The organism is Streptomyces sp. NPDC014891 (assembly GCF_043081085.1).
Taxonomy (GTDB): domain Bacteria; phylum Actinomycetota; class Actinomycetes; order Streptomycetales; family Streptomycetaceae; genus Streptomyces.
Genome location: NZ_JBIBWF010000007.1, coordinates 332,475 through 426,668, shown reverse-complemented (window position 1 = coordinate 426,668; position 94,194 = coordinate 332,475). Strand labels below are relative to the sequence as shown.

The window sequence follows — 94,194 nt, the reverse complement described above, 5'->3', positions numbered from 1 at the left end:
CTCCGCGACGGTCTCGACCAGCTTGGCGCGCCATTCCTCGGCGAGCTCGGTGTGCGAGGCCGGGATGTCGACGACGTCGTACATCTCGCCCTTGCTGGCCTCGGCGGACCAGACGAGCGCCTTCATGCGGACCAGGTCGACGACGCCCTGGAAGTCCATCTCGGCACCGATGGGGAGCTGCATGACGATCGGGACGGCGCCGAGGCGGTCCACGATCATGTCGACGCAGCGGAGGAACTCGGCGCCCGTACGGTCGAGCTTGTTGACGAAGCAGATACGCGGCACGCCGTAGCGGTCCGCCTGACGCCAGACGGTCTCGGACTGGGGCTCGACGCCGGCCACACCGTCGAACACGGTGACAGCACCGTCGAGCACGCGCAGCGAACGCTCCACCTCGACGGTGAAGTCGACGTGACCCGGCGTGTCGATGATGTTGATCGTGTGATCGACATTCTCGAGCGGCCAGTGGCAGGTCGTCGCGGCAGACGTGATCGTGATGCCGCGCTCCTGCTCCTGCTCCATCCAGTCCATCGTGGCAGCGCCGTCGTGGACTTCACCGATCTTGTACGAGACACCGGTGTAGAACAGGATCCGCTCGGTGGTGGTCGTCTTGCCCGCGTCGATGTGAGCCATGATGCCGATGTTGCGCACCTTGGCAAGGTCAAGCGAAGTGGTAGCCATATCGGCTCAGTCTTCTCTCGGTCTCGATGTGGGTTGCGACTACCAGCGGTAGTGCGCGAAGGCCTTGTTGGACTCGGCCATCTTGTGCGTGTCCTCACGCTTCTTGACGGCCGCACCGAGGCCGTTCGAGGCGTCGAGGAGCTCGTTCATGAGGCGCTCGGTCATGGTCTTCTCGCGACGGGCGCGGGAGTAACCGACGAGCCAGCGGAGGGCGAGCGTGGACGCGCGGCCCGGCTTGACCTCGATCGGCACCTGGTAGGTGGCGCCACCGACACGGCGGGACTTGACCTCGAGGGCCGGCTTCACGTTCTCGAGAGCGCGCTTGAGCGTGATGACCGGGTCCTGGCCGGTCTTCTCGCGAAGACCCTCCATGGCGCCGTACACGATGCGCTCGGCGGTGGAACGCTTGCCGTCCAGCAGGATCTTGTTGATCAGCGAGGTGACAAGAGGAGAGCTGTAGACCGGGTCGATGATGACCGGGCGCTTCGGGGCGGGGCCCTTACGAGGCATTCTTACTTCTCCTTCTTGGCGCCGTAGCGGCTGCGAGCCTGCTTACGGTTCTTGACGCCCTGCGTGTCGAGGGAACCGCGGATGATCTTGTAACGAACACCCGGCAGGTCCTTCACACGGCCACCGCGCACGAGCACGATCGAGTGCTCCTGCAGGTTGTGACCCTCACCCGGGATGTAGGCCGTGACCTCGATGCCGGAGGTCAGACGCACACGCGCGACCTTACGGAGGGCCGAGTTCGGCTTCTTCGGGGTGGTCGTGAACACACGCGTGCAGACGCCGCGGCGCTGAGGGGAACCCTCGAGTGCGGGCGTCTTGTTCTTCTCGACCTTGTCCTGCCGGCCCTTCCGGACCAGCTGCTGGATCGTAGGCACTACTTCTCCGGTTTCTGTGTGCCGTCGGTGAAACTAACCTGGAACATTCGCCGACCCACGCGGTCGGGTGTGTCGAATCTCGCGGACCTCTCCACCAGGGCGGAAAGGCGCGGATCACGGTGGCCGATATATGACTCGCCCTGCGGTTGAGGACACGCACGCGAGCCCAGGCACACCCCAGGCACAAGGCTTGAGCGTACCTATCGCATGGACTCCGGTCAAAACAAATGGCCACGCGTACCCTCCGTCACCGCGCGCTACGCCTCAGGCCGCGAGGAAGCGGTGCAGCGAGTCCGTGAAGGCGCCCACGAAGCGCTCGCGCGTCTCCTCGGGGACGCGGTCCAGCGAGAGGTACGGGTTGAGGTCCTCCAGCTCGACGAGGAGCAGCTCGCCGCCGGGGGCACGGCAGGCGTCCACCCGCTGGATGCCGTGGTCGAGGGTGTTCCAGTCGACGAAGCCGCGGGCGAAGGCGAGGTCCTCCGCGGTGGGCTCGTACGGTTCCAGGACCCAGCGGCGGTCCGGATCGGGGGCGTGCAGGGCGTACTGGAAGCGGTCGTCGACGAAGTAGAAGGAGACCTCGTACCGGAAGTCGATCCGCGGCTGGACGAGGAGGCCCCCGTAGGCCAGGCCGGCGAGCTCCTCGCGGTCCAGGAAGCGCAGGCCTATGGAATCCGCCCCGGCCTTGGGCTTGACCGCGTACGCGGCCGACTCGGGCAGCCGGTGGAGGTCCTCGGGGCGGTCCACGGTGGGGATGACGGGATGCCCGGCGGCGGTCAGGTCCAGGAGGTACTGCTTGCCCGCCATGTCCCCGCGCCCGTGGAGCGGGTTGTAGACCCGGGTCCCGGCGGCCAGGGCGCGCTCGCGGAAGGCCTCGTACTCCTTCTGGTAGCCGATGACCGGGCCGCTGTTGCGGACGACGACGGCGTCGAAGCCGTCCATGAGGGCCGCGGCGTCGAGCGGGTGGCAGAGCGCCAGGTCGAAGGCCTCGCGCAGCCGCGCGGCGAGGTGGATGTCCTCGTCGCAGTAGCGCCGTCCGCGGGCCGGATAGGCGAGGTCGGTGACGTACAGCAGGCGGGGGCGGGCGGCGGGCACGGGGCGGCTCCTCGGTCGGTGGCCGCCAACCTACCCGGCGCCCGTGCGGGCGGACCGGCCGGCGGCCCTCCGCCCTTCCCGGGGAACGCCGGAGGGCGGCCACCCCCACGGGGTGACCGCCCTCCGGTCGAGCGACTCGCTTACTGGTTGTACGGACCGTAGTCGTAGTCCTCCAGCGGAACGGCCTGGCCGGAGCCCGAACCGAACGGCGAGTAGTCGATGTCGTCGTAGCCGACGGCCGAGTACATCGCGGCCTTGGCCTCCTCGGTCGGCTCCACCCGGATGTTGCGGTAGCGGGACAGACCCGTACCGGCCGGGATGAGCTTACCGATGATGACGTTCTCCTTGAGGCCGATGAGGCTGTCGGACTTGGCGTTGATCGCCGCATCCGTCAGGACTCGGGTCGTCTCCTGGAAGGAGGCGGCCGACAGCCAGGACTCCGTCGCCAGCGAGGCCTTGGTGATACCCATCAGCTGCGGACGGCCGGAGGCGGGGTGACCGCCCTCGGTGACCACACGACGGTTCTCGGTCTCGAACTTCGAGCGCTCGACGAGCTCGCCCGGCAGCAGCTCCGCGTCGCCGGACTCGATGATCGTCACGCGGCGCAGCATCTGCCGGATGATGATCTCGATGTGCTTGTCGTGGATCGACACGCCCTGCGAGTTGTAGACCTTCTGGACCTCGGCGACCAGGTGGACCTGGACCGCGCGCTGACCGAGGATGCGCAGCACGTCGTGCGGGTTGGTGGCACCCACGGTGAGCTTCTGGCCCACCTCGACGTGGTCGCCCTCGCCCACGAGCAGACGGGCACGCTTCGAGATCGGGAACGCCGTCTCGTCGGTGCCGTCGTCCGGGGTGACGACGATCTTCTTGGTCTTCTCGGTCTCCTCGATGCGGACGCGGCCGGCCGCCTCCGAGATCGGGGCGACACCCTTGGGCTGACGGGCCTCGAAGAGCTCGACGACACGGGGCAGACCCTGGGTGATGTCGTCACCGGCCACACCACCGGTGTGGAAGGTACGCATCGTCAGCTGGGTACCGGGCTCACCGATGGACTGGGCGGCGATGATGCCGACCGCCTCACCGATGTCGACCAGCTTGCCGGTGGCGAGCGAACGGCCGTAGCAGAACGCACAGGTACCGACGGCGGACTCACAGGTCAGGACCGAGCGGGTCTTGACCTCCTCGACACCGGCGCCCACGAGGGCGTCGATGAGCACGTCACCCAGGTCGACGTTGGCCGGCGCGATGACCTTGCCGTCGACGACGACGTCCTCGGCGAGCATCCGCGCGTACACGGAGGTCTCGACGTCGTCCGTCTTGCGCAGGACGCCGTCGGCGCCGCGCTCGGCGATCCGCAGCTTGAGACCGCGCTCGGTGCCGCAGTCCTCCTCGCGGATGATGACGTCCTGCGAGACGTCCACCAGACGACGGGTCAGGTAACCCGAGTCGGCGGTACGCAGGGCGGTGTCCGCCAGACCCTTACGGGCACCGTGCGTGGAGATGAAGTACTCCAGAACGGTGAGGCCCTCACGGAAGGACGCCTTGATGGGACGCGGGATCGTCTCGTTCTTGGCGTTCGACACCAGACCACGCATACCCGCGATCTGACGCATCTGCATCATGTTTCCTCGGGCACCCGAGTCGACCATCATGAAGATGGGGTTCGTCTTCGGGAAGTTCGCGTTCATCGCCTCGGCGACCTCGTTGGTCGCCTTGGTCCAGATCGCGATGAGCTCCTGAGTGCGCTCTTCCTTCGTGATGAGACCGCGCTCGTACTGCTTCTGGACCTTCTCGTCCTGCTCCTCGTAGCCCTTGACGATGGCCTTCTTGGCCTCGGGCACGACGACGTCGGAGATGGCCACGGTGACGCCGGAACGGGTCGCCCAGTAGAAGCCCGCCGCCTTCAGGTTGTCGAGCGTCGCCGCCACGATGACCTTGGGGTAGCGCTCGGCGAGGTCGTTGACGATCTCGGAGAGCTGCTTCTTGCCGACCGAGTAGTCGACGAACGGGTAGTCCTCGGGCAGCAGCTCGTTGAAGAGCGCGCGGCCCAGCGAGGTGCGCAGGCGGAACGAGTCCCCCTGCTGCCACTCGCCCGCGGCGACGTGGTCGTCCCCTTCCTCCGCGACCGGGGGAACCCAGCCGCGCGGAGCGACGGTGCCGACGGGGAAGCGGATGTCGATCTGCGACTGCAGCGCGAGCTCGCCGGCGTCGAACGCCATGATCGCCTCGGCCGTGGAGCCGAATGCACGGCCCTCGCCCTTGGTGTCACGGAGCTCACCGTCGGTGGTCAGGAAGAACAGACCGAGGACCATGTCCTGGGTCGGCATCGTGACCGGACGGCCGTCGGCCGGCTTGAGGATGTTGTTCGAGGACAGCATCAGGATGCGGGCCTCGGCCTGCGCCTCCGCGGAGAGCGGCAGGTGCACGGCCATCTGGTCACCGTCGAAGTCCGCGTTGAACGCGGTGCAGACGAGCGGGTGGATCTGGATGGCCTTGCCCTCGACCAGCTGGGGCTCGAAGGCCTGGATGCCGAGGCGGTGCAGCGTGGGCGCACGGTTCAGCAGGACCGGGTGCTCGGCGATGACCTCTTCGAGGACGTCGTACACGACCGTGCGGCCGCGCTCGACCATCCGCTTGGCGCTCTTGATGTTCTGCGCGTGGTTCAGGTCGACCAGGCGCTTCATCACGAACGGCTTGAAGAGCTCCAGCGCCATGGCCTTCGGGAGACCGCACTGGTGCAGCTTCAGCTGCGGACCGACGACGATGACGGAACGCGCGGAGTAGTCCACACGCTTGCCGAGCAGGTTCTGACGGAAACGACCCTGCTTGCCCTTCAGCATGTCGCTGAGGGACTTCAGCGGACGGTTGCCGGGGCCCGTGACCGGGCGACCGCGACGGCCGTTGTCGAAGAGGGCGTCGACCGCCTCCTGGAGCATCCGCTTCTCGTTGTTCACGATGATCTCGGGGGCACCGAGGTCGAGCAGACGCTTGAGACGGTTGTTGCGGTTGATCACGCGGCGGTACAGGTCGTTCAGGTCGGAGGTCGCGAAGCGGCCACCGTCCAGCTGCACCATGGGACGCAGGTCCGGCGGGATGACCGGCACGCAGTCGAGAACCATGCCCTTGGGGCTGTTCGCGGTCTGCAGGAACGCGGAGACGACCTTGAGGCGCTTGAGCGCACGGGTCTTCTTCTGGCCCTTGCCGGTGCGGATGATCTCGCGGAGGCGCTCGGCCTCCTCCTCCAGGTCGAAGGACTCCAGGCGCTTCTGCAGCGCCGCGGCACCCATCGAACCGTCGAAGTACGTGCCGAAGCGGTCACGCAGCTCGCGGTAGAGGAGCTCGTCGCCCTCCAGGTCCTGGACCTTGAGGTTCTTGAAGCGCGACCAGACCTCGTCCAGACGGTCGATCTCGCGCTGCGCGCGGTCGCGCAGCTGCTTCATCTCGCGCTCGGCACCCTCGCGCACCTTGCGGCGCACGTCGGCCTTGGCGCCCTCGGCCTCCAGCTCGCCGAGGTCGTTCTCGAGCTTCTTGGCGCGGGCCTCCAGGTCGGAGTCGCGACGGTTCTCGATCTGCTGGCGCTCGACGGAGACGTGCGCCTCCAGCGAGGGCAGGTCACGCGTACGACGCTCGTCGTCGACGTACGTGATCATGTACGCCGCGAAGTAGATGACCTTCTCCAGGTCCTTCGGGGCGAGGTCGAGCAGGTAGCCGAGGCGCGACGGAACGCCCTTGAAGTACCAGATGTGAGTGACGGGAGCGGCCAGCTCGATGTGGCCCATCCGCTCACGGCGCACCTTGGCGCGGGTGACCTCGACGCCACACCGCTCACAGATGATGCCCTTGAAGCGGACGCGCTTGTACTTGCCGCAGTAGCACTCCCAGTCCCGGGTCGGACCGAAGATCTTCTCGCAGAAGAGTCCGTCCTTCTCGGGCTTGAGCGTGCGGTAGTTGATGGTCTCCGGCTTCTTGACCTCGCCGTGGCTCCACTGACGGATGTCGTCAGCGGTGGCCAGACCGATCCGGAGCTCGTCGAAGAAGTTGACGTCGAGCACTATGCGTCAATCCCTCTCAGGGTTGTAAGGCTTTGGGGTCTGATACGGGGGTCCTGGGGCCGGCCGGGGACTCGGCGGTGAAATCGCCGAGCCCCCGACCGGACTCCCGTCAGACCTCTTCGACGCTGCTCGGCTCGCGCCGGGACAGGTCGATGCCGAGCTCCTCCGCTGCGCGGAAGACGTCCTCGTCGGTGTCGCGCATCTCGATGGACATGCCGTCCGAGGACAGCACCTCCACGTTGAGGCACAGGGACTGCATCTCCTTGATGAGCACCTTGAAGGACTCGGGGATGCCGGGCTCAGGGATGTTCTCGCCCTTGACGATGGCCTCGTAGACCTTCACGCGGCCGGTCACGTCGTCGGACTTGATCGTCAGCAGCTCCTGGAGGGCGTACGCGGCGCCGTAAGCCTCCAGCGCCCACACCTCCATCTCACCGAAGCGCTGGCCACCGAACTGGGCCTTACCACCCAGCGGCTGCTGGGTGATCATCGAGTACGGGCCGGTCGAACGCGCGTGCAGCTTGTCGTCGACCAGGTGGTGCAGCTTGAGGATGTACATGTACCCGACGGAGATCGGGTCCGGGAACGGCTCGCCGGAGCGGCCGTCGAACAGCCTCGCCTTACCGGTCGGGAGCACCATGCGCTCGCCGTCGCGGTTCGGGATGGTGTGGTTGAGCAGACCCGCCAGCTCGTCCTCACGCGCACCGTCGAAGACCGGGGTCGCGACGTTGGTGCCGGGGGCGACCTGGTCGGCGCCGATCGCCTGGAGGCGCTGCGCCCACTCGTCCGCGAGGCCGGAGACGTCCCAGCCGCGGCTGGCGAGCCAGCCGAGGTGGATCTCCAGGACCTGTCCCGGGTTCATTCGGGACGGGACACCCAGCGGGTTGAGGATGATGTCGACCGGGGTGCCGTCCTCCAGGAACGGCATGTCCTCGATCGGCAGGATCTTCGAGATGACGCCCTTGTTGCCGTGACGGCCGGCGAGCTTGTCACCGTCGGTGATCTTGCGCTTCTGGGCGACGTAGACGCGGACCAGCTGGTTCACGCCCGGGGGAAGCTCGTCGCCCTCCTCGCGGTCGAAGACGCGGACGCCGATGATCTTGCCGATCTCGCCGTGCGGGACCTTCAGCGAGGTGTCACGGACCTCACGCGCCTTCTCACCGAAGATCGCGCGGAGCAGGCGCTCCTCCGGGGTCAGCTCGGTCTCGCCCTTGGGCGTGACCTTGCCGACGAGGATGTCGCCGGCGACGACCTCGGCACCGATACGGATGATGCCGCGCTCGTCGAGGTCGGCGAGGACCTCCTCGGAGACGTTCGGGATGTCCCGGGTGATCTCCTCCGGGCCGAGCTTGGTGTCACGGGCGTCGACCTCGTGCTCCTCGATGTGGATCGAGGAGAGGACGTCGTCCTGCACGAGGCGCTGCGACAGGATGATCGCGTCCTCGTAGTTGTGGCCCTCCCACGGCATGAACGCCACGAGCAGGTTCTTGCCGAGCGCCATCTCGCCGTCTTCGGTGGCGGGACCGTCGGCGAGGACCTGGCCCTCGATCACGCGGTCGCCCTCGTCGACGACGACCTTCTGGTTGACCGAGGTGCCCTGGTTCGAGCGCGAGAACTTGTGCAGGCGGTACGTGATGTACGTGCCGTCGTCGTTGGCGACGGTGACGTAGTCCGCGGAGAGCTCCTGGACGACACCGTCCTTCTCGGCCTTGAGCACGTCGCCGGCGTCGGTGGCGCAGCGGTACTCCATGCCGGTGCCGACGAGCGGGGCCTCCGACTTAATCAGCGGCACCGCCTGACGCATCATGTTCGCGCCCATGAGGGCACGGTTGGCGTCGTCGTGCTCGAGGAACGGGATCATGGCGGTCGCGACCGACACCATCTGGCGCGGCGAGACGTCCATGTAGTCCACGTCCGACGGCTCGACGTAGTCGACCTCGCCGCCACGCTTGCGGACCAGGACACGGGGCTCGGTGAACTGCAGGTCGTCGTTGAGCGCGGCGTTGGCCTGCGCGATGACGAAGCGGTCCTCCTCGTCGGCCGTGACGTAGTCGACCTCGTCGGTGACCTGGCCGTCGACGACCTTGCGGTACGGCGTCTCGATGAAGCCGAACGCGTTGACGCGGCCGTACGAGGCGAGCGAACCGATCAGACCGATGTTCGGGCCTTCGGGGGTCTCGATCGGGCACATGCGTCCGTAGTGGGACGGGTGCACGTCTCGGACCTCGAAGCCGGCCCGCTCACGGGACAGACCACCGGGACCCAGCGCCGAGAGACGACGCTTGTGCGTCAGACCCGACAGCGGGTTGTTCTGGTCCATGAACTGCGACAGCTGGCTGGTGCCGAAGAACTCCTTGATGGAGGCGACGACCGGCCGGATGTTGATCAGGGTCTGCGGCGTGATCGCCTCGACGTCCTGGGTGGTCATGCGCTCGCGCACGACGCGCTCCATACGAGCCAGACCCGTGCGGACCTGGTTCTGGATGAGCTCGCCGACGTTGCGCAGACGACGGTTGCCGAAGTGGTCGATGTCGTCGGTCTCGACGACGATCTCGTTGCCGTTCTCGCCGATCGTCTCGGTCTCGCCCGCGTGGAGCTTGACCAGGTACTTGATCGTGGCGATGACGTCGTCGGTGGTGAGCACGCCGGCGTCCAGCGGCTCGTCGGCGCCGAGCTTCTTGTTCACCTTGTAGCGGCCGACCTTGGCGAGGTCGTAGCGCTTCGGGTTGAAGTAGAGGTTCTCGAGCAGCGTCTGAGCGGCCTCACGGGTCGGCGGCTCGCCCGGACGCAGCTTGCGGTAGATGTCGAGCAGCGCGTCGTCCTGGCCCTGGGTGTGGTCCTTCTCCAGGGTGGCGCGCATGGACTCGTACTCGCCGAACTCCTGCAGGATCTGCTCGGTGGTCCAGCCGAGAGCCTTGAGCAGGACGGTGACGGACTGCTTGCGCTTGCGGTCGATGCGGACACCGACCAGGTCACGCTTGTCGATCTCCATCTCCAGCCAGGCACCCCGGGACGGGATGATCTTGGCGGAGAAGATGTCCTTGTCGGACGTCTTGTCGATGGAGGAGTCGAAGTAGACACCCGGCGAACGGACCAGCTGCGACACCACGACACGCTCGGTGCCGTTGATGACGAAGGTGCCCTTGTTCGTCATGAGCGGGAAGTCGCCCATGAAGACCGTCTGGGACTTGATCTCGCCGGTCTCGTTGTTGGTGAACTCGGCGGTGACGAAGAGCGGGGCGCCGTACGTGAAGTCACGGTCCTTGCACTCGTCGATCGAGTTCTTCGGCGGCTCGAAGCGGTGGTCGCGGAAGGTCAGCGACATCGACCCGGAGAAGTCCTCGATCGGAGAGATCTCCTCGAAGATCTCCTCCAGACCGGACTTCCTGGGGACGTCCTGTCCCGACTCAAGGGCAGCCTCGACGCGAGCCTTCCAGGCGGCGTTGCCGAGCAGCCAGTCAAAGCTCTCGGTCTGCAGCGCGAGGAGGTTCGGAACCTCGAGGGGCTCCTTGATCTTTGCAAAGGAGATGCGCAGCGGGGCGGTGCTTGCGCCGTTGTTCGTATTGGTCGAGGCGTTGCGCGAGGCGGCCAAGAGGGGGTCCTTCCGAGGGCTCGGACTCACTACGCGCGTACCGGTCCCCAGCAGAGCTTCATGGCAGACGTTTCCTGAGATGACCGAAAGGCCAGGTCAGACGGGGTCGGCCGATGCAGCGGATGCGAAGGTATGCCCCTGGTGACGGGCAGGGGGCAGCTAACAGGCAGCGCAAAGGGTCAGTGTAGCCACTTGGCTCACTGATGTCCAGGGCGAATAATTCGCGACCCTCGTTGCTCTCAACTCCGCCGTACCTCGCGCCGTGCGGCGCACCTCGATACTGCCCGTTCAGTCGTCGATCCATGCCTCGGATACGGATCGTTGTGACGACGCGTCCTGAGAATTGCGCGCTGCGTGCGGTTCGTCAAGGCCCCCCGGTCTGCGGGGCGCACGGCGAAGATCACCATACTCCGCTCCCGGCGGCCGTCGAGCCCCCGCCACGCCCTTCCCGGGGAACGCCGAAAGGCGACCACCCACAAGGGTGATCGCCTTTCGCTGCCCCCGCGTTACACGGGGGCAGGAGTCAGCTCAGCGAGCCGAAACGGTCTTACTTGACCGTGACGGAGGCGCCGGCGGCCTTGAGGGACTCGGCAGCCTTCTCGGCGGCCTCCTTCGCGACCTTCTCGAGGACCGGCTTCGGGGTGCCGTCGACGAGGTCCTTGGCCTCCTTGAGGCCCAGGGAGGTGAGCTCGCGCACGACCTTGATGACCTGGATCTTCTTGTCGCCGGCACCCTCGAGGATGACGTCGAACTCGTCCTGCTCCTCGGCGGCGGCGGCGGCGTCGCCACCACCCTGACCCGGGGCGGCAACGGCGACGGCCGCGGCGGCGGTGACGTCGAACTTCTCCTCGAAGGCCTTCACGAACTCGGAGAGCTCGATGAGGGTCATCTCCTCGAACTGGGCGAGGAGGTCGTCCTGAGAGAGCTTCGCCATGATGGGCGATCCTTCCACTAATTCGGCAGGTGCCGGATGTATAGAGAGGCGGGCGTTACGGCCCGCTACGACCTGCGCCTAGGCGGCGCAGATCATGACGCGAGCCGAATTACTCGGCACCGCCCTGCTCGGCGAGCTTGACGCGAAGCGCCTCCGCGGTGCGGACGAACTTCGACGGCAGCGCCTGGAGGAGCGAGGCAGTCTGCGACTGCTTGCCCTTGAACGCGCCGGCCAGCTTGCTGAGCAGAACCTCGCGGGACTCGAGGTCCGCGAGCTTCTTGAACTCGTCGGCGGACAGCGCCTTGCCGTCAAGGACACCGCCCTTGATGACGAGGTTCGGGTTCTCCTTGGCGAAGTCACGCAGAGCCTTCGCCGACTCCACCGGGTCACCGGTGACGAAGGCGGCCGCGGTCGAACCAGCAAGCTGGTCGTCCAGCGCGGAGATGCCGGCCTGGTTGGCCGCAATCTTGGTCAGCGTGTTCTTCACCACGGCGTACTGGGCGTTCTCACCGAGCGAACGACGCAGCGTCTTGAGCTGCGCCACGGTGAGCCCCGTGTACGAGGTCAGCACGACGGCGTTCGAGCTGCGGAACTTGTCCTCAAGCTCGGCTACCGCGGCAGCCTTGTCGGGCCTTGCCATAGAGCGTCGGCCTCCTTCCGGGTGATGAGGACCGCTCAGAAGGCGCTGCCACAACAAAAACGCCCCGGGCGCAGGCGCTCGGGGCTCAGCTCAACCGCATCACGAAGATCCGGGAACTCTTCCACAATCACCTGCGCGGGTCGTTCGCGTCACAGCGAATCCTTCGGCCACCGCACCTTGACGGCACAGTGACGACCAGCGGTCTTTGGCTTCCTCGGAAGAGTACGTGACCGACACGCCCGGGGGCAAATCAGCCCCGACCGCCCCCGGCCAGGACCTTCTTCAGCAGCTCGACGAAGTCGACGGTGTCCCCCGCGGGCGGTGCGCGGAAGCCGGCCTCGGCGCCGTAGTCGGCGTAGGTCGTGGTGAGCGAGGTGACCGACTCCCCGCTCTCCGTGCGGACGACGCTCTTCACCGGGTACCCGTCCGCACCGATCCAGACCTCCATGGTCCGCCCGTCGGGGAGCTCCCCGCGGTACCCCTCCGCCCGGGCGTCGGTGCCCTTCGCGGCTCCGAGGTGCTCGACCGCCGAGGACCCGGCGAGCAGCCCGAGTTCCTTGGGCAGGTCCATGTTCACGGCGGCGAGGCCGCCGGTCAGCTGGAGCATCAGCTCGTCGCCCGCGGCGGCCCCCTCGGGCTGCGCCCTCAGCCAGCGCTTGCCGCCCGTCTGCGCGGTCAGGTCGGCGCCCAGGTCCACGTAGGTGGTCCCGCCGGTCGTGACCACGCGCGTCTCGGCGGGCGCGCCGGGGATGGCGGCCAGGTACGAGGAGTCGGAGACCTTCAGCTCGGCGGCCTGCGGGCCCCAGGCCTGCACCCCGGTGAAGGTGCTGCTGCCGGGCGCCGTGCCGCCCGCGACGCTGAGCCGCATCTCGACCTTGGCGCTCTTCGCCCCCGAGGCCTTGGTGCGGGCGGCCCGGAGGGCCTCCGCGGCCTGCTCCGAGACCTGCGTGCCCGGCTTGGCCGTAGCGGAGGCTCCGGAGGACTCCGGCCCCGTGTCGCCGTCCTGGCATCCCGCGGCGCCCGCCAGGAGGGTGGCGGCCGTCAGGGCCACCGCGGCGCGCTTCCACACGGACCTGCTCATGTCGTTCCCCACCCTTGATCGACGATCTCCGTCCCCCGGACGGTAACAAGAAGCCGGCCCCGCACCTCGGAGGAGGTGTGGGGCCGGCTGACCACTCAGTGAGCCTGATGGGCTCAGACCGCGGCCGGGTCCTCCTCGACGAGGAGGTTGCGGGTGCGGTTGGAGTCCAGCGGGACGCCGGGGCCCATCGTCGTCGTGACGGTCGCCTTCTTGATGTAGCGACCCTTGGCGGCGGACGGCTTCAGACGGAGGATCTCCTCGAGCGCCGCGGCGTAGTTCTCGACCAGCTTCGTGTCATCGAAGGAGACCTTGCCGATGATGAAGTGCAGGTTCGAGTGCTTGTCGACGCGGAACTCGATCTTGCCGCCCTTGATGTCGTTGACAGCCTTGGCGACATCGGGGGTGACGGTGCCGACCTTGGGGTTCGGCATGAGACCACGCGGGCCGAGGACGCGGCCGAGGCGGCCGACCTTGCCCATGAGGTCCGGGGTGGCGACGACGGCGTCGAACTCGTTCAGGCGGTTGCCCTTGGAGATCTCGTCGATGAGCTCGTCGGAGCCGACGATGTCGGCGCCCGCGGCGATCGCGGCCTCGGCACGGTCACCGGTCGCGAAGACCAGGACCCGGGCGGTCTTGCCGGTGCCGTGCGGAAGGTTCACGGTGCCACGGACCATCTGGTCGGCCTTGCGCGGGTCGACACCCAGGCGGAAGGCGACCTCGACGGTGCCGTCGAACTTCGTGCTGGAGGTCTCCTTGGCGAGACGGACGGCCTCGAGCGGAGCGTAGAGCTTCTCGCTGTCGATCTTGGCGTCCGCTGCGCGGAGGGCCTTGCTGCGCTTCACTGCTTCTCCTGTGCAGTTACACCATGCGGCTGTCGCCGCGTGGCAGGTATGGAGTCGTGGTGCGGACCGGCGCTGGTCCTACCACTAGGTCACGAGGGGGCTGATCAGCCCTCGACCGTGATGCCCATGGAACGGGCGGTGCCAGCGATGATCTTGGACGCGGCGTCCAGGTCGTTGGCGTTCAGGTCGGGGAGCTTGACCGTGGCGATCTCGCGGACCTGGGCGGCCGTGAGCTTGGCGACCTTGGTCTTGTGCGGCTCGCCGGAGCCCTTGTCCACACCCGCGGCCTTGAGGATCAGCTTGGCGGCCGGCGGAGTCTTGGTGATGAAGGTGAAGGAGCGGTCTTCGTAGACCGTGATCTCCACCGGCACGACCATGCCACGCTGCGACTCGGTCGCGGCGTTGTAGGCCTTGCAGAACTCCATGATGTTGACGCCGTGCTGGCCCAGCGCGGGACCGACCGGCGGGGCCGGGTTGGCCGCACCAGCGTTGATCTGGAGCTTGATAAGCCCCGTGACCTTCTTCTTCTTGGGAGGCATTGCTCTCTCCGGGTCCTAGTGAGAGTGTTCAGCCCGCCATCCGGTCATCCGGATGGAGGCATACCGCACAACGATAACGGGTATACACGCGCGGCCAAAAACCGAGCAGGTCAGAGCGGCTGCGAGAGCCACTCTGACCTGGTCGGAAACTTGTGAGATCAGTTCTTCTGGATCTGGTCGAAGCTGAGCTCGACCGGGGTCTCGCGACCGAAGATCTCGACGAGGCCCTTGACCTTCTTCGAGTCGGGGTTGATCTCGTTGATGGTCGCCTGGAGGGTGGCGAAGGGGCCGTCGGTGACGGTGACCGAGTCGCCGACCTCGAAGTCCAGCACCTGGACCTCCAGCTTGCGGGCCGGAGCCGGCTTGCCCTCGGCCTCGGCGGCCTCGCGGGCGGCCTTCTCCTCGGCCTCCGGGGCGAGCATCTTGACGATCTCGTCCAGGGTCAGCGGGTACGGGTCGTAGGCGTTGCCCACGAAGCCGGTGACACCGGGGGTGTTGCGGACGACGCCCCAGGACTCGTTCGTCAGGTCCATGCGGACGAGAACGTAGCCGGGAAGCTTGTTCTGCTTGACGTTCTTCCGCTCGCCGCCCTTGATCTGGACGATCTCTTCCTCGGGGACCTCGGCCTGGTAGATGAAGTCCTCGACGTTGAGCGAGACGGCACGCTGCTCGAGGTTGGCCTTCACGCGCTTCTCGTAGCCCGCGTAGGTGTGGATGACGTACCACTCGCCGGGCAGGGTGCGCAGCTCCTCGCGGAGCGCGGCGACCGGGTCGACCGGGGCGGCCGGCTCGGCCTCCTCGTCGGCGTCCGCGGCGTCGTCCTCGACCTCGGCGGCGACGGACTCGTCGTCCTCCGCGTCCTCGTCGGTCTCCGCCTCGTCCTCGGCGTCCTCGACCTCGAGAGCGGCTTCCTCGGCGGCGGCGTCGTCAGCAGCGTCTGCCTGGTCCTCGTCGGCGGCCTCGACGATGTCCCGCTCGTCCTCGGCGGACTCGGACTCGAAGGCGTCGTTCAGGTTCGCGTCAGACACGGTGGCTGCTTCTTCCTGCGATACAGATGGGGTGGAACAAAAAGTCAGCCGAAGACGTACTTGACTGCTTCCTGGAAGCCATAGTCAATCACGGTGACGAGGCCGATCATGATGACGACGAAGACAATCACCACGGTGGTGTACGTCGAGAGCTGGCTGCGCGTGGGCCAGACGACCTTGCGGAGTTCCGCGACGATCTGGCGGTAGAAGAGCGCGAGACGGCCCAGGGGGCCCTTCTTTCCGCGCTTCCCGCCCTTGCGGGACTTCTTCTTCGACTCTGCGGCCTCGTCGTCGGCATCAGGCATGTCGATGGAGCCTACGGCGTCCGTCACGATCTCTCACCTGATTCCGGGTCGGCCGTGCCGCGCCCGGGTGGAGCCGCACGGCGGTGCAATGAAGTACGTACATGCGCACAACACCTGGCGGTGTGTGTAGCAGGGCCGGAGGGACTTGAACCCCCAACCGCCGGTTTTGGAGACCGGTGCTCTACCAATTGAGCTACGACCCTTTGCTGGTGTCCTCAACGTACCGCATCGTGAGATGTGGTCGGTGCGGGCCAACGAGGAGTGAGCATACGTGGTCGGGGGCCCTCGCGTCGAACAGGAACCACGACGGGCCTGCTCCCGGACGCGCGTACGACCGGGAATGACCGTTCCTGTCCGGTCCGTGAAACCTGTGTGCCGGGCCTTGATGAGGTCTGGGACGATGGGCCGTATGAGCGCTGCTACCCCTCCCACCGAGCGTCGGGTCTCCGCCCGGATCGGTGCGATCTCCGAGTCCGCCACCCTCGCCGTCGACGCCAAGGCCAAGGCCCTCAAGGCCGCCGGGCGCCCGGTGATCGGTTTCGGCGCGGGTGAGCCCGACTTCCCCACTCCGGACTACATCGTCGATGCGGCCGTCGAGGCCTGCAAGAACCCGAAGTACCACCGCTACACGCCGGCCGGCGGCCTGCCCGAGCTGAAGGCCGCGATCGCCGCGAAGACGCTGCGCGACTCCGGCTACGAGGTCGACGCCTCCCAGGTCCTGGTGACCAACGGCGGCAAGCAGGCCATCTACGAGGCGTTCGCCGCGATCCTCGACCCGGGCGACGAGGTCATCGTCCCGGCCCCGTACTGGACCACCTACCCCGAGTCGATCCGCCTCGCGGGCGGCGTCCCGGTGGAGGTCGTCGCCGACGAGACCACCGGCTACCGGGTCTCGGTCGAGCAGCTGGAGGCCGCCCGCACGGAGCGCACCAAGGTCGTCCTCTTCGTGTCGCCGTCCAACCCGACCGGCGCGGTGTACTCCGAGGCCGACGCCGAGGCGATCGGCCGCTGGGCCGTCGAGCACGGCCTGTGGGTGCTGACGGACGAGATCTACGAGCACCTGGTCTACGGCGACGCGAAGTTCACCTCGCTTCCGGCGATCGTCCCCGAGCTCCGCGACAAGTGCATCGTGGTCAACGGCGTGGCGAAGACGTACGCGATGACCGGCTGGCGCGTCGGGTGGATCGTGGGCCCCAAGGACGTCGTGAAGGCCGCGACGAACCTGCAGTCGCACGCCACCTCCAACGTGAGCAACGTGGCGCAGATCGCCGCTCTCGCCGCCGTCTCGGGGAACCTGGACGCCGTCGCGGAGATGCGGACGGCGTTCGACCGCCGCCGCCAGACGATCGTGCGGATGCTCAACGAGATCGAGGGCGTGTACTGCCCCACCCCCGAGGGCGCCTTCTACGCCTACCCCTCGGTGAAGGGGCTGCTCGGCAAGGAGATCCGCGGCAAGCGCCCGCAGACCTCCGTCGAGCTGGCCGCCCTGATCCTGGACGAGGCCGAGGTCGCGGTCGTCCCGGGCGAGGCCTTCGGCACGCCGGGCTACCTGCGCCTGTCGTACGCGCTGGGCGACGAGGACCTGGCGGAGGGCGTGTCCCGCCTGCAGAAGCTCCTCGCCGAGGCGACGGACTGACCGCACTCCTCGCGGGCCCCCGGTTCCTCGGAGCCGGGGGCCCGTTTCTGCGTTCGGGCAAGAACCCGATCGGGGAAACGGGGTGCCTTCCTCCGTTCGGGTGCGGCAGGATCAGCCAATGGAGCACGTCTACCGCGATCTCACCCTGCTGCCCAAGGCCCATCTGCATCTGCACTTCACCGGCTCGATGCGGCCCACCACCCTCATCGAGCTGGCCGACAAGTACGGCGTGCACCTCCCCGAGGCGCTGAGCAGCGGTACGCCGCCGAAGCTGCGGGCGACCGACGAGCGCGGCTGGTTCCGCTTCCAGCGGCTGTACGACATCGCACGCTCCTGCCTGCGCGCGCCCGAGGACATCCAGCGGCTCGTCCGCGAGGCGGCCCAGGAGGACGTCCGGGACGGCTCGGGCTGGCTGGAGATCCAGGTCGACCCCACCTCGTACGCCCCGCACCTCGGCGGACTCATCCCCGCGCTGGAGATCATCCTCGACGCGGTCGACTCGGCCTCGCGGGAGACCGGGCTCGGGATGCGGGTGCTGGTCGCGGCGAACCGGATGAAGCACCCCCTGGAGGCGCGGACGCTCGCCCGGCTCGCGGTGCGGTTCGCGGACCGGGGCGTGGTCGGCTTCGGGCTCTCCAACGACGAGCGGCGCGGCCTGGCGCGCGACTTCGACCGGGCCTTCGCCATCGCGCGCGAGGGCGGCCTGCTCGCGGCGCCGCACGGCGGCGAACTGACGGGGCCCTCGTCGGTACGGGACTGCCTGGACGACCTGCGGGCGTCCCGGGTCGGCCACGGGGTCCGGTCCGCGGAGGACCCGCGGCTGCTGCGCAGGCTCGCGGAGCGAGGCGTGACCTGCGAGGTCTGCCCGGCGTCCAACGTGGCCCTCGGGGTGTACGAGAAGCACGAGGACGTCCCGCTGCGGACGCTCTTCGACGCGGGGGTGCCGATGGCCCTCGGCGCGGACGATCCCCTGCTCTTCGGGTCCCGGCTGGCTGCGCAGTACGAGATCGCCCGCAGGCACCACGACTTCACGGACGAGGAACTGGCGGAGCTGGCCCGGCAGTCGGTCCGGGGCTCGGCGGCGCCGGAGGACGTCAGGGGGAAGCTGCTGTCCGGGATCGACGACTGGCTGGCCGCCCCGGCGGGGTGAAGCGGTGCAGCGGGGGCCGGGCCTGGAAGCCGATGTCCAGCTCGGTGCGGTCCGGCCCGGACGCGGGCTGCTCCAGGAGCGGGGTCAGCGAGGCGAGCAGGATGTCGTGGCCCTGCGGGGCCCGCTCGTGCAGCGGCCCGTGTCCGGCCGCGGCGGCGAGCTCCCCGGCGGCGGCGCAGAACGTGTCCCGGTCGCCGAGGAGGAAGAGCGTGCGGGCGTGCACGGCGGTCCGCAGCCGTCCGGCGACCCGCTCGGGGGCCGCCTCCCAGGCGGCGGCCCGGCCGGCGGTGCGCCGCTCGTCCGTACGGAGGGTCAGCGGCCGCCCGTCGCGGAGCCGGGCGCGCAGCGCGGGCCAGGCGGAGGGGCGCAGGCCGCCGGTGTCCCGGTGGGCGAGGACGAGGTCGACGGGGGTGCCCGGCGCGTAGGCGCGCGGGAGGCTGTCGCGCAGCGGGACGTGGACGAGGGTGTGCCGGGAGAACGCGGCGAAGGAGAAGAGTCCGGCGAGCCTGGCGAGGCCGTCGTGGTCGCCGACCAGGTAGCCCCAGCGGTCGTGGAGGGGCGAGTTGACGGTGGTGTGCCGCAGCGGCGGCCACGGCTGGACGATCCGGTGCTCGTGCCGCCCCGCGCGGATCCGGTGCTCCCGGGCCGTGAGTCGCATCCCGTCAGCCTGGGGGGGCCGCGCGGGTCCGGCACACATGATTACAGGCTGACGCCCACCGTCACGGGCTCGTTGACCAGGGTGATCCCGAAGGCCTCGTGGACGCCGGCGACGACCTCCCGGGCCAGCGCGAGCAGGTCCTCGGTGGTCGCCTCGCCGCGGTTGGTCAGCGCGAGGGTGTGCTTGGTCGAGATGCGCGCGGGCCCGGACCCGTACCCCTTGGTGAACCCGGCCCGGTCGATCAGCCAGGCGGCGGAGGTCTTCACGGCACCGTCCTCGCCGGCGGGGAAGGCCGGCGGGGTGACGTCCGCGCCGAGGCGAGCGGCGACGCGGGTGAGGAAGGTCTCGTACTCCCCCGCCGTGAGGATCGGGTTGGTGAAGAAGGAGCCCGCGGACCAGGTGTCGTGATCCGCGGGGTCGAGGACCATGCCCTTGCCGCCGCGCAGGCTCAGGACGGTCTCGCGGGCCCGGGCGAGCGGCACCCGGTCGCCCGCCTCGACGCCGAGGGCGCGGGCGGTCTCGGCGTACTTGACCGGCGCGGACAGCCCGTCCGCGTCCTCCAGCTCGAAGCGGACCCGGAGCACCACGTACCGCTCGGGGTGCTCCTTGAAGAGGCTGTGGCGGTACGAGAAGGCGCACTCGGCGTTGGTGAGGGTGACGGTCTCCTCGGCGCGCCGGTCGTAGGCGACGACCTCGGTCACGGTGGCGGAGACGTCCTGCCCGTAGGCGCCGACGTTCTGGATCGGGGTGGCGCCGGCCGAGCCGGGGATGCCGGCCAGGCACTCGATCCCGGCGAGTCCGGCCTCGACCGTGCGGGCGACGGCGTCGGTCCAGACCTCGCCGGCGGCGAGTTCCAGCCGCGTGCCGTCGAGGGCGAAGCCGCGGGTGGCGATGCGCAGGGCGGTGCCGTCGAAGCCCTTGTCGCCGATGACGAGGTTGGAGCCGCCGCCGATGATCAGCAGCGGCGTTCCCGTGGCGTCGGCCTCGCGGACCGCCGCGACCACCTCGTCGTCCGTGGTGGCGGTGACGAGCCGGGCCGCGGGGCCGCCGAGGCGGAAGGTGGTCAGGGGCGCGAGGGGGGCGTCGAGAAGAGGCTGCACGGGCTCAAGGGTACGGGGCCGCCCCGGCCGGGAGACGTTTCGTCTCCCGGCCGGGGCGGCTAGGAGGTGTCTCGCGGCCGGGGCGCGAGGACCCGCTCACACGCCGACCAGGTCCTTCTCGCCGGCCTCCGCCTCCGCCTCGGCCTTGCGGCGGGCCTCCTGGCGACGGGAGGGCGCGAAGAGCACGGCCACCGCGCCGAGGGCGACGGCCCCGGCGCCGACCCACAGCGCGGGCACCAGCCCGTCGACGAAGCTCCGGCCGGACTCGTAGCCGCCCTGGGCGGCGAAGATCGAGGCCATCACGGCGACGCCGAGCGCGCCGCCGACCTCGCGCAGCGCGTTGTTGGCGGCATCACGGCGACGCCGAGCGCGCCGCCGACCTCGCGCAGCGCGTTGTTGGCGCCGGAGGCGATGCCCTGTTCGGAGGGGCGGACGCTGGACATCACGAGGTTGGCCGCCGGTGCGAAGTACAGCGCCATGCCGACTCCGCTGACGACGAGGGCCGGCAGCTGGGCTGCGTACGAGACGTCGGGCGCCAGGACGAGGGCGAACCACGCGAGGCCGATCGCCTGGAGGGCGAGACCGGCGGCGACGACGGGGCGGCCGCCGATCCGGTCGGACAGGGCGCCGGCGAGCGGTGCGACGAGCATCGGCATGCCGGTCCAGGGGAGCATCCGCAGCCCGGACTCGGTGGGCGAGTAGCCGAGGACGCCCTGCATGAACTGGCTGAGCAGGAAGATCGAGCCGAACATGCCGAGGAACATCAGCAGGCTGGCCGCGTTGATGCCGGAGAACGCCCGGTTGCGGAAGAGCCGCATGGGCAGCATCGGCGCCCTGGCGCGGATGCCGTGGTGGACGAATCCGCCGAGGAGGGCGGCTCCGGCGATCAGTCCGGTGAGGACGGTCGCGGAGGTCCAGCCGTCGATGGGCCCGCGGATGAGCGCGTACACGATGCCGAACAGGCCGCCGCTGGCGAGGAGCGTGCCCGTGATGTCGAGGCGGGCGCCGGTGCCGTGCGACTCGGCCAGGCGCAGCCGGGCGAGCGGCAGCAGGGCGAGGCCGAGCGGGACGTTCAGCCAGAAGATCCACTGCCAGGAGAGGTGTTCGGTGAGGGTGCCGCCGATGAGGGGCCCGGAGGCGACGGCGAGCCCCTGGACGGCGCCCCAGATGCCGAAGGCGGCGCCCCGGCGGGCGGCCGGGACGGCGGCGGTGAGGAGGGTGAGCGTGAGCGGCATCATGATCGCGGCGCCGACGCCCTGGGCGGCGCGGGCGGCGATCAGGGCGTCGATGCCGGGGGCGAGGGCGGCCGCGGCGGAGGCGGCGGTGAAGACGGCGAGTCCGACGAGGAAGAGCCGGCGGCGGCCGAAGCGGTCGCCGAGGGCGGCGCCGAACATGAGCAGGACGGCGAAGGTGAGGGTGTAGGCGCTCACCGTCCATTCGAGGTCGTGGAGTGCTCCGCCGAGGTCCTCGCGGATCGAGGGGAGGGCGGTGGTGACGACGAGGTTGTCGAGGGCCGCCATGAAGCCGGCGGCGCTGGTGATGACGAGGGCCCAGGCGGCGGAACCGCGGCGGGCTGCTGGCTGGTGCATGTCGGCCCCTCTGATCTCAGGTTAGTTATCGCTGACTAACTTTCATGCCCACGGGGAGGCGGGGGCGGACCCGCGGGATGGTGCGCAGGCGGGCGGCGGCGCTACTCCTCGGCGGGCGGCGGCGCTATTCCTCGGAACGGCCCGGGCGGTGGATGGAGGGGTAGAACCCCTCCCAGACGCGGTGCTCGGACGGGAAGCCCATGGCGACGAGGGTGTTGATGAGCATCCCGTACGCCAGGAAGGTCGTGGTCTCCTCGACGTCCGCGCCGAGCGCGAGGTGGACGGTCTCCCAGAGGGACGTCCAGCCGGCCCGGACGGCTTCGCCGAACTCGTGGTCGCCGGCCGCCTCGGCGGCGGCGACGGTCACGTACACCTGCATCTGCATGAGGAGCCGGTCGGGGTCCTCGGCGATGATCCGGGTGTACGCGGTGGCCATGGCGTGCAGGGCCTCCTCGCCGGACAGCCCTTCCGAGGCCTCCTCGAAGACCCGGACGGTGTCGCTGATGCAGCGCTCGGAGGCGGCCAGGAAGATGGCCTTCTTGCCGGGGAAGAGCCGGAAGAGGTACGGCTGCGAGACGCCGACGCGCTTGGCGATCGCCTCGGTGGAGGTGCCGTGGTACCCGCCGCGGCTGAACTCGCTCATCGCCGCGCGGACGACGCTCTCCCGCCGTTCCTCCGCACTCATCCTGACCATGAGATCAAGTTAGTACGCAATCACTAACCAGGCAAGGGAAAGAACGGGCGGCCGCTCTCCGCGGCCGCCCGTCCGGTGCGCCGGGTGTCGTTACGCGAGCCTGACCACGGCCCGCGACATGCCCAGGACCTTCTGTCCGGCGCTCGTCGCGGTGAGGTCGACCCGGACCCGCTGGTCGTCCAGCTTGGCGGCGACCTTGGCGCTGACCTCGACCAGCGCGCCGGTCCCGTCGTTCGGGACGACGACCGGCTTGGTGAAGCGGACGCCGTACTCGACGACGGCGGCCGGGTCGCCCGCCCAGTCGGTGACGACGCGGATCGCCTCGGCCATGGTGAACATGCCGTGGGCGATGACGTCGGGCAGACCGACCTCCACCGCGAACTTCTCGTTCCAGTGGATGGGGTTGAAGTCCCCGGAGGCGCCGGCGTACCGGACGAGGGTGGCGCGGGTCACCGGGAAGGACTGCGCGGGCAGCTCGGTGCCGACCTCGACCTCGTCGTAGGCGATCTTCGCGGTCATGATCAGACCCCCTCGGGTGCGCGGGAGACGAGCTTCGTCCAGGCGGTCACGACGTGCTCGCCGGAGGCGTCGTGGACCTCGCCGCGGATGTCCAGGATGTCGTTGCCGGCGAGGGACTTGATCGCCTCGATGGTGGAGGTGACCGAGAGCCGGTCCCCGGCCCGCACGGGCCGGCTGTAGGCGAACTTCTGGTCGCCGTGGACGACCCGGCTGTAGTCCAGACCCAGCTGGGGGTCCTCGATGACCGCGCCGGCCGCCTTGAACGTGATGGCGAACACGAAGGTCGGCGGAGCGATCACGTCGGGGTGCCCGAGCTCCTTGGCCGCTTCCTGGTCGACGTAGGCCGGATTCGCGTCCCCGATCGCCTCGGCGAACTCGCGGATCTTCTCGCGGCCGACCTCGTAGGCCGGGGTGGGCGGATAGGTCCGGCCCACGAAGGACTGGTCGAGCGCCATGGACTCGATACCTCCTGGATCTGTTGCCGACAAACGACACGAGGCCGCCCCCGGGTGGGGACGGCCTCGTGTGCGAGCCTGATTAGCGCGTCTCGCGGTGTGCAGTGTGCGAGTTGCAGCGGGGGCAGTGCTTCTTCATCTCAAGACGGTCCGGGTTGTTACGCCGGTTCTTCTTGGTGATGTAGTTCCGCTCCTTGCACTCCACGCAGGCCAGCGTGATCTTCGGGCGGACGTCGGTGGCAGCCACGTGAGTGCTCCTTGGACGGATGGGACGGATGAACGCATAAAAGAGTAGCCGATCGAAGGACCGACCCCGCAATCGGCTACCGTGTGTAGCGGTGACCGGACTTGAACCGGTGACACAGCGATTATGAGCCGCTTGCTCTACCGACTGAGCTACACCGCTTTGATGATCCGGATCCCGTCCGAGGACGGGTTCCTTCTCACCAGAGCCCCAATACGGAATCGAACCGTAGACCTTCTCCTTACCATGGAGACGCTCTACCGACTGAGCTATTGGGGCGAGCGAGGAAGACATTACACGGTCTCCGGCCCATCACCCAAATCCGTTTCGGGACGCCCCCGCGACCGCCCCCACCAGGGGTCCCGTACGCCACTCGTGGCCTCATCGGTACGACTATTGCGCTCCTCCCCGAAGCGCGCTCCGAGCACCCCTAGGCTCGGCCCCACGCTTCGTGATCTTGATCTTGAGGAGCCTTGAGGAGCCCCGGATGTCAGCCGACAGCAAGCAGCCCCAGCCGCCCGAGGACGGGGCCGCCGCAACGGCCGACTCGACCTCGCTCCTGCTCTCCCACGCACGCCTCGCCGACGGGCGGAACGTCGACGTACGGATGGCCGGCGGCCGGATCGAGGCGGTCGGCACGGCCGGCAGCCTCACCGCCACGGGCGCGCGCGTCGACCTCACCGGCTACCTGCTGCTGCCCGCCGCCGCCGAACCCCACGCCCACGCCGACACCGCGCTCACCGCGGACTCCCCCGGCCCCGTCTCGTACGCCCCCGAGCAGGTCCAGCGCCGGGCCACCGAGGCGGCGCTGCTCCAGCTCGGCCACGGCGCGACCGCGCAGCGCGCGCACGTCCGGATCGGCGACGTCCACGGCCTCGGCCCCCTCGAAGCCGTCCTCCAGGCCCGGCGCTCGCTGCGCGGCCTCGTGGACCTCACCGCGGTCGCGGTGCCGAGACTGCTCACCGGGGCCGCGGGCGCGGACGGGCTCGCCATGCTGCGGGACGCGGTGAAGATGGGCGCCGGGGTGGTGGGCGGCTGCCCGGACCTCGACCCGGACCCGGCCGGGTACGTCGAGGCCGTCCTGGAGGTCGCGGCCGAGCACGGCGTCCCCGTCGACCTGCACACCGACGGCGCCGACCCGGCCCGGCTCGCCAGGCTCGCGGCGATGGCCGGCGGACTGCGCCCCGGGGTGACGATCGGCCCCTGCGCGGGCCTCGGCCGGCTCCCCGCCGACGCGGCCCGGCGCGCGGCCGACGGACTCGCGGCGGCCGGCGTGACCGTGGTCTGCCTGCCACAGGGCGGCTGCGCGAGCACCGCGCTGCGCGGCACGGCACCGATCCGGCTCCTGCGGGCGGCCGGGGTCCGGGTCGCGGCGGGCAGCGGGGCGCTGCGGGACGTGGCCAACCCGGTGGGCCGCGGCGACCCGCTGGAGGCCGCGTACCTCCTCGCCTCCCTCGGCGGCCTGTCGGCCGACGAGGCCTACGCGGCGGTCGGCGCGGAGGCGCGGGCCGTCACGGGCCTGCCGGAGGTGCGCGTCGAGGCCGGCTTCCCGGCGGAGCTGCTCGCGGTGCGCGGCGAGCGCCTGTCGGGCGTGCTGTCCCTCGCGTACAGCCGCATCGTGGTGCACCGGGGGCGGGTGGTGGCCCGGACCAGCGCGGTGCGCGAGTACTGCGACTCGGCGGCGGCGCTGGACCTGCCCCGCCAGGCGCGCCCGGAGCGACCGCCCGAGCCGGGAAGCCCTCCGGCCGGTCCCGTCGTACGGTCGTGAGTATGCGCATCGTCATCGCTGGAGGACACGGACAGATCGCCCTGCGCCTGGAGAGGCTGCTCTCGGCGGGCGGGCACGAGGTGGCGGGGATCATCCGCAGACCGGAACAGGCCGGGGACCTGCGGGACGCCGGGGCCGAGCCGGTCGTCCTGGACCTGGAGTCGGCCTCGGTCGAGATGGTCGCCGCCGTGCTCCAGGGCGCCGACGCGGCCGTCTTCGCGGCCGGCGCGGGCCCGGGCAGCAGTGTGGACCGCAAGGACACCGTGGACCGCGCGGCGGCGGTCCTGTTCGCCGACGCGGCGGAACGCTCGGGCGTACGCCGGTACATCGTCGTCTCGTCCATGGGCGCCGACGCCGCGCACCCGGGCGACGAGGTCTTCGACGCCTACCTGCGCGCCAAGGGCGCCGCCGACGACGCGGTCCGCGCCCGGACGGCCCTGGACTGGACGATCCTGCGCCCCGGCGCCCTGACGAACGACGCGGGCTCGGGCCTGGTCCGCCTGGAGGCGCGCACGGGCCGCGGCCCGGTCCCCCGCGACGACGTGGCGGCGACGCTCGCCGAACTCCTGGACACCCCGGCGACCGCCGGCCTGACCCTGGAACTGATCGCGGGCTCGACCCCGCTCTCGGTCGCGGTGAAGGACGTGGCCGGAAACTGACCACCCACCACGAACGAAGGAAGGTCCCCGGTGCAAGCACCGGGGACCTTCCGTATCGCGTGGCGACGCCAGGATTCGAACCTGGGTAGGCTAAGCCGACGGATTTACAGTCCGCTCCCATTGGCCACTCGGGCACATCGCCATGAGATCGCTGCCGTGGAGCCGCTTTTCGGCGGTGTTCCTTGGCAACGACGTAAACAATACCTGATCCCCGGGGGTGGTTCGCCACCGGATTGATCAGCGGTTCGGGCCGTGGCTCACCCCCTAGGCTTTGCGCTGTACCCCAAGCATCCGAGCAAGGAGCCACGAGTCATGGCCGACTCCAGTTTCGACATCGTCTCCAAGGTCGAGCGGCAGGAGGTCGACAACGCCCTCAACCAGGCCGTGAAGGAGATCTCGCAGCGCTACGACTTCAAGGGAACCAACGCCTCGATCTCGTGGTCGGGCGAGAAGATCCTCATGCAGGCGAACGGCGAGGAGCGCGTCATGGCGATCCTCGACATCTTCCAGACCAAGCTGATCAAGCGGGGCATCTCGCTGAAGTCGCTGGACGTCGAGGGTGAGCCGCAGCTGTCCGGTAAGGAGTACAAGCTCTTCGCGTCGGTCACCGAGGGCATCTCCCAGGAGAACGCCAAGAAGGTCGCGAAGGCCATCCGCGACGAGGGCCCCAAGGGCGTCAAGGCCCAGGTCCAGGGCGACGAGCTGCGGGTCAGCTCGAAGAGCCGGGACGACCTGCAGGCCGTGCAGGCGCTGCTCAAGGGCAAGGACTTCGACTTCGCGATCCAGTTCGTGAACTACCGCTGACCCGGCGGCCGGTCGTGCACCGGTCGTGAGGGCCGTGTCCGAATACCGCCAGCCCGGGGCTCGGCGGTCCCCGCACACTGGGTCTGTGGAAGACCCGGTGCGGGGAGAGGAACCAGCCATGACCGTGTACGCGTACGTCGACGGCCCCCTGGGCGAGATGCTGCTGGTCGGGCGGCTCGCCGAAGGGGGCCGTGCCGTGCTGCGCTCGCTGTCCCTGCCGGGGCAGAAGGGCGCCGTGGAGGTCGAGGAGGGCTGGACCCTCGCGCCCGGGGCCTTTGCCGAGGCGGCCGGGCAGCTCGACGAGTACTTCGCCGGGCGCCGCGACCGGTTCGACCTGCCGCTCGACGGCGAGGCCGGGACCGCGTTCCAGCGGCGCGTCTGGCAAGCCCTGGAGGAGATCCCGTACGGCACGACCGTCTCGTACGGGGAGATCGCCCGCCGGGTCGGATCGCCCGGCGCCGGGGTCCGGGCCGTGGGGACCGCGATCGGCCGCAACCCGCTGCTCGTGGTGCGGCCCTGTCACCGGGTGATCGGCGCCGACGGGAGCCTGCGCGGATACGCGGCGGGGATCGAGCGCAAGGAACGGCTGCTCGGCCTGGAGGGGGCCCCGGGGTGACCGAGGGACTGTTCCCCCGCGAGCGGGCCGCGATCGCGCCGGGCGCGGTGCACGTGCCCGCGTGGCTCCCGCCCGCACGGCAGCGGGCGCTGGTGGAGGCCTGCCGGGAGTGGGGGCGCGGGCCGGTTCCCTACCGGCAGACCGTGCTGCCCGGCGGCGGGGTCATGTCGGTGCGCACGCTGTGTCTGGGCCGGCAGTGGGTGCCGTACCGCTATCTCGACGCCGTCGGGGTCCCGCTGCCCCGGTGGCTCGTGGACCTGGGCCGGGAGGCGGTCGCCGAGGCGTACGGGGACGACGGCGGTTTCACTCCCGACACCGCCCTGGTGAACTTCTACGCGCCGGGGGCGCGGATGGGCATGCACCAGGACCGGGAAGAGCGTTCGGGTGCGCCGGTGGTGTCTTTGAGCCTCGGGGACCGGTGCGTCTTCCGCTTCGGGAACGCGGAGGGGCGCGGCCGTCCCTACCAGGACGTCGAGCTGGCCTCCGGCGACCTGTTCGTCTTCGGCGGGGCCTCGCGCTGGGCCCACCACGGCGTCCCGAAGGTCCGCCCGGGCACGGCCGATCCCGCGCTCGGGCTGGTGGGGCGGCTGAACATCACCCTGCGGGAGACCGGGCTGCCCGCCCCGGCCTGACCGGCGGAGGGATGCGACACGCGGCCGGTCCGCCCGCGCCCGGCCCGGTACCCGAGTTCGGGCGGCACCCATGTGTACGGTCGCGAACGCCTGGGATCGTTCTGGGGGTACCTGACCGGCTGGGCCTTCGCGGTCGGAAGCACGGCCTCCTGCGCCGCCATGGCGGGGACCGTCGGCAGCTGTGTGCGGCCGGAGCACGCGCACGCCGCGGTGGCCGCCGTGTTCGTGCCGACCACCGTCGGCCGAGCGGGAGTTCGGACGTCCGCGCCGACCGTCCGGGGGAGCGTCGGGCTCGTCCCGGCGATCCTCACGGCGGTCGTCGCCGTCGGCCTCGGGGCGGGCGCGGCCGCCCCCGCCGCCGACGGGGGTGCTCCAGGCCGCCGGTTTGCTCATCTTCGCATTCGCGGAGTACGCGTGGACCTCCTCGACGAGCGTGGCGACCCGCGACCCCGCCCGGTCGATCCCCGCGCCGTGCCCGTCGCCCCCGGGCTCGCGGTGCCGCTCGGCTCGGTCCTCGCCGGCGCCGGGGTGGTCGCGGGCGGCGTGGTGGCGTCGGGCGATCAGTCGAGGACGAGCCGTGCCCCCGCCTTCCTGAGGGCGTCGGCGAGCTCCTGGAAGGTCGCGGGACGGGGTCCGCTCCACGGCTGGACGCCCAGGCAGGCCCGGGCCACGTCGGCCCGGTGCCAGACGAGCGTGACGTCCGCCCACTCCGGACCGAACGCGCCGGGCGCCCCCGGCCCCGCCGCGCCGCCCGGCGCCCCCGGGTCCCGGCCCGGGCCGTACACGGCCTCGCCGAGCGCGCACAGGAAGGACACCTCGTCGACGACGTCCGTGCCGTCGAGTTCGTAGACGGCTCCCGGCACGGGCTCGGCGGCGGCCCGCGGCCGCCGGGCGGCCTGCCGCAGCCACTCCGCGCGCGCCGCGCCGGAGAACCGCCGCCAGGTGCCGGGCTCGGCGGGCCTGCCGCCGAAGAACAGCTCCCAGACCCCGCGGGTCTGCGGGGGCACGAGCCGGGTCCGGGGGAAGTCCACGGTCAGGTCGACCAGGTCGTGGTGGCGGGCGGAGGCCGCCCAGCCGGTGACGCGGCCCGCCTCGCCGCCGTGGTGCAGGTCGCCGATCCGGGCGAGGACCCGGTAGTCGACCGGGCCGAAGCCCTCCGCCCCGGCCGCGAGGGCCTCGCGCAGCGCCCCGCGCGGGGAGCAGCCGAGGAAGGTGACGCCTGTGCGGGCGGGGGCCGCGGGCGGCTCGGCCGGGACCCGTATGAGGTTGGCGCAGCGGGCGGGGTTCGCGGCGCGGGTCCGGCGGCGGGGCTCCCCCGTCGTCTCGACGGTCACGGCGTCCCCGCGGGCGCCGACGACCCGGACGCCGTCGAGGCGCCACAGTCCGTCGGGGACCTCCACGTCGAGCGGGCCGAGCGGCGCCGTGCCCTCCACGAGTGCCTCGGTGACGGCCCGGGCCAGTTCGCCGCGGGGCTCGCAGCCGCGGAGCTCGTACCGCACGGGCGGTGTCGGCGCGGGGTCCGCGTAGAGGCCGTCGACGTCCTGGCAGAGGGCGACGGGGTACGCGTCGGAGAGGAGCGCGTAGCGGGCGTTCTGCACGAGCGGGGCGTCCCTCCTGGCGGTCCGCGCTAGCGGCCCGCGTATCCGTATCCGTAGGCCTGGTCCGTGGGGACGATCTCCTTGCCGAGGGGCAGCAGGGACACCGGGATCAGCTTGAAGTTCGCGATGCCGAGGGGGATGCCGATGATGGTGATGCAGAGGGCGATGCCGGTGGTGATGTGGCCGAGGGCGAGCCACCAGCCGGCGAGGATCAGCCACAGGACGTTGCCCACGCAGGAGGGCGCGCCCGCGTCGCGGCGGTCCACGACCGTGTGGCCGAAGGGCCACAGGGCGTACACCCCGATGCGGAACGCGGCGAGTCCGAAGGGGATGCCGATGATCGTGATGCAGAGCAGGACGCCCGCCAGCATGTAGCCGAGGAACATCCAGAATCCGCAGAGCACCAGCCAGATGATGTTGAGGACTGTCTTCACGGGCGTCGACCTGCCATCTGTTCGAGCCGGGCGATGCGCTCGGCCATCGGCGGGTGGGTGGAGAACATCTTGGAGAGGCCCTGCCCGGGCCCGAAGGGGTTCGCGATCATCATGTGGCTCGCGGTCTCGATCCGGGGCTCCGCGGGCAGGGGCAGCTGCTTGGTGCCCGCGTCCAGTTTCCGCAGGGCGGCGGCCAGGGCGAGCGGGTCACCGGTGAGCTGGGCTCCGGACGCGTCGGCCTCGTACTCCCGGGAGCGGGAGATCGCCAGCTGGATGACCGAGGCGGCGATCGGGCCGAGGATCATGACGAGCAGCATGCCGAGCAGTCCGGGGCGGTCGTCGTCGCTGGACCGGCCGACCGGGATCAGCCAGGCGAAGTTGACCAGGAACATGATCACGGAGGCGAGCGCCCCGGCGACCGAGGAGATGAGGATGTCCCGGTTGTAGACGTGGCTCAGTTCGTGGCCGATGACACCGCGCAGTTCGCGCTCGTCGAGGATCGCGAGGATGCCCTCGGTGCAGCAGACCGCCGCGTTCCTCGGGTTGCGGCCGGTCGCGAAGGCGTTCGGCGCCTGGGTCGGCGAGATGTAGAGCCGGGGCATGGGCTGGCGCGCCTGGGTGGAGAGCTCCCGCACCATCCGGTACAGGGCGGGGGCCTCGAACTCGCTGACGGGCCGGGCGCGCATGGCCCGCAGCGCCAGCTTGTCGCTGTTCCAGTACGCGTACGCGTTGGTGCCGAGCGCGACCAACAGCGCGACGATCAGCCCCGTACGTCCGAAGAAGCTGCCGATGACGATGATGAGGGCGGAGAGCCCTCCGAGAAGTACGGCGGTCCTCAGCCCGTTGTGCCGGCGGTGCACGGTACGCCCTCCAGGTGGTGCGGCAGGGGAACCCTTTGCTTCGTGGTCGTCCACGTGTCCAGTGGACCCTTCCGTACTGGTCAACGCCAGGCGGGAGGTTCCGGTTCCCCCGGCCGCACCGGGGAGGCCGGGGGCGGGGTGTGAGCCGTTCGGGTGATCAGCGGGCGGCCGGGATCTTCTCCTCCAGGAGGACGGTGGGCTCGACCTCGCTGGTGCAGTGGGCGCAGCGGGAGGCGATGGCCGGGATCTCGGTGTAGCAGCGGGGGCAGTCGCGCTTCTCGGACTTCGGGTCGGCGGCCTCCTGCTTGGCGAACCTCGCCTGGACCTTCGCCAGCGGGGCGACGATCAGGAAGTAGAGGACCGCGGCGGTGATGAGGAACGCTATGGCGGCGGAGATGGCCAGGCCGTACGGGAAGATGGTCTTGCCGACGTGGAACTGGGCGTCGTTGAAGTTGCCCACGGTTCCGGTCGCGAGGCCGATGAGGGGCGTGATGAAGGCCTTGCTGAAGCCGGTGACGACGGCCGTGAACGCCGTGCCGACGGCCAGGCCGATGGCCATCGAGATGACGTTCCCGCGAAGTATGAAGTCCTTGAATCCGTTCAGCACGGTGGTGCTCGCTCCCTGGCTTTCGTCGGTGGGGGGTCAGAACAGGCTGTTCGCCGCGAAGCGGAGCGCGATCTGCGGGTAGCCCGACAGGACGACTCCGACGGCGGCGGTCAGCGCGATCGCCAGGGTGATCGGCGCGGGGACCGTGTGGGGGACGGTCCCGCCCTCGGGCGCGGCCGCCGGTCCGCCGTCCGGCGTGCCGTGCGCGGCCGCCGGCGGCCGGAACAGCAGGGCCGTCCAGCGCAGGTAGTAGTACAGCCCGGCGGCGACGTTGACGCCCATGACCACGGCCAGCCAGCCGAGGCCCGCGTCGACGGCCGACGAGAAGACGGTCACCTTGGCGAAGAGGCCGATGATACCCGGGGGCAAACCGGCCAGATTCAGGAGGAAGAAGGCGAGCGCGAGGGCGGCGGCGGGGCTCGCCGCGTACAGGCCCCGGTAGTCCGCGAGCCGGTTCTCGGGGTGCCTGCGGGCGACGAGCGCGACGACGGCGAACGCGCCGAGGTTCACGACGGCGTACATCAGGGCGTACGCGACGGTGGCGCCGATCTGGTCGTCGCTGGAGTACGCGGCGGCCGCGATCGGTACGAGCAGGTAGCCGGCCTGGGCGACGGAGGACCAGGCGAGCAGCCGGACGGCGCTCCACGCGCGCGTGGACAGCTGCCGGAGGGCGGCGACGTTCCCGGCGGTCATGGTGAGCGCGGCGAGGGCGGCGAGCGCGGGTCCCCACACGTCGGCGTACGAGGGGAAGGCGACGACCGTCACGAGGATGAGCCCGGTGAAGCCGACGGCCTTGCCGACCACCGACAGGTAGGCGGCGACGGGCAGCGGGGCTCCGACGTAGGTGTCGGGCACCCAGAAGTGGAAGGGGACGGCGGCCGTCTTGAAGGCGAAGCCGACGAGGGTGAGGGCCACGCCCGCCTCGGCGAGCGTCTGGAGCTGGCCGGGGACGTCGTCGAGGCGCTGGGCGAGCTCGGTGAGGTGGAGGGTGCCGGTCGCCGCGTACACGAAGCTGACGCCGAGCAGGGTGACGGCGGTCGCGGTCACGGAGGACAGGAAGAACTTGAGCGCCGCCTCGCCCGACATGCGGTCGCCGCGCTTGAGGCCGACGAGCGCGAAGGCGGGCAGCGAGGCCACCTCCAGGGCGATCACGAGGGTCGCGAGGTCCCGGGAGGCGGGCAGCAGGGCGGCGCCGGCGGCCGAGGAGAGCAGCAGGAACCAGTACTCGCCGGCCGGCAGCCGGTCGCGGGTCTCGGTGAGGGAGAGCAGGGCCGTGAGGAGCGCGCCGCCGAGGACGAGCAGCTGGATGACGAGGGTGAAGTGGTCGGCCGTGTAGCTGCACGCGGCGACCCGGGTGTCCGCGGTGAGGCAGAAGGTGGAGCGGTCGCCGGCCCGCAGCGGGACGAGCAGGGCGAGGGCGGCCGTGAGGCCGGCGATCGCGGTCCAGCCGAGGAGCCGCTTGCGCTCCTGGGGGACGAACAGGTCGGCGACGAGCACGACGAGCGCGACCAGGGCCGTGAGGGTGGGGGGCGCGATCGTGAGCCAGTCGACGGACTGGACGAGGGAGTCTCCGGCGAGCGCCGTCACTGGGGTCATCGGGTGCCTCCGGCGAGGAGCTGCTGGACGGCCGGGTCGGTCAGGCCGAGGAGGATCGCGGGCCAGAGCCCGGCGAGGACGGTGAGGGCGACGAGCGGGGTCCAGGCGGCGGCCTCGTAGCCCTGGACGTCGGCGATCGGGGTCTCCCCGACGGGGCGGGGGCCGCCCATGCAGACGCGGCGGACCACGATGAGGAGGTACGCGGCGGTGAGGAGGGTGCCGAAGGCGCCGATCGCCATGAAGGTGAGGAAGGCGGGGCGGCTGAGGCCCTCGGCGGGTTCGAAGGCGCCGAACAGGGCCAGCATCTCGCCCCAGAAGCCGGCCAGGCCGGGCAGTCCGAGGGAGGCGACGGCCGCGAAGGCGAGGAGCGCGCCGAGGCGGGGGGCGCGGCCGTAGAGGGCCGCGCCGGTGGCTCCGGCGAGGGTGTCGAGGTCCGCGGTGCCGTACCGGTCCTTGACCGCTCCGACGAGGAAGAAGAGCAGGCCGGTGACGAGGCCGTGGGCGACGTTGGCGAAGAGGGCGCCGTTGACCCCGGTGGGGGTCATGGTGGCGATGCCGAGGAGCACGAAGCCCATGTGACCGACGGAGGAGTACGCGATCAGGCGCTTGAGGTCGCCCTTGTTGCCGGGGCGCGCGAGGGCGAGGCAGGCGAGCGAGCCGTAGATGATCCCGGCGACGGCGAAGGCCGCGAGGTAGGGGGCGAAGATCCGCATGCCGTCGGGGGCGATGGGCAGGACGATGCGGACGAAGCCGTACGTGCCCATCTTGAGCAGGACGCCGGCGAGGAGGACCGAGCCGACCGTCGGGGCGGCGGTGTGGGCGTCCGGGAGCCAGCTGTGCAGCGGCCACATCGGGGTCTTCACCGCGAGCCCGATGCCGATCGCGAGAACGGCGATCACCTGCACCGATGTGGTCAGTCCACGGCCGTTGTCCGCGGCCAGCGCCACCATGTCGAACGTGCCCGCCTTCACGCCGATGAGGAGCAGGCCGAGCAGCATGACGACGGAGCCGAGCAGCGTGTAGAGGATGAACTTCCAGGCCGCGGCCTGCCTGCCCGCGCCGCCCCAGCGGGCGATGAGGAAGTACATCGGGATGAGGACCGTCTCGAAGGCCAGGAAGAACAGGACCAGGTCGAGGACGGCGAAGGTGGCGAGGGTGCCGGACTCCAGGATGAGGAGCAGCGCCACGAAGCCCTTGGGGGAAGGGCCGGAGGGCATCTTGAAGTAGCTGTACAGCGCGCAGAGGAAGCTCAGGAGCGCGGTCAGGACCAGGAGGGGGAGGGAGATGCCGTCGACGCCGAGGTGGATCCGCACGTCGAGCGCCCGGATCCAGCTGATGTCCGTCGTGGCCTGCATCCTCGACGGCCGGTCGTGGTCGAAGCCGAGCGCGAGGACGATCGCGGCCAGCAGGATCACGGCGGTGACCGTGACGCCGTGGCGGAGCACGGCCTGGTCGGGCGACTTCCCCCTCAGCCCCGGCGGGGCGGGGAGGAGGGCGGCGACCGCGCCCAGGAGCGGTCCGGCGACGATCGACGCCAGGAGGAACTGCATCACGGGTTCGCTGATATCGATCACGGCTCACGCTCCGGCGACGGCGTTGGCGAGGGCGACGGCGGCGATCGCCAGGACGACGGAGCCGGCGAGCAGGGCGCTGAGGTAGGTCTGCACGTTCCCGGTCTGGGCGCGGCGGACGAGCCAGCCGAGTCCCCTGGCGGAGGCGCCCGCGCCGCGGACGTAGGTGTCGACGACCTCGCGGTCCAGGAAGCGGACCAGGGAGGCGGCGGCGAGGACGGGGCGGACGAACGCCGTCCGGTAGACGGCGTCCAGGTGGAAGCCGTCGGCGGCGGGGCCGTGCAGCGGGCCGAGGAGGGCGCGGCCGGGGTCGGCCGGGTCCTCGGCGGGTTGCGGCAGGGTCAGCGCCTCCGCCTCGACGAGTCCGGCGTCGGCGTCCGGGTGGGCCACGTGCGGGGCGGGGACCCGGGCGGCGGCCGCCGCCGGGGTCCGCGCGGCGAGGGTGCGCCAGACCGCGTAGGTGACGGCGGCGCCGGCGGCGGCGAGGCCGGTGCCCAGGACCGCCGTGGTGAGGGTCGGGGTGAGGGCGTTCCCGTCGAACCAGTCGTCGAGGTACGTGACGGTCAGGCCGAAGCCCAGGGAGGGAATCGCGAGCACCCACAGGACGGACGTCATGGCGAGCGGCTGGCGACCGTGGGCGGGGGCCTCGGCGCCGCGGCCGCGGAAGGTCCGCAGCCAGAGGCGGAGCGCGTACGCGGCGGTGAGGAGGGCGGTCAGCAGGCCGGCGACGAGGACGGTCCAGCCGGCTCCGGCGGGGGCGACCGTGCGGTCCCCGAGCGCGGTGTGCTCGGCGGCCACCAGGACGGCCTCCTTGGAGAAGAAGCCGGCGAAGGGCGGGATCGCGGCGAGCGCGAGCAGGGCGACGGTCATGGTCCAGTAGGCGTTCGGGACGCGCTTCGCGAGGCCGCTCATGCGGGACATGGCGGTGAGCGAGTTCGTGCCGGCGGCGTGGATGACGGTGCCGGCGGCGAGGAAGAGCAGGGCCTTGAACGCGGCGTGCGAGAGGAGGTGGAAGACGGCGGCCCCGCGGTCGCCGACGGCCAGGGCGCCGGCCATGTAGCCGAGCTGGCCGATCGTCGAGTAGGCGAGGACCCGCTTGATGTCGTCCTGGGCGAGCGCGGCGAGCGCCGAGCCGACCATGGTGATCGCGGCCATCACGGCGAGCACGGTCATCGCGGCGGCGGACTCGGCGAAGACGGGCAGCAGCCGGGCCGTGAAGTAGATGCCGGCGGCGACCATCGTCGCCGCGTGGATGAGCGCGGAGACGGGGGTGGGGCCGGCCATGGCGTCCGGGAGCCAGGTGTGCAGCGGGAACTGGGCCGACTTGCCGGCCACGCCGGCCAGCAGCAGCAGCGCGATCAGGGTGGGGTGGTCGAGGCCGCCGCCCGCGACGGCGCCGAGGACGCCCGTGATCCGGAAGGTGCCCGCGTCGGCGGCGAGCGCGAACAGGCCGATGAGGAAGGGGACGTCGCCGAGCTTGGTGACGAGGAAGGCCTTGAGGGAGGCGGCCCGCGCCTCGGGGGTCTCCCAGTAGTGGCCGACGAGGAAGTACGAGCAGATGCCCATGATCTCCCAGCCGACCAGGAGGACCATCAGGTCGCCCGAGTAGACGACGAGGAGCATCGCGGAGGTGAAGAGGGAGACGAGCGCGGCGTACGAGGGGTAGCGCGGGTCCTCGCGGAGGTAGCCGGTCGAGTAGACCTGCACGCAGGTGGCGACGACGCCGACGAGGACGGCGACGAGCGCGGCGAAGCCGTCGATGTACAGGGCGAGGTCGATGGGGACCGAGCCGGTGGGGGTGAGCCGGGTGGCGGCGTCGATCGTCTTCCCGCCGCCCTGCCGGACGGCGACGGCGACGGCCAGCGCGGTGGCCGCGAGCACGGGCAGCACGGCGAGCGGGCGCACGAAGCCGGGGGCGGTGCGGCCGAGCAGGAGTCCGGCGACGGCGCCGAGGAAGGGCAGGAGGGGGACGAGGACAGCGAGGGTCGTGGTGGTCACGCGGTGGCCTCGGTCTTCTCGCCGGGGGGCGTGTCGTCGGTGGGCGTGCCGTCGGCGGGGTCGTCGTCCTCGGACGAGGTGTGCCAGGGCTGCGGCGGTTCGGCGGTGTCGCGGAGCCGGTCGATGTCCGCGGTGCCCCTGGAGCGGTGCACCATCAGGACGATCGCGAGGCCGATGCCGATCTCGGCGGCGGCGACGGCGATGGTGAAGAGGGTGAGGGCCTGGCCGGCGTGCAGGGTGTCGCGGAGCCAGACGTCGAAGGCGACCAGGTTGAGGTTGACGGCGTTGAGCATCAGCTCGACGGACATCAGGACCAGGATCGCGTTGCGGCGGGCGAGGACGCCGTAGACGCCGACGGCGAAGAGGAGGGCGGCGAGGACCGCCGGGTAGGCGAGGTGCATCAGCGCTCCTCCTCCTTGTTCTTCCTGCGGGAGAGCACGATGGCGCCCACCAGGGCGGCCAGGAGGAGGACGGACAGCGCCTCGAACGGCAGCACCCAGTGCCGGAAGAGGATCTGGCCGGTCACCTCGGTGGACCCCTGTACGGCTCCGTCGAGGTCGATCCAGGTCGTGCGGAAGGCGTCGACGACCACCCAGACGAGCGCGGCCGCGGCGGCGAGCGCGACGGCCGCGGCGACCGGCCTGTTGCGCGAGTCGGCGTCCGGGGAGTGTCCGATGGGGGCCTTGGTGAGCATGAGCCCGAAGAGGAGGAGGACGACGACGGAGCCGACGTAGATCAGGACCTGGACCCAGGCGATGAACTCGGCCGTCAGGAGCAGGTACTCGACGGCGAGGCCGCCGAGCGCCACGACCAGCCAGAGCGCGGCGTGGACGAGCTGGCGGGTGGTGACGGTCACGAGGGCGGCGCCCAGCGTGACGAGGCCGACGAGGACGAAGGCGATCTCGACGCCCGTGGGCGAGAGGAAGCCGTGCGTCTGCTGGTTCAGCGTCACCTGGTCGGCGGCCTGCTGGAGGGCCTGGTGGGCGGCGGGGATCACGACTGCTCCTCCTCGGCCCGGACCTGGGCCGCGGCGGCCGCGGCCTTCTCCGCGGCCTTGCGGGCGGCCGCGATCTCCTTGGGCTCCTCCGCGCGCGGGTCGAGGGCGGGCGGTTCGGGAACCGTCCACATCCACTCGCGGAGCTTGTCGCGCTCGTGGGTCAGCTCGTGGATGTCGGTCTCCGCGTACTCGAACTCGGGCGACCAGAACAGCGCGTCGAACGGGCACACCTCGATGCAGATACCGCAGTACATGCAGAGGGAGAAGTCGATGGCGAAGCGGTCGAGGACGTTCCGGCTGCGCTCGCGGCCGCCGGGGGCGGCGGCCGGCACCGTCTCCTTGTGGGAGTCGATGTAGATGCACCAGTCGGGGCACTCGCGGGCGCAGAGCATGCAGACCGTGCAGTTCTCCTCGAACAGCCCGATGACCCCGCGGGTGCGGGGCGGCAGCTCGGGCTGGACGTCCGGGTACTGCGCGGTGACGGTCTTCCTCGTCATCGTGCGGAGGGTGACGGCGAGGCCCTTGGCGAGGCCGGAGCCGGGAATGGCCATTACTGGATCGCCACCTTCACGATGCCGGTGAGCGCGATCTGCGCGAGCGCGAGCGGGACGAGGGTCGTCCAGGCGAGCTTCTGGAGCTGGTCCTCCCGCAGCCGCGGGTAGCTGACCCGCAGCCAGATCACGACGAACGCGAGGACCGCGGTCTTGAGGAGGGTCCACACCCAGCCGAGCCCGTCACCGCCGAAGGGCCCGTGCCAGCCGCCGAGGAACAGGACGGTGGTGAGGCCGCACAGGACGACGATGCCGGCGTACTCGGCGAGCAGGAACAGCGCGAAGCGGAGCCCGGTGTACTCGGTGTACGCACCGAAGATGATCTCCGAGTCGGCGACGGGCATGTCGAACGGGGGCCGCTGCAGCTCGGCGAGGCCCGCCACGAAGAACACGAGGGCGCCGACGATCTGCCAGGGCAGCCACCACCACTCGAAGGCGTCGACAATCCCGGGGAGGGAGACGGTGCCGGCGGCCATCGCGACGGAGGCGGCGGCGAGGAGCATGGGGAGCTCGTACGCGAGGAGCTGGGCGGCGGTACGGAGCCCGCCGAGCAGCGAGAACTTGTTCGCGGACGCCCAGCCGGCCATCAGGCTGCCGAGGACGCCCACGCCCATCACCGCCAGCACGAAGAAGATGCCCGCGTCGACGACCTGCCCGACCGCGCCCTCGCCCGGACCGATGGGGATGGCGACGAGGACGAGGAGGTACGGGAGGAGGGCGACGGCCGGCGCGAGCTGGAAGACCCGCCGGTCGGCGTCCTTCGGGACGACGTCCTCCTTCTGCGCGAACTTCACCCCGTCGGCGACGAGCTGCGCCCAGCCGTGGAAGCCGCCGGCGTACATGGGGCCGAGGCGGCCCTGCATGTGGGCCATGACCTTGTGCTCGGTCTGGCCGACGACGAGGGGCAGGACGAGGAAGACGGCGAAGACGACGAGCAGCCGGAGGGCGACGTCGAGTACGTCGTTCACGCGGGATCGCCTCCGGCGGGGGTGGTGGGGTCGGCTGGGTCGGTGGGCTCGGACGCGGGCTTCGCGGGCTTCGCCTCCGGCTCGGGTGCGGGCTTCACTTCCGGCTCGGGCTTCCCCTCGGGTGCGGGGGCGGTCTTCGCCGGGGGCTCCGCCGGAGGCGTGGGCTCGGGCGTCGCCGCCGGCTCGGGAGCGGGCCCGGGCGCCGGCGCCGGGTTCCCCTCGGGTGCGGGGTCCGGCGGGGTCTTCTCGTCGAAGGCCGGGCGGGCGTGGTGCCAGGGGGCGTCCGAGCTGCGGGTGCGCGGGGGTGCGGCCTCGGCGCGCGGCGCGGGGCCGTCCGACGCCGCCTGGCTCGCCGAACCCTCCGACACCGAGCGGTTCCGGCGCGGCGGACGGGCCGCCGGGGGCGGGGTGTCGGCCCCCGGTCCGGCCGCGTCCGACTCCCCCGCCGACGCCGCCTGGCTCGCCGAACCCTCCGACACCGAGCGGTTCCGGCGCGGCGGACGGGCCGCCGGGGCCTCCTCCGCCGGCGCCTCCGGACCCGCCGACGCCGCCTGGCTCGCCGAACCCTCGGACACCGAACGACTCCGCCTCGGCGGACGGGTGGTGTCCGGTGCGGCCTCGGGTGTCGTCCCGGGTTCCGCCCGGGGCCCCGAGCCCTCCGTCACCGAGCGGGCCCGGCGGACCGGGCGGTCGCCCGCCGCCGCCCGGGCGGGGCGCGCCGGGGCCGGCGGTAGCTGGCCCTTCAGCGGGCCCCACTCGTTCGGGTCCGGAACGCCCGGGGGAAGCATCTGACGGCGCTTCGGGCCGCCCTCGTGCGACTCGCCCGGCTCCTTCGCGCCCGGCCACGCCTTCGCGACCCGGGCCGCGAGGACGAAGTCCTTGCGCAGCGGGTGGCCCTCGAAGTTCTCCGGGAGCAGCAGCGGCACCAGGTGCGGGTGGCCCGTGAAGTCCACGCCGAACATCTCGTGGGTCTCGCGCTCGTGCCAGCCCGCGCCCGCGTACACGCCGATCGCGGTGGGCAGGACGGGGGCGGAGTGCGGGACCGTCGTGCGGAGCAGGAGGCGCCGCGGGCGCCCCTCCCCCACCGCGGCCACGTGCGCGCAGACCCGGAAGCCGGTGCCGGGCTCGTCGACGGCGCTCAGCCAGTCGAAGTAGGTGCACCCGAGCACGTCCCGGGCCGTTTCGAGCGCCGTGGTCCAGGACGCCGGCGGGACGTCGACGGTCAGGAGGTCGTAGGCCCGCTCCGCCGTCGCCTCCTCGCCGAAGACCTCCGTCACGGCGTCGGGGAGGGAGTCGTAGGCCGTCATTCCCCGGCTCCAGGGCGCTCCACGAGCGGGCTCGTCAGCTGCGCGACCGACGCACCGCCGGTGGCCGCGTACCGCTCGGCCAGGCTCTCCCGCGCGATCTTCTCCTGGAGCTTGAGGATCCCCTGGAGCAGCGCCTCGGGGCGCGGCGGGCAGCCCGGCACGTACACGTCGACCGGGATGATCTGGTCGACGCCCTTGGTGACGGAGTACGAGTCCCAGTAGGGGCCGCCGCAGTTGGAGCAGGCGCCGAAGGAGATCACGTACTTGGGCTCGGGCATCTGCTCGTACAGCCGCTTCACCGCCGGCGCCATCTTGTCCGTCACGGTGCCCGAGACGATCATGAGGTCGGCCTGGCGGGGGCCGGGCGCGAAGGGGATCACGCCGAGCCGGATGAAGTCGTGCCGGGCCATCGACGCGGCGATGAACTCGATCGCGCAGCACGCGAGCCCGAAGTTGAAGACCCACAGGCTGTAGCGGCGGCCCCAGTTCAGGACCACCTTCATCGGCTCGGGGGCGAGGCGGGCGAGCGGCCCCAGCTTGGGAGCGGGCAGGGGTGTGGGCAGGGGTGTTACGTCCATGCCAGGACGCCCTTCTTGTACGCGTAGAGCAGGCCCACGGCCAGGAAGCCGAGGAAGACGAACATCTCGACCAGGGTCGTGGCGCCGTAGCCGGGCGCGGCGAAGACCGTCGCCCAGGGGAAGAGGAAGATCGAGTCGACGGCGAAGACGACGTAGAGGAAGGCGTACACGTAGTAGCGGACCTGGGTGTGCGCCCAGCCCTCCCCCACGGGGTCGACCCCGCACTCGTAGGTGAGGAGTTTCTCGGGCGTCGGCACGACAGGCCTCAGCAGTCGGCCCGCGCCGAACGCCACGGCGACGAAGAGCACACCGACGACGGCGAGGATGCCGACGACGGAGTACGTCTCGAAGTAGTCCGCCGCGCCCGTCACGCCGGCCGCGACAACGGTCGGTTCCCGCACGTCCGTCCGCCCCTCGGTCTCGGTGTCTCATGAGTCACTTCTGTACGGACGCGAGTCTAGGCCCTGCTAAAGAGACCGTAAGCAGTCGCGTGAGCACCGTCCTCGCCCGGTCCTCGCGGCGGCGCGGCCCGGTCCTCGCGGGGGCGCGGCGCCGTCCCCGGTACCGCTCCGGTGGGGATATCCCCCCGGCCGCCCACCCACCTCCCCCATGGCGTCGCCGGGTCCGCGACCGGCAGGCTGGGGCCCATGACCGCCGTTCTCGATCCCGCCGAGCCCTCCGGGGCCGCCGCCGCGCCGCCGCGCCCCCGTCCGCACCGCCGCACCGCCTACGGCAAGGAGACATGGAAGGAGATCGCCTTCCTCCTCTCGAACCTCTTCACCGCGCTGGCCGGTTTCGTCTACGCGGTCGTGAGCGTGGTCCTCGGCGTCGGGCTGTCCGTCACCGTCGTCGGGCTCCCGCTGCTCGCCCTCGGGCTCGGCGGCGCGCGTCTCCTCGGCCGGTCGGAGCGGGCCCGGGCCCGCGCGCTCCTCGGCGTCGCGATCGCCGAACCGTCCCCGCTGCCGTCGCGCGGCGGCTTCTTCGGCTGGCTGTGGAGCAGGCTGAAGGATCCGGTGGCCTGGCGGACGCAGTTGTACGGGCTGATTCGGCTGCCCTGGGGGATCGTGACGTTCACGGTCGCGCTCGTCTCCCTCTTCGTGCTGTGGCCGGTGCTGCCGTTCCTCGCGCGGGGCATGGCCGGAGCCGACCGGGGCATGGTCCGCGGCCTGCTCTCCCCCTCGGACGAGCTGGAGCGGCGGATCGCCGAGCTGGAGTCGGACCGCGGGGTCGTCGTCGACACCGCCGCGGCGGACCTGCGCCGCATCGAACGGGACCTGCACGACGGGGCGCAGGCCCGGCTCGTCGCGCTCGCGATGGGGCTCGGCCTGGCCAAGGAGAAGCTCCTCGACGACCCGGAGGCCGCGGCGGCGATGGTCGACGAGGCGCACGGCGAAGTGAAGCTCGCCCTCCAGGAACTGCGGGACCTGGCCCGGGGCATCCATCCGGCCGTCCTCACCGACCGCGGGCTGAGCGCCGCGCTGTCCTCGGTGTCGGCGCGCTGCACAGTGCCGGTGAAGGTGACGGTGGACCTGTCGGAGCGGCCGGCCGAGGCGATCGAGGGCATCGCCTACTTCACGGTGTCCGAGCTGCTCCAGAACGTCTCGAAGCACGCGCGGGCGCGGTCCGCGTCCGTGGAGGTGTGGCGGGCGGCGGACCGGCTGCTGCTCCAGGTGCGCGACGACGGGGCGGGCGGTGCCCGCTTCGACGGCGGCACGGGCCTGGCGGGCCTCGCGGAGCGGCTGGGCGCGGTGGACGGCCTGCTGGTCCTGGACTCGCCGGAGGGGGGCCCGACGACGGTCACGGCAGAACTGCCGTGGCGGTCCCGGCCGAAGCCGTGAGCCGTGGCGAAGGCGCCCGGGGTACGTAAGCGGCGCCCGGTGCGTAGGCGGCACCCGGCCGGGGTGCGTAAGCGGCACCCGGAGCGTAGGCGGCGCCCGAGTACGTAGAGGGCGCCCGGGGTGCCTGAGGGCCGGTGAGGAGCGACACGGTGTGTGTCCGCTCCCCACCGGCCCCTTCGCGCATCCGCCGTCCCCGTCCCCCCGGCCCGGGGTAGGGAAAACCCCCGCCCCCAGACGCCCACCCTCCTCATGGTCCCGGCGGGCCCGGCGCGGAAGGCTGGGACGCGTACCGACCGCCCCTCCCCCAGCAGAGAAGGACCCTCGCGATGGCCTCCCACCTCCCCGCCGCGATCCGCGCGCCGTTCGAGGGCCGCACGTGGCGTGCGCTGCTCCACGTGCTGGTCGGGCTGCCGCTGAGCGTCTGCTGGTTCGCGCTCTCGGTCGCGTTCGTCTCGGCCGGAGCCGGGCTGCTCGTCACCTTCCTCGGCGTGCCTATCCTGGCCGGGGCCCTCGCCATGTGCCGGGGCTTCGGCGTCGTCGAGCGGGCCCGGACGCGGGCCCTGCTGGGGGTCGAGGTGGGCGCGCCCGAACCGGTGCGGCCCCGGTCCGGCGGCGCGTTCTCCTGGATGGGGGCCGTGCTCAAGAGCGGATCGTCCTGGCGGCACCTGCTCTACGCGCTCGTGCACATGCCGTGGGCGATCGTCTCCTTCTCCGTGACCGTGGCCTTCTGGGGCTGGGGCTGGGGCCTCTTCACGTACCCGCTGTGGAGGTGGACCTTCCCCGCGTACCTCGGGCAGGACGGCATCCAGCTGTACGGCGACGGGACCCACCACCTGTACCTCGACTCGCCCTTCGAGGTCGCCGTCACGTGCCTGGCCGGGCTGCTCTTCGTGATGGCGGGCCCCTGGCTGCTGCGCGGGTTCGTCACGGTCGACCGGCTGCTGGTCACCGCGCTCCTCGGGCCCTCCCGGCTGGCCTCGCGCGTCACCGAGCTGGAGTCGGACCGGGGCGTGGTCGTCGACACCGCCTCGGCGGACCTGCGGCGCATCGAGCGCGAGCTGCACGACGGGGCGCAGGCCCGGCTCGCCGCGCTGGCCATGGACCTCGGCCTCGCGAAGGAGACGCTGGCCCGGGATCCGCAGGCCGCGGCGGTGCTCGTCGACGAGGCGCACGGCGAGGTGAAGCTCGCGCTCCAGGAGCTGCGGGACCTCGCGCGGGGCATCCATCCCGCGGTCCTCACCGACCGGGGTCTGGACGCGGCGCTGTCGGCGGTGGCCTCGCGGTGCGCGGTCCCGGTCTCGGTGGACGTGGACCTGCCGGCGCGGCCGGTGGCGGCGATCGAGGGCATCGCGTACTTCACCGTCTCCGAGCTGCTGCGGAACGTCACGGCGCACGCACGGGCGCGGCGGGCCTGGGTGGACGTGTGGCGGACGGGCGGTCGGCTGATGCTGCAGGTGCGGGACGACGGTGTCGGCGGGGCGCACGTGGTGACCGGGCGGAGCCTGGCCTCGCTCTCGGACCGGGTGGGCGCGGTCGACGGCGTGCTCGCGGTGGACTCGCCGGCGGGCGGGCCGACGACGGTGACGGTGGAGCTGCCCTGGCGGGCGTGAGCGGCGCGGCGGGGGCGGCGCCCCGGGGTCCTCGGATCCCGGGGCCCGGTCGTGTGCGCGGAGGACGCGGTGCCCGAGGTGACGGGCCTCCTGCCGGGAACGGGCACGAGGCGAGGCGACCCTGCGATGCTGGCCGAGTCACAGGAAGTATTCGGTCGGCGAGACGTGGGGGCTGTTGGGCGTGGGTGTGGATCAAGGGGTCGGGCGCGTGCGGGTGGTCATCGCGGAGGATTCGGTGCTGCTGCGGGAGGGGCTGACCCGGCTGCTCACCGACCTCGGGCACGAGGTGGTCGCGGGTGTGGGGGACGGTGAGGCGCTGGTCGAGACCGTGGCCGGGCTCGCCGACCAGGGCGCGCTGCCCGACGTGGTCGTGGCCGACGTGCGGATGCCGCCGACGCACACGGACGAGGGGGTCCGGGCGGCCGTGCGGCTGCGGAAGGAGCACCCGCGGCTCGGTGTGCTCGTGCTGTCGCAGTACGTGGAGGAGCAGTACGCCACCGAACTCCTGGCCGGTTCCAGCCGGGGCGTCGGCTACCTGCTGAAGGACCGGGTCGCCGAGGTCAGGGAGTTCGTGGACGCCGTGGTGCGGGTCGCCGGCGGCGGCACCGCGCTCGACCCGGAGGTCGTGCAGCAGTTGCTCGGCCGGAGCCGGCAGCAGGACGTGCTCGCGAACCTGACGCCGCGCGAGCGGGAGGTCCTCGGCCTGATGGCGGAGGGGCGGACCAACTCGGCGATCGCGAAGGCGCTGGTCGTGAGCGACGGCGCGGTGGAGAAGCACATCAGCAACATCTTCCTGAAGCTGGGCCTCTCGCCGAGTGACGGCGATCACCGGCGGGTACTGGCGGTGTTGACGTATCTGAAATCCTGATCATCTGACACCCTGTCAGTTATCGGGCGGACGGTCGGCCGGACTCCGCGCGCCGGAGGACGGCCGGCGACGGCCCTCCAGGGGGCCCGGAACCAGAGAATGAGGCGGAATCCGGCTTTCCGGAACACTCCGGGTGGCGACAGAACGTGATGATTCAGGGCAAGTGGGCGTCTCAAAAAGAGGTCCGAGATGCGAGAAGTCCCGGGAGGGCCCTCCCTGCCGTCGTAGGGTGGGCCCTGGGGACGGACGGTGATCGGCCGACCGCGCCCCGAGCCCTCTCCCGCCTCCGGCGGAGAGTCCCCTTGCCGCGAGGGAGGTCCAGTTCAGTGACCAGCCAGGTCAGTAGCGAGGCCGGTGAGGCCCTGCTCGGGGAGCAGCGCAGCGCCCCGGCGAAGCCGCACCACGGCACCGAGAAGGAAGTGCGCCGTCTCGACCGGGTGATCATCCGCTTCGCGGGTGACTCCGGGGACGGCATGCAGCTGACGGGTGACCGCTTCACCTCGGAGACGGCGTCCTTCGGGAACGACCTCTCCACGCTGCCGAACTTCCCGGCCGAGATCCGGGCACCCGCCGGAACCCTGCCGGGCGTCTCGTCCTTCCAGCTGCACTTCGCCGACCACGACATCCTGACGCCGGGCGACGCCCCGAACGTGCTGGTCGCGATGAACCCCGCCGCCCTCAGGGCCAACATCGGGGACGTGCCGCGCGGGGGCGAGATCATCGTCAACACCGACGAGTTCGCGAAGCGCGCCATGGCCAAGGTCGGCTACACGACCTCGCCCCTGGAGGACGGCTCGCTGGACGGCTACCGGGTCCACCCGGTGCCGCTGACCACGCTGACCGTCGAGGCGCTCAAGGACTTCGGCCTGTCCCGGAAGGAGGCCGAGCGCTCCAAGAACATGTTCGCACTCGGGCTGCTCTCCTGGATGTACCACCGTCCGACCGAGGGCACCGAGGCCTTCCTGCGGCAGAAGTTCGCGAAGAAGCCGCAGATCGCCGAGGCGAACGTCGCCGCCTTCCGGGCCGGCTGGAACTTCGGCGAGACCACCGAGGACTTCGCCGTCTCCTACGAGATCGCCCCCGCGACCCGGGCCTTCCCCACCGGCACCTACCGGAACATCTCGGGGAACCTGGCCCTCTCGTACGGTCTGGTCGCCGCCGCGCGCCAGGCGGACCTGCCGCTCTACCTGGGCTCCTACCCCATCACGCCCGCCTCGGACATCCTCCACGAGCTCAGCAGGCACAAGAACTTCGGCGTCCGCACCTTCCAGGCCGAGGACGAGATCGCCGGCATCGGCGCGGCCCTGGGGGCCGCGTTCGGCGGAGCGCTCGGCGTCACGACCACGTCGGGGCCCGGAGTGGCGCTCAAGTCCGAGACGATCGGCCTCGCGGTCTCCCTGGAGCTGCCGCTGCTGATCGTCGACATCCAGCGGGGCGGCCCGTCGACCGGGCTGCCCACCAAGACCGAGCAGGCCGACCTGCTCCAGGCGATGTACGGCCGCAACGGCGAGGCACCGGTCCCGATCGTCGCCCCGAAGACGCCCGCCGACTGCTTCGACGCGGCGATCGAGGCGGCCCGGATCGCCCTCGCGTACCGCACCCCGGTCTTCCTGCTCTCCGACGGTTACCTGGCCAACGGCTCGGAGCCCTGGCGGATCCCGGACGTCGACGAACTCCCCGACCTCCGGACGCAGTTCGCCACCGGGCCCAACCACGAGCTGGCCGACGGCACCGAGGTCTTCTGGCCGTACAAGCGCGATCCCGAGACCCTGGCCCGCCCCTGGGCCGTGCCCGGCACCCCCGGCCTCGAACACCGCATCGGCGGCATCGAGAAGCAGGCAGGCACCGGGAACATCTCGTACGACCCCGCCAACCACGAGTTCATGGTCCGCACCCGGCAGGCCAAGGTCGACGGCATCGACGTCCCCGACATCGAGGTCGACGACCCGGACGGCGCACGGACCCTGGTCCTCGGCTGGGGCTCCACCTACGGGCCGATCACGGCCGCGGTCCGCCGCATCCGCCGCGAGGACGGTCACATCGCCCAGGCCCACCTGCGGCACCTCAACCCCTTCCCGAAGAACCTCGGAGAGGTCCTGAAGCGGTACGACAAGGTCGTCGTGCCCGAGATGAACCTCGGGCAGCTCGCCACCCTCGTCCGGGCGAGGTACCTCGTCGACGCCCGCAGCCACACCCAGGTCAACGGCATGCCGTTCAAGGCCGAGCAGCTCGCCGCCGCTCTCAAGGAGGCCATCGATGAGTGAGCCCACGGAGACGCTGCTGAACCTGGTCCCCAAGGCCGAGGCGCAGCAGTCCATGAAGGACTTCAAGTCCGACCAGGAGGTGCGGTGGTGCCCCGGCTGCGGTGATTACGCGGTCCTGGCCGCCGTCCAGGGCTTCATGCCCGAGCTGGGCCTGGCGAAGGAGAACATCGTCTTCGTCTCCGGCATCGGCTGCTCCTCCCGCTTCCCGTACTACATGAACACCTACGGGATGCACTCGATCCACGGCCGCGCCCCGGCCATCGCCACCGGCCTCGCCACCTCCCGCCGCGACCTCTCCGTCTGGGTCGTCACGGGCGACGGCGACGCCCTCTCCATCGGCGGCAACCACCTGATCCACGCCCTCCGGCGGAACGTCAACCTCAAGATCCTGCTCTTCAACAATCGGATCTACGGGCTGACCAAGGGCCAGTACAGCCCCACCTCCGAGGTCGGCAAGATCACCAAGTCGACCCCGATGGGCTCCCTCGACTCCCCCTTCAACCCGGTGTCCCTCGCGCTCGGCGCGGAGGCCTCCTTCGTGGCCCGCACCGTCGACTCCGACCGCAAGCACCTCACCGAGGTCCTGCGGCAGGCCGCCGACCACGACGGCACGGCGCTCGTCGAGATCTACCAGAACTGCAACATCTTCAACGACGGCGCCTTCGAGGTCCTCAAGGACAAGGACCTGGCCCAGGAGGCGGTCATCCGCCTCGAACACGGGCAGCCGATCCGCTTCGGCGCCGACGGTGGCAAGGGCGTCGTCCGCGACCCGGCCACCGGCGACCTCCAGGTCGTCGCGGTCACCCCGGAGAACGAGTCGCGGATCCTGGTCCACGACGCCCGCGCGGCCACCCCCACCACGGCCTTCGCGCTGTCCCGCCTCGCCGACCCGGACACCCTCCACCAGACCCCCATCGGGGTGTTCCGGTCGGTGGAGCGCCCGGTGTACGACACCCTGATGGCGGACCAGCTGGAGACGGCCCTGGAGCGGCACGGCAAGGGCGACCTGAGCCAGCTGCTGGCGGGCAACGACACGTGGACGGTCGTCGGATAGCGCGCCCGCGCGAGGTCGGGGCCCGGTCCGTGCACACGGACCGGGCCCCTCTCACGTGCCCTTGCGCGCCGCCTCGTCGAACGAGCCGAGGAAGCGGGGCACCCCGCCCTTCACCTGCCACAGGAAGAGCCCGAGGAGGGCGGTCGGCGTGTCCTTGTTCGCCTGCGCCGAGTACGTCTTCACGAGTCCCTGGTACGGCGTCTGCGCCAGGCCGTTGCGGACGCCCGAGGTCACCGACTCGGCGTTGTTGGCGGCCGCCGCGCGCGTCGCCTGGAAGACCCAGTGGGCGAGGTCGTAGGCCTCCGTGGCGAACCGGTCGACGGGGGCCGTCCCCGCGAGTCCCCAGCGCTTCCGGTACGCGGCGGCGAACCGCTTCGCCTTCGGGAGCCCGTCGGGATCGGCGTAGCCCGTACCGAAGTACCAGCCCTCGGCGGCCGCTCCGGCGGCGGTGAGGAACTCCGGCCGGAGCACGTGCTCGACGCTGCCGCGGGGCCCCCGGTACCCCTGCTCGCGCAGCGCCCTGGCGCACAGCGCGGCCCGGCGCGGTGACGACCCCACGTACATGACGCCCTGCGGGTCGGTCGCGAGCGCGGCGCGCACGGCGGGGCCGAAGTCCTCGTCGTCCGCCTCGACCCCGTGCACGGTCACGGTCCCGCCCTGATCCCCCGACGGCGGGTACCGCCTCAGGTTCCCGGCGGCGAACCAGCTGTACTCGCCCGCGTCCCGGTCCTCGACGACGGCGGTCCGCACCGCGCCGTGCTCGGTCAGATAGCGGCTGAAGGGCACCGTCATCAGGTCGTGGACGCTGCGCGGCTGGAAGTAGGTGGTCCGGGTCTCCTGTCCCTTCATCTGCCCCGCCGGGACGTCGGCGACCACGCTCGCCAGCGGCACCCCGCGCGCGGTCAGTTCGTCGCCCGCCGCGACGGCGGTCGGCGTGAGCGTCGGCCCCAGGACCCCGACGAGACCGGGGACCTTCGCCAGGGCGAGCGCAGCGGCCCTGGCCCGGTCCGGCTCGCCGCCGTCGTCCTCGACCCGCAGGCGCACGTCGAAGGGCCGGTCGGGGCGGGCGTTGAACTCCTCCACGGCCAGCCGGATCCCGCGCTCCTGCCCCCGGCCGTCCGTCCTGCTGGGGCCGCTGAGATCCGTGAGGACACCGATCGTGTACGTGTCGAGCGGGGCGCCGCCCGTCCCTCCCCTACCCGCTCCCGTCCCGCCCGGTGCGCGGCTCAGCAGCCAGGCGGTCAGCCCGCCGGCCCCCGCCACGGCGGCGGCCGAGCCCGCCACCAGGACACGGCGGCGCGACGGCCCCCGGGGCTCCGGGGCCACCAGCACGGTCGGCTCGGCGACGGGCAGGTCGAGGACCTGTGAGGAGCGCTGGGCGATGAGCGCGGGCAGCCCGGGCGGCAGCCAGTCCCCGGCCGGACCGTCCGCGCCGCCCAGCGCGGCCCGCACCTCGGCCGCCGCGGGCCGGTCCGCCGGGTCCTTGGCGAGGCAGGCGGCGACCAGCGGAAGCAGTACGGCGGGCACCCCGTCGAGCGCGGGCGCCTCGTGGACGGTGCGGTAGACCACGGCCGCCACCCCGCCCGTGCCGAAGGGCCGTTCCCCGGTCAGCGTGTACGCGAGGACGCAGCCCAGCGAGAAGACGTCACTGGCGGGGCCGACCTCGGCGGCGCCCGCGGCCCTCGCCTGCTCCGGGGCGAGGAAGCCGGGGGTGCCGATCATCGCGTCGGTGGCCGTCAGGGCGGTCGCCCCGGCGGACCGGGCGATGCCGAAGTCGATGAGCCGGGGCCCGTCGAGGGCGAGCAGGACGTTGCCCGGCTTGACGTCCCGGTGGACGAGCCCGGCCCCGTGCATGTCGGCGAGCGCGGACGCCAGCCGGGCCCCCAGGGCGCGTACCGTCGCCTCGGGCAGGGCGCCGTGCAGCGCGACCGCCTCGGCGAGCGAGGGCCCGGGCACGTACTCGGTGGCCAGCCACGGCTCCCGGGCCTCCGGGTCGGATCCGAGGACCCGGACGACCCACCGGCCGGTGATCCGCTCGGCGGCCCGCGCCTCGCGGCGGAACCGCTCGCGGAAGCCGGGGTCGGCGGCGTGCTCGGCCCGGATGAGCTTGAGCGCGGCGAGCCCCCCGCCGGCGGTACGGGCGAGGTAGACCACGCCCATGCCGCCGGCGCCGAGCCGCCCGAGGAGGCGGTAGCCGGCGAGCGTCGACGGGTCGGCCTTCCGGAGCGGCTGCACGGGTCAGGCCTTCGTGTCGTTCTCGGGCTTCGCGGGCAGCAGGGGCGCGGCGCCGATCGGCTTGTACGCGCCGTTCTGCACCCCGTAGACGAAGGTGCCCCCGATCCCCAGGTCGCCGAACTCGTTGAAGTGGTAACCGCCCATCACCCCGGTGTACTTCTGCTTGCGCAGCGCCGCCCACAGGCCCTTGCGGGCCGGCTTGCCGGACGCCTTCGCCCGGGCCGCGAGCTCCTTGACCGTCATGGTGACGACGTCGTACGACTCGCCCGCGTAGTACGCGGGGGGCGTCCCGAACCGCTTGCGGTGGGCGGCGACGAAGGGCGCGGCCGTCTTCTCCGCGGTGGGGTCGACGACCGGCGCGCACACGAACCAGCCCTCGGCGGCGGTCCCGGCCCGGCGGAGGAACTCCTGGCCGAAGACGGCCTGGCCGGTGAACCGCGGTCCGGTGAAACCGAGTTCGGCGAGCGCACGGGCGGCGTGGACGGCGGTCTCGGTGATTCCGCAGTGGACGTAGGCGTCGATGCCGGCGCCGACCATCTCGCCGAGCACCCTGCGGTACGCGGCAGCGTCGGCGCGGGCCGGGACGACCCGGAAGTGCGGGGCGATGCCGGCCTGCCCGAAGCCGAAGCGCACGCCGCCGGTGGACTGCCAGCTGTAGTGGTCCTCCGTGCGGTCCTCCAGGACTCCGGGGCGCCGGATGCCGGGCAGCTGCGTGACCGCGAAGGAGAGGTAGGTGCCCGCGCTGATGTGGTTCGGGATGGGGCGCAGGACCGTCTCGTTCTGGGCGCCACCCGCCCGCAGGGTGAGCAGGTTGTAGCCGGCCGAGACGGTGATCAGCGGGATACCGGCCTCCTCGAACGCGGGGATGACGGCCTGGGCGACGGCGTCGGTGGTGGGACCGAGGACGGCGAGGACGCCCGGGTCGGTGGTGAGCGCCTGGGCGCTCACCAGGGCGCGGCCCGCGTCGCCCCGGTCGTCGACGACCTTCAGACCGAGCGTGAAGGGCTTGTCCTTGCGGGCGTTGAACTGCTCCACGGCCAGGCGCGCGCCGCGCTCCTGGGCACGGCCGATGTCCTTGGCCGCGCCGGACAGGTCCGCGAGGACGCCGATGCTCCAGGCCGGGCGGGGCGGGACGGTCTTCCCGGCACCCTTGCCGTCGGTGCCTTCCTCGCCGCGCCCCGCCCAGACGGCGGCCGCGCCGCCGCCGACGGCCAGGACCGCGGCGCCCGAGGCGAGCAGAAGGAAGCCGCGCCGGCTCTTCCCGGGGGCGGCCGGGGCGGTGTCGCCACCCGTCTCGGTGACGTCGATCTCGGGCAGGGCGAGCATCCGCGCGGAGCGTTCGGCGATGGTCCGGACGACGGGGGCGGGGAGCCAGCCGGCGCCGTCACCGGGGCTGTCCTCGACGAGCCGGACGCCGATCGCGGCGGCGGTGGGGCGGTCCGCCGGGTCCTTGGCCAGGCAGGCCCGGACGAGGTCGAGCAGCCCGTCGGGGACGCCGGCGAGGTCGGGTTCGTCGTGGACGGTCCGGTACATGAGGGCGTCCACGGCGCCGGTGCCGAAGGGCGGGCGGGCGGTCGCCGCGTACGCGAGGAGGCAGCCGAGGGCGAAGACGTCGGCGGGCGGTCCGATGGCGTCGACGCGGGCCTCGGCCTGCTCGGGTGCGAGGAAGCCGGGGGTGCCGACGACCATGTCGGTGGCGGTGAGGGCGGTCTCGCCGGTGGCGCGGGCGATGCCGAAGTCGATGAGCCGGGGTCCGTCGACGGCGAGCAGGACGTTGCCCGGCTTGACGTCGCGGTGGACGAGTCCGGCCGCGTGCACGGCGGCGAGGGCGCGGGCGACGGCCCAGCCGAGGTGGCGGACGCTGTGCTCGGGCAGCGGGCCGTGTGCGGTGACGGCCTCGCCGAGGGAGGGTCCGGCGACGAAGGCGGTGGCCATCCACGGTTCGGGCGCGTCGGGGTCGGCGCCGGTGACGGGCACGGCCCAGGGGCTGGAGACCCGGCGGGCGGCCTCGACCTCGCGGCGGAAGCGGGCCCGGAAGTCGGGCTGGTCGGCCTGGTCGGCGTGGGTGACCTTGACGGCGGCGAGCTCACCCGCGGCGGTGCGGCCGAGGTAGACGACGCCCATGCCGCCGGCGCCGAGGCGGCCGAGGAGCCGGTAGCCGGCGAGGGCGGACGGGTCGGAGGGCAGCAGCGGCTGGAGGGCGCCGGGCTCGGGGCGGGGCCGCGGGGCGGTGGGGCTCACGACTGGACCTCCAGTTCGTCCTTGACGCGATCGAGCATCGTGACGAGTGCGCGGACCTGTGCCTGGCTCGTGCCGGTGGTCCCTCCGTCGTTCAACTCGCTGTATCCGGGGGCGCCCTTGACGACGGCGGCGACGGTGACCTGTCCGATCCGGGACTGGTACCAGCTGTAGAACTGCTCGCCCTTCACCGCGTCGTCGAGGTAGGTGCCGCCTTCGCGGAGGGAGTCGTCCGCGGTGGCGTTGCCCCCGACTCCGAAGGGGTTGCCGAGGGACATGAGTCCGGTGATCCGTTCGCCGTCGCGCAGCTTCTGGTCGGGGCAGCGCAGCGCCTCTTCGAGGGTCGAGGCCATCTCCCAGTCGGCGTCGGACTCGGTGCGGTGGACGGTGACGGTGGCGGCGACCCGCAGGACGCCCTTGCCGTCGACGGCGGGGAGTTCGCTGTAGGCCGTGACGCTGGCGAGGACGTCGGCGGGCCGGGTGCCGGTCTCCCAGGAGCAGGTGGCACCGAGGACGGGCCAGTAGTCCGGGTCGCTGAGGTGCGGGGTGCGCTCGACGTAGCCCGGGGCCCAGGCGTCGGGCCCGGCGACGGCGGCCAGGGCCAGGCGCCGGGCCTCCGCCTCGGTCTTGGGCGCCCGCTTCGGGTCGGGGGTGAAGTCGAGTTCGGTCGGGGTGGGCGAGGGGGTGGGTGCGGTGGTCGGGGCCTTGGTCGGGGCCGCCGCCGTGGTGCTCCCGCCTCGCTTGCCGTCGGGTTTCTCGCCGCTGCCGCAGCCGGCCGCCATCAGTCCGCCCACCAGTACGACACAGCAGGCACGCCACAGTCTTCGGTCCCCGTACGACACAGATCCCCCACGGTCCCTCACGGATTCCCCCACGAACGGTGAGCAGATCGTACGGCCCGGGACCGACAACTCGCGCCGTCTACAACATCATTGGGACCTGTTTGTGGCGCTCTCGCGACGAGCGGCGTCGTAGCGGAGGCGGGCCGCCTCGACCTCCGGGACCCGGCGTTCGGTCCAGCGGGCCAGCTCCCGGACCCGGCCTGCGGCCTCCTCGCCGAGGGCGGTGAGGCTGTAGTCGACGCGGGGCGGGATGACGGGCTTGGCGTCGCGGTGGACGAAGCCGTCCCGCTCCAGGGTCTGGAGCGTCTGCGTGAGCATCTTCTCGCTGACCCCGCCGACCCTGCGGCGCAGCTCGCTGAAGCGATAGGAGCGCTCGCTCAGCGCGATGAGGATGAGGACCCCCCAGCGGCTGGTGACGTGCTCCAGGACGAGCCGCGAGGGGCACATGGTGCCGTCGGCCTCGGCCAGCAGGCTGCGGATCTCCGGTGCCTCACTTACTCCCATGCCAGTACCTTACTTCAAAGTGGGTACTTTCGAAAGGTTAGCGCCAGACGTACGGTGAGTGCATCGCCCACCGCACCCCACCGAAGAAGGACCCGCCATGAGCATCGTCGTCACCGGAGCCACCGGCCGGCTCGGCCGCCTCGTCATCGACGCCCTCCTCGCCGACCCCGCCGTCGCCGCCGGCTCCGTCGCCGCCGTCGTCCGCGACAAGGAGAAGGCCGCCGACCTCGCCGAGCGCGGCATCGAGCTGCGCATCGCCGACTACAGCAGGCCGGAGACCCTCGCCGGAGCCTTCGCGGCCGGCGACCGGGTGCTGCTGATCTCGGGCAGCGAGGTCGGGCAGCGCGTCGCCCAGCACACCGCCGTGGTCGACGCCGCCAAGGCGGCGGGCGTGGCCCAGCTCGCGTACACCGGCGTCCTCGGCGGCGACGGGGCCGACTTCGACCTGGCCGCCGAGCACAAGGCCACCGAGCGGCTGATCCGCGACTCCGGAGTGCCGTACACCTTCCTCCGCAACGGCTGGTACACCGAGAACTACACCGAGAACCTCGCCCCCGTCCTCGCCCACGGCGCCGTCGTCGCCAACGCCGGCGAGGGCCGGATCGCCTCCGCCGCCCGCGCCGACTACGCCGCCGCCGCTGCCGCCGTCCTCACCGGCCCCGCCGGGGAGCACCTGGGCCGCACGTACGAGCTGAGCGGCGACACCGCCTGGACCCTCGCGGAGTACGCGGCCGAGGTCTCCGCCCGGACCGGCCGCGAGATCGTCTACCGCGCCGTGCCCGCCGAGGCCCACCTCGCGATCCTCACCGGAGCGGGCGTCCCGGCCCCCTTCGCCGAGATCCTGGTCGACGTCGACCGGGCGGCCGAGCACGGCGCCCTCGCCCTGCGGACCGGGGACCTGGCCCGCCTGATCGGCCGCCCGACCACCCCGATCGCCGTGACGATCGCCGCGGCCCTGGACGCCTCCTGAACCCCGCCTCCACCCCGTCATGACCGTATTGCGGTACGGGCATGACAATCCGCCCCGTGCGGCGCTACCTTCGACAGGACAGCGCGGCACAGGGCGGGAGGTCCGGTGAAGACGGAGAACGAGGAAAGAGCAGGACTGCTCTACGGGATCGGCGCCTACGGCATGTGGGGGCTGGTCCCGCTCTTCTGGCCGCTCCTCAAGCCCGCCGGATCGGTCGAGATCCTCGCCCACCGGATGGTCTGGTCCCTGGTCTTCATCGGAATCGCGCTCCTCGCGGTGCGCCGCTGGGGCTGGATCGGCGAACTCGTCCGCAGCCCGCGCAGGCTCGGCCTGATCACGGTCGCCGCCGCCGTGATCACCGTGAACTGGGCCCTCTACATCTGGTCGGTCAACACGGGCCACGTCGTCGAGGCCTCCCTCGGCTACTTCATCAACCCGCTCGTCACCATCGCCCTCGGCGTCCTGGTCCTCCAGGAGCGGCTGCGCCCCGCGCAGTGGGCGGCGGTCGGCATCGGCTTCGCGGCCGTCCTGGTCCTGGCGATCGGATACGGGCAGCCGCCCTGGATCTCCCTGATCCTCGCCTTCTCCTTCGCCGTGTACGGCCTGGTGAAGAAGAAGGTCAACCTCGGCGGCCTGGAGTCGCTCGCCGCGGAGACCGCCGTCCAGTTCCTGCCGGCGCTCGGCTACCTCGTCTGGCTCGGCACCCAGGGCACCCTCGCCTTCGGCTCGCACGGCGCGGGCCACACCGCCCTGCTCGCCGCCACCGGCATCGTCACCGCGGTGCCGCTCGTCTGCTTCGGGGCGGCCGCCATCCGCGTACCGCTCTCGACGCTCGGCCTCCTCCAGTACCTGGCGCCGACCCTCCAGTTCCTGCTCGGAGTCCTCTACTTCCACGAGGAGATGCCGCCGGAACGCTGGGCGGGCTTCTCCCTGGTGTGGCTGGCACTGACCCTCCTCACCTGGGACGCCCTGCGCACGGCCCGCCGGAGCAGGGCGGCGATGGAGGCCGCGAGGGCGATCGCGGAGGCGGCGGCCGCGGAGGCCGCGGGGGAGACCGGGGGCGCGCCTGCCGGGGAGACGCCCGTAGGGGGCGCGGCCGCCGGAGACACGCGCGCCGTAGACGCGACCGCCGGGGACGCGGGTGCCAGGGGCACGGCAGCCGGGAGCACGGCCCCCGCACCGGCCCGCCAGGCGCCGTGACGACGGGCCGCACTGCGGTGCAGGGCCACCGGGCGTCCGAGGGCCCCGGGCTCCCGGAGGGCGTCTCCGGGAGCCCGGGGCCGGGCGTCGGCCGGGCCGAGAAGGGCCCGCCGGGAGCCCTCAGACCGTGACCCTGGTGGCGGCGTCCGGCAGGTCCGCGGCCGGCTCCACCGGGCCGGCCCGGCGGGCGCCCAGCCCCGTCGCGGTGACCACCGCGCCGAGCGCGACCATCGCCAGCGGGACGACCAGCGCCGCCCGGAAGCCGTCGAGACCGCCGCCGGAGAGCCCGTACACCGCCGTCACCGCCGCGATGCCGACCGCCGAGCCGAACTGCGTCGCCGTGGTGAGGAGCCCGCTCGCGAGCCCCTGCTCCTCCTCCGCGATCCCCTCCGTACCGGCGATGGTGAGCGGACCGTAGGCGAGGGCGAAGGCGAGGCCGGTCAGGAGGAGCGTCGGGAACATCGCCGCGTACGACCAGTCCGGGCCGACCGGCAGGAACAGCGCGTACGAACCGACGGCGAGGACGAAGCCGCCGAGGATCACCTTCGCGTTGCCGAACCGGGCCACCAGGCGCGGGGTCAGCGTCGGCGCGAGGACCGCGTCGACCCCCATGACCAGGAGGGCGAGCGCCGTCTGGAGGGACGACCAGCCGCGCAGCTCCTGGAGGTAGAGCGTGGCCATGAACTGGAAGCCGAAGAAGGAGCCGACGAAGAGCAGGGCGCCGAGGTCCGCGCGGATCAGCGAGGCCCTGCGGAGGATCCCGAGCCGGACGAGCGGGCGGGCGGTCCGCCGCTCGACGGCGACGAAGGCTCCGGCGAGGACGAGTCCGGCGGCGACCGCGGCGGCGGTGATCTGCCACCCCTCGAAGCCGTGCTCCAGGCGGACGACGCCGTACGCGAGGAGGAGCATGGCCCCGGCGGCGGTGAGCGCGCCGCCGAGGTCGAAGCCGCCCTTCGCCGGGGTGGGGCGGGGCTCCTTCGGGACGAGCCGGAGCGCGGCCACCAGGATGGCGGCGGCCAGCAGGACCGGGGCGAAGAACACCCAGCGCCAGCCGAGCTGGGTGAGCAGTCCGCCGATCACGAGCCCGAGGGAGAAGCCGCCCGCGGCGGTGCCGGCGAAGACCAGCAGGGCCTGGTTGCGCTGCGGGCCCTCCGCGTACGAGGTGGTGATGATCGACAGGGCCGCCGGGGTCATGAACGCGGCGGCGACGCCGGTCACGAAGCGGGCGACGATCAGGGTCCAGCCCTCCTCGGCGAGGCCGCCGAGGCCGGAGAAGACCAGGAAGACGGCGAGCCAGCCGAGGAACATCCGGCGCCGCCCGAGGAGGTCGGCGGCGCGCCCGCCGAGCAGGGTGAAGCCGGCGTAGCCGAGGACGTAGGCGGACATGACCCAGGCGGCGGTGCCGGTGTCGAGACCCAGGTCGGCACGGATGGTGGGGACGGCGACGGCCAACATGGCGACGTCGATGCCTTCGAGGAAGATCGTCCCGCAGAGGACGAGGAGCAGGCTCCAGGCACGGATGGACACGGCTGCCTCCAGGGCAGGGATCGGGGACGCGGGAAGGGCTCAACAGGCACGTGGATCCGGCCGGTTACCGACGTGGGGGTCGGTTCCCTCTTGTAACCACCTGCATCCTGCGGGACCATCTGGTGCCATGGAAGAAGGCACTTCGAAGTCACCGAGTCACTGCGCGGGAACCTACGGGGACGGCGGGGACCCGGACCCGTTCCAGTGGGACACCAGGGAGGACTGCGAGGTACGGCAGATCCTCGACCGGGTGGCCGACAAGTGGTCCCTCCTCGTCATCGCCCTGCTCGACCGGCGGGTGCTGCGCTTCACGGAGCTCAAGCGCGAGATCGACGGCGTCAGCCAGCGCATGCTGACCGTGACCCTGCGTCAGCTGGAGCGGGACGGCCTGGTCAAGCGCACGGTCCACCCGGTCGTACCACCCCGGGTCGAGTACGAACTGACAGCCCTGGGCGGCACCTTGCACACCACCATCCGCTCCCTCGTCACCTGGACCGAGGAGCACCAGAACGAGATCGCGGCGGCGCGGGAGGAGTACGACGCGCGGGAGGCGGCGCCGGTGGCCTGAACGGCACGGGTACCACGGGCCGCCGGGAAACCGGTGGCCCTCCCCCGGCCCGTGGCCCATCCTGGGCCCATGGAAGAACCGAGGTCGGCCACCGACGAGCCGATGCACCGCGTCCGCGCCCTCCACACCGACCGCACCGTCACCGTCTACCAGGCGTACCCGCCCTCGATCGGCCTGCCCGCGGCCCGCGAAGGGCGATTTCCAGCCGCCTGGAAACGGGACCGGATGACCTGGATCAAGCCCTCGTTCCTGTGGATGATGTACCGCTCGGGCTGGGGCGCCAAGGAGGGCCAGGAGACCGTCCTCGCCGTGGAGATCACCCGCGAGGGCTTCGAATGGGCCCTGCGGAACGCCTGCCTGTCCCACTACGAGCGAGGGCTCCACCCCGACCACGAGGCCTGGCGGAGCCGGTTGAGGCAGGCGCCGGCGCGCGTCCAGTGGGACCCGGAGCGCGATCCGCACCTCCGGGCGCTCCCCCACCGCTCGCTCCAGCTCGGCCTGTCGGGCGAGGCGTCCCGCCGGTACGCGGACGAGTGGACGGTGTCCGTACGGGACGTGACCCCGCTCGCGCACCGGGTCCGCGACCTGGTCCGCGCCGGCGACCTGCCGGCGGCCCGGAACCTGCTCCCGCACGAGCCGCCGTACCCGGAACCCGCGGGCCTGCTGGACCACCTGCGCGCCTGAGCGGCCCGCGGCCGCCGCCCGTTCGCCTCCCCGGGAGCTGTCAGCCCCCGGACGGGTCGCGGGGCGCGCGCCGCATGGCCCAGAGGGTGGGGCCGCCGCCGGGGAGGGAGGCCTCGCCGAGGACGACGAAGCCGAAGTGCTCGTAGACGGGGAGGTTGTCCGGCTTGGAGGACTCCAGGTAGACGGGGAGGCCGGCCGCGTCGGCCCGGGCGAGACCAGAACGCAGCAGCGCGGAGCCGTGCCCCCGGCCGCGGGCGGCCGGGTCGGCGCCGATGACGGCGAGGTACCAGTGGGGCTCCGGAGGGGTGTGGGCGGCCGCGGCCTCGACGGCCTCACGGAAGAGGCCGGCGCGGTCGCCGAGGATCTCCTGGAGCTCCCGCACGGTGTCGGCGTCGGGGACGGCCTTGTCCTGCCCCTCGGGCGACACCCAGAACGCGGCGGCGGAGTCGGTGCGCTCGCAGACTCCGTACGGACCGTACTGGCGGGTGAAGAGGGTGGTGAAGTACCGCCCGAGCCCGGCCTCGCGCGAGGCGTCGTCGGGGAAGAACCAGCGCATCATCGGGTCGTCGCCGAAGGCCCTCGCCAGGACGCCGCCGATCATCGGGGCGTCGTCGGTCACGGCCGTCTTCGGAAGGTTCGAGTGAGGCATACAGGTCATTCTGCACCTTGATGATCTTGAACGGTGAGGGGGGTGCGTCCGGGTGCACCCACGGGCGCACCTCCCCGGACAGCACGAACTTCGATACCTGGCGCGCTCTCGGCATGCCTCGCGCCTCGCGCCTCGCGCGTGACGCGTGAACTGGGTGGACGGATCCACGCGGTAGCGGAGCGCAAGGCGGCGCAAGTCCGCGGCTCGCACCTCTGGGCTCGATCCGGACCGCGCCCGGTGAGCAGGAGCCCCCAAGGCACGAGCGGTGGGCCGGGTTCGCGGGCTTCTGGTGGGACCGCCCTCTTTCCGAGAGTCGCTCCTTCCGGCGGTGCGTCAAGGGCGCTCCTTCGTCGCGTCGCTACGCGATGGGCTGCGCCCACCCTTGACCCACCACCTCCAGGAGCGAAAACACTCTCGGAGGGCGGTCCGGGGGCCGGGGTCCACGCACACGGCCCGGGCAGCGGCCGGGTCGGCATGCGTCGGACGGCCGGTGGGTGGGGGCTTGTTCGTCGCGTGGGTGAGTGGGACCCCGTCGGCCGGTTCGGGGTGCGCGGTCGTTGAATGGGGCGGTCGGGGTCCGGCTCAGCGAGTACCGGCCGCCCGGGGTGGGGCTTCAGGCCCCGCTGGTCACCCCCGGTGGGGTGTGAGCGAATGAAACTGCGGGCTACTCCGAGTAACACGCCCCGAAGGATGCCCCATGAGGGGCGAATCGCCCTTATCGGGCGATGAAAGTGCAAGAAACACTCGCCGACTCCACCCCACCACCCACCAAGAGTGACCAGCGGGGCCTGAGTCCCAGCCCAACGACGAAGGACAGCCGCTAAGCGCCGCCGGGCCGCCCCATTCAACAACCGCGCACCCCGAACCCACAGGACCGCGCCCACCGACCCCCGCCGCAAACCAAGCCCCCACCCACCAACCCCGCAGACGCACACTACGGCCGACCACTACCCGAAGCCCCCGCGCGGCCCCGCCCCCGGCCGCCCTCCGAGTGTGAAAAGGCGGCCTCCGCCGCCGGGTCAAGGGTGGGCGCAGCCCATCGCGCAGCGACGCGACGAAGGAGCGCCCTTGACGCGGTGGTGGAGGCCGCCACACTCGGAAAGAGGGCGGCCGCACCCGAGCCAGACCTGAACCGTCACCCCAGACACCTCACTCCCGCCCCCGCACCCCCGCATCCTCCGTACGCTCCCACCCATGGACCAGAATCCCCCCACTCCTCCGCTCCTCCGTGACGTCCATCGACCAGCCACCGCTGGTCCGGACCGACGTCGGCCCTGACAACCCCACCCCCACCCCCACCCCCGCTCCCGCCCCGTCCCCCTCCAGCTGAAACTCGGTCGAAGTGCACCCCCCGGGACTTCTACGCTCCCGCCCATGGCGACCTTCGTGCACCTCACCCCCGCCGCCCACTCCGCCCGCATCCGTCGTGCCGGTCTCAAGGCCGCCGGGCACGACCGGTGGCGCGGTGTGTTCCTCTTCCCCGTGCTCCCCTCGTACACCCTGACCCACCAGTGGCTGCGCGAGCTCGCCCGTCGCCCCGGGCCTCGTGGGCTCGTCGCCGTCCACGTACGGCTTCCCGACGACGAGGCGGTGACCGTCGGGCGGTACAGCGACCACCGGCCCCCGCAGGTGTCGGCCGCCGAGGCGGTGCGGCGGGTCGCCGGCGCCGACGACCCCCGGGGCTGGGAGGTGTTCCTTCCGCGCTCCGTCGCCCCCTCCGAGGTCCGGCACATCCGGCCCGTGCGCCAGGTCAACGGCTGGCGCTACCGGCCCGGCGCCCACGGCACCCCGCCCTGCCTCTGCTTCGGCTGCCGCGAGCGCGGCGGCTACGGCGCCCGCAGGCTCGGCGAGCGCCGGCCGCATCCGCTCGACGGACCGCCGCCCGCCCCCCGGGTGCTGCTGGCCCGGGTCGAGGCGGCCGAGGCCCGGGGCGACACGGCGGCGCTGCGCGAGGCGCTCCACTGGTACGGGATGCGGCGACGCGGGCCGCTGGCCCGCCTCGCGCGTCTCGCCCGGCACGCCGACCCGGCCGTGCGGATCGCCCTCGTCGAGGCCGTGGCCTCCTGGACGACTCCCGGAGTCGACTCCCTGCTCGGGGAGTTGGAGCACGACCCCGATCCTCGGGTGCGGCAGACCGTCGCCGACTGGGATGTCCGGTGAGCGAACGCACCTGACCGGTTTCCGCTCTTGACCCAGAGTCAACATCTCACTGAACATTCAGCACGCACAACAGAACATCAGACCAACCGATCACCCGGACAACCGGGTGCTCACACAACTGAACACGGCACACGCTTTCGCACGCGTACATGAACACGCACAGCTCCAACGCCTCGTGGCCCCCGAGCCCGAGGCGTCTCGCACGTTCCGTCCCATCCCCGTTCGGAATCCGGAGCCCCCACACGATGAACATCTCCGTGCCCAGACGTGTCACCAAGGCCACCGCTGTCGCCGCCGTCGCGGCGCTCGCGCTCGCCGGACTCACCGGAACCACCGCCTCGGCCAACCCGGCCGCGGCGGCCGCCGCACCCGACATCCCGCTGGCCAACGTCAAGCAGCACTTGACGGACCTCCAGTCGATCGCCACCGCCAACGGCGGCAACCGCGCCCACGGCCGCACCGGCTACAAGGCGTCGATCGACTTCGTGAAGGCCAAGCTGGACGCCGCCGGATACACCACCACCGTCCAGCAGTTCACCTCCGGCGGATCCACCGGCTACAACCTGATAGCCGACTGGCCGGGCGGCGACCCGAACCAGGTCCTGATGGCCGGTTCGCACCTGGACTCCGTGTCCTCGGGTCCCGGCATCAACGACAACGGCTCCGGCTCGGCGGCCGTCCTGGAGACCGCCCTCGCCGTCGCCCGCTCCGGCTACCAGCCGACCAAGCACCTGCGCTTCGGCTGGTGGGGCGCCGAGGAGCTCGGCCTCGTCGGATCGAAGTACTACGTGTCGCAGCTGCCGGCCACGGAACGCGCCAAGCTCTCCGGCTACCTCAACTTCGACATGATCGGCTCGCCGAACCCGGGCTACTTCGTCTACGACGACGACCCGACGATCGAGACGACCTTCAAGAACTACTTCGCCGGCCTCGGCGTCCCGACGGAGATCGAGACGGAGGGCGACGGCCGCTCCGACCACGCCTCCTTCAAGAACGTCGGCGTCCCCGTCGGCGGCCTCTTCACGGGTGCCAGCCGCGTCAAGTCCAGTGCCCAGGTGCAGAAGTGGGGCGGCACGGCCACGGCCTTCGACCGCTGCTACCACTCGTCCTGCGATACGACGTCGAACATCAACGACACCGCGCTCGACCGCAACAGCGACGCGATCGCGCACGCGGTCTGGGCGCTGTCCGGCGGTACGACCACGCCGCCCGGCACGGTCTTCGAGAACACGGCCGACGTGTCCATCCCGGACAACGGCGCCGCGGTGACCTCCACGGTCAACGTCACGGGCATCACGGGCAACGCCCCCTCCGCCCTCAAGGTCGACGTCAACATCGTCCACACCTACCGCGGCGACCTCGTCGTCGACCTCGTCGCCCCGGACGGATCGGCCTACAGCCTCTCCAACCGCTCCGGCGGCAGCGCCGACAACATCGTCCAGACCTTCACCGTGAACGCCTCCTCCGAGGTCGCCAACGGCGCCTGGAAGCTCCGCGTCCAGGACAAGGCCGCGGCCGACACCGGCTACATCAACAGCTTCAAGCTGACGTTCCCGTAGCCCCGCGGCGTGCGCGGCGGGGCGGTGCCCCCGCCGCGCACCGGCGGAACACGAACGCCCGGGCGGGTCGGTGAACACAGCCCCCGACCCGCCCGGGGTCCCAACCCGGTCCCCGCAGGACCTACTTGCCGGCGTTCGCCGCGTCCACCAGCGCGTCCTTCGTCACCGCGCCGACGTAGACCTTGCCGTCGTCGGTGAGGAGCGCGTTCACGATCTTCGTCTTGAAGACGGTGCCGGAGCCGAACGGACCGGTGACCTTGTCGCCGAGGGAGTCCAGGAGACCCTGGAACTCCTTCGGCGCCTCGTCGTTCCCGGGCACCGGCGCACCGCTGTCGATCCTGGCGATCGTCGTCCAGCCCTCGCCGATGACGTTCACGCCGCCCTTGTCGGAGCCGAGGCCGGGCCCGAGGCCGCCGAACGCGTCCTCCAGGCCGCCGGGCAGCGCCCCGCCGAACGGGTCGCCCTTCTCGCCGGCCTCCTTCTCCGCCCCGCCCTCGGTCACCTTGGCGCCGGCCGGCGCCTTGAAGGTGAACTCGGAGGCGGCCGGCTTCGAGAAGTCGATCTTCGTGAAGCCCGCGTCGACCACGGGCTTGCCGCCCTCGACCGAGGCCAGGGTGAACTTCAGCGGGGTGCCGCTCGCCGCGTCCACCGCGATCTTGATCGACTCGACCGTCGAACCGGACTGCTTAGGCTTGACCACCAGCTGGTACGCGTCGCGGCCGGCCACCTTCGCCGTGCCGTCGACCGTGATCGACGTGGTGTCGCCCGCGGCCTTGAGGACCTCGTCCGCGAGCTGCTTGGGCGTGCCGGGGAGCTCCTCGCCCTCCGGGCCGTCGTGGCCGCCCGGGGCGTCCGCGGGGGCCTTCTCGTGGAAGACCTCCTTCGACGCGCTGTCGTAGGCCCAGACGTCGTCGCCGTTGTGGATCAGGCTGTACTCGTCGGAGCCGTCGAGCAGCGTGAGCCGCTGGCGGTCGGGGCCGTCCGCCGCCACCCGCAGGGTGTGGCTGCCGGAGATCAGCTGGGTCAGCCGCTCCGAGGGGTCCGCCGACGCGCCGCCGGCGCCGCCGCCCGCGCCCCCGGCGAGGCCGCCGAGGCCGGACGTGAGGCCCTCCAGGGGCAGGCCCAGGTCGGTGGAGATCCGGAAGGTGCCGGACAGCGTCTGGGTGTCCGAGGCGGCGATCTTCTCGATGAGCTGCTGGGCGGTGATCTCCGGCAGATCCGGGTCACCGGACGCCGCCAGCGCCGGGACGAGGCCGATGGTCGCCGCGGCGACCCCTGCCACCGCGACCGGGACGATGTAGCGGCTCGCCTTACGGGTCTCTGCCATGGTCTCCCCTGCCTCCGTGCCCTCGCGGGCCCTCGTGGTCGATGTCTCCATCTCACCAAAAGGAAGGGGCCGAAACGTCAGCCCGGGGGATCAACCCGGCGTACTGCTTCGGGATGACCCGACCCTGAGACGGCCCGTCGCACGGCGGACCGCACCGGCCCGCCGGACCGCGGCCCCGGGGGTCCGGTGCGGCGGTCCCGGCGTCCGGACCGCGGCCCCGGGGGTCGCCGAGCCGCGCGCGGAGCGCTCCCGGGCCCTTCAGCCCGCCCGGTGCACCACGGCGTCGCACATCTCGGCGAGCGCCGCCTTGGCGTATCCGTCCGGCAGCGGGGCCAGCATGGCGCGGGCCTCCTCCGCGTACCGCACCGTGTCCCGGCGGGCCTGCTCCAGGGCCGGGTGGGCGCGCAGCCGTCGCAGGACCTCGGCGTGCCGGGCGTCGTCCGTCAGGTCGCCGTCGACGAGCTCGACGAGCTCCAGGTCCTCGGGGCGTCCGTGGGCGGCGGCCGCGGCCCGCAGGCGCAGCACGGGGAGGGTCGGGATGCCCTCGCGGAGGTCGGTGCCGGGGGTCTTGCCGGACTCGTGGGAGTCGGAGGCGATGTCGAGGACGTCGTCGGCGAGCTGGAAGGCGACGCCGAGCCGCTCGCCGTACTGGGTGAGGATGTCGACGACGCTCTCGTCGGCGCCGGACATCATGGCGCCGAAGCGGCAGGAGACGGCGACGAGGGAGCCGGTCTTGCCGGCCAGCACGTCGAGGTAGTGGTCGACGGGGTCGCGGCCCTCCTGCGGACCCGCGGTCTCCAGGATCTGGCCGGTGACGAGCCTTTCGAACGCCTCGGACTGGATGCGTACGGCTTCGGGGCCGAGATCCGCGAGCGTGTGCGAGGCGCGGGCGAAGAGGAAGTCACCCGTGAGGACGGCGATGGAGTTGCCCCAGCGGGTGTTCGCGCTGTCGACCCCGCGCCGGACGTCGGCCTCGTCCATGACGTCGTCGTGGTAGAGCGTCGCCAGGTGGGTGAGTTCGACGACGACGGCGGAGGGCACGACACCGGGCGCGTAGGGGTCGCCGAACTGGGCGGAGAGCATCACGAGCAGGGGGCGGAACCGCTTGCCGCCGGCCAGGACGAGGTGCTGGGCGGCCTCCGTGATGAAGGGGACATCGCTCTTGGTGGCATCGAGGAGGCCCGCCTCGACAGCCGCCAGCCCGGTCTGCACATCGGCCTCGAGAGCCTGGTCCCGCACGCTAAGACCGAACGGCCCGACGACGGTCACGAGGGGGTCTCCTGTCTGCTGACGCCTGCTGATGTCGTTCCCACGGATTGCCGGCGATCACGCTGACGATCACAGGGATTGTCGATGTGTCGCTCGATTCACTCAAGCCAGCGTATCCGGTCACCTTTCGATCACCGTGGGCGCCTTCCCGTCACCCCCGGTATGTTCGTGAACAGCTCATACGACCAGGAGTATGCCCTTTGTCCCGAACAACGATCGACACCGATCCGAACGGCGAGCAGCCGCCGCCGGAGGACGACCGCGCCTTCTTCGGGCAGCCGCGGGGTCTGCTGACCCTGTCCGGCCTGGAGGTCTGGGAGCGGTTCTCCTTCCTCGGCATGCAGGCGATCCTCGTCCTCTACTTCGCCGCGGCCGTCTCCGAGGGCGGTCTCGGCATGGCGTCGGGGACCGCGGCCTCGGTCGCCGCGGCCTACGGCACCCTCGTGTACCTGGTCTCCGTGGCCGGCGGCTGGCTCGCGGACCGGATCCTCGGCTCGTACCGCGCCGTCCTCTGGGGCGGCATCCTGATCGCCTGCGGCCACTACGCGATGGCCGTGCCCACGGCCGCCATGACCTGGGTGGGCCTCGGCCTGATCAGCGCGGGCACCGGGCTGCTCAAACCGAACGTGGCCACCATGGTCGGCAAGCTGTACCGGACGGACGACGACCGCCGGGACGCCGGCTTCGCGCTCTACTACATGGCGATCAACATCGGCGCCTTCGCCGGCCCGCTGATCACCGGCTGGCTCGCCGACCACCAGGGCTACCACTGGGGCTTCTCGGCCGCCGCCCTCGGCATGACGCTGGGCCTGATCCAGTACGTGGCGGGCCGCCGTCACCTGGCCGGACGCAAGCACTCCGCCGAGTTCGCCCTGGCCCCCGAGGCCATGCGCCGGGCGGTAAAGCTCATGATCGCCGGGGCCGTGGTCGTGGCCGCCGCCGCCACCGTCCTCGCCCTCACGGGCTGGCTCACCATGGACCGGTTCGTGGACGTGCTGACCGTGATCTCGGTGATCGCGCCCGTCGTCTACTTCTGGGTGATGTTCACGAGCCCCCGCGTCACCGCGGAGGAGCGCGGCCGGCTCAGGCCGTACGTCGTGCTCTTCCTGGCGTCGGTCGTCTTCAACTTCATCCTCTTCCAGGCGTACTCGACGATGATCCTGCTGGCGTCCACGAACGCCCGCACGACCATCCTCGGCTTCGACTTCCCGGCGAGCTGGTACGCCTCCGCCCTCGGCGCCTTCGAGGTGGCCCTGGCCCCCGTGGTGGCCGCCGTCTGGGCCCGGATGGGCCCCCGGCAGCCGCACGCCTCCAACAAGATCGCCTTCGGCGTGATCCTGGGCGGCCTGTCGTTCCTCCTCATGGTCCTGCCGACCTCCGGGCACGCCGACGACACCTACCGGATGGCCGCCTGGTGGATCGTGGGCTCGTACCTGCTGCTGGGCCTCGGCGACGTCCTCCTGGAGACCTCCGGGATGTCCGCCACCAGCAAGCTCGCCCCCAAGGCCTTCTCCAGCCAGACCATGTCGCTCTGGTTCCTCTCGCTCGCCCTCGCCAACGGCATCCAGGCGCAGACCGTGAAGCTCTACGACGACGTCTCCAAACCCGTCTACTTCGGCGTGAACGGCGCCGTGGCCGTGGTCGTCGGCCTCGTCGTGATCGCCCTGGCGCCCTGGCTGCGCCGCACCATGCACCCCGTCCACTGAGGACCCGCACGCCCGCCCCCCGAGGTGACCTGATGCCGAAGATCCGTACCGAGTTCCCGTACGAGACCCGCCACGAGGACCTCCGCATCCCGCTGCCGGACGGAACCCGGCTCTACGCGCGCGTGTGGCGGCCGCTCACCGACGAGCCCGTACCGGCGCTCCTGGAGTACCTGCCGTACCGGCTCACCGACTGGACCGCGCCCCGGGACTGGCAGCGCCACCCCTGGTACGCGGGCCACGGCTACGCCTCGGTACGGGTCGACGTCCGCGGGCACGGCAACAGCGAGGGCCTGCCCGGCGACGAGTACGACCCGGTCGAGCTCGCCGACGGCGTGGCCGTGGTGAACTGGCTCGCCGAACAGCCGTGGTGCACCGGGAAGGTCGGCATGTTCGGCATCTCGTGGGGCGGCTTCAACTCGCTTCAGATCGCCGCGCTCGCCCCCGAACCGCTCAAGGCGGTCGTCACCGTCTGCTCCACCGACGACCGCTACGACAACGACGTCCACTACATGGGCGGCTCCGTCCTCGCCGTCGACATGCACGCCTGGGCCGCCACCATGCTCGCCTTCGTCTGCCGGCCGCCCGACCCGCGGTACGTGGGCGAGGAGTGGCGCGCCATGTGGCTGAAGCGCCTGGAGGCCGTGGAGCCCTTCCTGCACACCTGGCTCTCCCACCAGACCCGGGACGCGTACTGGCGGCACGGCAGCGTCTGCGAGGACTACGGCGCGATCCGGGCCGCCGTGCTCGCCGTCGGCGGCTGGCACGACCCGTACCGGGACACCGTCCTGCGGCTCGCCCACCACCTCCCCCAGGACCGGGTGCGCGGCATCATCGGCCCCTGGTCGCACCAGTACCCGGACCGGGGCCTGCCGCCCGGCCCCGCGATCGGCTTCCTCCAGGAGACCCTGCGCTGGTGGGACCACCACCTCAAGGACGCGGACAACGACGTGATGGCCGAGCCGCTGCTCCGCTCCTGGATCAGCGACTCCCACCTGCCGGCGACGGTCTACGACGAGCTGCCGGGGCGCTGGGTCACCGACCCCGCCTGGCCCTCCCCGAACGTCACCCCCGTGACATACGCCTTCCAGGGCGTGCCGGTCGTCGTCGACTCGCCGCAGCAGACCGGGCTCGACGCGGGCCGGTTCTTCCCCTTCGGCAACGACGCCGACCTGCCGCCCGACCAGCGCGACGAGGACGCCCACTCGGCCTGCTTCGACTTCCCCGTCCCGGAGGACGGCGGCCCCGTCGAGATCCTCGGCCGGCCGTCGGTGAGCCTCGCCCTGCGCTCGGCCGCCCCGACCGGCCAGGTCATCGCCCGGCTCTGCGACATCGCCCCCGACGGCTCCTCCACGCTGATCACCCGGGGCGTGCTGAACTTCTCCGCCCGCTACGGCCGCGACCGGGCCGTGGAGGCGCAGATCGGCGAGACGGAGAGCTTCGACTTCGAGCTGAACGGCATCGGCCACGCCTTCGCTCCCGGCCACCGGGTGCGCCTCGCGGTCTCCTCCACGTACTGGCCGTGGATCTGGCCGCAGCCGGACGCGGCCGGCTTCACGCTCGACCCGGCGGGCTCCTCGCTGACCCTGCCGGTCCGCGCCGCCACCCGGGACCACGTGACGTGGGAGGAGCCGGAGCAGTCGGAGCCCCTCGGCGTGGTCTACCCGAGCACCCTGGAGGAACCGCGCCCGGAGCGGATGGTGGTCAGGGACGTGGCGAAGGGCGAGTGGACCCTGGCGGTCGACCCGAAGTACGGCGGCACGCGCGTGTACCCGGACGGCCTGGAGTTCACCGAGGACGCCATGGAGACGTACACGATCGACGAGAGCGGTCCGCTGTCCGCCCGCACGAACTCGGAGTGGACCATCCGGCTGCACCGCCCGGAGCTGGCCTGGGACGTCACGGTCGACACCCGCTCCGAGATCACCTGCGACGCGGACGCGTTCTTCACGGTGAACGAGGTGGTGTGCAAGGAGGGCGGGGAGGTCGTCTTCCACCGGACGTGGGAGAAGACGATCCCCCGTACGGCGGGCTGACAGCACGCCGTACGGGGGACCGGGTGGAGCGGGTGCCGGTTACGCGTTCGTGCCGGCCTTGCGGCGGCGGGCGATCACCATCGCGCCGGCGCCGAGGGCGACGGTCGCGGCGGCCGCGAAGCCGAGCCGGGTCAGGTTCTCGTTCGCACCGGTGGCGGCGAGGCTGCCGTTGACCGGGGTGTTCGAGGAACCGCCCTGCTGGGTGGTGTTGCCGTTGCCGCCGGTGGTGGGCGCCGGGGTGGGCGTCGCGGTGGTCTCCGACGGGGTCGGCTTCGGCTCGGGCTTCGGCTTGTCGGTCTTGGCCGCGAGGATGTCGAACTCCGCGTGCGCGTAGTCCTCGCCGATGCCGCAGGTCTCGTCGTTGTTCTCGTACGCGCCGACGGCGAAGGCGACGCCGGGACCCACGGGCGTCTTCTCGTCGACCGTGAGGCGCAGCTTCACGTCGGCGTGACCGCCCTTGACGAGCTCGCCGACCTCGATGGCGTCGAAGTCCTCGCCGATCGGGGACCAGTGCGGGTTGCCGGCGCCGGTCCACTCGACGCTGATGTACCGCTTGAAGAAGCCGTCCTCGTCGATCGGCTCCTCGCCGTCTGGCAGCGCGGCGGCGTCGGCGTAGGCCTGGACCTGGTCCAGCGTCCGGTCCGAGGTGTTGGTGATGCGCAGCGAGAAGACGGCGCTCGTGCCTGCGGTGACGGTCTTCGGGCCGCTGAGTGCGACCGTGACGGAGTCGTCCTCCTCGCAGTCGCCGAAGCCACCGGTCTCGAAGTCCTCCAGGGCCTTCTCGGCGGCGGCCAGCTCCTTCTCGGCCACCGCGATCTGCTCCTTGAGGACCCCGGTCCGCGTGGACATCGCGACGAGCTCGTCGTCGCGCGCGGTGGCGGCCTTCGCGAGGCGCGCGTCGGCGGCGGCCTTGGCCGTGACGGCCTCGGCCGCCTTCGCCTCGGCCGCCGTGACGGCCTCGGCCGCGGCGGTCTTCTGCTCGGGGGTGGCGGCCGGGTCGGCCTCCACCTTGGCCAGCGCGTCCTTGGCCGCGGTGAGGGCGGTCTCGGCGGCGGTCTGGGCGGTCTTGGCGTCCTCGACGGCCTTCTGCGCGGCGTCGAGCTCCTTCTGCACCGCCTCGGAGACCTTCTTGTCACGCAGGTCCTCGAGGAGCGCCAGGCGCTCGGCCTTGAGGGCCTCCAGCTTCTCCTCCGCCTTGGCGACGGCGGCGATGAGCTTCTCGTACTCGTCGAAGTCGGGGTCTTCGTCACCCGCGGCGGGCTTCTGCGTCGACGCGGGCGTCGGCTTCGTGTCGGCGAAGGCGGGCGCGGCCGAGAGGAACACGACCGGGGTGGTCACAGCGGCGGCCACGGCGGTCGCGAGGATGCGGCGAATCTTCACAGTGCGGGACCTTTTTCCTGGTCAGGGAAGGATGAGAGAAAGCGGGGCGCGCGCCTGCGGCAACCTCACGCGGCACGTACCACCGTGATCGTATGGCCCGGAACGCCCCTGCGGGAGGCCCGTTCTCGCAGCTCGGAACGGGCTTCGACGAGCCCCCGACACCGAATGTCCACAAAGGCGGACAGTTGCCCACGGAGGCCGCACTTTCTCTGTGATCCATGTCATCCCCGCCCGACAGCGCGACCCGTAACGTGTCCCCCACACACGTGGAAAGCGAGGCACGCACCGATGCCCGAGCACAGCCCGCTCGACCTGGCCGAGGGCGACCCCTTCGGCCCGCACAACCTCCCGTACGGAGTCTTCTCCACCGCCGACGAGCCCGGCCGGCGCCGGCTCGGCGTCCGGATCGGCGGGCACGTGCTGGACGCGGGTGCCGCGGCGCACGCGCTCGGCTCCCCGTACGCGGCGCTCCTCGACCGGCCGAGCCTCAACCCCCTCCTCGCGGCGGGGCGGACCGCCTGGCGCGACGTCCGCCGGGCGCTCACCGCCTGGGTGACGGTGCCCGCGCACCGGGCCGACATCGAGCCGCTGCTGCACCCGCTCGACGCGGTGACGCTGCACCTGCCCTACGAGGTCGCGGACTACGTCGACTTCTACGCCAGCGAGCACCACGCGACGAACGTGGGCCGGATCTTCCGCCCCGACGGCGACGCGCTCACCCCCAACTGGAAGCACCTGCCGATCGGTTACCACGGTCGCGCGGGCACGGTCGTCGTCTCCGGCACCGACGTCGTGCGCCCCTCGGGGCAGCGCAAGGCGCCGACGGACCCGGCCCCGGTCTTCGGGCCCTCGGTGAAGCTGGACATCGAGGCGGAGGTCGGCTTCCTCGTCGGCACCCCGTCGGAGCTGGGCCGGCCGGTCCCGCTCGCGGACTTCCGGGAGCACGTCTTCGGTCTGACGCTGCTCAACGACTGGTCGGCGCGGGACGTGCAGGCCTGGGAGTACGTGCCGCTGGGCCCGTTCCTGGGCAAGTCGTTCCAGACCTCGGTGGCGGCCTGGGTGACGCCCCTGGAGGCGCTGGACGCCGCCCGGACCGCCCCGCCCGCCCGCGACCTCCCGCTCCTCCCCTACCTGGACGACGCGGGCGAGGAGGAGCAGGGCGGCTTCGACGTGCGGATCACGGTGGAGATCAACGGCGAGGTCGTGGCCGAGCCGCCGTTCTCCACCATGTACTGGACGGCCGCGCAGCAGCTCGCCCACATGACGGTGAACGGCGCCTCGCTGCGCACGGGCGACCTGTACGGCTCGGGGACGGTGTCCGGGCCCGAGGTGAACCAGCGCGGTTCGCTGCTGGAACTGACCTGGAACGGCCGTGACGCGATCGAACTCGCGGGCGGCAAGCGGACGTTCCTGGAGGACGGCGACGAGGTCGTGCTGACGGCCTGGGCGCCGGGCCCGGACGGCACCCGGGTGGGCCTGGGCGAGGTCCGGGGCCGGATCTCCCCCGCGGCCTGACCGGAGCGGCTACACCGCCCGCCACAGCGCGGGCACGTTCGGCGGCTCCCAGCCGGCCTGGCCCGTGTGCGCCTGCAGGCACACATAGGCCGGGCCGCCGTACGTGACGCGGTCACCCGCCCGGTAGGCGGTCCCCGCCGCCCAACTCCCCCCCGGGGGCTGGGTGGTCGCGGTGGCGGTCGGGCTCGGGCCGGGGTTCTGCGGCACGTTGACGACGAAGTCGAAGGCCGCCTCCCTCGCTCCGCCGGCGTCCCGCACGGTCATCAGGAGCCGGGGGTCGAAGATGCTGTCGGTGTTGTTGCGGGGCTCGCCCGGGAAGTACAGCTGCGAGGTGAGCACGGGCCGCCCGGGGGCCTGCACCTTGACGTGGAGGTGCCGGGTGCGGCCGGGATAGAGGCCGGGCACGATCGTGGTCAGCCGGAACGCGCCCTGCGCGTCGGTGAACTGGTGCCCGCGGAACCGGAATCCGGTGTTGTCGTAGGCGCCGTTGGTGTCGGCCTGCCAGAAGTCGAGCAGGGCGCCGGCTATCGGCCGGCAGGCGAGCCCGAAGACGTAGCCGCTCACGGTGAGCCGGACGCCGGCCGTGCCCGCCTCCAGCAGACTGGTCCGCAGCGGCGAGTTGGGCTTGAAGTACGGGCCCTCGGTCTGCGCCGGGGTGGGGTCGTCGCCGTCGTCGCACTCCGGGGTGAGCGCGGGTGCCGCACCTCCGGCGGTGAGGGTCCGGGCGAGCGCCGGTACGCCCATGAGGACGGTGGGGGCGGCGATGCCGGCCGCCAGGGCGGCCCGCAGCACCGCCTTGCGGGTGACGTGCCCGGTGGAGGTCTCGTGGTCCATGCCTGCCTGCTCCTCGCGTGGGGGCTGAGGGGGGTCGGCATCGAACCTAGGCCGGGCGGGCCCCGGCTTCGAGGGACGGATCACGGCGGTCGTGGTGTTTCCGTCCGGCCCGCCCCCGCCCGTCGCGCCCGGTCTCGTGGGCCCTGCGGAAGTCCCCGGGGCTGAGGCCGGTCTCGCGGCGGAAGAAGCGGCAGAAGTAGGCGGGATCGTCGAAGCCGGCCCGGGCCGCCACCTGGCGTATCGACAGCTCCGTGCCGACCAGCAGCCGTTGGGCCTCCCGGGAGCGCGCCTCGCGGAGCAGGGCGCCGGGGGTGCGGCCCGTGGCGGCCCTGACGGCCTCGGCGAGGTAGCCCGGGCTGACGCCGATCAGCTCGGCGGCCTCCCGTACGGTCCGGCTCTCCGTCCCGGTGCGGGCGAGCAGGCGGGCGAACTCCTCGGCGACGGCCGCGGGCCTGCCCGGCGGGGGCGCGGGCGTCCCGGGGCCGGGCAGCCTCGCCGTACGGACCAGGAGGACGTGCAGCAGGGAGCGCAGGACGGTCGCGAAGCCGTCGGCGCCGTGCCGGTACTCCTCGACGAGTTCGCCCATCAGCCGGCCGGTGCGCGCGTGCGCGGGCCCGTCGAGGGTGAGCCAGGGCCGTTCGCCGAGGCGGCGCAGGAGGTCCCGGTCGCCGGGGTGGTCGAGGAGGAAGTCCTCGGTGAAGAGGACGACGGTGCCGTCCAGGCCGCGGGCGTCCTCCCAGTGGTGCAGCTGCCCGGGCAGGACGAGTCCCAGGTGCGGCGGGCGGAGGTCCCAGCGGGCGAGGTCCACGACGTGGGTGCCGGTGCCGGAGGTGACGTGGACGATCTCGTAGAAGGTGTGGCGGTGCGGGAAGGCGGCCCGGGACATGGGGCCGACGGCGTCGAAGGATCCGGCGGCGAAGGGCACCCGGTCGGGGAGCCGGACCTCCAGGCGGTGCATGGGCGGGTCGCCGGCCCGGGGGGCGGTGCAGGGGGTCCCGGGTAAGGCGGTCGTGCCGCTCATGGTGCGGCTCCCCTCTCCTCTACTGGTACAGACCACTGCGGGCGCCCCCACGATGGCACGAGACCGGCGGCCGGTCACCCCCGCACACGGCGAGGGGCCCGGCTCGCCCCCGAGCCGGGCCCCTCACGCGTACGGCCGGAGCTACCGGACGAACACGCTCGCCTGGTTCGCCAGGTCCAGGAAGTACTGCGGCGCGAGGCCGAGCACCAGCGTGACCGCCACACCGGCGGCGATCGTGACCGTGGTCAGGGCAGAGGGCACGGCGACCGTGGGGCCGTCCGCCTTCGGCTCGCTGAAGAACATGAGCACGATGACCCGGATGTAGAAGAACGCGGCGATCGCCGAGGAGATCACACCGACCACGACGAGCGCGCCCGCGCCGCCCTCCGCCGCCGCCTTGAAGACGGCGAACTTCCCGGAGAAGCCGGAGGTCAGCGGGATGCCGGCGAAGGCCAGCAGGAAGACCGCGAAGACCGCCGCGACGAGCGGCGAACGACGCCCGAGACCGGCCCACTTGGAGAGGTGGGTGGCCTCGCCGCCGGCGTCCCTGACCAGGGTGACGACGGCGAACGCGCCGATGGTCACGAAGGAGTACGCGCCCAGGTAGAAGAGCACGGACGAGATGCCGCTGGGGGTGGCCGCGATGACACCCGCGAGCAGGAAGCCCGCGTGCGCGATCGACGAGTAGGCGAGGAGCCGCTTGATGTCGGTCTGGGTGATGGCGACGATCGCGCCGCCCAGCATGGTGACGATGGCGACGCCCCACATGACCGGCCGCCAGTCCCAGGTGAGGCCCGGCAGCACCACGTAGAGCAGGCGCAGCAGCGCGCCGAACGCGGCGACCTTCGTCGCGGCCGCCATGAAGCCGGTGACCGGGGTCGGGGCGCCCTGGTAGACGTCCGGGGTCCACATGTGGAACGGCACGGCGCCGACCTTGAAGAGGAGCCCGGTGAGGACCATCGCGAAGCCGATGAGGAGCAGCGCGTCGTTGCCCATGGTGTCGGCGAGCGCCGGGTTCACGGTGGCGATCGAGCCGTCGACGACCTGGGCGATGGTGGCGTACGAGACGGAGCCCGCGTAGCCGTAGAGGAGGGCGATCCCGAAGAGCAGGAAGGCCGAGGAGAAGGCGCCGAGCAGGAAGTACTTGACGGCGGCCTCCTGCGACATCAGCCGCTTGCGGCGGGCGACGGCGCAGAGCAGGTACAGCGGGAGGGAGAAGACCTCCAGGGCGATGAACAGCGTCAGGAGGTCGTTGGCCGCCGGGAAGACCAGCATGCCGGCGATCGCGAAGAGGGCGAGCGGGAAGACCTCGGTGGTGGTGAACCCGGCCTTGACGGCCGCCTTCTCGTGGTCGCTGCCGGGGACGGCGGCGGCCTCGGCGGCGAAGGAGTCGACCTTGTGGCCGTGGTCGGCCGGGTCGAGCCTGCGCTCGGCGAAGGTGAAGATCGCGACGACGGAGGCGAGGAGGATGGTGCCCTGGAGGAAGAGGGCGGGCCCGTCGACGGCGATGGCGCCCATGGCCGCGATGTGGGCCTTGGTGGAGCCGTACCCGCCGGCCGCGAGGCCGACGATGGCGGCGAAGGAGGCGACGAGCGCCACCACGCTGAGGAAGAGCTGGCTGTGGTAGCGGCCCCTGCGGGGCACGAAGGCCTCGACGAGGACGCTGAGGACCGCGGCGCCGAGCACGATGAGTACGGGTGAGAGCTGGACGTACTCGATGTGGGGCGCCGGGATCTTCTCCAGCGGTTCGGCAGCGGTCGTCCACAGGCTGTGGACGGAGGGTGCGACGGCGGATGCAGTCACTTGGCCGCCTCCACTTCTGGCTGGGGGTCCTTCTGCTGTACGTCGGACATGGTGTGCTGCACGGCCGGGTTGACGACGTCCGTCAGCGGCTTCGGGAAGACGCCGAGGAAGATCAGGAGGGCGATCAGCGGCACGACGACCGCCAGTTCGCGCACCCGCAGGTCGGGCAGCTCCCGGACCTCCTCCTTCACCGGCCCGGTCATCGTCCGCTGGTAGAGGACGAGGGTGTAGAGCGCGGCGAGGACGATGCCGGTGGTGGCGATGACGCCGGCCACCGGGTAGCGGGCGTAGGTGCCGACCAGGACGAGGAACTCGCTGACGAACGGGGCGAGTCCGGGCAGCGACAGGGTGGCGAGGCCGCCGATGAGGAAGGTGCCGGCGAGCACCGGGGCGACCTTCTGGACACCGCCGTAGTCGGCGATGAGCCGGGAGCCGCGCCGGGAGATCAGGAAGCCGGCGACGAGCATCAGGGCGGCCGTCGAGATGCCGTGGTTGACCATGTAGAGCGTGGCGCCGGACTGGCCCTGGGTGGTCATCGCGAAGATGCCCAGGATGATGAAGCCGAAGTGGGAGATCGACGCGTAGGCGACCAGGCGCTTGATGTCCCGCTGGCCGACGGCCAGCAGCGCCCCGTACACGATGCTGATGAGGGCCAGGACGACGATCGCCGGGGTGGCCCACTTGCTGGCCTCGGGGAAGAGCCCGAGGCAGAAGCGGAGCATCGCGAAGGTGCCGACCTTGTCGACGACGGCGGTGATGAGGACGGCGACCGGGGCGGTCGCCTCCCCCATCGCGTTCGGCAGCCAGGTGTGCAGCGGCCAGAGCGGCGCCTTCACCGCGAAGGCGAAGAAGAAGCCGAGGAACAGCCAGCGCTCGGTGCTGGTCGCCATCTCCAGCGAGCCGTTGGCGCGGGCCTCGGCGATCTCGGTGAGCGAGAAGTTCCCCGCGACCACGTACAGCCCGATGACTGCGGCCAGCATGATGAGGCCGCCGACCAGGTTGTAGAGGAGGAACTTGACGGCCGCGTACGAGCGCTGGGCCGCCGCGTTCTCGTCGGAGCCCGCGTGGGCGCGGTCGCCGAAGCCGCCGATGAGGAAGTACATCGGGATGAGCATGGCTTCGAACAGGATGTAGAAGAGGAAGACGTCGGTGGCCTCGAAGGAGAGGATCACCATCGCCTCGACCATGAGGATCAGGGCGAAGAAGCCCTGGGTCGGGCGCCACCGCTTGGAGGAGGTCTCCAGGGGGTCGGCGTCGTGCCAGCCGGCCAGGATCACGAAGGGGATGAGCAGCGCGGTCAGCGCGATGAGCGCGACCCCGATGCCGTCGACCCCCAGCTCGTAGCGGACGCCGAAGTCCTTGATCCAGGCGTACGACTCGGTGAGCTGGTACCGCTCGCCGCCGGGCTCGAACCGTACGAAGACGAGGCCGGCGAGCACGAGCGTGGCGAGCGAGACGAGCAGCGCCAGCCACTTGGCGGCGGTGCGGCGGGCGGCGGGGACGGCGGCGGTGAGGATCGCACCGACCGCCGGAACCGCTGCCGTCACCGTAAGGAGCGGGAAGGACATGGGAGTTACACCGCCCTCATCAGCAGGGTCGCGGCGATCAGCACCGCCGTACCTCCGAACATGGAGACCGCGTACGAGCGGGCGTAGCCGTTCTGGAGCTTGCGCAGCCGGCCGGAGAGTCCGCCGACGGAGGCCGCGGTGCCGTTGACCACGCCGTCGACCAGGGAGTGGTCGACGTAGACGAGCGAGCGGGTCAGATGGGTGCCGCCGCGGACGAAGACGGCGTGGTTGAAGTCGTCCTGGAGCAGGTCGCGGCGGGCGGCCCGGGTGAGCAGGGAGCCGCGCGGGGCGACGGCCGGGACGGGCTTGCGTCCGTACTGGACGTAGGCGAGGCCGACGCCGATCACCATGACGGCCACGGTGGCGCCGGTGACGGCCGCGGCGCTGAGCGGCGAGTGGCCGTGCTCGAAGCCGGTGACCGGCTCCAGCCACTCGACGAACCCGGCGAACTCGAAGAGCGCGCCCGCGGCGACGGAGCCGACGGCGAGCAGCACCATGGGGACGACCATGGACCTGGGCGACTCGTGCGGGTGCGGCGGGTTGCCGTTCTCGTCGTTCTGCCAGCGCTTCTCGCCGAAGAAGGTCATCAGCATCACGCGGGTCATGTAGTACGCGGTGATGGCGGCGCCGAGCAGGGTGACCGCGCCGAGGATCCAGCCCTCGGTGCCGCCCTTCGCGAAGGCCGCCTCGATGATCTTGTCCTTGGAGAAGAAGCCGGACAGGCCGGGGAAGCCGATGATCGCGAGGTAGCCCAGGCCGAAGGTCACGAAGGTGACCGGCATGTACTTCCGCAGGCCGCCGTACTTCCGCATGTCGACCTCGTCGTTCATGCCGTGCATGACCGAACCGGCCCCGAGGAACAGCCCGGCCTTGAAGAAGCCGTGCGTCACCAGGTGCATGATCGCGAAGACGTAGCCGATGGGGCCGAGGCCGGCCGCCAGGATCATGTAGCCGATCTGCGACATCGTCGAGCCGGCGAGGGCCTTCTTGATGTCGTCCTTGGCGCAACCGACGATCGCACCGAAGAGGAGCGTGACCGCGCCGACGATGGTGACGACGAGCTGCGCGTCGGGGGCGGCGTTGAAGATGTCGGCGGAGCGGACGATCAGGTAGACGCCGGCGGTCACCATGGTGGCCGCGTGGATGAGGGCCGAGACCGGGGTCGGGCCCTCCATCGCGTCCCCGAGCCAGGACTGCAGCGGCACCTGGGCCGACTTGCCGCAGGCGGCGAGGAGCAGCATCAGGCCGATCGCGGTCAGCGTGCCCTGGCTTGCCTCCCCGGTCGACTCCAGCACCGGCCCGAAGGCGAAGGTGCCGAAGGTGGTGAACATGATCATGATGGCGATCGAGAGGCCGATGTCGCCGACCCGGTTGACCAGGAACGCCTTCTTCGCGGCGGTGGCCGCGCTCGGCTTGTGCTGCCAGAAGCCGATCAGCAGGTACGAGGCGAGGCCCACGCCCTCCCAGCCGAAGTACAGCAGCAGGTAGTTGTCGGCGAGGACGAGCAGGAGCATCGCCGCGACGAACAGGTTGAGGTAGCCGAAGAAGCGGCGGCGGCGCTCGTCGTGCTCCATGTATCCGATGGAGTAGACGTGGATGAGCGTGCCGACCCCGCTGATCAGCAGGACGAAGGTCATCGACAGCTGGTCGAGCTGGAAGGCGAAGTCCGCCTGGAAGCCCTCGACGGGGATCCAGGTGAAGAGCCGCTGGTGCAGGGCCCGGTCGTCGGCGCTCCTGCCGAGCATGTCGGCGAAGAGCGCCAGGCCGACGGCGAAGGAGGCGGCCGCGAGGAGCGTGCCGATCCAGTGCCCGACCTTGTCGAGCCGCCGCCCGCCGCAGAGCAGGACGACTGCTCCCAGCAGGGGCGCCGCGATGAGCAGCGCAATCAGGTTGTCCACAGTTTCCGGCCCCTTACAGCTTCATCAGGCTGGCGTCGTCGACCGAGGCCGAGTGGCGGGCACGGAAGACGGACACGATGATCGCGAGCCCGACGACGACCTCCGCGGCGGCGACGACCATCGTGAAGAACGCGATGATCTGGCCGTCGAGGTTTCCGTGCATGCGGGAGAAGGCGACGAACGCGAGGTTGCAGGCGTTGAGCATCAGCTCGACGCACATGAAGACCACGATCGCGTTGCGCCGGATCAGGACCCCGACCGCACCGATGGTGAACAGCAGGGCCGCGAGGTACAGGTAGTTGACGGGATTCACCGGGTGGCCTCCTCTTCGTCCCGGTCCCGGCCGAGCCGCTCCTCGGAGCGCTGCTCCAGGGCCTTGAGGTCGGCGAGGGCCTCGGTGGACACGTCACGGATCTGGCCCCGCTTGCGCAGGGTCTGCATGACGGTGAGCTCCGCCGGGGTGCCGTCGGGCAGCAGACCGGCGATGTCCACGGCGTTGTGCCGGGCGTAGACGCCGGGCGCGGGCAGCGGCGGCACGTGCGTGCCCTCGCGGACGCGCTGCTCGGAGAGCTCCCGCTGGGTCGCGGCCCGCTCGGTGCGCTCGCGGTGCGTGAGCACCATCGCGCCGACGGCGGCGGTGATGAGGAGCGCGCCGGTGATCTCGAAGGCGAAGACGTACTTGGTGAAGATGAGGGCGGCGAGGCCCTCGACGTTCCCGCCGCGGGCGCTGTTGGCGGCGCCGAGTCCGGCGAACTCCTTCAGCGAGGCGTTGCCGATGCCGGCCGCGAGCAGGATGCCGAAGCCGAGGCCGCAGACCACGGCCCACCAGCGCTGGCCCTTGATGGTCTCCTTCAGCGAGTCCGCGGCCGTGACACCGACCAGCATGACGACGAAGAGGAAGAGCATCATGATCGCGCCGGTGTAGACGACGATCTGGACGATGCCGAGGAAGTACGCCCCGTTGGCCAGGTAGAAGACCGCCAGGATGATCATGGTGCCGGTGAGGCAGAGCGCCGAGTGCACGGCCCGCCTCATCAGGATCGTGCAGAGGGCGCCGACGACGGCGACGGTGCCGAGGACCCAGAACTGGAAGGCCTCGCCCGAGGAGGTCGTGTACGCCGCGAGGGTCTCGAGGTGCGCGCTCATGCCTCCGCCCCCTCCTGCTCGCCCTTCTCCCCCTTGGACACGGCGACCTGGCGGACGGTGCCGGGCGCGGCCCCTTCGACGAGGCCCAGGTAGTAGTCCTGCTCGGTCATGCCGGGGTGGATCGCGTGCGGCGAGTCGACCATGGTGTCCTCGAGGCCCGCGAGAAGCTGCTCCTTGGTGTAGATCAGGTTCTCTCGGGACGAGTCGGCCAGTTCGAACTCGTTGGTCATCGTCAGCGCCCGGGTGGGGCAGGCCTCGATGCAGAGCCCGCAGAGGATGCAGCGGGCGTAGTTGATCTGGTAGACGCGGCCGTACCGCTCGCCCGGGGAGTAGCGCTCCTCCTCCGTGTTGTCCGCGCCCTCGACGTAGATCGCGTCGGCGGGACAGGCCCAGGCGCACAGCTCGCAGCCGACGCACTTCTCCAGGCCGTCGGGGTGACGGTTGAGCTGGTGCCGGCCGTGGAAGCGGGGCGCCGTCGTCTTCTGCTGCTCCGGGTACTGCTCGGTCAGCCGCTTCTTGAACATGGCCTTGAAGGTCACGCCGAAGCCGGCCACCGGATTCTGGAAGTCAGACACCGTCCGTCTCCTTTCCATCACTCGCAGAGGCAGAATCGGGGGCGCCGCTGACGACGAGGTCCCGCCCGTGCCGGGGCCTGCGCCGGGGCACGGCGGGCAGGGACTGCCCGGGCTTGGGCGGTACGGGGAAGCCTCCGGCCATCGGGTCGAAGGAGCGGGAGTCCTCGGCCGGGGGCGCCGCGGCCTTCGCCTTCCGGTCGCGGAAGACGTCGACCACGAAGGAGAGCAGCAGCAGTCCGAGGACGGCCCCGGCGACGTACAGCACGATGTTGCCGAAGGCGATGTTCTCGTTCCGCAGCGCACGGACGGTGGCGACCAGCATCAGCCAGACCACCGAGACCGGGATGAGGACCTTCCAGCCGAGCTTCATCAGCTGGTCGTAGCGGACCCGGGGCAGGGTGCCGCGGAGCCAGATGAAGAAGAACAGCAGCAGCTGCACCTTGATGACGAACCAGAGCATCGGCCACCAGCCGTGGTTCGCGCCCTCCCAGAAGGTGGAGACCGGGTACGGGGCCCGCCAGCCGCCCAGGAAGAGCGTCACGGAGACGGCGGAGACCGTCACCATGTTCACGTACTCGGCGAGCATGAACATCGCGAACTTGATGGACGAGTACTCGGTGTTGAAGCCGCCGACGAGGTCGCCCTCGGACTCCGGCATGTCGAACGGGGCGCGGTTCGTCTCACCGACCATCGTGACGATGTAGATGATGAACGAGACCGGCAGCAGGATCACGAACCAGCGGTCGGCCTGCGCCTCGACGATCGCCGAGGTCGACATCGACCCGGAGTAGAGGAAGACGGAGGCGAAGGCCGCGCCCATGGCGATCTCGTACGAGATCATCTGCGCGCAGGAGCGGAGTCCGCCGAGCAGCGGGTACGTGGAGCCGGACGACCAGCCGGCCAGGACGATGCCGTAGATGCCGACGGAGGCGACCGCGAGGACGTACAGCATCGCGATCGGCAGGTCGGTGAGCTGCATCGCGGTCCGGTGGCCGAAGATCGACACCTCGTTGCCGGCCGGGCCGAAGGGGATCACGGCGATCGCCATGAACGCCGGGATCGCCGCGACGATCGGGGCGAGGACGTAGACGACCTTGTCGGCCTTCTTGACGATCACGTCCTCCTTGAGCATCAGCTTGATGCCGTCCGCGAGGGACTGGAGGAGGCCCCAGGGGCCGTGCCGGTTGGGGCCGATGCGCAGCTGCATCCAGGCGACGACCTTGCGCTCCCAGACGATGGAGAACAGCACGGTCACCATCAGGAAGGCGAAGCAGAAGACGGCCTTGATCAGGACGAGCCACCAGGGGTCCGTCCCGAACATGGACAGGTCTTCGGCGGCGAGCGGCGTGGTCATGCCTGCACCTCCGTGACCTCGACGGGGCTCGGGGTCGCCGGGCCGATGCGGACCAGGTCGCCCGGGTGGGCGCCGGTGTCGGAGAGGACGCCGCGGCCGGCCGAGTTCAGCGGGAGCCAGACGACGCGGTCGGGCATCTCGGTGACCTGGAGCGGGAAGGCCACGGATCCCGCGGGGCCGGTGACGCCGAGGAGGTCGCCGTCCTTGACGCCGGTGTCGGCGGCGGTGGCGGCGGAGAGCCGGGCGACCGCCGCGTGCCGGGTGCCCGCGAGGGCGGTGTCGCCCTCCTGGAGCCGGCCGAGGTCGAGCAGCAGCCGGTGTCCGGCGAGGACGGCCTCGCCGTCGCCCGGCCGGGGTGCCGCCTGGCCGGGTTCGACGGGCTCGGAGGCCCGCTCCTCCGTCCAGCCGCCGAGCCGGTCGAGTTCCCGGCGGACGGCCCTGAGGTCGGGCAGTGCCAGGTGGGCGTCGAGGGCGTCGGCGAGCATGTGGAGCACGCGGGTGTCCGTCGGCGCCAGGGGCCGGGTCATCTGCTCGGGCTTGAGCGCGGCCTCGAACATCCGCGCCCTGCCCTCCCAGTTGAGGAAGGTGCCGGGCTTCTCGGCGACGGCGGCGACCGGGAGGACGACGTCGGCCCGGGCGGTCACCTCGCTGGGCCGCAGTTCCAGGGAGACGACGAAGGCCGCGTCGAGGGCCTCGCGCGCGCGGGCCGGGTCCGGGAGGTCGGCGACCTCGACGGCGCCGACGAGCAGCGCCGCGAGTTCCCCGGTGGCGGCGGCCTCGACGATCTGGCCGGTGTCGCGGCCGTAGCCGTGCGGGAGTTCGCGGACGCCCCAGGCGGCGGCGACCTCCTCGCGTGCGCGGGGGCTGGTCGCCGGCCGGCCGCCGGGCAGCAGCGCGGGGAGCGCTCCGGCCTCGACCGCTCCGCGTTCGCCGGAGCGGCGCGGGATCCACACCAGCCGGGCGCCGGTGGCGGCGGCGGCGCGCAGGGCCGCGGTCAGGGCTCCGGGAACGCCGGCGAGGCGCTCGCCGACGACCAGGACGGCGCCCGGTTCGCGCAGGGCCTCGGCGGCGGCGGGTCCCTCGCCCTCCAGGCCGACCCGGGAGGTCAGCGCGTCCAGCCACTCGGTCTCGGTGCCGGGGGCGGCGGGCAGCAGGGTGCCGCCCGCCTTCTCCAGGCCGCGGGTGGCGAACGGGGCGACCGCGTAGGTCCGCTGGCCGTGCCTGCGCCAGGCCTTGCGGAGTCGCAGGAAGACGCCGGGGGCCTCCTCCTCGGCCTCCAGGCCGACGAGGAGCACGGCCGGGGCGGCTTCGAGCGAGGTGTACGTGACGCCCGTGCCGTCCAGGTCCCGGCCGCGGCCCGCGACGGCGGAGGCCAGGAAGTCGGCCTCCTCGCCGGAGTGGATCCGGGCGCGGAAGTCGATGTCGTTGGTGTCGAGGGCGACCCGGGCGAACTTGGCGTACGCGTAGGAGTCCTCGACGGTCAGCCGCCCGCCGGCCAGGACGCCGGTGCGGCCGCGGACGAGTCCGCGGGCGGCCGCCTCCAGGGCCTCGGGCCAGGACGCGGGCTCCAGTTCACCGGTGTCGGCGTTGCGGACGAGCGGGGTGGTGAGCCGGTCGCGCTGCTGGGCGTACCGGAAGCCGAAGCGGCCCTTGTCGCAGATCCACTCCTCGTTGACCTCCGGGTCCTCGGCGGCGAGCCGCCGCATGACCTTGCCGCGCCGGTGGTCGGTGCGGGTGGCGCAGCCGCCGGCGCACTGCTCGCACACGGACGGCGAGGAGACGAGGTCGAAGGGGCGGGAGCGGAAGCGGTAGGCGGCCGAGGTGAGGGCGCCGACCGGGCAGATCTGGATGGTGTTGCCGGAGAAGTACGACTCGAAGGGGTCGCACTCGCCGGTGCCGACCTGCTGGAGCGCGCCCCGCTCGATCAGCTCGATCATCGGGTCGCCGGCGACCTGGTTGGAGAAGCGGGTGCAGCGGGCGCAGAGCACGCAGCGCTCGCGGTCGAGGAGCACCTGGGTGGAGATCGGTACGGGCTTCTCGTAGGTCCGCTTGACGCCTTCGAAGCGGGACTCGGCCTGTCCGTGGGACATGGCCTGGTTCTGCAGGGGGCACTCGCCGCCCTTGTCGCAGACGGGGCAGTCCAGCGGGTGGTTGACGAGCAGCAGCTCCATCACGCCGTGCTGGGCCTTCTCGGCGACGGGGCTGGTCAGCTGGGACTTCACCACCATGCCGTCGGTGCAGGTGATGGTGCAGGACGCCATCGGCTTGCGCTGGCCCTCGACCTCGACGATGCACTGGCGGCAGGCGCCGGCGGGGTCGAGGAGCGGGTGGTCGCAGAACCGCGGGATCTCGATGCCGAGCTGTTCGGCGGCGCGGATGACCAGGGTCCCCTTGGGGACGGAGATCTCGATGCCGTCGATGGTCAGCGTGACGAGATCCTCGGGCGGTACGGCAGCCGAACCGCCGCCGGCCGGGCCGGCCGTGGTGACCGTCATGCCGTGACCTCCTTGTGGTTGTCCGCCCAGGCGGTCGACTTGGCCGGGTCGAAGGGGCAGCCGCGGCCGGTGATGTGCTGCTCGTACTCCTCGCGGAAGTACTTCAGCGAGGAGAAGATCGGCGAGGCGGCGCCGTCGCCGAGGGCGCAGAACGACTTGCCGTTGATGTTGTCGGCGATGTCGTTGAGCTTGTCGAGGTCGGACGCCTTGCCCTTGCCCGCCTCGATGTCCCGCAGCAGCTGGACGAGCCAGTAGGTGCCTTCGCGGCAGGGCGTGCACTTGCCGCAGGACTCGTGGGCGTAGAACTCGGTCCACCGGGTGACGGCCCGGACGACGCAGGTGGTCTCGTCGAAGCACTGGAGCGCCTTGGTGCCCAGCATGGATCCGGCGGCGCCGACGCCCTCGTAGTCGAGGGGCACGTCGAGGTGCTCGTCGGTGAACATCGGGGTGGAGGAGCCGCCGGGCGTCCAGAACTTGAGCCGGTGGCCGGGGCGCATGCCGCCGCTCATGTCGAGGAGCTGGCGGAGCGTGATCCCGAGCGGGGCCTCGTACTGGCCGGGCGAGGAGACGTGCCCGGACAGCGAGTACAGCGTGAAGCCCGGGGACTTCTCGCTGCCCATCGAGGTGAACCACTCCTTGCCCCGGTTGAGGATCGCGGGAACGGACGCGATGGACTCGACGTTGTTCACCACGGTGGGGCAGGCGTAGAGGCCGGCGACCGCGGGGAAGGGCGGACGGAGCCGGGGCTGGCCGCGGCGCCCTTCGAGCGAGTCGAGGAGCGCGGTCTCCTCGCCGCAGATGTACGCGCCGGCGCCGGCGTGCACGGTGATGTCCAGGTTCAGGCCGCTGCCGAGGATGTCCCGGCCGAGGTAGCCGGCGGCGTACGCCTCGCGGACCGCCTCGTGCAGGCGGCGCAGGACGGGGACGACCTCGCCGCGCAGGTAGATGAACGCGTGCTCGGAGCGGATCGCGTAGCAGGCGATGATCATTCCCTCGATGAGGGAGTGCGGGTTGGCGAAGAGGAGCGGGATGTCCTTGCAGGTGCCGGGCTCGGACTCGTCGGCGTTGACGACGAGGTAGTGGGGCTTGCCGTCGCCCTGCGGGATGAACTGCCACTTCATGCCGGTGGGGAAGCCGGCGCCGCCGCGGCCGCGGAGGCCGGACTCCTTGACGTACGCGATGAGGGCGTCGGGGCTCATCGCGAGGGCCTTGCGGAGCCCCCGGTAGCCCTCGTGCCGCTCGTACGTCTCCAGGGTCCAGGACTCGGGCTCGTCCCAGAAGGCGGAGAGGACGGGCGCGAGGAGCTTCTCGGGGCTGCTGTTGTTGATCTCGGCGGCCAAGGTCATCACTCCCCCTCCTGACCGGAGGTCTCACCGCGCGGGTGGACGATTCGGTGGTGCGGCTGCTCGCCCTTGGCGAGTCGGAGTCCCACGAGCGAGGCGGGGCCGGCGCCGCCGGTGGCCTCGACGGCGCCGGGGCGCTCGTCGGGGAAGCCGGCGAGGATGCGGGCCGTCTCCTTGAAGGTGCAGATCGGGGCGCCCCGGGTGGGCTCGACGGTCCGGCCGGCCCGCAGGTCGTCGACCATCCGCTTGGCCGACTCGGGGGTCTGGTTGTCGAAGAACTCCCAGTTGACCATCACCACGGGGGCGAAGTCGCAGGCCGCGTTGCACTCGATGTGTTCGAGGGTGACCTTGCCGTCCTCGGTCGTCTCGTCGTTGCCGACGCCGAGGTGCTCCTTGAGCTCCTCGAAGATGGCGTCGCCGCCCATGACCGCGCAGAGCGTGTTCGTGCACACGCCGACCTGGTAGTCGCCGGAGGGCTTGCGCCGGTACATCGTGTAGAAGGTGGCGACGGCGGTGACCTCGGCCGTGGTCAGACCGAGGGTCTCGGCGCAGAACGCCATGCCGGTACGGGTGACGTGGCCCTCCTCCGCCTGCACGAGGTGCAGCATCGGCAGGAGCGCCGAGCGGGAGTCCGGGTAGCGGTCGACGATCGCCCGCGCGTCCTCCGTCAGGCGGGCGTGGACCTCGGCCGGGTACGCGGGGGCGGGGAGCTGGGGCATGCCCAGACTGATCTGGTCGGTCATCGGTCGACGCCTCCCATCACGGGGTCGATGGAGGCGACGGCGACGATGACGTCGGCGACCTGGCCGCCCTCGCACATCGCGGCCATGGCCTGGAGGTTGGTGAAGGACGGGTCGCGGAAGTGGACCCGGAAGGGGCGGGTGCCGCCGTCGGAGACGACGTGCACGCCGAGCTCGCCCTTGGGCGACTCGACGGCCGCGTAGGCCTGTCCGGCCGGGACCCGGAAGCCCTCGGTGACCAGCTTGAAGTGGTGGATCAGGGCCTCCATGGAGGTGCCCATGATCTTCGCGATGTGGTCCATGGAGTTGCCGAGGCCGTCGGTGCCGAGGGCCAGCTGCGCCGGCCAGGCGATCTTCTTGTCGCCGACCATGACGGGACCCGGCTCCAGGCGGTCGAGGCACTGCTCCACGATCCGGAGGGACTGCCGCATCTCCTCCAGGCGGACGAGGAAGCGTCCGTAGGAGTCGCAGGTGTCGGCGGTCGGGACCTCGAAGTCGTAGTCCTCGTAGCCGCAGTACGGGTCGGTCTTGCGCAGGTCGTGCGGGAGGCCCGCCGAGCGCAGGATCGGTCCGGTGGCGCCGAGGGCCATGCAGCCGGTGAGGTCGAGGTAGCCGACGTCCTGCATGCGGGCCTTGAAGATGGGGTTGCCAGTGGCGAGCTTGTCGTACTCCGGCAGGTTCTTCTTCATGGTCTTCACGAACTCGCGCACCGCGTCGACGGCGCCCGGCGGCAGGTCCTGGGCGAGGCCGCCGGGGCGGATGAAGGCGTGGTTCATGCGCAGGCCGGTGATCAGCTCGTAGAGGTCCAGGATCATCTCGCGGTCCCGGAAGCCGTAGATCATGATCGTGGTGGCGCCGAGCTCCATGCCGCCGGTGGCGATGCACACCAGGTGGGAGGAGAGCCGGTTGAGCTCCATCAGCAGGACGCGGATGACGCTCGCCCGGTCCGGGACCTGCTCGGTGATGCCGAGCAGCTTCTCCACGCCGAGGCAGTACGCCGTCTCGTTGTAGAACGAGGTGAGGTAGTCCATGCGCGTGACGAAGGTGGTGCCCTGCGTCCAGGTCCGGTATTCGAGGTTCTTCTCGATGCCGGTGTGGAGGTAGCCGATGCCGCAGCGGGCCTCGGTGACGGTCTCGCCGTCGATCTCCAGGATGAGGCGGAGCACGCCGTGGGTGGACGGGTGCTGGGGGCCCATGTTGACGATGATGCGCTCGTCGTCGGCCTTGGCCGCCGACTGGACGACCTCCTCCCAGTCGCCGCCGGTCACCGTGTAGACGGCGCCTTCTGTCGTCTCGCGGGGAGACGCGTGGGAAGTGCTCACGAGTACGACCTCCGCTGGTCCGGAGCCGGGATCTGGGCGCCCTTGTACTCGATGGCGATGCCACCGAGGGGGTAGTCCTTGCGCTGCGGGTGGCCCTGCCAGTCGTCCGGCATCATGATCCGGGTGAGGGCGGGATGGCCGTCGAAGACGATGCCGAAGAAGTCGTACGCCTCCCGCTCGTGCCAGTCGTTCGTCGGGTAGACCGCGACGAGCGACGGCAGGTGCGGGTCGGTGTCCGGGGCGGACGTCTCCAGGCGGATCAGCCGGCCGTGGGTGAGCGAGCGCAGGTGGTAGACGGCGTGCAGCTCGCGGCCCTTGTCGCCGGGGTAGTGGACGCCGGAGACGCCGGTGCAGAGCTCGAAGCGGAGCGCCGGGTCGTCGCGGAGGGTCCGGGCGACGCGGACGAGGTGCTCGCGCTCGATGTGGAAGGTGAGCTCGCCGCGATCGACGACCGTCCGCTCGATGGCGTTCCCGGGGAGCAGGCCCTGCTCCTCCAGCGCGCCCTCGAGTTCGTCGGCCACCTCGTCGAACCAGCCGCCGTAGGGGCGGGAGGCCGGTCCGGGGAGCCGGATCGAGCGGACGAGTCCGCCGTAGCCGGAGGTGTCGCCGCCGTTGTTCGCGCCGAACATCCCGCGCTGGACGCGGACCTCCTCACCGTGCTCCCCGCGCTGCCCCGGCAGGTTCTGCTCGCTGAGGTCCTTCTCGGGATTGGGTGTCTCGTCGCTCACTGTGCCGAACCGTTCCCTTCTCCGCCCGCGCGGCGCGGAGGTGCCGGCTTCGTCGCGTTCTGCGGCCCGGCGGCCGCCCGTGCGTCGGTCACCTCAGCAGACCCTTCAGTTCAATCGTCGGCAGCGCCTTCAGCGCCGCCTCCTCCGCCTCCCGGGCCGCCTCCTCGGCGTTCACGCCGAGCTTGGAGCCCTGGATCTTCTGGTGGAGCTTGAGGATCGCGTCGAGCAGCATCTCCGGGCGCGGCGGGCAGCCGGGCAGGTAGATGTCGACCGGCACGATGTGGTCGACGCCCTGGACGATCGCGTAGTTGTTGAACATGCCGCCCGAGGAGGCGCAGACGCCCATGGAGATGACCCACTTGGGGTTGGGCATCTGGTCGTAGACCTGCCTCAGGACGGGCGCCATCTTCTGGCTGACCCGGCCGGCCACGATCATCAGGTCGGCCTGGCGCGGTGAGCCGCGGAAGACCTCCATGCCGAAGCGGGCCAGGTCGTACCGGCCTGCTCCGGTGGTCATCATCTCGATGGCGCAGCAGGCGAGGCCGAAGGTCGCGGGGAACACGGACGCCTTGCGCACCCAGCCCGCGGCCTGTTCGACCGTCGTCAGCAGAAAGCCGCTCGGGAGTTTCTCTTCGAGTCCCATAGGTGCCCCTCAGCCCCTCAGTCCCATTCCAGGCCGCCGCGACGCCACACATACGCGTAGGCGACGAAGACGGTGAGCACGAAGAGCAGCATCTCCACGAGCCCGAAAAGCCCCAGGGCGTCGAAGGTGACCGCCCAGGGGTAGAGGAAGACGATCTCGATGTCGAAGACGATGAAGAGCATCGCCGTCAGGTAGTACTTGATCGGGAAGCGGCCGCCTCCGGCGGGCGTGGGTGTCGGCTCGATGCCGCACTCGTACGCCTCAAGCTTTGCCCTGTTGTACCGCTTTGGCCCGATAAGCGTGGCCATGACCACGGAGAAGATCGCAAACCCCGCACCCAGGGCACCGAGCACGAGGACGGGCGCGTACGCATTCACGCTCCTCGCTCCTTCCAGTCGTCCTTGACCGTTGGACCGCACGGCCGGACCGTGAAAGATCGCCCCCATGTGAGGCAGTTCACAAGCCCGGCTGCCCCGCATCCTATGCCCGCCCCTCTGTGATCTGCGACACGGGGTGCGTCAAGGACTTTGTGATCTCCACCACCTGACGAAGGATCATGAAGTCGGATGAGCGGTGATCTTGTTGCGCGAAGCGCCCAGGTGATCACCAGATGTGACATCCGGACCGGAAATCGCTGCTCGGAGGGGGTGTCGCACTATCAAGTGATGGTCACTACAGGCAAATTGGCGATGGACGCGACCGGGTGATAAAGGAACCGGCCGTCGCCCGGTCGAGGGGTCCCGCGTACGGCGGTGGACGCGTGCATCCGTTCACGAGCGTTCATGAGATGAAAATGTGACCTGCGCCACATCGGTCGACGCCGAAAAACGTGGGGCTTGGCCATGCGCGTCAAGAGGTGGTAAGCGTCGGGCAATTCGGACCTTTCATTGAAAACCCGCGATCAAGGCCCAGATGGCCCGTGCCCGATTTGCCCGTTACGGCGTCAATAAGGGCGCCACAGAAGCGGATTAGGAGATTCCGAACGTAACTGTGGCGCAACCCACGTTTCTTGAAGGGAACCGTGAAGCCCTGATAGCGGTTGTCCTCATGTCCCACAGCGCTCACATACCCAGCCACCGGAAGCCCCGCCGCAGCGCCTCGAAGCTCGCGCTGCGGGCCGGAGTTGCCGGTGGCGTCCTCGGCACCATCGCGGTGGCCGGTGCTGCCGGGCCGGCGAACGCCGAGCCGGTGACCGAGACCATCGAAATGCCCACCCTGGGCTCGCTCGAGACCGGCGCCGGTCTCGCCTCCGCCGTCGCCGCCTCCGCCGAGGCCTCCCAGCAGGAGGCGCTCGACCAGAGCCTCCAGTCGCAGGAGAACCTGGCGCTGCAGAAGGCCGCCAAGGAGGCCAAGAAGGCCAAGTCCGAGGCCGACCGCAAGGCGGCCGCCGAGAAGGCCGAGAAGGCCCGCCTCCAGGCCGAGGCCGAGGCGAAGGCCGAGCGGGAGCGCAAGGAGGCCCAGGAGCGCGCCTCCCGGACCAGCGAGCGCACCCAGCTCGCCTCCACGTCCGCGGGCGACGACGGCGGCTCCTCGACCGGCTCCGGCGAGAGCGACACGCAGGCCCCCTCCGGCTCCGCCGCCGCGATCGTGGCCTTCGCGCGTGCCCAGGTCGGCGACTCGTACGTCACCGGCGGCACCGGCCCCAACTCCTGGGACTGCTCCGGCCTCGTCCAGGCCGCCTACCGCCAGGCCGGCATCGACCTGCCCCGCATCTCGTACGAGCAGTCGAGCATGGGCACCTCCGTCTCCCTGAGCAACCTCCAGCCGGGCGACATCCTGTACTGGGGCAGCCGCAGCGGCTCGTACCACGTCGCGATCTACGTGGGCGGCGGCAACTACGTCGGCGCGCAGAACTCGTCGACCGGTGTCGTCGAGCGCTCCCTGGACTGGGACACGCCCTCCGGCGCGGTCCGTCTCCTCTGACCGGACCCGCTCCCACGGCGCACGGGAAGCCGTCACTCCTCGGGGGAGTGACGGCTTTCTCCCGTGCGGCCGACCGCCGCCCCTGTCCCGTTCCGGGCGGGAAGCGGCCGGAACGCGCTACTTCCGGAACGCCTCGATGATCCGGGCGTAGCTGTCCCCGCCGTGGCCCGCCTCGACCGCGGCCCGCATCAGGTCCAGGTGCAGCTCGGGCAGCCGGCCGTCCACGCCCCGCGCCTCCCCCGCGTGCAGCAGGTGGCCGATCGCCGCCACCTGGACGTCGATCGTGGCGTCCGCGCCCGGGTACTCCCCGGCGTCGATCTGCTCGGCGTACCCCGTCATGAACCAGGAGACCGTCCTCAGCCAGCGGGTGGCCACCGCCGTGAACTCCCGCGCGGGCACGCCGTCCGCGCCGGCGAGGGCGGTGGCGTGCAGCCAGCCGCCGAAGACGGACCACATGAGGCCGAGCAGCCCCGCGTCGTAGAGCGAGGCGAGCCCGGCGTCCGGACCGAGGTCCACCGGGTCGCCCAGGACGGCGAGCGTCGGGCGGTGGGCGGCGAGCAGTTCGGGCGAACCCGCGTAGAGGAACATGTTGGCGCTGTCGCCGACCCCCGGCGGGGTCGTCATGACGGCGCCGTCGAGGTAGCCGATGCCGTGCTCGGCCGCCCAGGCCGCCTCCGCGCGGGCCTGCTCGGGGGAGCCCGAGGTGAGGTTGACCAGGACCCGGCCGCGCAGCGACCCGGCCACGGGGGCGAGGAGTCCGCGGACCGCCGGGTAGTCGAGGACGCAGACCACGACGAGCTCGCCCGCGGCGACGGCGTCCTCGACGGACGCGGCGCGGACGGCGCCCCGGGCGACGAGCGCGCCGGCCTTCCCGGGGGTGCGGTTCCAGACGGTGGTGCGGTGGCCTGCGGCGAGGAAGGCGTCGGCGAGGGCGGTGCCCATCTGGCCGAGGCCGATGACCGTGATGCTCTGTGCGTTCATGGGATCCACGCTCGCAGCGGCGGAATCCGGACGACAGTGGCAGGACCGACGCCGCCCGCACGATTCCTGCCGTACGGTCGGCGGCATGATCACGGACGGCGGGACCTCCCGGGGCGGACGAGCGGGCGACCGGGACACGGGCGGGAGGGCCGCCGGCAGGGGGCCGGGAGTCGTCGCCATCGCCGTCCTGCCGGACCGGCGGACCGGGACCTCCCTCTGGGAGATGTACGAACTCTCCCTGGCGTGCGGGGTCTTCGGCATCCCCCACCCGGATCTCGCCGACCCCTGGTACGAGCTGCGGCTCTGCGGGGACTCCGGCGGGGCCGGGATCTTCTCCGTGCGCACCGACCACGGCCTCGACGGGCTCGTGGGCGCGGACACCGTCGTCGTGCCCTCCGTGCCCGACGCCGTCGTCGAGGACGGCGGCGAGGTGCCGGCCGAGCTGGTCGAGGCGCTGCGCGCGGCCGCCGCCTCCGGCGCCCGGATGGTGTCCCTGTGCACCGGCGCCTTCGCGCTCGCCGCCGCCGGGATCCTCGACGGGCGCCGGGCCACCGCCCA

82 protein-coding genes, 4 tRNA genes and 1 pseudogene (1 of these 87 cut by a window edge) are annotated in these 94,194 nt (G+C 71.6%); 23 read left to right on the top strand and 64 right to left on the bottom strand.

Going from position 1 to position 94,194, the window contains the following annotated elements:
* From ACF09E_RS22650 to ACF09E_RS22585, 14 genes are all read right to left on the bottom strand, one after another.
* The coding region (locus ACF09E_RS22650; RefSeq protein ID WP_392206722.1) for a GTP-binding protein at positions 1–681 on the bottom strand (681 nt) is incomplete at its 3' end.
* Positions 682–720: 39 nt separating this feature from the next.
* Positions 721–1,191 (bottom strand): 30S ribosomal protein S7, encoded by a 471-nt coding sequence (gene rpsG, locus ACF09E_RS22645; protein ID WP_015035567.1) that lies wholly within the window; start codon positions 1,189–1,191, stop codon positions 721–723.
* A gap of 2 nt (positions 1,192–1,193) precedes the next feature.
* On the bottom strand, positions 1,194–1,565 hold the full coding sequence (rpsL, locus tag ACF09E_RS22640) for a 30S ribosomal protein S12 (protein ID WP_003948652.1): 372 nt from the start codon (positions 1,563–1,565) through the stop codon (positions 1,194–1,196).
* A 264-nt stretch (positions 1,566–1,829) separates the two neighbouring features.
* Positions 1,830–2,657, bottom strand: coding sequence for a hypothetical protein (locus ACF09E_RS22635; protein ID WP_392206721.1), 828 nt, complete (start codon positions 2,655–2,657; stop codon positions 1,830–1,832).
* 140 nt (positions 2,658–2,797) lie between these two features.
* Positions 2,798–6,712, bottom strand: coding sequence for a DNA-directed RNA polymerase subunit beta' (locus ACF09E_RS22630; protein ID WP_361847380.1), 3,915 nt, complete (start codon positions 6,710–6,712; stop codon positions 2,798–2,800).
* A gap of 109 nt (positions 6,713–6,821) precedes the next feature.
* Positions 6,822–10,304 carry a DNA-directed RNA polymerase subunit beta gene (rpoB, locus tag ACF09E_RS22625; RefSeq protein ID WP_148005756.1) on the bottom strand — a complete coding sequence of 1,161 codons (3,483 nt, stop codon included), beginning with the start codon at positions 10,302–10,304 and terminating at the stop codon, positions 6,822–6,824.
* A 547-nt stretch (positions 10,305–10,851) separates the two neighbouring features.
* Positions 10,852–11,238 carry a 50S ribosomal protein L7/L12 gene (rplL, locus tag ACF09E_RS22620; protein ID WP_361847383.1) on the bottom strand — a complete coding sequence of 129 codons (387 nt, stop codon included), beginning with the start codon at positions 11,236–11,238 and terminating at the stop codon, positions 10,852–10,854.
* A gap of 109 nt (positions 11,239–11,347) precedes the next feature.
* Entirely contained in the window at positions 11,348–11,878 is a 531-nt protein-coding gene (gene rplJ / locus ACF09E_RS22615; RefSeq protein WP_030318714.1) for a 50S ribosomal protein L10, read from the bottom strand.
* Between the two features lie 250 nt (positions 11,879–12,128).
* On the bottom strand, positions 12,129–12,959 hold the full coding sequence (locus ACF09E_RS22610) for a hypothetical protein (protein ID WP_392206720.1): 831 nt from the start codon (positions 12,957–12,959) through the stop codon (positions 12,129–12,131).
* Between the two features lie 113 nt (positions 12,960–13,072).
* Positions 13,073–13,801, bottom strand: a complete 729-nt coding sequence (gene rplA, locus ACF09E_RS22605; protein WP_361847389.1) for a 50S ribosomal protein L1 — start codon at positions 13,799–13,801, stop codon at positions 13,073–13,075.
* Positions 13,802–13,905: 104 nt separating this feature from the next.
* The gene (rplK, locus tag ACF09E_RS22600) at positions 13,906–14,340 is read right to left on the bottom strand and encodes a 50S ribosomal protein L11 (RefSeq protein WP_030318720.1); all 435 of its coding nucleotides are present in this window, start codon (positions 14,338–14,340) and stop codon (positions 13,906–13,908) included.
* 158 nt (positions 14,341–14,498) lie between these two features.
* Complete coding sequence (gene nusG, locus ACF09E_RS22595) at positions 14,499–15,368, bottom strand: transcription termination/antitermination protein NusG (RefSeq protein WP_392206719.1); 870 nt, start codon at positions 15,366–15,368, stop codon at positions 14,499–14,501.
* Between the two features lie 44 nt (positions 15,369–15,412).
* Entirely contained in the window at positions 15,413–15,700 is a 288-nt protein-coding gene (gene secE / locus ACF09E_RS22590; RefSeq protein ID WP_015035534.1) for a preprotein translocase subunit SecE, read from the bottom strand.
* 103 nt (positions 15,701–15,803) lie between these two features.
* Positions 15,804–15,876 (bottom strand) — tRNA-Trp (locus tag ACF09E_RS22585).
* 206 nt (positions 15,877–16,082) lie between these two features.
* Here ACF09E_RS22585 and ACF09E_RS22580 point away from each other — a divergent pair.
* Entirely contained in the window at positions 16,083–17,309 is a 1,227-nt protein-coding gene (locus tag ACF09E_RS22580) for a pyridoxal phosphate-dependent aminotransferase (RefSeq protein ID WP_388792694.1), read from the top strand.
* Positions 17,310–17,427: 118 nt separating this feature from the next.
* A complete protein-coding gene (locus ACF09E_RS22575) occupies positions 17,428–18,459 on the top strand; it encodes an adenosine deaminase (RefSeq protein WP_392206718.1) in 1,032 nt (343 codons plus the stop codon).
* On the opposite strand, the gene ACF09E_RS22570 is transcribed toward ACF09E_RS22575, so the two are convergent.
* The 9 genes and pseudogenes from ACF09E_RS22570 to ACF09E_RS22530 all read right to left on the bottom strand — a co-directional run bounded on the left by ACF09E_RS22570 (position 18,404) and on the right by ACF09E_RS22530 (position 23,997).
* On the bottom strand, positions 18,404–19,117 hold the full coding sequence (locus tag ACF09E_RS22570; RefSeq protein ID WP_392206717.1) for a hypothetical protein: 714 nt from the start codon (positions 19,115–19,117) through the stop codon (positions 18,404–18,406). The two genes, ACF09E_RS22575 and ACF09E_RS22570, sit on opposite strands and share 56 nt — an antisense overlap.
* A gap of 41 nt (positions 19,118–19,158) precedes the next feature.
* The gene (locus ACF09E_RS22565) at positions 19,159–20,217 is read right to left on the bottom strand and encodes a UDP-N-acetylmuramate dehydrogenase (protein WP_392206716.1); all 1,059 of its coding nucleotides are present in this window, start codon (positions 20,215–20,217) and stop codon (positions 19,159–19,161) included.
* 96 nt (positions 20,218–20,313) lie between these two features.
* A pseudogene (locus tag ACF09E_RS22560) lies at positions 20,314–21,806 on the bottom strand (DHA2 family efflux MFS transporter permease subunit).
* A 124-nt stretch (positions 21,807–21,930) separates the two neighbouring features.
* Complete coding sequence (locus ACF09E_RS22555) at positions 21,931–22,500, bottom strand: TetR/AcrR family transcriptional regulator (protein ID WP_392206715.1); 570 nt, start codon at positions 22,498–22,500, stop codon at positions 21,931–21,933.
* Between the two features lie 90 nt (positions 22,501–22,590).
* Entirely contained in the window at positions 22,591–23,019 is a 429-nt protein-coding gene (locus tag ACF09E_RS22550) for a MaoC family dehydratase (protein ID WP_361847412.1), read from the bottom strand.
* A 2-nt stretch (positions 23,020–23,021) separates the two neighbouring features.
* Positions 23,022–23,474: a MaoC family dehydratase N-terminal domain-containing protein gene (locus ACF09E_RS22545; protein ID WP_388792682.1), complete on the bottom strand. Its 453-nt coding sequence runs from the start codon at positions 23,472–23,474 to the stop codon at positions 23,022–23,024.
* A gap of 82 nt (positions 23,475–23,556) precedes the next feature.
* Positions 23,557–23,721 (bottom strand): 50S ribosomal protein L33, encoded by a 165-nt coding sequence (gene rpmG, locus ACF09E_RS22540; RefSeq protein ID WP_003956487.1) that lies wholly within the window; start codon positions 23,719–23,721, stop codon positions 23,557–23,559.
* A gap of 86 nt (positions 23,722–23,807) precedes the next feature.
* Positions 23,808–23,880: transfer RNA gene (locus tag ACF09E_RS22535), tRNA-Met, on the bottom strand.
* A gap of 44 nt (positions 23,881–23,924) precedes the next feature.
* A tRNA-Thr gene (locus ACF09E_RS22530) sits at positions 23,925–23,997 on the bottom strand.
* Between the two features lie 208 nt (positions 23,998–24,205).
* Between ACF09E_RS22530 and ACF09E_RS22525 the strand changes: the two genes are divergently transcribed.
* A complete protein-coding gene (locus ACF09E_RS22525; RefSeq protein ID WP_392206714.1) occupies positions 24,206–25,486 on the top strand; it encodes an amidohydrolase family protein in 1,281 nt (426 codons plus the stop codon).
* A 2-nt stretch (positions 25,487–25,488) separates the two neighbouring features.
* Positions 25,489–26,145: an NAD(P)H-binding protein gene (locus tag ACF09E_RS22520; protein ID WP_392206713.1), complete on the top strand. Its 657-nt coding sequence runs from the start codon at positions 25,489–25,491 to the stop codon at positions 26,143–26,145.
* A gap of 60 nt (positions 26,146–26,205) precedes the next feature.
* On the opposite strand, the gene ACF09E_RS22515 is transcribed toward ACF09E_RS22520, so the two are convergent.
* Positions 26,206–26,287: transfer RNA gene (locus tag ACF09E_RS22515), tRNA-Tyr, on the bottom strand.
* A gap of 170 nt (positions 26,288–26,457) precedes the next feature.
* Between ACF09E_RS22515 and ACF09E_RS22510 the strand changes: the two genes are divergently transcribed.
* From ACF09E_RS22510 to ACF09E_RS22500, 3 genes are all read left to right on the top strand, one after another.
* On the top strand, positions 26,458–26,949 hold the full coding sequence (locus ACF09E_RS22510) for a YajQ family cyclic di-GMP-binding protein (RefSeq protein ID WP_015035522.1): 492 nt from the start codon (positions 26,458–26,460) through the stop codon (positions 26,947–26,949).
* A 118-nt stretch (positions 26,950–27,067) separates the two neighbouring features.
* Positions 27,068–27,565: a methylated-DNA--[protein]-cysteine S-methyltransferase gene (locus ACF09E_RS22505; protein WP_392206712.1), complete on the top strand. Its 498-nt coding sequence runs from the start codon at positions 27,068–27,070 to the stop codon at positions 27,563–27,565.
* Positions 27,562–28,197, top strand: a complete 636-nt coding sequence (locus ACF09E_RS22500; RefSeq protein ID WP_392206711.1) for an alpha-ketoglutarate-dependent dioxygenase AlkB family protein — start codon at positions 27,562–27,564, stop codon at positions 28,195–28,197. Before ACF09E_RS22505 ends, ACF09E_RS22500 begins: the two co-directional genes overlap by 4 nt.
* A gap of 560 nt (positions 28,198–28,757) precedes the next feature.
* Here the strand turns inward: ACF09E_RS22500 and ACF09E_RS22495 are convergent.
* The 14 genes from ACF09E_RS22495 to ACF09E_RS22430 form a co-directional block, all read right to left on the bottom strand.
* Complete coding sequence (locus tag ACF09E_RS22495; RefSeq protein ID WP_392206710.1) at positions 28,758–29,795, bottom strand: hypothetical protein; 1,038 nt, start codon at positions 29,793–29,795, stop codon at positions 28,758–28,760.
* Positions 29,796–29,824: 29 nt separating this feature from the next.
* Positions 29,825–30,229, bottom strand: coding sequence for a YccF domain-containing protein (locus ACF09E_RS22490; RefSeq protein WP_392206709.1), 405 nt, complete (start codon positions 30,227–30,229; stop codon positions 29,825–29,827).
* Positions 30,226–31,089 carry a zinc metalloprotease HtpX gene (htpX, locus tag ACF09E_RS22485; protein ID WP_361858763.1) on the bottom strand — a complete coding sequence of 288 codons (864 nt, stop codon included), beginning with the start codon at positions 31,087–31,089 and terminating at the stop codon, positions 30,226–30,228. The genes ACF09E_RS22490 and htpX overlap by 4 nt, the downstream gene beginning before the upstream one ends.
* Before the next feature lie 157 nt (positions 31,090–31,246).
* Positions 31,247–31,696, bottom strand: a complete 450-nt coding sequence (locus ACF09E_RS22480; protein ID WP_392206708.1) for an MscL family protein — start codon at positions 31,694–31,696, stop codon at positions 31,247–31,249.
* 36 nt (positions 31,697–31,732) lie between these two features.
* Entirely contained in the window at positions 31,733–33,292 is a 1,560-nt protein-coding gene (locus tag ACF09E_RS22475; protein WP_392206707.1) for an NADH-quinone oxidoreductase subunit N, read from the bottom strand.
* A complete protein-coding gene (locus ACF09E_RS22470) occupies positions 33,289–34,842 on the bottom strand; it encodes a NuoM family protein (protein WP_392206741.1) in 1,554 nt (517 codons plus the stop codon). Before ACF09E_RS22470 ends, ACF09E_RS22475 begins: the two co-directional genes overlap by 4 nt.
* A 27-nt stretch (positions 34,843–34,869) precedes the next feature.
* Positions 34,870–36,861 carry an NADH-quinone oxidoreductase subunit L gene (locus ACF09E_RS22465; protein WP_392206706.1) on the bottom strand — a complete coding sequence of 664 codons (1,992 nt, stop codon included), beginning with the start codon at positions 36,859–36,861 and terminating at the stop codon, positions 34,870–34,872.
* A complete protein-coding gene (nuoK, locus tag ACF09E_RS22460) occupies positions 36,858–37,262 on the bottom strand; it encodes an NADH-quinone oxidoreductase subunit NuoK (RefSeq protein WP_392206705.1) in 405 nt (134 codons plus the stop codon). Before nuoK (ACF09E_RS22460) ends, ACF09E_RS22465 begins: the two co-directional genes overlap by 4 nt.
* Entirely contained in the window at positions 37,262–37,855 is a 594-nt protein-coding gene (locus ACF09E_RS22455) for an NADH-quinone oxidoreductase subunit J (RefSeq protein ID WP_392206740.1), read from the bottom strand. The genes nuoK (ACF09E_RS22460) and ACF09E_RS22455 overlap by 1 nt, the downstream gene beginning before the upstream one ends.
* On the bottom strand, positions 37,855–38,409 hold the full coding sequence (locus ACF09E_RS22450; RefSeq protein WP_361858778.1) for an NADH-quinone oxidoreductase subunit I: 555 nt from the start codon (positions 38,407–38,409) through the stop codon (positions 37,855–37,857). The genes ACF09E_RS22455 and ACF09E_RS22450 overlap by 1 nt, the downstream gene beginning before the upstream one ends.
* Positions 38,409–39,377, bottom strand: coding sequence for an NADH-quinone oxidoreductase subunit H (locus ACF09E_RS22445; RefSeq protein WP_392206704.1), 969 nt, complete (start codon positions 39,375–39,377; stop codon positions 38,409–38,411). Before ACF09E_RS22445 ends, ACF09E_RS22450 begins: the two co-directional genes overlap by 1 nt.
* On the bottom strand, positions 39,374–40,684 hold the full coding sequence (locus ACF09E_RS22440) for an NADH-quinone oxidoreductase subunit C (protein WP_392206703.1): 1,311 nt from the start codon (positions 40,682–40,684) through the stop codon (positions 39,374–39,376). The genes ACF09E_RS22445 and ACF09E_RS22440 overlap by 4 nt, the downstream gene beginning before the upstream one ends.
* The gene (locus ACF09E_RS22435; protein ID WP_392206702.1) at positions 40,681–41,262 is read right to left on the bottom strand and encodes an NADH-quinone oxidoreductase subunit B; all 582 of its coding nucleotides are present in this window, start codon (positions 41,260–41,262) and stop codon (positions 40,681–40,683) included. The genes ACF09E_RS22440 and ACF09E_RS22435 overlap by 4 nt, the downstream gene beginning before the upstream one ends.
* Complete coding sequence (locus tag ACF09E_RS22430; RefSeq protein WP_392206701.1) at positions 41,253–41,663, bottom strand: NADH-quinone oxidoreductase subunit A; 411 nt, start codon at positions 41,661–41,663, stop codon at positions 41,253–41,255. Before ACF09E_RS22430 ends, ACF09E_RS22435 begins: the two co-directional genes overlap by 10 nt.
* 246 nt (positions 41,664–41,909) lie before the next feature.
* On the opposite strand from ACF09E_RS22430, the gene ACF09E_RS22425 reads away from it, so the two are divergent.
* The 5 genes from ACF09E_RS22425 (at position 41,910) to ACF09E_RS22405 (ending at position 48,896) form a co-directional block, all read left to right on the top strand.
* Positions 41,910–43,100, top strand: a complete 1,191-nt coding sequence (locus tag ACF09E_RS22425; RefSeq protein ID WP_392206700.1) for a sensor histidine kinase — start codon at positions 41,910–41,912, stop codon at positions 43,098–43,100.
* Positions 43,101–43,426: 326 nt separating this feature from the next.
* Positions 43,427–44,710 (top strand): sensor histidine kinase, encoded by a 1,284-nt coding sequence (locus ACF09E_RS22420; protein WP_392206699.1) that lies wholly within the window; start codon positions 43,427–43,429, stop codon positions 44,708–44,710.
* 208 nt (positions 44,711–44,918) lie between these two features.
* Positions 44,919–45,578, top strand: coding sequence for a LuxR C-terminal-related transcriptional regulator (locus tag ACF09E_RS22415; RefSeq protein ID WP_392206698.1), 660 nt, complete (start codon positions 44,919–44,921; stop codon positions 45,576–45,578).
* 326 nt (positions 45,579–45,904) lie between these two features.
* Positions 45,905–47,842, top strand: a complete 1,938-nt coding sequence (locus ACF09E_RS22410) for a 2-oxoacid:acceptor oxidoreductase subunit alpha (RefSeq protein ID WP_388792650.1) — start codon at positions 45,905–45,907, stop codon at positions 47,840–47,842.
* A complete protein-coding gene (locus ACF09E_RS22405; protein WP_392206697.1) occupies positions 47,835–48,896 on the top strand; it encodes a 2-oxoacid:ferredoxin oxidoreductase subunit beta in 1,062 nt (353 codons plus the stop codon). The genes ACF09E_RS22410 and ACF09E_RS22405 overlap by 8 nt, the downstream gene beginning before the upstream one ends.
* Before the next feature lie 51 nt (positions 48,897–48,947).
* On the opposite strand, the gene ACF09E_RS22400 is transcribed toward ACF09E_RS22405, so the two are convergent.
* The 4 genes from ACF09E_RS22400 to ACF09E_RS22385 all read right to left on the bottom strand — a co-directional run bounded on the left by ACF09E_RS22400 (position 48,948) and on the right by ACF09E_RS22385 (position 54,715).
* A complete protein-coding gene (locus ACF09E_RS22400) occupies positions 48,948–51,131 on the bottom strand; it encodes a bifunctional serine/threonine-protein kinase/ABC transporter substrate-binding protein (protein WP_392206696.1) in 2,184 nt (727 codons plus the stop codon).
* Between the two features lie 3 nt (positions 51,132–51,134).
* The gene (locus tag ACF09E_RS22395; RefSeq protein ID WP_392206695.1) at positions 51,135–53,372 is read right to left on the bottom strand and encodes a bifunctional serine/threonine-protein kinase/ABC transporter substrate-binding protein; all 2,238 of its coding nucleotides are present in this window, start codon (positions 53,370–53,372) and stop codon (positions 51,135–51,137) included.
* Positions 53,369–54,163: a hypothetical protein gene (locus tag ACF09E_RS22390; protein ID WP_392206694.1), complete on the bottom strand. Its 795-nt coding sequence runs from the start codon at positions 54,161–54,163 to the stop codon at positions 53,369–53,371. The genes ACF09E_RS22395 and ACF09E_RS22390 overlap by 4 nt, the downstream gene beginning before the upstream one ends.
* Before the next feature lie 135 nt (positions 54,164–54,298).
* Complete coding sequence (locus ACF09E_RS22385) at positions 54,299–54,715, bottom strand: winged helix-turn-helix transcriptional regulator (protein WP_392206693.1); 417 nt, start codon at positions 54,713–54,715, stop codon at positions 54,299–54,301.
* A 97-nt stretch (positions 54,716–54,812) separates the two neighbouring features.
* Here ACF09E_RS22385 and ACF09E_RS22380 point away from each other — a divergent pair, with 97 nt between their 5' ends.
* Together ACF09E_RS22380 and rarD are read left to right on the top strand one after the other, a co-directional pair.
* Positions 54,813–55,685, top strand: coding sequence for an SDR family oxidoreductase (locus ACF09E_RS22380; protein ID WP_392206692.1), 873 nt, complete (start codon positions 54,813–54,815; stop codon positions 55,683–55,685).
* A gap of 105 nt (positions 55,686–55,790) precedes the next feature.
* Positions 55,791–56,885, top strand: coding sequence for an EamA family transporter RarD (gene rarD / locus ACF09E_RS22375; protein ID WP_392206691.1), 1,095 nt, complete (start codon positions 55,791–55,793; stop codon positions 56,883–56,885).
* A gap of 120 nt (positions 56,886–57,005) precedes the next feature.
* On the opposite strand, the gene ACF09E_RS22370 is transcribed toward rarD, so the two are convergent.
* Positions 57,006–58,412 (bottom strand): MFS transporter, encoded by a 1,407-nt coding sequence (locus ACF09E_RS22370; RefSeq protein WP_392206690.1) that lies wholly within the window; start codon positions 58,410–58,412, stop codon positions 57,006–57,008.
* 127 nt (positions 58,413–58,539) lie between these two features.
* On the opposite strand from ACF09E_RS22370, the gene ACF09E_RS22365 reads away from it, so the two are divergent.
* Positions 58,540–58,980: a winged helix-turn-helix transcriptional regulator gene (locus tag ACF09E_RS22365; protein WP_392206689.1), complete on the top strand. Its 441-nt coding sequence runs from the start codon at positions 58,540–58,542 to the stop codon at positions 58,978–58,980.
* A gap of 69 nt (positions 58,981–59,049) precedes the next feature.
* Positions 59,050–59,664, top strand: a complete 615-nt coding sequence (locus ACF09E_RS22360; protein ID WP_392206688.1) for a DUF4291 domain-containing protein — start codon at positions 59,050–59,052, stop codon at positions 59,662–59,664.
* A 40-nt stretch (positions 59,665–59,704) separates the two neighbouring features.
* Here ACF09E_RS22360 and ACF09E_RS22355 read toward each other — a convergent pair whose 3' ends face one another.
* Positions 59,705–60,322, bottom strand: coding sequence for a GNAT family N-acetyltransferase (locus ACF09E_RS22355; RefSeq protein WP_392206687.1), 618 nt, complete (start codon positions 60,320–60,322; stop codon positions 59,705–59,707).
* 1,365 nt (positions 60,323–61,687) lie between these two features.
* Here ACF09E_RS22355 and ACF09E_RS22350 point away from each other — a divergent pair.
* Together ACF09E_RS22350 and ACF09E_RS22345 are read left to right on the top strand one after the other, a co-directional pair.
* The gene (locus ACF09E_RS22350) at positions 61,688–62,473 is read left to right on the top strand and encodes a HEAT repeat domain-containing protein (protein ID WP_392206686.1); all 786 of its coding nucleotides are present in this window, start codon (positions 61,688–61,690) and stop codon (positions 62,471–62,473) included.
* Positions 62,474–62,718: 245 nt separating this feature from the next.
* A complete protein-coding gene (locus ACF09E_RS22345) occupies positions 62,719–64,032 on the top strand; it encodes a M28 family metallopeptidase (protein WP_392206685.1) in 1,314 nt (437 codons plus the stop codon).
* A 121-nt stretch (positions 64,033–64,153) separates the two neighbouring features.
* On the opposite strand, the gene ACF09E_RS22340 is transcribed toward ACF09E_RS22345, so the two are convergent.
* The gene (locus tag ACF09E_RS22340; RefSeq protein ID WP_392206684.1) at positions 64,154–65,359 is read right to left on the bottom strand and encodes an outer membrane lipoprotein carrier protein LolA; all 1,206 of its coding nucleotides are present in this window, start codon (positions 65,357–65,359) and stop codon (positions 64,154–64,156) included.
* A gap of 258 nt (positions 65,360–65,617) precedes the next feature.
* Positions 65,618–66,628: a polyprenyl synthetase family protein gene (locus ACF09E_RS22335; protein WP_388792624.1), complete on the bottom strand. Its 1,011-nt coding sequence runs from the start codon at positions 66,626–66,628 to the stop codon at positions 65,618–65,620.
* Between the two features lie 200 nt (positions 66,629–66,828).
* On the opposite strand from ACF09E_RS22335, the gene ACF09E_RS22330 reads away from it, so the two are divergent.
* Entirely contained in the window at positions 66,829–68,334 is a 1,506-nt protein-coding gene (locus ACF09E_RS22330) for a peptide MFS transporter (RefSeq protein WP_361855135.1), read from the top strand.
* Between the two features lie 32 nt (positions 68,335–68,366).
* Positions 68,367–70,367, top strand: a complete 2,001-nt coding sequence (locus tag ACF09E_RS22325; RefSeq protein ID WP_392206683.1) for a CocE/NonD family hydrolase — start codon at positions 68,367–68,369, stop codon at positions 70,365–70,367.
* A 39-nt stretch (positions 70,368–70,406) separates the two neighbouring features.
* Here ACF09E_RS22325 and ACF09E_RS22320 read toward each other — a convergent pair whose 3' ends face one another.
* Positions 70,407–71,747, bottom strand: a complete 1,341-nt coding sequence (locus ACF09E_RS22320) for a peptidase (RefSeq protein ID WP_392206682.1) — start codon at positions 71,745–71,747, stop codon at positions 70,407–70,409.
* A 288-nt stretch (positions 71,748–72,035) separates the two neighbouring features.
* On the opposite strand from ACF09E_RS22320, the gene fahA reads away from it, so the two are divergent.
* Entirely contained in the window at positions 72,036–73,262 is a 1,227-nt protein-coding gene (gene fahA, locus ACF09E_RS22315) for a fumarylacetoacetase (protein ID WP_392206681.1), read from the top strand.
* Between the two features lie 9 nt (positions 73,263–73,271).
* On the opposite strand, the gene ACF09E_RS22310 is transcribed toward fahA, so the two are convergent.
* The 16 genes from ACF09E_RS22310 to ACF09E_RS22235 all read right to left on the bottom strand — a co-directional run bounded on the left by ACF09E_RS22310 (position 73,272) and on the right by ACF09E_RS22235 (position 91,109).
* Positions 73,272–74,096, bottom strand: coding sequence for a carbohydrate-binding protein (locus ACF09E_RS22310; RefSeq protein WP_392206680.1), 825 nt, complete (start codon positions 74,094–74,096; stop codon positions 73,272–73,274).
* 46 nt (positions 74,097–74,142) lie between these two features.
* Positions 74,143–75,117: an AraC family transcriptional regulator gene (locus ACF09E_RS22305; RefSeq protein ID WP_392206679.1), complete on the bottom strand. Its 975-nt coding sequence runs from the start codon at positions 75,115–75,117 to the stop codon at positions 74,143–74,145.
* A gap of 141 nt (positions 75,118–75,258) precedes the next feature.
* Positions 75,259–76,920, bottom strand: a complete 1,662-nt coding sequence (gene nuoN / locus ACF09E_RS22300; RefSeq protein ID WP_392206678.1) for an NADH-quinone oxidoreductase subunit NuoN — start codon at positions 76,918–76,920, stop codon at positions 75,259–75,261.
* Positions 76,917–78,488, bottom strand: a complete 1,572-nt coding sequence (locus ACF09E_RS22295; protein WP_383433683.1) for an NADH-quinone oxidoreductase subunit M — start codon at positions 78,486–78,488, stop codon at positions 76,917–76,919. The genes nuoN and ACF09E_RS22295 overlap by 4 nt, the downstream gene beginning before the upstream one ends.
* 5 nt (positions 78,489–78,493) lie before the next feature.
* On the bottom strand, positions 78,494–80,386 hold the full coding sequence (nuoL, locus tag ACF09E_RS22290; protein ID WP_392206677.1) for an NADH-quinone oxidoreductase subunit L: 1,893 nt from the start codon (positions 80,384–80,386) through the stop codon (positions 78,494–78,496).
* 13 nt (positions 80,387–80,399) lie between these two features.
* Positions 80,400–80,699 (bottom strand): NADH-quinone oxidoreductase subunit NuoK, encoded by a 300-nt coding sequence (nuoK, locus tag ACF09E_RS22285; RefSeq protein ID WP_148005711.1) that lies wholly within the window; start codon positions 80,697–80,699, stop codon positions 80,400–80,402.
* On the bottom strand, positions 80,696–81,532 hold the full coding sequence (locus ACF09E_RS22280) for an NADH-quinone oxidoreductase subunit J (RefSeq protein WP_392206676.1): 837 nt from the start codon (positions 81,530–81,532) through the stop codon (positions 80,696–80,698). Before ACF09E_RS22280 ends, nuoK (ACF09E_RS22285) begins: the two co-directional genes overlap by 4 nt.
* Positions 81,529–82,125, bottom strand: a complete 597-nt coding sequence (gene nuoI / locus ACF09E_RS22275) for an NADH-quinone oxidoreductase subunit NuoI (protein WP_388792612.1) — start codon at positions 82,123–82,125, stop codon at positions 81,529–81,531. Before nuoI ends, ACF09E_RS22280 begins: the two co-directional genes overlap by 4 nt.
* A complete protein-coding gene (gene nuoH, locus ACF09E_RS22270) occupies positions 82,100–83,461 on the bottom strand; it encodes an NADH-quinone oxidoreductase subunit NuoH (RefSeq protein WP_392206675.1) in 1,362 nt (453 codons plus the stop codon). The genes nuoI and nuoH overlap by 26 nt, the downstream gene beginning before the upstream one ends.
* A complete protein-coding gene (locus tag ACF09E_RS22265; RefSeq protein WP_392206674.1) occupies positions 83,458–85,956 on the bottom strand; it encodes an NADH-quinone oxidoreductase subunit G in 2,499 nt (832 codons plus the stop codon). The genes nuoH and ACF09E_RS22265 overlap by 4 nt, the downstream gene beginning before the upstream one ends.
* Positions 85,953–87,305: an NADH-quinone oxidoreductase subunit NuoF gene (gene nuoF, locus ACF09E_RS22260; protein ID WP_392206673.1), complete on the bottom strand. Its 1,353-nt coding sequence runs from the start codon at positions 87,303–87,305 to the stop codon at positions 85,953–85,955. Before nuoF ends, ACF09E_RS22265 begins: the two co-directional genes overlap by 4 nt.
* Positions 87,302–88,042: an NADH-quinone oxidoreductase subunit NuoE gene (gene nuoE, locus ACF09E_RS22255; protein ID WP_392206672.1), complete on the bottom strand. Its 741-nt coding sequence runs from the start codon at positions 88,040–88,042 to the stop codon at positions 87,302–87,304. The genes nuoF and nuoE overlap by 4 nt, the downstream gene beginning before the upstream one ends.
* A complete protein-coding gene (locus ACF09E_RS22250; RefSeq protein ID WP_361854137.1) occupies positions 88,039–89,361 on the bottom strand; it encodes an NADH-quinone oxidoreductase subunit D in 1,323 nt (440 codons plus the stop codon). The genes nuoE and ACF09E_RS22250 overlap by 4 nt, the downstream gene beginning before the upstream one ends.
* A complete protein-coding gene (locus ACF09E_RS22245; protein WP_361854134.1) occupies positions 89,358–90,089 on the bottom strand; it encodes an NADH-quinone oxidoreductase subunit C in 732 nt (243 codons plus the stop codon). Before ACF09E_RS22245 ends, ACF09E_RS22250 begins: the two co-directional genes overlap by 4 nt.
* Before the next feature lie 88 nt (positions 90,090–90,177).
* A complete protein-coding gene (locus ACF09E_RS22240; protein WP_319310819.1) occupies positions 90,178–90,732 on the bottom strand; it encodes an NADH-quinone oxidoreductase subunit B family protein in 555 nt (184 codons plus the stop codon).
* Positions 90,733–90,749: 17 nt separating this feature from the next.
* Positions 90,750–91,109: an NADH-quinone oxidoreductase subunit A gene (locus ACF09E_RS22235; RefSeq protein WP_019888619.1), complete on the bottom strand. Its 360-nt coding sequence runs from the start codon at positions 91,107–91,109 to the stop codon at positions 90,750–90,752.
* A 670-nt stretch (positions 91,110–91,779) separates the two neighbouring features.
* On the opposite strand from ACF09E_RS22235, the gene ACF09E_RS22230 reads away from it, so the two are divergent.
* The gene (locus ACF09E_RS22230; RefSeq protein ID WP_392206671.1) at positions 91,780–92,655 is read left to right on the top strand and encodes a C40 family peptidase; all 876 of its coding nucleotides are present in this window, start codon (positions 91,780–91,782) and stop codon (positions 92,653–92,655) included.
* Positions 92,656–92,772: 117 nt separating this feature from the next.
* Here ACF09E_RS22230 and ACF09E_RS22225 read toward each other — a convergent pair whose 3' ends face one another.
* A complete protein-coding gene (locus tag ACF09E_RS22225; RefSeq protein ID WP_392206739.1) occupies positions 92,773–93,723 on the bottom strand; it encodes an NAD(P)-dependent oxidoreductase in 951 nt (316 codons plus the stop codon).
* A 136-nt stretch (positions 93,724–93,859) separates the two neighbouring features.
* On the opposite strand from ACF09E_RS22225, the gene ACF09E_RS22220 reads away from it, so the two are divergent.
* Positions 93,860–94,194: the 5' end (the start) of a GlxA family transcriptional regulator gene (locus ACF09E_RS22220; RefSeq protein ID WP_392206738.1), read on the top strand. It continues 595 nt past the right edge of the window; 335 of the gene's 930 nt are visible here — the first part of the coding sequence; its start codon is at positions 93,860–93,862; its stop codon lies off the right edge, out of view.

Excerpts from the sequence above, each read along its gene's own strand:
- rpsG (WP_015035567.1), bottom strand. The coding sequence starts at position 1,191 with ATGCCTCGTAAGGGCCCCGCCCCGAAGCGCCCGGTCATCATCGACCCG.
- rplL (WP_361847383.1), bottom strand. The coding sequence starts at position 11,238 with ATGGCGAAGCTCTCTCAGGACGACCTCCTCGCCCAGTTCGAGGAGATG.
- rplJ (WP_030318714.1), bottom strand. The coding sequence starts at position 11,878 with ATGGCAAGGCCCGACAAGGCTGCCGCGGTAGCCGAGCTTGAGGACAAG.
- ACF09E_RS22610 (WP_392206720.1), bottom strand. The coding sequence starts at position 12,959 with ATGAGCAGGTCCGTGTGGAAGCGCGCCGCGGTGGCCCTGACGGCCGCC.
- rplK (WP_030318720.1), bottom strand. The coding sequence starts at position 14,340 with ATGCCTCCCAAGAAGAAGAAGGTCACGGGGCTTATCAAGCTCCAGATC.
- ACF09E_RS22580 (WP_388792694.1), top strand. The coding sequence starts at position 16,083 with ATGAGCGCTGCTACCCCTCCCACCGAGCGTCGGGTCTCCGCCCGGATC.
- ACF09E_RS22575 (WP_392206718.1), top strand. The coding sequence starts at position 17,428 with ATGGAGCACGTCTACCGCGATCTCACCCTGCTGCCCAAGGCCCATCTG.
- ACF09E_RS22570 (WP_392206717.1), bottom strand. The coding sequence starts at position 19,117 with ATGCGACTCACGGCCCGGGAGCACCGGATCCGCGCGGGGCGGCACGAG.
- ACF09E_RS22555 (WP_392206715.1), bottom strand. The coding sequence starts at position 22,500 with ATGGTCAGGATGAGTGCGGAGGAACGGCGGGAGAGCGTCGTCCGCGCG.
- ACF09E_RS22550 (WP_361847412.1), bottom strand. The coding sequence starts at position 23,019 with ATGACCGCGAAGATCGCCTACGACGAGGTCGAGGTCGGCACCGAGCTG.
- ACF09E_RS22545 (WP_388792682.1), bottom strand. The coding sequence starts at position 23,474 with ATGGCGCTCGACCAGTCCTTCGTGGGCCGGACCTATCCGCCCACCCCG.
- ACF09E_RS22525 (WP_392206714.1), top strand. The coding sequence starts at position 24,206 with ATGTCAGCCGACAGCAAGCAGCCCCAGCCGCCCGAGGACGGGGCCGCC.
- ACF09E_RS22520 (WP_392206713.1), top strand. The coding sequence starts at position 25,489 with ATGCGCATCGTCATCGCTGGAGGACACGGACAGATCGCCCTGCGCCTG.
- ACF09E_RS22510 (WP_015035522.1), top strand. The coding sequence starts at position 26,458 with ATGGCCGACTCCAGTTTCGACATCGTCTCCAAGGTCGAGCGGCAGGAG.
- ACF09E_RS22505 (WP_392206712.1), top strand. The coding sequence starts at position 27,068 with ATGACCGTGTACGCGTACGTCGACGGCCCCCTGGGCGAGATGCTGCTG.
- ACF09E_RS22475 (WP_392206707.1), bottom strand. The coding sequence starts at position 33,292 with ATGACCCCAGTGACGGCGCTCGCCGGAGACTCCCTCGTCCAGTCCGTC.
- ACF09E_RS22470 (WP_392206741.1), bottom strand. The coding sequence starts at position 34,842 with ATGCAGTTCCTCCTGGCGTCGATCGTCGCCGGACCGCTCCTGGGCGCG.
- nuoK (WP_392206705.1), bottom strand. The coding sequence starts at position 37,262 with ATGCACCTCGCCTACCCGGCGGTCCTCGCCGCCCTCCTCTTCGCCGTC.
- ACF09E_RS22450 (WP_361858778.1), bottom strand. The coding sequence starts at position 38,409 with ATGGCCATTCCCGGCTCCGGCCTCGCCAAGGGCCTCGCCGTCACCCTC.
- ACF09E_RS22440 (WP_392206703.1), bottom strand. The coding sequence starts at position 40,684 with ATGACGGCCTACGACTCCCTCCCCGACGCCGTGACGGAGGTCTTCGGC.
- ACF09E_RS22435 (WP_392206702.1), bottom strand. The coding sequence starts at position 41,262 with ATGGACGTAACACCCCTGCCCACACCCCTGCCCGCTCCCAAGCTGGGG.
- ACF09E_RS22425 (WP_392206700.1), top strand. The coding sequence starts at position 41,910 with ATGACCGCCGTTCTCGATCCCGCCGAGCCCTCCGGGGCCGCCGCCGCG.
- ACF09E_RS22420 (WP_392206699.1), top strand. The coding sequence starts at position 43,427 with ATGGCCTCCCACCTCCCCGCCGCGATCCGCGCGCCGTTCGAGGGCCGC.
- ACF09E_RS22405 (WP_392206697.1), top strand. The coding sequence starts at position 47,835 with ATGAGTGAGCCCACGGAGACGCTGCTGAACCTGGTCCCCAAGGCCGAG.
- ACF09E_RS22385 (WP_392206693.1), bottom strand. The coding sequence starts at position 54,715 with ATGGGAGTAAGTGAGGCACCGGAGATCCGCAGCCTGCTGGCCGAGGCC.
- ACF09E_RS22380 (WP_392206692.1), top strand. The coding sequence starts at position 54,813 with ATGAGCATCGTCGTCACCGGAGCCACCGGCCGGCTCGGCCGCCTCGTC.
- ACF09E_RS22365 (WP_392206689.1), top strand. The coding sequence starts at position 58,540 with ATGGAAGAAGGCACTTCGAAGTCACCGAGTCACTGCGCGGGAACCTAC.
- ACF09E_RS22360 (WP_392206688.1), top strand. The coding sequence starts at position 59,050 with ATGGAAGAACCGAGGTCGGCCACCGACGAGCCGATGCACCGCGTCCGC.
- ACF09E_RS22355 (WP_392206687.1), bottom strand. The coding sequence starts at position 60,322 with ATGACCTGTATGCCTCACTCGAACCTTCCGAAGACGGCCGTGACCGAC.
- ACF09E_RS22350 (WP_392206686.1), top strand. The coding sequence starts at position 61,688 with ATGGCGACCTTCGTGCACCTCACCCCCGCCGCCCACTCCGCCCGCATC.
- ACF09E_RS22345 (WP_392206685.1), top strand. The coding sequence starts at position 62,719 with ATGAACATCTCCGTGCCCAGACGTGTCACCAAGGCCACCGCTGTCGCC.
- ACF09E_RS22340 (WP_392206684.1), bottom strand. The coding sequence starts at position 65,359 with ATGGCAGAGACCCGTAAGGCGAGCCGCTACATCGTCCCGGTCGCGGTG.
- ACF09E_RS22325 (WP_392206683.1), top strand. The coding sequence starts at position 68,367 with ATGCCGAAGATCCGTACCGAGTTCCCGTACGAGACCCGCCACGAGGAC.
- fahA (WP_392206681.1), top strand. The coding sequence starts at position 72,036 with ATGCCCGAGCACAGCCCGCTCGACCTGGCCGAGGGCGACCCCTTCGGC.
- ACF09E_RS22310 (WP_392206680.1), bottom strand. The coding sequence starts at position 74,096 with ATGGACCACGAGACCTCCACCGGGCACGTCACCCGCAAGGCGGTGCTG.
- ACF09E_RS22305 (WP_392206679.1), bottom strand. The coding sequence starts at position 75,117 with ATGAGCGGCACGACCGCCTTACCCGGGACCCCCTGCACCGCCCCCCGG.
- ACF09E_RS22295 (WP_383433683.1), bottom strand. The coding sequence starts at position 78,488 with ATGTCCTTCCCGCTCCTTACGGTGACGGCAGCGGTTCCGGCGGTCGGT.
- ACF09E_RS22280 (WP_392206676.1), bottom strand. The coding sequence starts at position 81,532 with ATGAGCGCGCACCTCGAGACCCTCGCGGCGTACACGACCTCCTCGGGC.
- nuoI (WP_388792612.1), bottom strand. The coding sequence starts at position 82,125 with ATGGAAAGGAGACGGACGGTGTCTGACTTCCAGAATCCGGTGGCCGGC.
- nuoH (WP_392206675.1), bottom strand. The coding sequence starts at position 83,461 with ATGACCACGCCGCTCGCCGCCGAAGACCTGTCCATGTTCGGGACGGAC.
- ACF09E_RS22265 (WP_392206674.1), bottom strand. The coding sequence starts at position 85,956 with ATGACGGTCACCACGGCCGGCCCGGCCGGCGGCGGTTCGGCTGCCGTA.
- nuoE (WP_392206672.1), bottom strand. The coding sequence starts at position 88,042 with ATGACCGACCAGATCAGTCTGGGCATGCCCCAGCTCCCCGCCCCCGCG.
- ACF09E_RS22240 (WP_319310819.1), bottom strand. The coding sequence starts at position 90,732 with ATGGGACTCGAAGAGAAACTCCCGAGCGGCTTTCTGCTGACGACGGTC.
- ACF09E_RS22230 (WP_392206671.1), top strand. The coding sequence starts at position 91,780 with ATGTCCCACAGCGCTCACATACCCAGCCACCGGAAGCCCCGCCGCAGC.
- ACF09E_RS22225 (WP_392206739.1), bottom strand. The coding sequence starts at position 93,723 with ATGCCGCCGACCGTACGGCAGGAATCGTGCGGGCGGCGTCGGTCCTGC.